This window comes from Streptomyces sp. NPDC090022, from assembly GCF_044748145.1.
GTDB lineage: Bacteria > Actinomycetota > Actinomycetes > Streptomycetales > Streptomycetaceae > Streptomyces.
Genome location: NZ_JBIVFN010000007.1, coordinates 158,665 through 272,653 on the forward strand (window position 1 = coordinate 158,665; position 113,989 = coordinate 272,653).

Annotated in this window: 96 protein-coding genes, 1 tRNA gene, 4 pseudogenes and 1 riboswitch (1 of these 102 cut by a window edge); of the genes and pseudogenes, 55 read left to right on the forward strand and 46 right to left on the reverse strand. The window is 73.3% G+C overall.

Annotated features, from left to right (window positions below):
* From ACIPXB_RS16620 to ACIPXB_RS16650, 7 genes are all read right to left on the reverse strand, one after another.
* Positions 1-418: the 5' portion of an acyl-CoA dehydrogenase family protein gene (locus ACIPXB_RS16620; protein ID WP_401449956.1), read on the reverse strand. 788 nt of this gene lie to the left of the window's left edge; 418 of the gene's 1,206 nt are visible here — the first part of the coding sequence; it begins with the start codon at positions 416-418; the stop codon falls past the left edge of the window.
* 2 nt (positions 419-420) lie between these two features.
* Complete coding sequence (locus ACIPXB_RS16625; protein WP_401449959.1) at positions 421-933, reverse strand: MaoC family dehydratase; 513 nt, start codon at positions 931-933, stop codon at positions 421-423.
* Positions 934-936: 3 nt separating this feature from the next.
* A complete protein-coding gene (locus ACIPXB_RS16630) occupies positions 937-1,929 on the reverse strand; it encodes an HpcH/HpaI aldolase/citrate lyase family protein (RefSeq protein WP_401449961.1) in 993 nt (330 codons plus the stop codon).
* Positions 1,926-3,989, reverse strand: a complete 2,064-nt coding sequence (locus ACIPXB_RS16635; protein WP_401449963.1) for a protein meaA — start codon at positions 3,987-3,989, stop codon at positions 1,926-1,928. The genes ACIPXB_RS16630 and ACIPXB_RS16635 overlap by 4 nt, the downstream gene beginning before the upstream one ends.
* Before the next feature lie 31 nt (positions 3,990-4,020).
* Positions 4,021-5,358: a crotonyl-CoA carboxylase/reductase gene (gene ccrA / locus ACIPXB_RS16640; protein ID WP_401449965.1), complete on the reverse strand. Its 1,338-nt coding sequence runs from the start codon at positions 5,356-5,358 to the stop codon at positions 4,021-4,023.
* Between the two features lie 426 nt (positions 5,359-5,784).
* Positions 5,785-6,621 carry a TetR family transcriptional regulator gene (locus ACIPXB_RS16645; protein WP_401449968.1) on the reverse strand — a complete coding sequence of 279 codons (837 nt, stop codon included), beginning with the start codon at positions 6,619-6,621 and terminating at the stop codon, positions 5,785-5,787.
* Positions 6,622-6,766: 145 nt separating this feature from the next.
* Positions 6,767-8,563 (reverse strand): 3-hydroxyacyl-CoA dehydrogenase family protein, encoded by a 1,797-nt coding sequence (locus tag ACIPXB_RS16650; RefSeq protein WP_401449970.1) that lies wholly within the window; start codon positions 8,561-8,563, stop codon positions 6,767-6,769.
* A 435-nt stretch (positions 8,564-8,998) separates the two neighbouring features.
* Here ACIPXB_RS16650 and ACIPXB_RS16655 point away from each other — a divergent pair, with 435 nt between their 5' ends.
* Complete coding sequence (locus tag ACIPXB_RS16655; RefSeq protein WP_401450209.1) at positions 8,999-9,541, forward strand: adenylosuccinate lyase; 543 nt, start codon at positions 8,999-9,001, stop codon at positions 9,539-9,541.
* Between the two features lie 10 nt (positions 9,542-9,551).
* On the opposite strand, the gene ACIPXB_RS16660 is transcribed toward ACIPXB_RS16655, so the two are convergent.
* From ACIPXB_RS16660 to ACIPXB_RS16670, 3 genes are all read right to left on the reverse strand, one after another.
* Entirely contained in the window at positions 9,552-9,971 is a 420-nt protein-coding gene (locus ACIPXB_RS16660) for a RidA family protein (RefSeq protein ID WP_401449973.1), read from the reverse strand.
* A 120-nt stretch (positions 9,972-10,091) separates the two neighbouring features.
* The gene (locus ACIPXB_RS16665; protein ID WP_401449975.1) at positions 10,092-11,660 is read right to left on the reverse strand and encodes an alpha/beta hydrolase; all 1,569 of its coding nucleotides are present in this window, start codon (positions 11,658-11,660) and stop codon (positions 10,092-10,094) included.
* A gap of 108 nt (positions 11,661-11,768) precedes the next feature.
* Positions 11,769-12,800 (reverse strand): Rv2578c family radical SAM protein, encoded by a 1,032-nt coding sequence (locus tag ACIPXB_RS16670; protein ID WP_401449977.1) that lies wholly within the window; start codon positions 12,798-12,800, stop codon positions 11,769-11,771.
* A 154-nt stretch (positions 12,801-12,954) separates the two neighbouring features.
* Between ACIPXB_RS16670 and ACIPXB_RS16675 the strand changes: the two genes are divergently transcribed.
* The 5 genes from ACIPXB_RS16675 to ACIPXB_RS16695 all read left to right on the forward strand — a co-directional run bounded on the left by ACIPXB_RS16675 (position 12,955) and on the right by ACIPXB_RS16695 (position 19,317).
* Complete coding sequence (locus ACIPXB_RS16675) at positions 12,955-13,401, forward strand: SRPBCC family protein (protein ID WP_401449980.1); 447 nt, start codon at positions 12,955-12,957, stop codon at positions 13,399-13,401.
* Between the two features lie 185 nt (positions 13,402-13,586).
* Positions 13,587-14,423, forward strand: coding sequence for a M55 family metallopeptidase (locus ACIPXB_RS16680; RefSeq protein ID WP_401449986.1), 837 nt, complete (start codon positions 13,587-13,589; stop codon positions 14,421-14,423).
* Positions 14,416-15,801, forward strand: a complete 1,386-nt coding sequence (locus tag ACIPXB_RS16685) for a M20/M25/M40 family metallo-hydrolase (protein ID WP_401449990.1) — start codon at positions 14,416-14,418, stop codon at positions 15,799-15,801. The genes ACIPXB_RS16680 and ACIPXB_RS16685 overlap by 8 nt, the downstream gene beginning before the upstream one ends.
* The gene (locus ACIPXB_RS16690; protein WP_401449992.1) at positions 15,801-17,786 is read left to right on the forward strand and encodes a prolyl oligopeptidase family serine peptidase; all 1,986 of its coding nucleotides are present in this window, start codon (positions 15,801-15,803) and stop codon (positions 17,784-17,786) included. Before ACIPXB_RS16685 ends, ACIPXB_RS16690 begins: the two co-directional genes overlap by 1 nt.
* 34 nt (positions 17,787-17,820) lie before the next feature.
* Positions 17,821-19,317 (forward strand): SDR family oxidoreductase, encoded by a 1,497-nt coding sequence (locus ACIPXB_RS16695; protein ID WP_401449994.1) that lies wholly within the window; start codon positions 17,821-17,823, stop codon positions 19,315-19,317.
* 13 nt (positions 19,318-19,330) lie between these two features.
* Here ACIPXB_RS16695 and ACIPXB_RS16700 read toward each other — a convergent pair whose 3' ends face one another.
* Positions 19,331-20,026 (reverse strand): hypothetical protein, encoded by a 696-nt coding sequence (locus ACIPXB_RS16700; RefSeq protein WP_401449996.1) that lies wholly within the window; start codon positions 20,024-20,026, stop codon positions 19,331-19,333.
* Between the two features lie 35 nt (positions 20,027-20,061).
* Between ACIPXB_RS16700 and ACIPXB_RS16705 the strand changes: the two genes are divergently transcribed.
* The 3 genes and pseudogenes from ACIPXB_RS16705 (at position 20,062) to ACIPXB_RS16715 (ending at position 22,663) form a co-directional block, all read left to right on the forward strand.
* Positions 20,062-20,319 carry a hypothetical protein gene (locus tag ACIPXB_RS16705; protein WP_401449998.1) on the forward strand — a complete coding sequence of 86 codons (258 nt, stop codon included), beginning with the start codon at positions 20,062-20,064 and terminating at the stop codon, positions 20,317-20,319.
* Positions 20,320-20,324: 5 nt separating this feature from the next.
* Positions 20,325-21,230, forward strand: coding sequence for an arginase family protein (locus ACIPXB_RS16710; protein WP_401450001.1), 906 nt, complete (start codon positions 20,325-20,327; stop codon positions 21,228-21,230).
* 58 nt (positions 21,231-21,288) lie between these two features.
* Positions 21,289-22,663, forward strand: a pseudogene (locus tag ACIPXB_RS16715) (DUF5107 domain-containing protein).
* Positions 22,664-22,810: 147 nt separating this feature from the next.
* On the opposite strand, the gene ACIPXB_RS16720 reads toward ACIPXB_RS16715, so the two are convergent.
* Positions 22,811-23,677: a class I SAM-dependent methyltransferase gene (locus ACIPXB_RS16720; RefSeq protein WP_401450003.1), complete on the reverse strand. Its 867-nt coding sequence runs from the start codon at positions 23,675-23,677 to the stop codon at positions 22,811-22,813.
* A gap of 162 nt (positions 23,678-23,839) precedes the next feature.
* On the opposite strand from ACIPXB_RS16720, the gene ACIPXB_RS16725 reads away from it, so the two are divergent.
* The 3 genes from ACIPXB_RS16725 to ACIPXB_RS16735 all read left to right on the forward strand — a co-directional run bounded on the left by ACIPXB_RS16725 (position 23,840) and on the right by ACIPXB_RS16735 (position 27,187).
* On the forward strand, positions 23,840-24,448 hold the full coding sequence (locus ACIPXB_RS16725) for a TIGR03086 family metal-binding protein (RefSeq protein WP_401450005.1): 609 nt from the start codon (positions 23,840-23,842) through the stop codon (positions 24,446-24,448).
* A 141-nt stretch (positions 24,449-24,589) separates the two neighbouring features.
* Positions 24,590-25,807, forward strand: a complete 1,218-nt coding sequence (locus tag ACIPXB_RS16730) for an aminotransferase class I/II-fold pyridoxal phosphate-dependent enzyme (RefSeq protein WP_401450007.1) — start codon at positions 24,590-24,592, stop codon at positions 25,805-25,807.
* Positions 25,808-26,164: 357 nt separating this feature from the next.
* The gene (locus tag ACIPXB_RS16735; protein WP_401450010.1) at positions 26,165-27,187 is read left to right on the forward strand and encodes an MBL fold metallo-hydrolase; all 1,023 of its coding nucleotides are present in this window, start codon (positions 26,165-26,167) and stop codon (positions 27,185-27,187) included.
* Between the two features lie 66 nt (positions 27,188-27,253).
* Here ACIPXB_RS16735 and ACIPXB_RS16740 read toward each other — a convergent pair whose 3' ends face one another.
* On the reverse strand, positions 27,254-27,868 hold the full coding sequence (locus ACIPXB_RS16740; RefSeq protein WP_401450212.1) for a DedA family protein: 615 nt from the start codon (positions 27,866-27,868) through the stop codon (positions 27,254-27,256).
* Between the two features lie 17 nt (positions 27,869-27,885).
* Positions 27,886-28,662 carry an MBL fold metallo-hydrolase gene (locus tag ACIPXB_RS16745; protein ID WP_401450012.1) on the reverse strand — a complete coding sequence of 259 codons (777 nt, stop codon included), beginning with the start codon at positions 28,660-28,662 and terminating at the stop codon, positions 27,886-27,888.
* A gap of 137 nt (positions 28,663-28,799) precedes the next feature.
* On the opposite strand from ACIPXB_RS16745, the gene ACIPXB_RS16750 reads away from it, so the two are divergent.
* The 6 genes from ACIPXB_RS16750 to ACIPXB_RS16775 all read left to right on the forward strand — a co-directional run bounded on the left by ACIPXB_RS16750 (position 28,800) and on the right by ACIPXB_RS16775 (position 36,443).
* Complete coding sequence (locus ACIPXB_RS16750) at positions 28,800-29,204, forward strand: hypothetical protein (protein WP_401450014.1); 405 nt, start codon at positions 28,800-28,802, stop codon at positions 29,202-29,204.
* Between the two features lie 134 nt (positions 29,205-29,338).
* A complete protein-coding gene (locus ACIPXB_RS16755; protein ID WP_401450017.1) occupies positions 29,339-31,459 on the forward strand; it encodes a phage holin family protein in 2,121 nt (706 codons plus the stop codon).
* A 78-nt stretch (positions 31,460-31,537) separates the two neighbouring features.
* On the forward strand, positions 31,538-32,935 hold the full coding sequence (locus tag ACIPXB_RS16760; protein ID WP_401450019.1) for an amino acid permease: 1,398 nt from the start codon (positions 31,538-31,540) through the stop codon (positions 32,933-32,935).
* Positions 32,936-33,019: 84 nt separating this feature from the next.
* Positions 33,020-33,388 carry a YbjQ family protein gene (locus tag ACIPXB_RS16765; RefSeq protein WP_401450021.1) on the forward strand — a complete coding sequence of 123 codons (369 nt, stop codon included), beginning with the start codon at positions 33,020-33,022 and terminating at the stop codon, positions 33,386-33,388.
* A 152-nt stretch (positions 33,389-33,540) separates the two neighbouring features.
* Positions 33,541-34,602: an ATP-binding protein gene (locus ACIPXB_RS16770; RefSeq protein WP_401450024.1), complete on the forward strand. Its 1,062-nt coding sequence runs from the start codon at positions 33,541-33,543 to the stop codon at positions 34,600-34,602.
* On the forward strand, positions 34,599-36,443 hold the full coding sequence (locus ACIPXB_RS16775; RefSeq protein ID WP_401450027.1) for a hypothetical protein: 1,845 nt from the start codon (positions 34,599-34,601) through the stop codon (positions 36,441-36,443). The genes ACIPXB_RS16770 and ACIPXB_RS16775 overlap by 4 nt, the downstream gene beginning before the upstream one ends.
* Before the next feature lie 11 nt (positions 36,444-36,454).
* Here ACIPXB_RS16775 and ACIPXB_RS16780 read toward each other — a convergent pair whose 3' ends face one another.
* Both ACIPXB_RS16780 and ACIPXB_RS16785 read right to left on the reverse strand, forming a co-directional pair.
* Positions 36,455-38,032 carry an RNA polymerase sigma factor gene (locus ACIPXB_RS16780; protein ID WP_401450030.1) on the reverse strand — a complete coding sequence of 526 codons (1,578 nt, stop codon included), beginning with the start codon at positions 38,030-38,032 and terminating at the stop codon, positions 36,455-36,457.
* A gap of 203 nt (positions 38,033-38,235) precedes the next feature.
* A complete protein-coding gene (locus ACIPXB_RS16785) occupies positions 38,236-39,003 on the reverse strand; it encodes a methyltransferase domain-containing protein (protein WP_401450032.1) in 768 nt (255 codons plus the stop codon).
* Positions 39,004-39,094: 91 nt separating this feature from the next.
* A riboswitch (ZMP/ZTP riboswitch) is annotated at positions 39,095-39,210 on the forward strand.
* Between the two features lie 109 nt (positions 39,211-39,319).
* On the opposite strand from ACIPXB_RS16785, the gene ACIPXB_RS16790 reads away from it, so the two are divergent.
* From ACIPXB_RS16790 to ACIPXB_RS16800, 3 genes are all read left to right on the forward strand, one after another.
* The gene (locus ACIPXB_RS16790) at positions 39,320-40,171 is read left to right on the forward strand and encodes a bifunctional 5,10-methylenetetrahydrofolate dehydrogenase/5,10-methenyltetrahydrofolate cyclohydrolase (RefSeq protein WP_401450214.1); all 852 of its coding nucleotides are present in this window, start codon (positions 39,320-39,322) and stop codon (positions 40,169-40,171) included.
* 122 nt (positions 40,172-40,293) lie between these two features.
* Positions 40,294-42,651: a hypothetical protein gene (locus tag ACIPXB_RS16795; protein WP_401450034.1), complete on the forward strand. Its 2,358-nt coding sequence runs from the start codon at positions 40,294-40,296 to the stop codon at positions 42,649-42,651.
* Positions 42,652-42,836: 185 nt separating this feature from the next.
* Entirely contained in the window at positions 42,837-43,256 is a 420-nt protein-coding gene (locus tag ACIPXB_RS16800) for a hypothetical protein (protein WP_401450037.1), read from the forward strand.
* Here the strand turns inward: ACIPXB_RS16800 and ACIPXB_RS16805 are convergent.
* Positions 43,242-44,039: a helix-turn-helix domain-containing protein gene (locus ACIPXB_RS16805; RefSeq protein ID WP_401450040.1), complete on the reverse strand. Its 798-nt coding sequence runs from the start codon at positions 44,037-44,039 to the stop codon at positions 43,242-43,244. The two genes, ACIPXB_RS16800 and ACIPXB_RS16805, sit on opposite strands and share 15 nt — an antisense overlap.
* An 85-nt stretch (positions 44,040-44,124) precedes the next feature.
* Entirely contained in the window at positions 44,125-46,029 is a 1,905-nt protein-coding gene (locus ACIPXB_RS16810) for an FAD-dependent oxidoreductase (protein WP_401450042.1), read from the reverse strand.
* 174 nt (positions 46,030-46,203) lie between these two features.
* On the opposite strand from ACIPXB_RS16810, the gene ACIPXB_RS16815 reads away from it, so the two are divergent.
* On the forward strand, positions 46,204-46,506 hold the full coding sequence (locus ACIPXB_RS16815) for a 4a-hydroxytetrahydrobiopterin dehydratase (protein WP_401450045.1): 303 nt from the start codon (positions 46,204-46,206) through the stop codon (positions 46,504-46,506).
* A 917-nt stretch (positions 46,507-47,423) separates the two neighbouring features.
* Here the strand turns inward: ACIPXB_RS16815 and ACIPXB_RS16820 are convergent.
* The 8 genes and pseudogenes from ACIPXB_RS16820 to ACIPXB_RS16855 form a co-directional block, all read right to left on the reverse strand.
* The gene (locus ACIPXB_RS16820) at positions 47,424-47,879 is read right to left on the reverse strand and encodes an RICIN domain-containing protein (protein ID WP_401450047.1); all 456 of its coding nucleotides are present in this window, start codon (positions 47,877-47,879) and stop codon (positions 47,424-47,426) included.
* 17 nt (positions 47,880-47,896) lie between these two features.
* Positions 47,897-48,745 (reverse strand): aldo/keto reductase, encoded by an 849-nt coding sequence (locus tag ACIPXB_RS16825; RefSeq protein WP_401450050.1) that lies wholly within the window; start codon positions 48,743-48,745, stop codon positions 47,897-47,899.
* 136 nt (positions 48,746-48,881) lie between these two features.
* The gene (locus ACIPXB_RS16830; protein WP_401450053.1) at positions 48,882-49,613 is read right to left on the reverse strand and encodes an ABC transporter ATP-binding protein; all 732 of its coding nucleotides are present in this window, start codon (positions 49,611-49,613) and stop codon (positions 48,882-48,884) included.
* Positions 49,614-49,696: 83 nt separating this feature from the next.
* Complete coding sequence (locus tag ACIPXB_RS16835) at positions 49,697-52,606, reverse strand: ATP-binding cassette domain-containing protein (protein WP_401450055.1); 2,910 nt, start codon at positions 52,604-52,606, stop codon at positions 49,697-49,699.
* Positions 52,607-52,628: 22 nt separating this feature from the next.
* Positions 52,629-53,906, reverse strand: a complete 1,278-nt coding sequence (locus tag ACIPXB_RS16840; RefSeq protein WP_401450058.1) for an ABC transporter substrate-binding protein — start codon at positions 53,904-53,906, stop codon at positions 52,629-52,631.
* Positions 53,907-54,083: 177 nt separating this feature from the next.
* Complete coding sequence (locus ACIPXB_RS16845; protein WP_401450060.1) at positions 54,084-54,359, reverse strand: hypothetical protein; 276 nt, start codon at positions 54,357-54,359, stop codon at positions 54,084-54,086.
* A gap of 233 nt (positions 54,360-54,592) precedes the next feature.
* Positions 54,593-55,538 (reverse strand): annotated as a pseudogene (locus ACIPXB_RS16850) (IS256 family transposase); the annotation flags it as partial.
* Positions 55,539-55,634: 96 nt separating this feature from the next.
* Positions 55,635-55,904, reverse strand: coding sequence for a hypothetical protein (locus ACIPXB_RS16855; RefSeq protein WP_401450063.1), 270 nt, complete (start codon positions 55,902-55,904; stop codon positions 55,635-55,637).
* Positions 55,905-56,422: 518 nt separating this feature from the next.
* On the opposite strand from ACIPXB_RS16855, the gene ACIPXB_RS16860 reads away from it, so the two are divergent.
* From ACIPXB_RS16860 to ACIPXB_RS16875, 4 genes and pseudogenes are all read left to right on the forward strand, one after another.
* Positions 56,423-56,818 carry a peptidase inhibitor family I36 protein gene (locus ACIPXB_RS16860; protein ID WP_401450065.1) on the forward strand — a complete coding sequence of 132 codons (396 nt, stop codon included), beginning with the start codon at positions 56,423-56,425 and terminating at the stop codon, positions 56,816-56,818.
* A gap of 1 nt (position 56,819) precedes the next feature.
* Positions 56,820-57,713, forward strand: a complete 894-nt coding sequence (locus tag ACIPXB_RS16865; RefSeq protein ID WP_401450068.1) for a hypothetical protein — start codon at positions 56,820-56,822, stop codon at positions 57,711-57,713.
* 490 nt (positions 57,714-58,203) lie between these two features.
* Positions 58,204-58,284 (forward strand): annotated as a pseudogene (locus ACIPXB_RS16870) (transposase); the annotation flags it as partial.
* Between the two features lie 61 nt (positions 58,285-58,345).
* Positions 58,346-58,576, forward strand: coding sequence for a hypothetical protein (locus ACIPXB_RS16875; protein ID WP_401450070.1), 231 nt, complete (start codon positions 58,346-58,348; stop codon positions 58,574-58,576).
* 645 nt (positions 58,577-59,221) lie between these two features.
* Here ACIPXB_RS16875 and ACIPXB_RS16880 read toward each other — a convergent pair.
* Positions 59,222-61,054 carry an AMP-dependent synthetase/ligase gene (locus ACIPXB_RS16880; RefSeq protein WP_401450072.1) on the reverse strand — a complete coding sequence of 611 codons (1,833 nt, stop codon included), beginning with the start codon at positions 61,052-61,054 and terminating at the stop codon, positions 59,222-59,224.
* 331 nt (positions 61,055-61,385) lie between these two features.
* On the opposite strand from ACIPXB_RS16880, the gene ACIPXB_RS16885 reads away from it, so the two are divergent.
* Positions 61,386-62,063 (forward strand): hypothetical protein, encoded by a 678-nt coding sequence (locus ACIPXB_RS16885; protein WP_401450075.1) that lies wholly within the window; start codon positions 61,386-61,388, stop codon positions 62,061-62,063.
* A gap of 49 nt (positions 62,064-62,112) precedes the next feature.
* Positions 62,113-62,526, forward strand: coding sequence for a VOC family protein (locus ACIPXB_RS16890; protein ID WP_401450077.1), 414 nt, complete (start codon positions 62,113-62,115; stop codon positions 62,524-62,526).
* 96 nt (positions 62,527-62,622) lie between these two features.
* Here the strand turns inward: ACIPXB_RS16890 and ACIPXB_RS16895 are convergent, their stop codons facing one another.
* Positions 62,623-63,501 (reverse strand): LysR substrate-binding domain-containing protein, encoded by an 879-nt coding sequence (locus ACIPXB_RS16895; RefSeq protein WP_401450080.1) that lies wholly within the window; start codon positions 63,499-63,501, stop codon positions 62,623-62,625.
* A 309-nt stretch (positions 63,502-63,810) separates the two neighbouring features.
* Here ACIPXB_RS16895 and ACIPXB_RS16900 point away from each other — a divergent pair, with 309 nt between their 5' ends.
* The gene (locus ACIPXB_RS16900; protein WP_401450217.1) at positions 63,811-64,902 is read left to right on the forward strand and encodes a bile acid:sodium symporter family protein; all 1,092 of its coding nucleotides are present in this window, start codon (positions 63,811-63,813) and stop codon (positions 64,900-64,902) included.
* Positions 64,899-65,333 carry a (2Fe-2S) ferredoxin domain-containing protein gene (locus ACIPXB_RS16905; RefSeq protein ID WP_401450081.1) on the forward strand — a complete coding sequence of 145 codons (435 nt, stop codon included), beginning with the start codon at positions 64,899-64,901 and terminating at the stop codon, positions 65,331-65,333. The genes ACIPXB_RS16900 and ACIPXB_RS16905 overlap by 4 nt, the downstream gene beginning before the upstream one ends.
* Before the next feature lie 27 nt (positions 65,334-65,360).
* On the opposite strand, the gene fdhD is transcribed toward ACIPXB_RS16905, so the two are convergent.
* Positions 65,361-66,197, reverse strand: a complete 837-nt coding sequence (gene fdhD / locus ACIPXB_RS16910) for a formate dehydrogenase accessory sulfurtransferase FdhD (protein WP_401450083.1) — start codon at positions 66,195-66,197, stop codon at positions 65,361-65,363.
* 243 nt (positions 66,198-66,440) lie between these two features.
* Between fdhD and ACIPXB_RS16915 the strand changes: the two genes are divergently transcribed.
* The gene (locus ACIPXB_RS16915; RefSeq protein WP_401450220.1) at positions 66,441-67,382 is read left to right on the forward strand and encodes a beta-ketoacyl-ACP synthase III; all 942 of its coding nucleotides are present in this window, start codon (positions 66,441-66,443) and stop codon (positions 67,380-67,382) included.
* Positions 67,383-67,738: 356 nt separating this feature from the next.
* Positions 67,739-67,826 (forward strand) — tRNA-Leu (locus ACIPXB_RS16920).
* Positions 67,827-68,166: 340 nt separating this feature from the next.
* On the opposite strand, the pseudogene ACIPXB_RS16925 reads toward ACIPXB_RS16920, so the two are convergent.
* Both ACIPXB_RS16925 and ACIPXB_RS16930 read right to left on the reverse strand, forming a co-directional pair.
* A pseudogene (locus tag ACIPXB_RS16925) lies at positions 68,167-68,916 on the reverse strand (IclR family transcriptional regulator C-terminal domain-containing protein); the annotation flags it as partial.
* An 845-nt stretch (positions 68,917-69,761) separates the two neighbouring features.
* Positions 69,762-70,295: an RNA polymerase sigma factor gene (locus ACIPXB_RS16930; RefSeq protein ID WP_401450085.1), complete on the reverse strand. Its 534-nt coding sequence runs from the start codon at positions 70,293-70,295 to the stop codon at positions 69,762-69,764.
* Positions 70,296-70,760: 465 nt separating this feature from the next.
* Here ACIPXB_RS16930 and metG point away from each other — a divergent pair, with 465 nt between their 5' ends.
* The 5 genes from metG to ACIPXB_RS16955 all read left to right on the forward strand — a co-directional run bounded on the left by metG (position 70,761) and on the right by ACIPXB_RS16955 (position 75,432).
* On the forward strand, positions 70,761-72,473 hold the full coding sequence (gene metG, locus ACIPXB_RS16935) for a methionine--tRNA ligase (protein ID WP_401450087.1): 1,713 nt from the start codon (positions 70,761-70,763) through the stop codon (positions 72,471-72,473).
* 329 nt (positions 72,474-72,802) lie between these two features.
* On the forward strand, positions 72,803-73,369 hold the full coding sequence (locus ACIPXB_RS16940) for an antibiotic biosynthesis monooxygenase (RefSeq protein ID WP_401450089.1): 567 nt from the start codon (positions 72,803-72,805) through the stop codon (positions 73,367-73,369).
* A gap of 89 nt (positions 73,370-73,458) precedes the next feature.
* Positions 73,459-73,878 (forward strand): DoxX family membrane protein, encoded by a 420-nt coding sequence (locus tag ACIPXB_RS16945; protein WP_401450091.1) that lies wholly within the window; start codon positions 73,459-73,461, stop codon positions 73,876-73,878.
* 124 nt (positions 73,879-74,002) lie between these two features.
* The gene (locus ACIPXB_RS16950) at positions 74,003-74,611 is read left to right on the forward strand and encodes a hypothetical protein (RefSeq protein ID WP_401450093.1); all 609 of its coding nucleotides are present in this window, start codon (positions 74,003-74,005) and stop codon (positions 74,609-74,611) included.
* Positions 74,612-74,655: 44 nt separating this feature from the next.
* Positions 74,656-75,432, forward strand: a complete 777-nt coding sequence (locus ACIPXB_RS16955; protein WP_401450095.1) for a hypothetical protein — start codon at positions 74,656-74,658, stop codon at positions 75,430-75,432.
* A 125-nt stretch (positions 75,433-75,557) separates the two neighbouring features.
* Here ACIPXB_RS16955 and ACIPXB_RS16960 read toward each other — a convergent pair whose 3' ends face one another.
* From ACIPXB_RS16960 to ACIPXB_RS16975, 4 genes are all read right to left on the reverse strand, one after another.
* Entirely contained in the window at positions 75,558-76,919 is a 1,362-nt protein-coding gene (locus tag ACIPXB_RS16960) for an FAD-dependent oxidoreductase (RefSeq protein ID WP_401450223.1), read from the reverse strand.
* Positions 76,920-77,104: 185 nt separating this feature from the next.
* Entirely contained in the window at positions 77,105-78,292 is a 1,188-nt protein-coding gene (locus tag ACIPXB_RS16965; protein WP_401450097.1) for an MAB_1171c family putative transporter, read from the reverse strand.
* Positions 78,289-78,846 (reverse strand): toxin-antitoxin system, toxin component, encoded by a 558-nt coding sequence (locus ACIPXB_RS16970; RefSeq protein WP_401450099.1) that lies wholly within the window; start codon positions 78,844-78,846, stop codon positions 78,289-78,291. The genes ACIPXB_RS16965 and ACIPXB_RS16970 overlap by 4 nt, the downstream gene beginning before the upstream one ends.
* A 65-nt stretch (positions 78,847-78,911) precedes the next feature.
* Positions 78,912-79,595, reverse strand: a complete 684-nt coding sequence (locus ACIPXB_RS16975) for a helix-turn-helix domain-containing protein (RefSeq protein WP_401450102.1) — start codon at positions 79,593-79,595, stop codon at positions 78,912-78,914.
* A gap of 219 nt (positions 79,596-79,814) precedes the next feature.
* Between ACIPXB_RS16975 and ACIPXB_RS16980 the strand changes: the two genes are divergently transcribed.
* From ACIPXB_RS16980 to ACIPXB_RS16990, 3 genes are all read left to right on the forward strand, one after another.
* Entirely contained in the window at positions 79,815-80,801 is a 987-nt protein-coding gene (locus ACIPXB_RS16980) for a helix-turn-helix domain-containing protein (protein WP_401450105.1), read from the forward strand.
* A 97-nt stretch (positions 80,802-80,898) separates the two neighbouring features.
* Positions 80,899-82,248, forward strand: a complete 1,350-nt coding sequence (locus ACIPXB_RS16985; RefSeq protein WP_401450107.1) for a 6-phospho-beta-glucosidase — start codon at positions 80,899-80,901, stop codon at positions 82,246-82,248.
* A gap of 74 nt (positions 82,249-82,322) precedes the next feature.
* A complete protein-coding gene (locus tag ACIPXB_RS16990; RefSeq protein ID WP_401450109.1) occupies positions 82,323-84,425 on the forward strand; it encodes a DHA2 family efflux MFS transporter permease subunit in 2,103 nt (700 codons plus the stop codon).
* 47 nt (positions 84,426-84,472) lie between these two features.
* On the opposite strand, the gene ACIPXB_RS16995 is transcribed toward ACIPXB_RS16990, so the two are convergent.
* The gene (locus tag ACIPXB_RS16995) at positions 84,473-84,973 is read right to left on the reverse strand and encodes an NUDIX hydrolase (RefSeq protein WP_401450111.1); all 501 of its coding nucleotides are present in this window, start codon (positions 84,971-84,973) and stop codon (positions 84,473-84,475) included.
* A 125-nt stretch (positions 84,974-85,098) separates the two neighbouring features.
* Between ACIPXB_RS16995 and ACIPXB_RS17000 the strand changes: the two genes are divergently transcribed.
* A complete protein-coding gene (locus ACIPXB_RS17000) occupies positions 85,099-86,028 on the forward strand; it encodes an NAD(P)/FAD-dependent oxidoreductase (RefSeq protein ID WP_401450113.1) in 930 nt (309 codons plus the stop codon).
* A gap of 124 nt (positions 86,029-86,152) precedes the next feature.
* Positions 86,153-87,544 (forward strand): NAD(P)/FAD-dependent oxidoreductase, encoded by a 1,392-nt coding sequence (locus ACIPXB_RS17005; RefSeq protein ID WP_401450115.1) that lies wholly within the window; start codon positions 86,153-86,155, stop codon positions 87,542-87,544.
* 81 nt (positions 87,545-87,625) lie between these two features.
* Here ACIPXB_RS17005 and ACIPXB_RS17010 read toward each other — a convergent pair whose 3' ends face one another.
* Positions 87,626-87,832 carry a hypothetical protein gene (locus ACIPXB_RS17010; RefSeq protein ID WP_401450117.1) on the reverse strand — a complete coding sequence of 69 codons (207 nt, stop codon included), beginning with the start codon at positions 87,830-87,832 and terminating at the stop codon, positions 87,626-87,628.
* 408 nt (positions 87,833-88,240) lie between these two features.
* Here ACIPXB_RS17010 and ACIPXB_RS17015 point away from each other — a divergent pair, with 408 nt between their 5' ends.
* On the forward strand, positions 88,241-88,984 hold the full coding sequence (locus ACIPXB_RS17015; RefSeq protein ID WP_401450119.1) for a class I SAM-dependent DNA methyltransferase: 744 nt from the start codon (positions 88,241-88,243) through the stop codon (positions 88,982-88,984).
* 48 nt (positions 88,985-89,032) lie between these two features.
* On the opposite strand, the gene ACIPXB_RS17020 is transcribed toward ACIPXB_RS17015, so the two are convergent.
* Positions 89,033-90,106 carry an ATP-dependent DNA ligase gene (locus tag ACIPXB_RS17020; protein ID WP_401450121.1) on the reverse strand — a complete coding sequence of 358 codons (1,074 nt, stop codon included), beginning with the start codon at positions 90,104-90,106 and terminating at the stop codon, positions 89,033-89,035.
* A 74-nt stretch (positions 90,107-90,180) separates the two neighbouring features.
* Here ACIPXB_RS17020 and ligD point away from each other — a divergent pair, with 74 nt between their 5' ends.
* Together ligD and ACIPXB_RS17030 are read left to right on the forward strand one after the other, a co-directional pair.
* Positions 90,181-91,200 (forward strand): non-homologous end-joining DNA ligase, encoded by a 1,020-nt coding sequence (gene ligD, locus ACIPXB_RS17025; RefSeq protein ID WP_401450124.1) that lies wholly within the window; start codon positions 90,181-90,183, stop codon positions 91,198-91,200.
* 83 nt (positions 91,201-91,283) lie between these two features.
* A complete protein-coding gene (locus ACIPXB_RS17030; protein ID WP_401450126.1) occupies positions 91,284-91,535 on the forward strand; it encodes a WhiB family transcriptional regulator in 252 nt (83 codons plus the stop codon).
* Between the two features lie 24 nt (positions 91,536-91,559).
* Here the strand turns inward: ACIPXB_RS17030 and ACIPXB_RS17035 are convergent, their stop codons facing one another.
* The 3 genes from ACIPXB_RS17035 to ACIPXB_RS17045 all read right to left on the reverse strand — a co-directional run bounded on the left by ACIPXB_RS17035 (position 91,560) and on the right by ACIPXB_RS17045 (position 95,083).
* The gene (locus ACIPXB_RS17035) at positions 91,560-92,531 is read right to left on the reverse strand and encodes an acyl-ACP desaturase (RefSeq protein ID WP_401450128.1); all 972 of its coding nucleotides are present in this window, start codon (positions 92,529-92,531) and stop codon (positions 91,560-91,562) included.
* A gap of 224 nt (positions 92,532-92,755) precedes the next feature.
* On the reverse strand, positions 92,756-94,399 hold the full coding sequence (locus ACIPXB_RS17040; protein WP_401450130.1) for an ABC-F family ATP-binding cassette domain-containing protein: 1,644 nt from the start codon (positions 94,397-94,399) through the stop codon (positions 92,756-92,758).
* Positions 94,400-94,666: 267 nt separating this feature from the next.
* Complete coding sequence (locus tag ACIPXB_RS17045; protein ID WP_401450132.1) at positions 94,667-95,083, reverse strand: SsgA family sporulation/cell division regulator; 417 nt, start codon at positions 95,081-95,083, stop codon at positions 94,667-94,669.
* Positions 95,084-95,386: 303 nt separating this feature from the next.
* Here ACIPXB_RS17045 and ACIPXB_RS17050 point away from each other — a divergent pair, with 303 nt between their 5' ends.
* Complete coding sequence (locus tag ACIPXB_RS17050; RefSeq protein ID WP_401450134.1) at positions 95,387-96,454, forward strand: WD40/YVTN/BNR-like repeat-containing protein; 1,068 nt, start codon at positions 95,387-95,389, stop codon at positions 96,452-96,454.
* 913 nt (positions 96,455-97,367) lie between these two features.
* Here the strand turns inward: ACIPXB_RS17050 and ACIPXB_RS17055 are convergent.
* A complete protein-coding gene (locus ACIPXB_RS17055) occupies positions 97,368-97,667 on the reverse strand; it encodes a YciI family protein (protein ID WP_401450136.1) in 300 nt (99 codons plus the stop codon).
* Positions 97,668-97,693: 26 nt separating this feature from the next.
* Between ACIPXB_RS17055 and ACIPXB_RS17060 the strand changes: the two genes are divergently transcribed.
* Positions 97,694-98,371, forward strand: coding sequence for an endonuclease V (locus tag ACIPXB_RS17060; RefSeq protein ID WP_401450138.1), 678 nt, complete (start codon positions 97,694-97,696; stop codon positions 98,369-98,371).
* Between the two features lie 62 nt (positions 98,372-98,433).
* On the opposite strand, the gene ACIPXB_RS17065 is transcribed toward ACIPXB_RS17060, so the two are convergent.
* Positions 98,434-99,633: a saccharopine dehydrogenase family protein gene (locus tag ACIPXB_RS17065; protein WP_401450140.1), complete on the reverse strand. Its 1,200-nt coding sequence runs from the start codon at positions 99,631-99,633 to the stop codon at positions 98,434-98,436.
* A gap of 94 nt (positions 99,634-99,727) precedes the next feature.
* Between ACIPXB_RS17065 and ACIPXB_RS17070 the strand changes: the two genes are divergently transcribed.
* The 6 genes from ACIPXB_RS17070 to ACIPXB_RS17095 all read left to right on the forward strand — a co-directional run bounded on the left by ACIPXB_RS17070 (position 99,728) and on the right by ACIPXB_RS17095 (position 107,258).
* The gene (locus ACIPXB_RS17070; protein ID WP_401450143.1) at positions 99,728-100,117 is read left to right on the forward strand and encodes an MmcQ/YjbR family DNA-binding protein; all 390 of its coding nucleotides are present in this window, start codon (positions 99,728-99,730) and stop codon (positions 100,115-100,117) included.
* A 173-nt stretch (positions 100,118-100,290) separates the two neighbouring features.
* Complete coding sequence (locus ACIPXB_RS17075; RefSeq protein WP_401450145.1) at positions 100,291-101,598, forward strand: CaiB/BaiF CoA transferase family protein; 1,308 nt, start codon at positions 100,291-100,293, stop codon at positions 101,596-101,598.
* Positions 101,598-102,623, forward strand: a complete 1,026-nt coding sequence (locus ACIPXB_RS17080; protein WP_401450147.1) for an LLM class F420-dependent oxidoreductase — start codon at positions 101,598-101,600, stop codon at positions 102,621-102,623. The genes ACIPXB_RS17075 and ACIPXB_RS17080 overlap by 1 nt, the downstream gene beginning before the upstream one ends.
* A 9-nt stretch (positions 102,624-102,632) precedes the next feature.
* A complete protein-coding gene (locus ACIPXB_RS17085) occupies positions 102,633-103,775 on the forward strand; it encodes an acyl-CoA dehydrogenase family protein (protein WP_401450150.1) in 1,143 nt (380 codons plus the stop codon).
* 46 nt (positions 103,776-103,821) lie between these two features.
* Positions 103,822-105,036, forward strand: a complete 1,215-nt coding sequence (locus tag ACIPXB_RS17090; protein WP_401450152.1) for an acetyl-CoA C-acetyltransferase — start codon at positions 103,822-103,824, stop codon at positions 105,034-105,036.
* Between the two features lie 50 nt (positions 105,037-105,086).
* Entirely contained in the window at positions 105,087-107,258 is a 2,172-nt protein-coding gene (locus ACIPXB_RS17095) for a 3-hydroxyacyl-CoA dehydrogenase NAD-binding domain-containing protein (protein WP_401450155.1), read from the forward strand.
* A gap of 33 nt (positions 107,259-107,291) precedes the next feature.
* On the opposite strand, the gene ACIPXB_RS17100 is transcribed toward ACIPXB_RS17095, so the two are convergent.
* Positions 107,292-108,029 carry a MerR family transcriptional regulator gene (locus ACIPXB_RS17100; protein WP_401450157.1) on the reverse strand — a complete coding sequence of 246 codons (738 nt, stop codon included), beginning with the start codon at positions 108,027-108,029 and terminating at the stop codon, positions 107,292-107,294.
* 86 nt (positions 108,030-108,115) lie between these two features.
* Here ACIPXB_RS17100 and ACIPXB_RS17105 point away from each other — a divergent pair, with 86 nt between their 5' ends.
* Entirely contained in the window at positions 108,116-110,014 is a 1,899-nt protein-coding gene (locus ACIPXB_RS17105) for an AMP-dependent synthetase/ligase (protein WP_401450159.1), read from the forward strand.
* An 85-nt stretch (positions 110,015-110,099) separates the two neighbouring features.
* Here the strand turns inward: ACIPXB_RS17105 and sph are convergent, their stop codons facing one another.
* Positions 110,100-111,089 (reverse strand): sphingomyelin phosphodiesterase, encoded by a 990-nt coding sequence (gene sph, locus ACIPXB_RS17110; RefSeq protein ID WP_401450161.1) that lies wholly within the window; start codon positions 111,087-111,089, stop codon positions 110,100-110,102.
* 140 nt (positions 111,090-111,229) lie between these two features.
* Between sph and ACIPXB_RS17115 the strand changes: the two genes are divergently transcribed.
* A complete protein-coding gene (locus ACIPXB_RS17115; protein ID WP_401450164.1) occupies positions 111,230-112,126 on the forward strand; it encodes an oxygenase MpaB family protein in 897 nt (298 codons plus the stop codon).
* 34 nt (positions 112,127-112,160) lie between these two features.
* On the opposite strand, the gene ACIPXB_RS17120 is transcribed toward ACIPXB_RS17115, so the two are convergent.
* The gene (locus ACIPXB_RS17120) at positions 112,161-113,696 is read right to left on the reverse strand and encodes a M1 family metallopeptidase (protein WP_401450166.1); all 1,536 of its coding nucleotides are present in this window, start codon (positions 113,694-113,696) and stop codon (positions 112,161-112,163) included.
* Positions 113,697-113,989: the final 293 nt, after the last annotated feature.

Here is a 113,989-nt window from a genome sequence, read left to right on the forward strand (position 1 = left end):
CCGACACATCCGAGCCCAGCGCCGGCTCGGACATCGAGAAGGCGCCCCGGACCTCGCCGAGCGCCATGCGGGGCAGGAAGTAGTCCTTCTGCTCCTGCGTACCGTGCTGCTTGAGCATGTACGCGACGATGAAGTGCGTGTTGATGATGCCCGAGACGGACATCCAGCCCCGCGCTATCTCCTCCACGCACAGCGCGTAGGTGAGCAGCGACTCACCCAGGCCGCCGTACTCCTCCGGGATCATCAGGCCGAAGAGGCCGAGCTCCTTGAGGCCGTCGACGATCGCCTGCGGGTACTCGTCGCGGTGCTCCAGCTCGGTCGCGACCGGGATGATCTCCTTGTCCACGAATTCGCGGACGGTCTTGAGGATCTCCTGCTGGACGTCGGTCAGACCGGCGGTCTGGGCGAGTCGGGCCATGACTACTTCCCCTGTTCCTTCAGCTGGGGCCGGCCGGGCTGCTCGCCGCCGCGCTCCTTGATGTACGTCTCGGTCGGAACCATCACCTTGCGCCGGAAGACGCAGACGAGGGTGCCGTCCTGCTTGTAGCCCTTGGTCTCGACGTAGACGATGCCGCGGTCGTTCTTCGACTTCGACGGGGTCTTGTCCAGGACGGTGGTCTCGCCGTAGATCGTGTCGCCGTGGAAGGTCGGCGCCACGTGCCGGAGCGACTCGATCTCCAGGTTGGCGATCGCCTTGCCGGAGACGTCCGGCACGGACATGCCCAGCAGCAGCGAGTAGATGTAGTTGCCCACGACCACGTTCCTGCCGAAGTCCGTCGTCTTCTCGGCGTAGTTCGTGTCCATGTGGAGCGGGTGGTGGTTCATCGTGAGCAGACAGAAGAGATGATCGTCGTACTCCGTGACGGTCTTCCCGGGCCAGTGCTTGTAGACCGCGCCGATCTCGAACTCTTCGTAAGTGCGTCCGAACTGCATGGCTCAGGCCTCCGCCGTCTTTTCGATCGAGGGGTGTTCGAACTTGGTGGTGCGCTGCATGCCGGCGGCCCGGCCCTTGCCCGCGATGACCAGGGCCATCTTGCGGCTGGCCTCGTCGATCATCTCGTCGCCGAGCATCGCGGAGCCCTTCTTGCCGCCCGCCTCGGAGGTGCACCAGTCGTACGCGTCCAGGATCAGCTCGGCGTGGTCGTAGTCCTCCTGGGAGGGCGAGAAGACCTCGTTGGCCGCCTCGACCTGGCCCGGGTGCAGCACCCACTTGCCGTCGAAACCGAGGGCCGCGGCCCGGCCGGCGACCTCCCGGTACGCGTCCACGTCGCGGATCTGCAGGAAGGGACCGTCGATCGCCTGGAGGTTGTGCATGCGGGCCGCCATCAGGATCCGCATCAGGATGTAGTGGTAGGCATCCGCCGGGTAGCCGGGCGGCTGCATGCCGACGACCAGGGACTTCATGTTGATCGAGGCCATGAAGTCGGCCGGGCCGAAGATGATCGTCTCCAGCCGCGGCGAGGCGGCGGCGATCTCGTCGACGTTGACCAGGCCCTTGGCGTTCTCGATCTGCGCCTCGATGCCGATCTTGCCGACCTCGAAGCCCATGGTCTTCTCGATCTGCGTCAGCAGCAGGTCGAGCGCGACGACCTGCTGGGCGTCCTGGACCTTCGGCAGCATGATGCAGTCGAGGTTCTGGCCGGCGCCCTCGACGACCGTGATCACGTCACGGTAGGTCCAGTGGGTGGTCCAGTCGTTGACCCGGACCACGCGGGTCTTGCCGGTCCAGTCGCCGTTGTTCAGCGCGTCCACGATCGTGTGGCGGGCGCCCTCCTTGGCCAGCGGTGCGCAGGCGTCCTCCAGGTCCAGGAAGACCTGGTCGGCCGGCAGGCCCTGGGCCTTCTCCAGGAACCGCGGGTTGGACCCCGGGACCGCGAGGCAGGAGCGGCGCGGACGCAGCCGGTTCACCGGGGAGAGGGGCGTGGTCATGCGGGGACCTCCGTGCTCATGTGAAGGGGGTGGAGCTTGTTCGCCTTACGGATCTCGTCGACGATACGTCCGATGATCTCCGTAATACCGAAGTCTTTGGGGGTGAAGACGGCGGCCACACCGGCGGCCTTCAGTTCTTCGCCGTCGGCGTTCGGAATGATGCCCCCGACGATGACGGGGATGTCCCCCGCCCCCGCCGTGCGCAGCCGCTCCAGGACGTCGGGCACCAGCGCGCTGTGCGAGCCGGACAGGATCGACAGTCCCACGCAGTGCACGTCCTCGGCCAGCGCCGCCGACGCGATCTGCTCGGGGGTCAGCCTGATGCCCTGGTAGACCACCTCGAAGCCCGCGTCGCGGGCCCGTACGGCGATCTGCTCGGCGCCGTTGGAGTGCCCGTCCAGGCCCGGCTTGCCCACCAGCAGGCGCAGCCGTCCGGAGCCGAGCTCCTCGGCGGTCCGGGCCACCTTCTCGCGGACGAAGGCCATGGGGGTGCCCTCCTCGGCGGTGACCGCGACCGGGGCCGAGGAGACCCCGGTCGGGGCCCGGAACTCGCCGAAGACCTCGCGCAGGGCGTTCGCCCACTCGCCGGTGGTGACACCGGCGCGGGCGCACTCCAAGGTGGCCTCCATCAGGTTCTCGGTCCCGGCCGCGGCCTCCTTCAGCCGCTCCAGCGCCTGCCGTGTGGTGGGGAACACGAAGGGGTCGCCGTTGCCCTGCCGGTCCGAGGACTCCTCGCGCTCGGCCCGCCAGCGGCCGATGCGCTCCACGGTCACGGCCTCCACGGCCGCGTCGACCGTCATGATGGCGCCGTCCAGGTCGGCGGTGAGGGGGTTCTCCTCGGTCTGCTGGAAACAGTTCACGCCGACGATCTTGTCCTCGCCGGCTTCGATCCGGGCCCGCCGTTCGGCGTGCGAGGAGACCAGCTGGGACTTCAGGTAACCGGATTCGACGGCCGCCATCGCGCCGCCCATCTCCTGGATCCGGTCGATCTCGGCCAGGCAGTCGGCGACCAGGGAGTCGACTTTGGCCTCGATGACGTGCGATCCGGCGAAGATGTCCTCGTACTCCAGCAGGTCGCTCTCGTGCGCCAGGACCTGCTGGATGCGCAGCGACCACTGCTGGTCCCAGGGCCGGGGCAGGCCCAGGGCCTCGTTCCAGGCCGGCAGCTGCACGGCGCGGGCGCGGGCGTCCTTGGAGAGGGTGACCGCCAGCATCTCCAGGACGATGCGCTGGACGTTGTTCTCCGGCTGCGCCTCGGTCAGGCCGAGGGAGTTGACCTGGACGCCGTAGCGGAACCGGCGCTGCTTGGCGTTCTCGATGCCGTAGCGCTCGCGGGTGACCTGGTCCCAGATCCGGCCGAAGGCGCGCATCTTGCACATCTCCTCGATGAAGCGGACGCCCGCGTTCACGAAGAACGAGATACGGGCGACCACCTCGCCGAAGCGGTCCTGGGGCACCTGGCCCGAGTCGCGCACGGAGTCCAGCACGGCGATGGCCGTGCACATCGCGTAGCTGATCTCCTGGACCGGAGTGGCCCCCGCCTCCTGCAGGTGGTAGCTGCAGATGTTGATCGGGTTCCACTTCGGGATGTGGTTGACCGTGTACGCGATCATGTCCGTCGTCAGCCGGAGCGAGGGCCCGGGCGGGAAGACGTGCGTCCCGCGCGAGAGGTACTCCTTGACGATGTCGTTCTGGGTGGTGCCCTGGAGCTTGGAGATGTCCGCTCCCTGCTCCTCGGCGGCCACCTGGTAGAGCGCCAGCAGCCACATGGCGGTGGCGTTGATCGTCATCGAGGTGTTCATCTGCTCCAGGGGGATGTCCTGGAACAGCCGCCGCATGTCGCCCAGGTGGGAGACCGGGACCCCGACCCGGCCGACCTCGCCGCGGGCGAGGATGTGGTCGGGGTCGTAGCCGGTCTGCGTCGGAAGGTCGAACGCGACCGACAGGCCGGTCTGGCCCTTGGCGAGGTTGCGGCGGTACAGCTCGTTGGACGCCTCGGCCGTGGAGTGGCCGGCATACGTCCGCATGAGCCACGGACGGTCCTTCTGGCGCTCTGTCATCTCAGGCTGTCCTTTTGCCCTTTGACCGGTCTCAGACGTTACGGAAGCGGTTGATGGCGTCGAGGTGCTGTGCGCGCAGCTCGTGGTCGCGCACGCCCAGGCCCTCCTCGGGGGCCAGGGCGAGGACGCCGACCTTGCCCTGGTGGAGGTTGCGGTGGACGTCGTACGCGGCCTGTCCGGTCTCCTCCAGGGAGTAGACCTTGGAGAGGGTGGGGTGGATCTTGCCCTTGGCGATCAGGCGGTTGGCCTCCCAGGCCTCGCGGTAGTTGGCGAAGTGGGAGCCGATGATCCGCTTCAGCGACATCCACAGGTAGCGGTTGTCGTACTGGTGCATGTAGCCGGAGGTGGAGGCGCAGGTGGTGATGGTGCCGCCCTTGCGGGTGACGTAGACGGAGGCGCCGAAGGTCTCGCGGCCGGGGTGCTCGAAGACGATGTCGATGTCCTCGCCGCCGGTCAGCTCGCGGATCCTGGAGCCGAAGCGCTTCCACTCCTTCGGGTCCTGGGTCTGCTCGTCCTTCCAGAACTTGTAGCCCTCGGCATTGCGGTCGATGACCGCGTCGGCGCCCATCGCCCGGCAGATGTCGGCCTTCTCGGGGGAGGAGACGACGCAGATCGGGGTGGCGCCGCCGGCCAGGGCGAACTGGGTGGCGTAGGAGCCGAGGCCGCCGCTGGCGCCCCAGATGAGGACGTTGTCGCCCTGCTTCATGCCGGCGCCGTTGCGGGAGACCAGCTGGCGGTAGGCGGTGGAGTTGACCAGGCCGGGGCTGGCGGCCTCCTCCCAGCTCAGGTGTGCCGGCTTGGGCATCAGCTGGTTGGACTTCACCAGCGCGATCTCCGCCAGGCCGCCGAAGTTGGTCTCGAAGCCCCAGATCCGCTGCTCGGGGTCGAGCATCGTGTCGTTGTGGCCGTCGGAGGACTCCAGCTCCACCGACAGGCAGTGCGCGACGACCTCGTCGCCCGGCTTCCAGGAGTTCACACCGGGACCGGTGCGCAGCACCACGCCCGCCAGGTCCGAGCCGATGATGTGGTACGGCAGGTCGTGGCGCTTGGTGAGCTCCGACAGGCGCCCGTAGCGCTCCAGGAAGCTGAAGGTGGACACCGGCTCGAAGATCGAGGTCCACACCGAGTTGTAGTTGACCGAGGAGGCCATGACGGCCACCAGGGCCTCGCCCGGGCCGAGTTCGGGGACCGGGACCTGGTCGAGGTGCAGCGACTTGCGCGGGTCCTTCTCGCGGGTGGTGAGCCCGTCGAACATCTCCGTCTCGTCCTTGTGCACGGTGACCGCGCGGTACGAGTCGGGCAGCGGCAGGGCCGCGAAGTCTTCGGTGGTGGCGGCCTGCGACTGGATGGCGTCGAGGATGTGCTTCACGGTGATGCCTCCTGGGGGCACCCCCGGACGGAGTCTGGGGGACGGAGCGCTGAGGGTGCGCTTGAGGGATGACGCGGTGCGTACGTGATCGAGGTGAGGGTGTGCCGTCGGTCCGGCGGGTGCGGTGTGGTGCTCGGCAGCGCCGTGGTGGGGCGCGAGGGTTGCCTGTGACGCAGGCGTCCGGGGCGCGTTCTTCGTCTGTGCCGACGTGGACCGCGGGGACATCCGGACCACTTCAACGTATGGCACCCCGTGTCACTCGGCAAGGCACTGCGTGCCAAAACTTTCTCTCATTTGCCGATTGACCTGCGCAGATGAGCGATGATCGATCAGTGTTACCCGCGAGTAGGGGCAACTGGGACAAACGACAGCGGCCGCACCCGGAACCGGGTGCGGCCGCTGTGACGAGAGTCGCTCGCCGCTTGCCTACTTGTTCTTCAGGGCCTCTTCGATCGTCCGCATGACCTCGTCGAGCGGCGCGTCGGTACGGGCCACCGCCACCAGCACCTCGCCCTCGGTACGGGCCTGCGCCGCCGCCGGGGCCGGCTGCGCCCCGCTCAGCGTCCGCCCCGCCCCGATCCCGGTGCCGAACGTCTTGCGCACGATCCCGAAGGCGTGGTCCAGCTGCGCCTCCACGTCCCCCTGGCCGCCGGCCCGCAGCCAGCGCCGCAGCACGTGGTTGTGGGCCGTCACGACGGCGGAGGCGGCCACCTCGGCCAGCAGCGGGTCGTCGTTGCCGTCGTGGTGGTCGGTCTCGTCGAAGTGGGCCAGCAGATAGCGCGTGAACAGCCGCTCGTAGCGGGCCACCGAGGCGATCTCGCGCTCGCGCAGCGCGGGCACCTCACGGGTGAGGCGGTAGCGCTCCACCGACACCGCCGGCGACGCGGCGTACATCTTCATGACTTCCTTGATCCCCCGGCACACCGTGTCGAGCGGGTGCTCGTGCGCCGGAGCCGCGTCCAGCACGGCCTCGGCCCGGATCAGGGTGTCGTCGTGATCGGGGAAGATCGCCTCTTCCTTGGAGCGGAAGTGGCGGAAGAAGGTGCGGCGGGCCACACCGGCGGTCGCGGCGATCTCGTCGACCGTCGTGGCCTCGTATCCCTTGGTCGCGAACAGTTCCATGGCCGCCGCGGCGAGCTCCCGGCGCATCTTCAGGCGCTGGGCGGCCGCCCGGGAGCCGGCCGCGCTCTCCGGGGCGTCGGCGGCCGAGGAGGCGCGGGGCGAGGTCTTCGCGGACTGGGACATAGAGCGAACGTACTGCATCGGTGCAGGAGGGCGCGCCTGAGGTCCCGCGGGGCGGGATGGATGCGGGGGAGGGCCCGCACTGGGCTCGGAAGGGTTCGTCCGCCGTGAGGGTCCGGCGGACCCGAGCAGCCCTCCCCACGCATCCGGTTCGTGTGCCCGCCGCCTACCGCCGGGCGTACTCACGGAATCCGCGACCGGTCTTCCGGCCCAGGCAGCCCGCCGCCACCAGGTGCTCGAGCAGCGGGGACGGGGCCAGACCGGGGTCGCGGAACTCCTTGTGGAGCACCTTCTCGATCGCCAGCGAGACGTCGAGGCCGACCACGTCGAGGAGCTCGAAGGGCCCCATCGGGTAGCCGCCGCCCAGCTTCATCGCGGCGTCGATGTCGTCGAGGGAGGCGTAGTGCTCCTCGACCATCTTGATCGCGTTGTTCAGGTACGGGAACAGCAGCGCGTTCACGATGAAGCCCGCGCGGTCCCCGCAGTCCACCGGGTGCTTGCGGATCCGGGTGCAGACCTCGCGGACCGTGGCGTGCACGTCGTCCGCCGTCAGGACCGTGCGGACCACCTCGACCAGCTTCATGGCCGGGGCGGGGTTGAAGAAGTGCATGCCGATCACGTCCTGCGGACGCGAGGTGGCCCGGGCACAGGCGACGACCGGCAGGGAGCTGGTCGTGGTCGCCAGGACCGCGCCCGGCTTGCAGACCTTGTCCAGGGTCGCGAAGAGCTCCTGCTTGACCGCCAGGTCCTCGGCGACGGCCTCGACGGCCAGGTCCACCTCGGCGAAGGCGTCCAGGGAGGCGGCCGGAGCGATCCGGGCGAGCGTCTGCTCGGCGGCCTCCTCGGTCAGCCGGCCCTTGGCCACGGCCCGGCCGAGCGACTTCCCGATCGCTGCCTTGGCGGCGTCGGCCTTCTCCTGGCTGCGGGCGGCGAGCACGACGTCGAAGCCGGCCTGCGCGAAGACCTGCGCGATCCCGCTCGCCATGGTGCCGGAGCCGGCCACGCCGACCGAGGTCACCGGACGGCCCTCGCCCAGGCGCGCCTCGTCCAGGCCGGTACGGGCGTCCCGCACGACCACGGAGCTGCCCGGGGCCTCGTACGTGTAGAAACCGCGGCCCGCCTTGCGCCCGGTCAGCCCGGCCTCGGCCAGGTGGCCCAGGATCGGCGCCGGGGCGTGCAGCCGGTCGCCGGAGGCGGCGTACATCGCCTCCAGGACGGTCCGGGCGGTGTCCACGCCGATCAGGTCGAGCAGCGCGAGCGGGCCCATGGGCAGGCCGCAGCCGAGCTTCATCGCCGCGTCGATGTCCTCGCGGGAGGCGTACTTCGCCTCGTACATGGCGGCGGCCTGGTTGAGGTAGCCGAAGAGCAGGCCGTCGGCGACGAAGCCGGGGCGGTCGCCGACCGCGACCGGCTCCTTGCCGAGCTCGCGGGCCAGCGCCGTGACGGCCTCGACCGCCGTCGGGGCGGTCAGCACCGAGGAGACGACCTCGACGAGCTTCATGGCCGGGGCCGGGTTGAAGAAGTGCACGCCGAGCACGCGCTCGGGGCGCTGCGACTCGGCGGCCAGGCGCGTCACCGAGAGCGCGTTGGTGCCGGTGGCCAGCAGCGTGTCGGGCCGCACGATCGCGTCGAGCGCGGCGAGGACCCGGCTCTTGAGCGCGTAGTCCTCGGGCACGACCTCGATCACGAGGTCCGCGTGGGCGGCGGCCTGCAGATCGGTGAAGGTGCGGAAGCGGGACAGCACGTCCCGGCGCTCCTGCTCGGTCAGGCGCTCCTTGGCGACGGCGCGGGCCGTGGCGGCCTCCAGCGCGGCGACGCAGGTACGGGTGGCGGACTCGCTGATGTCGATGCCGATGACCTCGCGGCCGGCGCGGGTGAGGACCTCGGCGATGCCGGTGCCCATCGTGCCGAGGCCGACGACGGCAATGGTCTGGAGGGTGGGCTGACTGGACTGACGGTCCATCGCGGGACTCCGGTGGAATGAGGGTGACGACTGAGGGAGGGGCGCGGAGCGCGGGCGCGCGCACCCCGCGGGATGCGCGGGTACGCGGCAGCACGGTGTACGGGTACGAGGGCGCACGCGTACGGGGTGCGGGGTGCGGATGCGTGTGAGAAGGCGGCGTGCACGGTGTACGGGGCACGCGGGGCGCACAGGGCCCGCGTACCTGCGTACGGGAATCGGCGAGGCCCTGTCCCGGGGCGCACGCCGTGCAGCTGTGCCGAACCGACGAACACGAGTACGGCTGCGTCACCAGGCCGTGCTCGTAGGGCGAGATTAACCGGTGAGTAACTCGTTGGCCAGAGCACGGGAGATGTGATGTGCGCCGCGTGGCGGGCGATCCGCGCAAACCGCCCGCCACGGCCCCGCCGCCCCCCTACGCTGACCCGGGTGGACGTGCTGGAGCGCCTGCGGGCGGAGGCGGCCGGGTCGCCGGAGTACGAGCGGCTGGCCGCGGCGGAACCGGACGGGCTGGCCGCGGCCCTGACCTCGGCGGGCCGCCCGCTGTGGGCGCGGGAACTCGCGGCGTACCGGCTGGGGCTGGCGGGCGACCGGCGCGCGTTCGAGGCCCTGGTGCTGCTGCTCAACCACCGGGACCCGCCGCGCTGCGCCGCCGCCGCGCGGGCGCTGGCCGCACTCGGCGACCCCCGCACCGCGCGGGCGGCGGCGGCGCTGGCCACCAACGCGCTGCGCACCGCCTACGCGCTGGAACCCGTACGCCTGCTGGTGGCCCTGCGGGCGCCGGAATCCGTACCGGCGCTGATCACGACGCTGTCCCGGCTGCTCTCCCCGCACGACCCGTACTGGCGGGTCGCCCTGGCCTGTGTCGAGGGCCTGGGGGTGCTGGCCGACCCGGCCGCCCGCGAGGTCCTCGGCCGCGCGCAGGCCCATCCGCGGCTGGCGGTGGCGGCGACCCGGTCCCTGCACCTGCTGCCGCGGTGACGCGGCGGCGTCAGCCGGCCGCCGGGGGAGCGGGGAGCACGGCGAACGCCTCGATCTCCACCAGGAGTTCCGGCCGGAACAGCGCCGCGACCTCGACGGCCGAGGACGCGGGCTGCCGGTCGCCGGGGATCACGGCGTCACGGGCCGCGCGGACGGCGGGCAGGTGGGCGATGTCGGTGACGAAGTACGTCAGCTTCACGACGTCGTCGAAGTCCGCCCCGGCGGCGGCCAGGCACCGGCGCAGGTTCTCGAAGACCCGCGCGCTCTGCGCGGCGGGGTCGCCGGCGCCGACGACCTCGCCCTTCTCGTCGAGGGCGCACTGCCCGGAGACGGCGACGAAGGTCCCCGTCCCCAGGACGACGTGGCTGTAGCCGGTGCCCGGGAGGACGCCCTCGGGGCCGGCTATGCGGGTGAGGTGATCACTGGTCATGCCCCGATCATGACCCACACCCGCCGCCGACCGTCAGGCGTTCCCCCCGCCGACCGTCAGGCGTTCCCCCCGCGGCCCGCGGCCCGCGGCCCGCGGCCCGCGGCCCGCGGCCGTCAGCCGTCAGCCGCGGAAGCCCAGCAGGCCGTGCAGGGCCGCGCCGCCCGCGGAGACCGGGGCGGCGCGGGTGGCCGTCGTCGGCTGGGGCTCGGCCTGCGCCGCGCACGTGGCGTCGGCGGCCGTCCCCGACCGCAGGTACGCCGCCACCTTCTCGTCCAGGCACGTGTTGCCGCTGAGCGCGATGCCGTGGTTGCCGCCGCCCTCCTCCACCACCAGCGCGGCCCCCGCCAGCTTCGCGCGCATGCTCACCGCGCCCTCGAACGGCGTCGCGGCGTCCTCCGTCGCCTGGAGCAGCAGCGCCGGCGGCAGGTCGGCGTTGGCCACGTCCGGTGCCTCGAGCGCCTCCGTCGGCCAGAACGCGCACGGCGCGTTGTACCAGGCGTTGTTCCACGTCATGAACGGCGCCTTGGCGTGCGTACGCCACATGTCCGCGCGCCACACGTTCCAGTCCTTCGGCCAGGCCGAGTCCCGGCACTGCACCGCGCTGTACGCGCTGTAGCTGTTGCCCGCCGACGGCTCCACCGCCCCGAACCGCTGGTACGCCGCCACCAGCGGCGCCGGGTCCTCCTTCACCGCGTACGCCGCGAACGCCTCCGCCAGGTGCGGCCAGTACCCGTTGTAGTAGCCGCCCGGCAGGAAGGTGTCCTCCAGCTCGGACGGGCCCACCTTGCCGCCGGCCGGGGCCGCGCGGAGCGCGTCGCGCATCGCGTACCAGCGGGACTCCACCCGGGCCGGGTCGGTGCCCAGGTGGTACGTGGCGTCGTTCCTGGCCACCCAGGCCAGGAACGCCTTGTGGCGGGCGTCGAAGGCCACGTCCTGGGCCAGGTTGTCCTGGTACCAGACGCCCGTCGGGTCGACCACCGAGTCCAGCACCAGCCGGTGCACCCGGCCGGGGTGCAGCTTGGCGTACACGGCGCCCAGGTACGTGCCGTAGGAGTAGCCGAAGTAGCTGAGCTTCGGCGCGCCCAGCGCCACCCGCAGCAGCTCGATGTCGCGGGCGGCCGCCACGGTGCCGATGTGCGGCAGCACCTCCGCGTGCTTGGTCGCGCACGTCCGGGCGAAGCCGCGCACGCGCTCCAGGTTGGCCTCCTCGACGGCCGGGTCCCGGGGCACGGAGTCCGGGCGTACGGGCGTGAAGTGGCCGTTGCCGCAGTCCAGCGTCGGCTCGCTCTGGCCGACGCCGCGCGGGTCGAAGCCGATGACGTCGTACTGCGCGGCGACGTCCTCGGGCAGCGCGGCGGCGACGAACCCGGCGAGGGCGCGCCCGCTGCCGCCCGGCCCGCCGGGGTTGACCAGCAGCGGGCCCTGGGAGGTGGCGGCGGTGTGCGGGACCCGGGTCAGGGCCAGGGTGATCTTCTTGCCGCCGGGCTGCGCGTGGTCGAGCGGGACCTGGAGGGAGGCGCACTGCAGCGTGGGGTAGCGCGGGGTCGCGCACTTCGTCCAGCGCGGTGCCGCGGCCGAGGCGGCCGGGGTGCCCGGGGCCGGGGCGGCCGACGCGGTGACCGTCACCGGACCCGCGAGGGCGGTGGCGACGGTGGCGATCGACAACAGGACAGCTGCACGCTTCTTCACAAGGGGCCTCCCAGCCGAGGGTTCTGGGCGGAATCGTCCCGGAAGCCACGCCTGGAAGACGGGATTGTGGGCCCTTTTGGCCCGATGTGATGATGCTTCAGCGCCCGGTCACAGCAGCGTGAGCTGTGTCGGGGCGCTTTCGGCGGGGTGTTCGGGCGGGGCGACGGCGCGGGCCGCGCCGCGCCGGGCGGGGCCGATGCCGAACGAGTCGGCCAGCTCGTGCACCTGACGGGTGATCCGGCGCTGGTACCAGGTCGGGGCGTAGCTGCCGCCCGCGTACATCCGTTCGTAGCGTTCGACCAGGTGCGGGTGGTGCGCGGCGAGCCAGGCCGTGAACCACTCGCGGGCGCCGGGCCGCAGGTGCAGCACGAGCGGGGTCACCGAGGTGGCCCCGGAGGCGGCGATCGCGGCGACGGTGGCGCGCAGCTGCTCGGGGGCGTCGGAGAGGAACGGGATCACCGGGGCCATCAGGACGCCGCAGCCGATGCCGTGGTCGGTCAGGGTGCGGACGACGTCCAGGCGGCGCGCGGGCGACGGCGTACCCGGCTCCACGGTGCGCCACAGCGCGGGGTCGGTGAATCCGACGGAGACCGAGATGCCGACCTCCGTGACCTCGGCGGCCTCGCGCAGCAGGCCGAGGTCGCGCAGGATCAGGGTGCCCTTGGTGAGGATGGAGAAGGGGTTGGCGTGGTCGCGCAGGGCCTCGATGATCCCGGGCATCGGGCGGTAGCGGCCCTCGGCGCGCTGGTAGTAGTCGACGTTGGTGCCCACGGCGATGTGCGCGCCGGTCCAGCGGCGCGAGGACAGCTCGCGGCGCAGCAGCTCGGGGGCGTTGGTCTTGACGACGATCTGCGAGTCGAAGCCGAGGCCCGTGTCGAGGTCGAGATAGCTGTGCGTCTTGCGTGCGAAGCAGTACACGCAGGCGTGACTGCAGCCCCGGTACGGGTTGACGGTCCATTCGAACGGCATCCGGGAGACCCCCGGTACCCGGTTCACGATCGACCGGGCGCGGACCTCGTGGAAGGTGATCCCCCGGAACTCGGGGGTGTCGAAGGTCCGCGTGACCACGGCCCCGACCCCGAACAGGGCTCCGCCGGCCGCGTCGGGCCCGCTCCCGTCGCCCAGATTCTCCCAGCGCATGGCGCCTCCCTCGGTCGTCCCGCAGCGAGAATAGAACAAACGTTCCCATGATCGTGCGGAGCGGCTCCGGGGGCGGGCGGATTTGGGCGCCCGCGCCGGGAGGTGGTTGGCTTGCCGCCGCAAGGAGCGTTTCACGACTGCTGGAGGAACAGGTATGGCGCAGGTCGAGGCCACCACGGAGCGGATCATCGCGGCCGACGCGGAGGCGGTGTTCGACGCGCTCGCGGACTACAGCGGCACCCGCGGCAAGCTGCTCCCCGAGCACTTCAGCGAGTACGAGGTGCGCGAGGGCGGCGACGGCGAGGGCACCCTGGTCCACTGGAAGCTCCAGGCCACCAGCAAGCGCGTACGGGACTGCCTGCTGGAGGTCACCGAGCCCAGCGACGGCCGCCTCGTCGAGAAGGACCGCAACTCCTCCATGGTCACCACCTGGACCGTCACCCCGGCCGGTGAGGGCCGCTCCAAGGCCGTCGTCACCACCGTGTGGGACGGCGCCGGCGGCATCGGCGGCTTCTTCGAGCGCACCTTCGCCCCCAAGGGCCTCGGCCGTATCTACGACACCTTCCTGGCCAACCTGGCCCAGGAGGTCGAGAAGGGCTGACGCCTTTCCGCAGGACCGGACGGTGGGGCCGCCGCGCGCGGCTTCACCGCTTCGAGTGAACCCGGCTGCCGCGCGGCGCGGCGCCCGGGAAGAGTGCCCCGGCGCCGGGCGTGGCCCCTGCGCGGCGCGCCGCCGGACGGCTAGGGTGAGGCGTCTGTGCGGACACGCGACCGACCGGGGGCCCGATGAAGATCCTCATCTCCGCCGACATGGAAGGCGCCACCGGCGTCACCTGGCCCGCCGACGTGCTGCCCGGGACACCGCAGTGGGAGCGCTGCCGGGCCCTGTTCACCTCCGACGTCAACGCCGCCGTCCTCGGCTTCTACGACGGCGGCGCCGACGAGGTCCTCATCAACGAGGCCCACTGGACCATGCGCAACCTGCTCCTGGAGCGGCTCGACGAACGCGCCCAGATGATCACCGGCCGGCACAAGTCCCTCTCCATGATCGAGGGCGTCCAGCACGGCGACGTCGACGGCATCGCCTTCGTCGGCTACCACACCGGCGCCGGCACCGAGGGCGTGCTCGCCCACACCTACCTCGCCAACTCCATCACCGGGGTCTGGGTCGACGGGGTCCGCGCGAGCGAGGGCCTGCTCAACGCGCTGGTCGTCGCCGAGTACGGGGTGCCCGTCGTCCTGGTCACCGGTGACGACCTGACCTGCGCCGACGCCGCGACGTACGCACCCGGCGCGCGCACGGTGGCGGTCAAGGACCACGTCTCGCGCTACGCCGCCGTCTGCCGCACCCCGGCGCGCACCGCCGCCGCGATCCGGTCCGCGGCCAAGGAGGCCGCCGCCCTCGCGGTCCGCCACGACCCCGTACGGGGCGGCCCGTTCGCCGTCGAGGTCGAGTTCGACGCCGCGCACCTCGCGGCGGCGGCCACCGTCGTCCCGGGCGTCGAGCACGCGTCCGGCGAGCGCCGCATCGCGTACACCAGCGCGACGATGTACGAGGGGATCCGGACCTTCAAGGCGGTCACGACGATCGTCTCGGCGGCTGTGGAGGAGCAGTATGGCTGACATGACGTCCCCCGAGGTGCCCCCGGCGAACTCCCCGGACCGGGGCGGGCCGGCCGCACCGCTCGACCCCCTCGCGTTCGACGAGGTCGTCGAGTTCACCTCCGGGCTGATCCGCATCGACACCACCAACCGCGGCGGCGGCGACTGCCGCGAGCGCCCCGCCGCCGAGTACGTCGCCGAACGCCTGGCCGCCATCGGCCTGGAACCGGCCCTCCTGGAACGCACCCCCGGCCGCACCAACGTCGTCGCCCGGATCGAGGGCACCGACCCGTCCGCCGACGCCCTCCTGGTCCACGGCCACCTCGACGTGGTCCCCGCCGAGGCCGCCGACTGGAGCGTGGACCCCTTCTCCGGCGAGATCCGCGACGGCGTGGTCTGGGGCCGTGGCGCCGTCGACATGAAGAACATGGACGCGATGGTCCTGGCCGTCGTACGGGCCTGGGCCCGCGCCGGCGTCCGGCCGCGCCGCGACATCGTCCTCGCCTTCACCGCCGACGAGGAGGACAGCGCCGTCGACGGCTCCGACTTCCTCGCCGGCCGGCACGCCGGCCTCTTCGCGGGCTGTACCGAGGGCCTGAGCGAATCGGGTGCCTTCAGCATCCACACCGCCCCCGGCCGGGCCCCCCTCTACCCGATCGCCGCCGGCGAGCGCGGCACCGCCTGGCTCAGACTCACCGCCCACGGCACCACCGGGCACGGCTCCAAGCCCAACCGCGCCAACGCCGTCAGCCGGCTCGCCGCCGCCGTCGCCCGGATCGGCGAGCACGAGTGGCCGGTCCGGCTCACCGGAACCGTCGCCGCCTGCATCACCGAACTCGCCGCCCTGCAAGGGATGTCGGTGAACCCGCAGGCCCGCGACTTCGACCTCGACGCCGTCCTCGACAAGCTCGGACCGGCCGGCGCCCTCGTCGAGGCGACCGTGCGCAACAGCGCCAACCCCACCATGCTCAGCGCCGGTTACAAGCTCAACGTCGTCCCCGGCCACGCCACCGCCTATATCGACGGCCGCGTCCTGCCCGGCGGCGAGGACGAGTTCCGCCGGACCCTCGACGAACTCACCGGCCCCGACGTCGAGTGGGAGTTCCACCACCGCGAAGTACCCCTCGAAGCACCCGTGGACGGCCGTACGTACGCGATCCTGCGCGACGCCGTCGAACGTTTCGACCCCGAGGGGCAGGTCGTGCCGTTCTGCATGGCGGGCGGCACCGACGCCAAGCAGTTCTCCCGGCTCGGCATCACCGGCTACGGCTTCTCCCCGCTCAAGCTGCCGCCCGGCTTCGACTACTGGTCCCTCTTCCACGGTGTCGACGAGCGCGTGCCGGTCGACGCCCTGCGCTTCGGGGTCCGGGTCCTCGACCACGCCCTGCGGGCCCTGTGATGGCCGTGCCCACCGGCTCCTACGGGAGCTGGCCCTCGCCCATCGACGCCGCGCTCGCCGCCTCCCTCGACGGGCGCCCCGAGTACGTCGGCACGGTGGGCGCCGAAGTGTGGTGGACCGAGCCCCGGCCGGCCGAGGGCGGCCGCCGGACCCTGGTGCGCCGGCGCGCCCACGGCGGCCCCGAGGAATCCGTGCTGCCGACCCCGTGGAACGTGCGCAGCCGGGTCACCGAATACGGCGGCCGCCCCTGGACCGGGCGCGAACAGCAGGGCGGACGCGGCCCGTTGGTGGTCTTCGCGCACTTCGCCGACCAGCGGCTGTACGCCTACGAGCCGGACGTGCCCGGTGCCGCGCCCCGGCCGCTGACCCCGCTCTCCACCGTCGGCGGCGGACTGCGCTGGGCGGATCCGGTGCTGCACGGCGGCGAAGTGTGGTGCGTGCTGGAGGAGTTCACCGGTTCCGCGCCCACCGACGTCCGGCGCGTGCTCGCCGCCGTACCGCTGGACGGGTCCGCCGCCGGGGACCGCACGGCGGTGCGTGAACTGACCGACGGCCGACACCGGTTCAGCAGCGGGCCGCGGCTCTCGCCCGACGGCCGGCACGCGGTGTGGCTGGTGTGGGACCACCCGCGCATGCCGTGGGACGGGACCGAGCTGAAGCTGGCCGAGGTCACGCCCGACGGGCGTCTGGCCGGGGCGCGGACCGTGCTCGGCGGCCCCGGGGAAGCCGTCGCACAGGCCGAGTGGACCGCCGACGGCGCCCTGCTCGCGGTCTCCGACCGCGGCGGCTGGTGGAACCCGTACCGCCTGGACCCGGACACCGGCGAAGCCGTCAACCTGTGCCCGCGGGAGGAGGAGTTCGGCGGCGCCCTGTGGAAGACCGGGCTGAACTGGATCGCCCCGCTGGCCGCCGGGCCGGTCGCCGTACTGCACGGTCAGGGCTCGTCCGTCCTCGGGATACTGGACCCCGACACCGGCGACCTCGTCGACGTGGCCGGGCCCTGGACGGCCTGGCAGCCCACGCTGGCCAGCCACGGCTCGCGCGTCTACGGCGTCGCGGCCAGCCCGCGCAGCGCGTACGAGGTGGTGGAGCTGGACACCGCCACCGGCCGGGCCCGCGTGGTCGGCGCGCACGGCGTGGACCGGGTCGACCCGGCGTACTACCCGGAGCCGCAGAGCCGCACCTTCCTCGGCCCCGACGACCGCGAGATCCACGCCCACGTCTACCCGCCGCACCACCCCGCCCGCCGGGCCCCCGCCGACGAACTCCCGCCGTACGTGGTGTGGGCGCACGGCGGCCCCACCGACCACGTGCCGCCCGTACTGGACCTGCACATCGCCTACTTCACCTCGCGCGGCATCGGCGTCGTGGAGGTCAACTACGGCGGCTCGACCGGCTACGGCCGCGCCTACCGCGAGCGGCTGCGCGAACAGTGGGGCGTCGTCGACGTCGAGGACTGCGCCGCGGTGGCCCGCGCGCTGGCCGCCGAGGGCACCGCCGACCCGGCGCGCCTGGCCATCCGCGGCGGCAGCGCCGGCGGCTGGACCGCGGCCGCCTCACTGGCCTCGACCGACGTCTACGCCTGCGGCACGATCATCTACCCGGTGCTGGACCTGCTGGGCTTCGCGGCGGAGACCCACGACCTGGAGTCCCGCTACGTCGACGGCCTCGCCGGCCCGCCCGACACCCTCGCCGTCCGCTGCCGCGAACGCTCCCCGGTCGCCCGCGCCGGCAGCATCACCGCCCCCTTCGTGCTCCTCCAGGGCCTGGACGACGTGATCTGTCCGCCCGCCCAGGCCGAACGGCTGCTGGCCGCCCTGCGCGGGCGGGCCGTGCCGCACGCCTACCTCGCCTTCGAGGGCGAGGGCCACGGCTTCCGCCGCGCGGACACCATGGTCCGCGCCCTGGAGGCCGAACTCTCCCTGTACGTCCAGGTCTTCGGACTGGACCGGTCGGACGTCCCGGCCGTACGACTGCGGCCCTGACCCCGGCGCGGGCGGCACGCGAGAAAGGCGGACCATGACGGGCGCGCACGTCCTCGTCACCGGGGCCACCGGCTACATCGGCGGCCGCCTGGTGCCCGAACTCCTCGACGCGGGCCACCGGGTACGGTGCCTGGCCCGGTCGCCCGAACGGCTGCGCGACCACCCGTGGGCCGGGCGCGCCGAGGTGGTGCGCGGCGACGTCACCGACGCGCGGTCCCTCGCCGACGCCCTGCGCGGCATCGAGGTCGCCTACTACCTCGTCCACGCGATGACCGGTGGCAAGGACTTCGAGGAGCGCGACCGCACCGCCGCCCGGACCTTCGCCGAGCAGGCCCGCGCCGCCGGCGTACGGCGCATCGTCTACCTGGGCGGGCTCACCCCCGCCGGCATCCCGGTTCCGGAGCTCTCGCCGCACCTGCGCTCGCGCGCGGAGGTCGGCCGGATCCTGCTGGCGTCCGGGGTGCCCACCGCCGTCCTGCGCGCCGCCGTCATCATCGGCTCCGGATCGGCCTCCTTCGAGATGCTGCGCTACCTCACCGAACGGCTGCCGGTGATGGTCACCCCGAGCTGGGTCGGCACCCGCGTGCAGCCGATCGCCGTCCGCGACGTGCTGCGCTACCTCGTGGGCAGCGCCACCCTGCCCGAGGGCGTCAGCAGGGCCTTCGACATCGGCGGCCCGGACGTCGTCACGTACGAGGAGATGATGCGCCGGTACGCGGCCGTCGCCGGCCTGCCGCACCGCCTGATCCTGCGCGTACCGATGCTCACACCGGGCCTGTCCAGCCACTGGATCGGCCTGGTGACCCCCGTCCCGCGGGCGCTGGCCCGCCCGTTGGCGGAGTCCCTGCGGCACGAGGTGGTGTGCCGCGAGCACGACATCGCCCGCTACGTGCCCGACCCGCCGGGCGCCCCGATCGGCTTCGACCGGTCGCTGGCCCTCGCCCTCCAGCGGGTCCGGGAGGCCGACGTCACCACCCGCTGGTCCTCGGCCTCCGTCCCCGGTGCCCCGAGCGACCCGCTGCCCACCGACCCGGACTGGGCCGGCGGCAGCCTCTACACCGACCAGCGGGAGGTGGCGGTCGAGGCGTCACCGCAGGCGCTGTGGCAGGTCGTCGAGGGCATCGGAGGGGAGAACGGCTGGTACTCCTTCCCCCTGGCCTGGGCCGCCCGGGGCTGGGCCGACCGGCTCGTCGGCGGCGTCGGCCTGCGCCGCGGCCGCCGTGACGCGGCCCGGTTGCGCGTGGGGGACTCCCTGGACTTCTGGCGGGTCGAGGAGATCGAACCCGGCCGGATGCTGCGCCTGCGCGCCGAGATGCGGCTGCCGGGCCTGGCCTGGCTGGAGATGCGCGTGAGCCCCGGCCCCGCGGGCACCTCCCGCTACCACCAGCGCGCCCTCTTCCACCCCCACGGCCTGCTGGGCCACCTGTACTGGTGGTCGGTCTCCCCCTTCCACGCCCTCGTCTTCGGCGGCATGACCAGGAACATCGCCCGCACGGCCCGGAGCCGGCGCCAGGAGCGGGTCACGTCCTAGCGGCCGGAGCGGGTCACCGCGTGGTGTGGAGCCAGACGCGCAGGGGGCCGGCCGGGGCGAAGCCGTGGCGGACGGCCACGGCGAGGTCGTCCCCCGACTCGTAGCCGACCACGGGCAGGCCGGGCCAGTGGGCGGCGACCGCCGCGAGGACGCCTGACCAGGCCGCATCGAGGTGGGCGTCGTCGACGGCGAAGACGTTGGAGAGGCCCACCACCGGCCCGGTGCGGTGGACCGCGGCGCCGGCGGTCACCCGGCCGGCCTCCGCGGCGTACAGGAACGCGGTGTCCGGGCTCAGTAGCTGCGGGCGGAACAGCCCGGCCGGCGCGGCTCCCGACCAGGCCGCCTCCCACGCGGTCAGCTCCTGCGGAGTACGCACGCGGCGCCAGCCGGCGGGCGGACCGGCGACGGGCGGGCCCGCCGGGCGGTGGATCCACCGGGCCTCGAAGAGCACCTCGAAGCCCGCCGGCGTCAGGTCCAGGCCCGCGAAGCTGTCCTTGACCGAGCAGCCCGGCGACACCGTGTCGATCCCGGCCAGCACCTCGGCGGCCGTGGCCGCCGGGCTCAGGGTCACCGCGTCGGGATACAGGGGCGGGGTACGGCGGGGGCTGCTCCACACGGTGGCGCCGAAGGCACCGGGCAGGCCGTGGGCCCGGCACACCGCATCGCACCAGCCGGCGTTGTTGCGCGCCGCGCGTTCGTCATCGATCACGCCGCGATGATGACACACGGCTCTACGCTGGACGGATGACCGAGATCGCGTACGTCGCGCGGAGCGCCCGCGTGGGACTGCGGGCCTTCCGGCCGGAGGAGGGCCCGGAGTTCACCCCGCGGGCACGCGAGAGCACCGCTCCGCACCGGCCCTGGCTGTTCCCGCCCACCACCGCCGCCGACTGCACGGCGTACGAGCGGCGGCCGGACGAGGACCCCGCGCGCGCCGGCCACGAACGCCGGGCGCTCACCCGCGAGATGCCCGCACCGCCCGTTCCCGCTGCCACAGGATGACGACCATGCGAACGATCGTGCTGCTCGACGCCCCCTCCAACCTCGGCCTGCGCCCGCCCGGCCCCGGCACCGTGCCCGGCGTGTACAAGCTCGCCGGTGCGCTGCGCGAACAAGGGCTGCTGGCCCGGCTCGGCGCCCGCGAGGGCGGGGTCGTGGTGCCGCCCCGCTACGACCGCGGGGACTGGCGCGAGGGCGACGGCGTCTTCCACGCCGCCGAACTCGCCGCGTACACCGTCACCCTCGCCGACCGGATCGAAAAGCACCTGAGGGCAGGGGAGTTCCCCGTCGTCCTCGGCGGCGACTGCTCCATCCAGCTCGGCGCCTCCCTCGCGATGCGCCGCCTGGGCCGCTACGGGCTGGCCGCCGTCGACGGCTCCGCCGACTTCCGCCACCCCGGCAACACGGCGGCCAACGGGCCCGTCGGCGCCGCCGGCGGCGAGGAACTCGCGCTGGCCACCGGCCGCGGCCAGGCCGACCTCTGCGACCTGGAGGGGCTCTCGCCGTACCTGCGCGACGAGGACGTACGGCTGTTCGGGATCCGTGACGGCGACGACGACCTCGCCGAACTGGCCGCGCTGGGCATCCGTACCGCAACCGTCGGTGAGATCCGCGGCCGGGGCGCCGCGACCGTGGCACGCGAGGCGCTCGCCGGACTGCACCCGCCCGTCACCGAGGGGTTCTGGGTCCACCTCGACGCCGACGTGCTGGACCCGAGCGTCATGCCGGCCGTCGACAGCCCCGACCCCGGCGGCCTGCTCCCGGACGAACTGGCCGCACTGCTCGCGGTGCTGACCGGCTCGCCGCGCTGCGTCGGGCTCAACGTCACCATCTACGACCCCGACCGCGACCCGGACGGCGCCGCGGGCGCCCTCCTCGCGGACCTCGTCGCCGGCGCCTTCGCCCGACCCTGACGGGCGGTACCGGGCCGAACCCCTGCCCCGCGGCCGCTCCGCCGTGTTCCCTTGCCCCATGGCCACTTCTGTCCGCCGCGCGGTCGTCACGCGGCCCGCCGCCCCGCTGGGCCCCGAGAACCCGCTGCCGCCGCTGCGCCCCCTCGACGGGGTCCACGTCCTCGACGACCGCTTGACGGCACGGCTGCCGCGCGAGATGGCCCGTCAGATCGGTTACGAGCCGCTGAGATCGCTGCTGCCGGTCCGCCTGCGCGACGGGTACGGGCGGGAGCGGGCGCCGGCCGACACCGAGGCCGTGGTGCTGGAGAACGCCCACCTGCGCGTGACCGTGCTGCCCGGCCTCGGCGGCCGGGTGCACTCCCTGGTCCACGTCCCCACGGGACGCGAACTGCTCTACCGTAACCCGGTGTTCCAGCCCGCGGCGTTCGCGCTCAACGGGGCCTGGTTCTCCGGCGGCATCGAATGGAACATCGGCGCCACCGGCCACACCGCCCTGTCCTGCGCGCCGCTGCACGCCGCCCTCGTCCCCGCACCCGACGGCGGCACCATGGTGCGGCTGTGGGAGTGGGAGCGGCTGCGCGACCTGCCCTTCCAGGTGGACCTCTGGCTACCGGGGGAGAGCGAGTTCCTCTACGTCGGCGTCCGCGTGCGCAACCCCCACGAGCGGCCGGCGCCCGTCTACTGGTGGTCCAACACCGCCGTCCCCGAGACCCCGGACACCCGCGTCCTCGCCCCCGCCGACCGGGCCTGGCACTTCGGCTACGAGCGGGCGCTGCGCGAGGTCGCGGTGCCCGTATGGGAGGGCGCCGACCGCACCTACCCGCTGCGCAGCAACTGTCCGGCGGACTCCTTCTACGAGCTGCCCGAGGGCGGGCGCCCGTGGATCGCCGCGCTGGACGGCGAGGGGCGTGGGCTGGTCCAGACGTCGACCGGGGCGCTGCGCGGCCGCAAGCTCTTAGAGGGGGCTGGCGGCCGCCCCCTCGCGCTGGCCGCTGCTGCGGTGCCTGGCCGTGGCGGAGGAGCTGGCGGGCGACCCGGCCCGGGCCGCCGACCGGTACGCCGAGGCCATCGCCGGTCTCGCGCACGAGAGCGGGGACGGCGAGGCGTGGGCGGCCGCCGAATCCGCGCTGGCCCGGGAGGCGATGACGGCGGCCCTGGCGGCGGGCCGCCCGGCGGTGGCCCGTTCGGTGTGGGAACGGCTGCGCCCCGCCCTGCGCGAACAGGGCCGCTTCCGGCTGCTGGCGGCCCGGCTGCTGGCGGCCGAGGGACACGTGGCGGCGGCGCGGCGGCTGTTCGAAGAGGGCTTCGAGGTCCCGGACCTGCGCGAGGGCGACGAGACCCTCGGTGACCTGTGGGCCGGCCTGACCCCCTGCCCCCTCCCGCCCCGCTACGACTTCCGCATGCGTCCGCCGGGGACCGCGGAGGGCGGGTGATGCGGGGCCCGGCCGGCCCCCGGCGGCCCGACCGGGGTCCGTACGGCCCCGGCCGGACCGCCGCGGCGCGGGGCGGCGCATCCGGCCCGGCGGGGTGTCAGGCCCGGCGGGCGCCCGGCCGGGCGGGGTGTCAGGCCGGGCGGGGTGTCAGGCGCGGCACAGGATCTCGCCGTGCAGCACCGAGAACCAGGCGTCCGGGGAGCGGGCCCACGCGTGCCAGGCGTCGGCGACGGCGGACAGCCGGTCCGGGGTCGCGTGACCGGTGTCCGTCGCCAGCGACGCGTACGAACTGGCCGTCGTACGGTCCGCCCACAGGCCCGACCACCAGGCGATCTCCTCCGGCGTCGCGTAGCACCACGCGCTCGCCGAGGCACGGACGTCGTCGAAGCCCGCCGCCAGCGCCCACGAGCGCAGCCGGCGGCCCGCGTCCGGTTCACCGCCGCAGGCGCGGGCCACCCGGCGGTACAGCGACAGCCACTCGTCCAGCACGGGCGACGCGGGGAACCAGGTCATCGCCGCGTAGTCGGCGTCCCGCGCGGCCACGATCCCGCCCGGGCGGCACACCCGGCGCATCTCGCGCAGCGCCCGCACCGGGTCGCCCACGTGCTGGAGCACCTGGTGGGCGTGGACCACGTCGAAGGAGCCGTCCGGGAAGTCCAGCGCGTGCACGTCGGCCGTGGCGAAGGTGATCGTGTCCAGGCCGCGCTCCGTCGCGTACGCCCGCGCCTGTTCCATTACCTCCGGGGCCGCGTCGACCGCGGTGACGCGGCCGCCCGGCCCCACCAGTTCCGCCAGATCGGCGGTGATGGTGCCCGGCCCGCAGCCGACGTCGAGGACGGACAGGCCCGGCCGCAGCTCGCCGATCAGGTACGCGGCGGAGTTCTGTGCCGTGCGCCAGCGGTGCGAGCGCAGGACCGACTCGTGGTGGCCGTGGGTGTAGACCGCGGTCTCAGCGACCGGCTCCTGTCCCTGTTCCTTTTCGCGTCCCTGTTCCTGCTCCCGGGCGGGCGTCATGACGGCGACTCCTCTGCGTCGAAGGGGACTTCTACCGTAGGGGATCTTGCCGGTATATGAGATTGCCGTTTTGACATGTGGACACACCCCTTGCAGGGCAAGGAGATGCGGGGGAGCCTGGTCCCAGGGGGATGGCTGTGATGCGAGAGGATGGTGGGATCCGTGGGAGACGCCACTCGGGACCTGCAGGCCCCGCTGGACCCGGCCGCGCTGCTCGCCTGCCACGCGGAGGCGCTGCGCCTCTTCGGTGAGCACGTGCACGCGGTCGCCGACGACCAGTGGGACGGGCCGACCCCCTGTACCGACTGGACCGTGCGGGACCTGGTCAACCACGTCACCGGCGAGCAGGCCTGGGTGCCGCCGCTGGCCGGCGAGGGCCGCACCGTCGAGGACGTCGGCGACGCGCTCTCCGGCGACCTCCTCGGCGACGCCCCGGCCGCCGCCTGGGACAAGGCCGCGGCCGCCGCCCACGCCACCTTCGAGGCGCCCGGCACGCTGGCCCGGACGGTCGGCCTCAGCTACGGGCCCACGCCCGGCGCCGCATACTGCTCCGAGCTGACGACCGACTGCGTCGTCCACACCTGGGACCTGGCGCGGGCCATCGGCGCGGACGACCGGCTGCCGGACCGGCTGGTGGAGTTCGCGCTCCGGCAGGTCACGCCGTACGCCGACGCCCTCGCCGCCAGCGGCATGTTCGACGCCCCGGTGGAGGTGCCGGCCGACGCGGACCCGCAGACGCGGCTGCTCGCGCTGACGGGCCGGCGGCGCTGACATCCGGCGGTCCGGACGTGAGCGGACGTCCATAAGGGGCGAGTCCGTCTCATCACCCTTATAAAGGGCAGGGAGAGAGGGTGTGGTGCCGCGGGCCGGGGCCCGTGGCGCGTAGATCACAGGACGAGGGCGGTGGCGGGGATGCAGCGCACGGCGCCCGAGGGGCGCGGACCGGTCCGGTACGGTCCGCCCGCGCCGGAGCCGGGCCTGCCGGTGCTGCCCGGACTGACCGCCGTACTCGCCGCGGCCGCCGACCGCTCCGCGCCCGAACCGCCCGGCGGCGGCCCGCCCGTACGCGAGGCCGCCTGCCGCTACTGGCGTTCTCGGGGGCTGCCGACCGATCCCGAGAACGTCGCCGCCGGCCCCGGCGCGCCGTCCCTGCTGCTCGCCCTCATCGGCGCGTACGGCGGTGACGTGATGCTGCCCCGCCCCTGTCCCGCCTGGTGGACGCCGCAGGTCCGGCTGCTGGGACGGCGCGCCTACCACGTGCCGACGCCCGCCGAGTGCGGGGGCGTGCCGGACCCGTACGCGCTGCTGGAAACCGTACGGCGGGTGCGCGCCGAGGGCGGCGATCCGCGGGTGCTGCTGCTGTCCGTGGCCGACGACCCGACCGCCACCGTGCCCCCGCCGGAACTGATGCGGGAGGCGTGCGAGGCCGCGCAGTCGGCGGGCCTGTTCGTGGTCAGCGACGAGACCTGGCGGGACACCGTGCACCGGCCGCACCAGACCCTGGTGCTCAGCCCCGCCGAGATGCTGCCCGAGCACACGGCCGTGCTCGTCGACCTGTCGGGCGCGCTGCTGCCGGGCGGCTGGCCCGCGGCGGTGCTGCGGCTGCCCGACACCCCGCGGGGCACCTGGCTGCGGGCCCGCACCCTCGACGTGCTGACCGCCACCGGCGCGCAGGCCGCGGGCCCGGTCGCGGGGGCCGCCGCGTACGCCCTCGACGAGCCGGAGGAGGTCGCGGCCCGGGCGATCGCCGCGGCCCGGCTGCACGGTGTGGTGGCCGCCGCCGTCCACCGGGAACTGCTGGCCGCCGGCGCCCTGGCCCGGCCGCCGCGGGCGGGCCGCCACGTGTACGCCGACCTCACCCCGCTGCGCGCCGGCCTGGCCCGCCACGGTGTCGGCGACGCGATGGAGCTGGAGGACCACCTCGGTGGCCGGCTGGGCGCCCCGGCCCCCGGCGGCCAGCGCTTCGCGGACGAACTGGGCGCCCTGCGCGTACGGCTGTCCACCGGACCGCTGCTGGGCGCCACCCCGGAGGAACGCCTGGCCGCCCTCACCTCCCGTGACCCGCTGGGGCTCCCGCACGTACGGCGCTCCCTGGACGCCCTCGCCGCGGTGCTCGCCGACCTGATGTGACGACGCCGAACGGAGACCGCGATGAGGGACCAGACGGCCGCCCGCCCACCCGCCACCTCCCCGCCCGACCCCGCCCCCCACCCGAGCCCCCCGGGCCCGCCCCCGGACCAGGCGTCGGCCCCGGACCAGGCGTCGGCCCAAACCCCGGCCCCGGCCCCGAACCTGGCGTCGGCTCAGGGGCCGGCTCAGGGCTCAGCCGAGGCCGCCGACCCGGCGTCCGCCCGGGCGCACGCTGTGGCCTCGGATCCGGGCCCCGTCCGTACCGGGGGACCGGTCCCGGCACGTGAGCCGGCCACCGCCGGAGGCCCGGTGCCGGCGCGTGCCCCGGCCACCGCCGGCGGTCCGGGGCGTGCCGTGATGCCGGGGCATGCCCCGGACGCGGGGGGTGGCCGTACCGACGGCGGGGCGGGGGGTGCCGTGCCGCGGGCGCTCGGGGAGCATCGGGTGTGGCCGCGGTCGTTCGCCGACCGGCTGACCGCGCCGCTGCCCGGAGTGCGGGCGTTCGCACGGCTGGCCCGCGAAGGGGCCTTCCGGCCGGCGCCCGAGGGGCTGCACGGCATCCCCGACCTGCCCTGGGAGCCGGGCCCGCTGCCCGCCGCCGGGCCCGGCACGGTGGCCGTCACCTGGGCCGGGCACGCCAGCTGGGTGCTGCGCGTCGGCGGGCTGACCGTGCTCACCGACCCGGTCTGGTCCCGGCGGATCCTCGGCACGCCGGCCCGGATGACCCCCGTCGGGGTCCGCTGGGAGGACCTGCCGCCCGTCGACGCCGTCGTCATCAGCCACAACCACTACGACCACCTCGACGCGCCCACCCTCAAACGGCTGCCCCGCCACACCCCCCTCTTCGTCCCGGCGGGCCTGGGCCGCTGGTGCCGGCGGCGCGGATTCGGCACGGTCACCGAGCTCGACTGGTGGGAGGCCGCGGAACTGGGCGGCGTACGCTTCGACTTCGTCCCCGCCCACCACTGGTCCAAGCGGTCCCTCCTCGACACCTGCCGGAGCCTGTGGGGCGGCTGGGTGCTCACCGACACCCGGGACAGCGCCCGCAGATCGGTGTACTTCGCCGGGGACACCGGTTACGGCCACTGGTTCACCGAGATCGGCCGCCGCCACCCCGGTATCGACCTGGCCCTGCTGCCCATCGGCGCCTACGCGCCCCGCTGGTGGCTGCGCGACGTCCACGCCGACCCGGAGGAGGCCGTCCGGGCCTGCCTCGACCTCGGGGCCCGCCGGATGGCCCCCATGCACTGGGCCACCTTCGTGCTCTCCGCCGAGCCGGTCATGGAACCGCTGCACCGCGTACGCGCCGCCTGGGCCCGCGCGGGCCTGCCGCGCGAGGACCTGTGGGACCTCCCGATCGGCGCCTCGGCCACCCTGTAGCCCACGATCCGGCGTTTCGCGTGGTCGCGGGCGGAACGGAACGGACGGGACCGGACCGGACCGGTCCTACACGTCGCCTTCCCGCGGGGACCGCCGTACCCGGCGCCACAGGGCCGGCGCCGCGCTGATCAGCAGGGCCAGGGCCACCGCCAGCGCGACGCCCTTCCAGGGCTCCGCGAACAGCGAGCCGCCCAGGATGCCGATCAAGGCGTACGTCGCCGCCCACGCCAGCGAGGCGGGCGCGGCCCCGCGGGCGAAGCGGCGAAGAGGCATCCGGGCCAGCAGACAGGCCAGCATCACCGGGATCCGGCCCGCCGGAACCAGCCGGGACAGCACCAGGACCTGCACGCCGTGCTCGTCGAGCCTGGCCTGTGCCTGGGCCAGCCGTTCCGGGGTGGCCCGCCCGCGCAGCCGGGCCAGCCAGCGCGAACCGCCCCGCGACCCGACGCCGCGCTGCCCCAGCCAGTACAGCGCGATGTCACCGGTGAACGCCGCGAGGGCCGCCACCACGAACACCAGCAGCGGCCCGAACGGCAGCGCGTGGTGGAAGGCCACCACCGCCGCCGAACTCACCAGCGCCCCCGTCGGAATCACCGGCACCAGCGCCCCCAGGGCCACCAGCACGAACAGCGCCGGGTAGCCCACCGCCTGCTGGGTCGACTCCGGCGGCACCTGCTGCATCGCCTCCCGCAGCAGCGTCACGGCACCCGTACCCGCTCGCCGTGCCCCGGTACCCGTACCGCCACCTTCGGCGCGAGCCGCGCCGCCAGCCGTTCGAACTCCGGGCCCGGGGCATGGAACTCGTGCGGCCGCACCGCGTCCATCCCGATCGGCCAGAACGTCCCGTAGTGCACCGGAACCGCCGCGGCCGGCGCCAGCCGGGCCAGCGCCTGCGCCGCCCGCCCCGCGTCCAGGTGCCCGGGACCCAGGTACGGGCCCCAGCCGCCCACCGGCAGCAACGCCACGTCCACCGGGCCGACCTCCCGCGCCATCGTGTCGAACAGCCCGGTGTCCCCGGCGAAGTACGTACGGGCCGCGCCCTTGACGACGTACCCGAGCGCCGGCGCCAGATGCGGGCCGAACGGCAGGCGGCGCCCGTCGTGGCGCGCGCTCACCGCGCGCACCCGTACGCCCTCCCGCACCACGATCTCCTCCCCGGGCGCCACCTCCGTCACCGGCAGCCGCCGCACCCCGGCCAGTCGCGCCAGCCCCGGTACCGCCCGGCGCGCCCCGCGCGGCACCACCAGCCGGGTGCCCGGCGCGAGCGCCGCCAGCGAGGGCAGGTGCAGGTGATCGGCGTGCAGGTGCGACACGAGCACCACGTCCGCGACGGAGGCCTCCGGCGGAGGCGGTGCGCCGCGGCGGCGCCGCAGGTGCACCAGCCGGCGGGCGAACAGCGGATCGGTCAGCAGCCGTACCCCGGAGTCCTCGACCGTGCACGTGGCATGACCCCACCAGGTGATCTCCACCGGCACGCGGCCCTCCCTCCCTGCGGACCTCCACCGCCGTGGGGGTCATCTTCGAGACTAGGCCTTGTCCGGCCGTTCCGGCGGCCCGTCGTGGCCGACGGCCCCCTCCTCGGGGGCCACGGATCGGAGTAGGGTCGGGCGGCATGGATGAGCTGCGCGTGGCCGCTATCGCCAGCCTGGCCCCGCTCGAGGAACTGGACGCCGACCCCTTCGTCGTGGACACCCGCAGCCAGCACGCGATGTGCGACCGCTGGGCGGCGGACCAGGGCTACGTGGTGACCCGGCAGCTGCTCTTCCTGGGGCTGCGCGCCGACCACTTCGGACTGTGGCGCGATGTCGACGACGGCCGGGTCGACCTGTTCGTCGCACCCAACCACCGGGTCCTGCGGCGCGCGCTGCGCTCGGTCGAGGAATTCACCGCCGAGTGCGCGCGGCGCGGCGTACGGCTGGAGACGGCCGGGATCGACGAGCCGAGCTACACCTCCGCCATGAAGGCCGAGGTGCACCGCAGGCTGTCCATGCCGACCGCCGGCTACGACGGCACGTAGCCGGAGCCCGAGCCCGGCACACCGGCGGCGCGCCCGGCACCGCGCCCCGCACCCCTGTGCGCCGCCCGGCCCGCCGCATCGCCCTGTGCGACGCTGGGAAAGATCCGGGAGGGGCGGCGGAGGGCGGGTGCGGCGTGCTGCGAGGACGATGGCGGAGTGCGGGCGGCGCCCTGGTGCGGGTCACCATCGTCTGGGCGGTGTCCACCCTGACCATGCTCGCGCTGGCCGGCATCCTGCCCGACTTCCGCCTGCAGTCCCACGACGGCGAGAGCCTCACCCGGGTCGGCCTCACCGCCGCCTGGGGCGCCGGAGCCTTCGGTCTGCTCAGCGCCCTGGTCTGGCCGGTCGTGGTGCGGGCCCTGCTGCTGGTGCCGGCCCTGGTCCTGGGCCTGCTGGTGTTCTTCCTCAACGGCTCGCTGCTGCTCCTCGCCCTCCACCTGATCCCGGCCGGGTACGGCCAGGTCGCCCCGCAGACCGCGGTGGTGGTCGCCGCGGTGATGTCGGCGGTCGCCTCCGCCACCTCCACCGCCCTCGCCGTGCGCGACGACGAGGCGTACCGCAGGCGCCTGTACCGGCTCGCCGACCGCAGACGCCGCCGCCACCGGCGCGCGGACGCCGCCGGGCCGGGCGCCGCCGCCCCCGGCATCGTCTTCGTCCAGCTCGACGGCGTCGGCTACGAGGTGCTGTGCCGCGCCGCGCGCACCGGCCTGATGCCCACGGTGGCCCGCTGGCTGGACCGCAGCCACCGGGTGGTGTCCTGGCGGACCGACTGGTCCAGCCAGACCGGCTCCAGCCAGCTCGGCATCCTGCACGGCTCGAACTTCGACGTCCCCGCCTTCCGCTGGTACGAGAAGGAGAGCGGCGAGGTGGTCGTCTGCAACCGGCCCACCAGCGCCGCCGAACTCCAGCGGCGCGCGATCGCCCGGACCGCCGACGGCGGACTGCTCACCCACGACGGCGCCAGCCGCGGCAACCTGTTCAGCGGCGGCGCCGACCAACTGGCCCTGGTGCTGTCGGTCGCGGCCCGCCGGGGGCGGGCCAACCGGTCCCGGGCGGGCTACTTCGCGTACTTCTCCGACCCGGCCAACGCCGTGCGCACCGCCCTGTCCCTGGTGGCGGAGGTGGGCCGCGAGACGGTCCAGTCGGTGCGGGCCCGGCTGCGCGGGGACCGGCCCCGGGTGGCGCGCGGCGGGCTGTACCCGTTCGTCCGGGCGTTCGCCACCGTCGTGGAGCGTGACGTCGTGGTCGCGGCGGTGATCGGTGACATGCTCGCGGGCCGCGCCGCCGTCTACGCCGACCTGGTCGCCTACGACGAGGTCGCCCACCACTCCGGGCCGCACGGCCACGACACCGACCAGGTGCTGCACCGGCTGGACCGCAGCCTCGCGCTGCTCGCCCGGGTCGCCGAGCACGCGCCCCGCCCGTACCGGATCGTGCTGCTGTCCGACCACGGCCAGAGCCCGGGGGAGACCTTCCTGGGGCGGTACGGGCTCACGCTGAAGGACCTGGTCCGGGCCGGCTGCGGGCTGCCCGTGTCACGCCGGGCGGGCCGCACGCGCAGCGGCGCGGAGGCGCGTACGGCCGTACGGGCGGCCCTGCACCGCCCGGTGGAGGAGGGCGAGGACGAGGACGGGGCACGGGCGGGCCGCGGCTCGGACCCGGTGGTCCTGGCCTCCGGGAACCTGGCCCTGATCTCCTTTCCCGACGCGCCCGGCCGGGCGACGCGGGAGTGGATCGAGACCGCCCACCCGGCGCTGCTGGCGACCCTGGCCAACCACCCCGGCGTCGGCTTCCTGCTGGTGGACGGGGTGCTGCTGGGGCCGGACGGGGCGCAGGCGCGGCTGGACGCGCCGGGCGAGGCGGAGGAACTGCTGGCGGTGTACGGGCCGGGCGCGGCCGGGACGGTACGGCGGACGGACACGTTCCCGCACGTCGCCGACGTCATGGTGAACTCGGCGTACGACCCGCGCACCGGCGCCGTGCACGCCTTCGAGGAGCAGATCGGCTCGCACGGCGGGCTCGGCGGGGAGCAGTGCCGCCCCTTCCTGATGTGGCCCGTGGAGCTGTCCGCGCCGCCGCGGGGGCTGGTGGGGGCGGAGGCGGTGCACCGGGTGCTGCGGCGCTGGCTGCGGGAGGCGGACGGGCCGCAGGTGCCCCTTGCAGCGCACGGTGCGGTGGAGGATCGGCGGCCGGAGGGGCCCGGCGGCGGAACCTTTCCTTCCGCAGGGGTGTCCGCGCAGGACGAAAACCATTGATTTGGTGGGACTTTCCCGGTGGCCGACCATATGTCGACCTGCCCAGCATGTGAGACACCGTAAGGCGACGCACCACCGATGACCACGCACGCAGCACCACCCCGCGCCGAGGCGCCCGCCGCAGCCACGCCCGAGCCGGAGACCGGCCCGGAGGGCAGCCCGCACGCCCGCCGCTTCGGCCTGCCGGTCGCGACCTGCCTGGTCATGGGCAACATCATCGGCGGCGGCATCTTCCTGCTGCCCGCCTCGGTCGCCCCCTTCGGCACCATCAGCCTGGTCGCCTTCGGCGTGCTGACGGCCGGCGCGATAGCCCTGGCCCTGGTCTTCGGGCGGCTCGCCGAGCGCCACCCGCAGACCGGCGGGCCGTACGTCTACGCGCGCGCCGCCTTCGGCGACTTCGCGGGCTTCCTGGCCGCCTGGAGCTACTGGATCACGGCCTGGGTGTCCAACGCGGCCCTCGCCGTCGCCGCCGTCGGCTACCTCGCCGTCCTCTTCCCGGCGGTCGGTGAGCACAAGCTGTCGATGTGCCTGGCCGCGCTGGCCGTCCAGTGGCTGCCGGCGCTCGCCAACCTCGCGGGCACGCGCTACGTGGGCGCGGTGCAACTCGTCGCCACCGTGCTGAAGTTCGCACCGCTGCTGCTGGTCGCGGTGGGCGGACTGTTCTTCTTCGACCCGGCCAACCTCGGCCCGTACCGGGCCGGCGACTCCAGCGCGATGGGCGCGGTCTCGGCCGCGGCGGCCATCCTCCTCTTCAGCTACCTGGGCGTGGAGTCGGCGGCGGTCAGCGCCGGGGAGGTCCGCGACCCCGCCCGCAACGTGGGCCGGGCCACCATCCTCGGCACGGTCGGCGCGGCCGCCGTGTACCTGCTGGGCACGGTCTCGGTGTTCGGGCTGGTGGCGCACGACACGCTGGTGAACTCCACGGCGCCGTTCACGGACGCGGTGAACGCCATGTTCGGCGGCACCTGGGGCGGCACGGTGGTCGCCGTCGCCGCCGTGATCTCGATGCTGGGCGCGCTCAACGGCTGGACACTGCTGAGCGCCCAGACCCCGTACGCCGCCGCCCGTGACGGGCTCTTCCCGAAGGTCTTCGAGACCAAGCGGCGCGGGGTCCCGGTCGTGGGCGTCATCGTGACCGTCGTGCTGGCCTCCGCCCTGACGGTCTACAACTACACGGCCGGCTCGAAGGGCGTCTTCGAGATCCTGGTCCTGGTCACGACGTTCACGGCGACGGTGCCGTACCTGCTGTCCACGGCCGCGCAGATCTACTTCCTGGCCTCGGGGCGCGCGGACCGGGTCGACCGCGGCCGCCTCGTGCGCGACGCGGTCCTGGCCTGCCTGGCCTTCGGGTTCTCGATGTGGCTGGTCGCCGGTTCCGGCTACGCGGCCGTCTACCAGGGCGTGCTGTTCCTCTTCGCGGGCGTGCTGGTGTACGCGGTGATGTCGGCCCGCAGGCAGCGCCGGGCCACGGTCTGACCCACGCCGGGTGCCGCCCCGGGATGCGGGCGCGCGTCTGCCCCCGGGATGCGGGCGCGCGCCTCTGCCCCGAGGGTGGGTGCCATGAGCATCGACGACTACGGCGGCGGCCCCGGCCCCCAGGCGGGCGTCCTCGTCGTGACCACCAACGACGTCCCCGGCCACCGCGTCCAGCAGGTCATCGGCGAGGTCTTCGGCCTCACGGTCCGCTCCCGCCACCTGGGCAGCCAGATCGGCGCGGGCCTGAAGTCCATGATCGGCGGGGAGCTGAAGGGCCTGACCAAGACCCTGGTCCAGACCCGCAACCAGGCGATGGAACGGCTCATCGAGCACGCGCGCGCCCGGGGAGCGAACGCCGTTCTGATGATGCGCTTCGACGTCACGGACGCGGCGGACGTCGGCACGGAGGTCTGCGCCTACGGCACGGCGGTGGTCCTGGTCCCGGAGCCGTAGCGACGGGGCCGGACCGGAGTGGCCGGGGCGGCGGGGCGGCCGGGGCGAGGCTGTCGATGGCCCCGGGCGGTGCGTTATTCGCGTGCGCCCGGGGCCCGGCCCGGCCCAGACTGTGCGGGCCGGATCCACCGACCCCGAGGACGTTCCCACCCGTGCAGGCTGCTGTCACCGTCACCCCCGCCCAGATCCCCGAACTGCTCCTCGGCCTCGCCACCGTGCGGCCCGTGTTCCTGTGGGGCGCGCCCGGCATCGGGAAGTCGTCCCTGGTGCGGAGGTTCGCCGATTCGCTCGGCCTGGAGTGCGTCAGCCTGCTCGGGACGCAGCTCGCGCCCGAGGACCTCATGGGCGTGCCGCAGATCCGCGACGGCCGGTCGGTGTTCTGCCCGCCGGAGGCGATCGCGCGCGACGAGCCGTACTGCCTCTTCCTCGACGAGCTCAACGCCGCGACCCCCGACGTGCAGAAGGCCTTCTACTCCCTGATCCTGGACCGCCGGATCGGCGCCTACGAGCTTCCCGAGGGCTCCATCGTCATCGGCGCCGGCAACCGGGCCACCGACAACGCCCTGGCCCGCCCCATCGCCTCCGCCCTCGTCAACCGCCTCACCCACGTCCACCTCCGGGCGAGTGCCGCGGACTGGATGGTCTGGGCCGGCGAGGCCGGCATCCACCCCTGGATCACCGACTACCTCACCGACCGCCCCGACCACCTCTGGTCACAGCCGCCCAAGACCGAGGAGCCGTTCTCCACACCGCGCTCCTGGCACATGCTCTCCGACGCGCTGCACTCCTTCGGGCCCGCCCTCGACGAGCCGACCCTGAAGGTCCTTGCGCACGGCACGCTCACGCCCGCCCACGCCGTCTCCTTCTGCGGCTACGCCAAGATCGTCCGGCACAGCTTCGGCATTGAGGCGATCATCAAGGGCGACGCCTCCTGGCCCACCCGCCCGGCCGACCGCGACCTGCTCTACTACCTGGCCGAGGCCTTCCGCGGCCGGCTGGTCAAGGAGCTCCCCGACCGCAAGGAGCACGTCTCGCCCGCCATGCGGCAGACCGCCTACCGGGCCAAGTCGCTGCTGGTCCAGCTCGCCGAGATCTCCGTCGAGGTCGCCCAGACCGTCATCGCCGACGACGCCGACGGGCAGCCGGTGCTGCCCGCCTGGTTCCTGGTGGAGGCCGCCCGCGACATGCCGCGCCTGGTCGAGGCCCGCCGGTGACGACGACCGGCGGAAAGGGCCGCAAGGGGGCCAAGAGCGGCAAGGGAGCCAAGGGCGGCAAGCACGGCCAGCACACCAAGCCCGATCCGGCCGCGGAGGCGTACGCGGCCGGGCGGGCCAAGGTGCGCCAGAACCCGGCCTTCGCCGCCCTGGAGCAGGAGTTCTGCCGCAGCGACGAGTGCGGCCTGTGCCCCCGTACCGGCCTCGTCGTGATCGATTCCAACGGGGTCCTGCACGCCCACCCCACCCGCCTCGCCGAGCCCGCGGAGTGGGCCTGGGCCCTCGCCCACGGCCTGCTCCACCTCGGCTTCGGCCACGTCCCCGCCGCCACCGCGGACGACCGGGAGCAGCCCGACGAGCACGACCTCGCGGCCCGCTGCGTGGTCGTCAACCGCTTCCTGCAGACCGTTCCGATCGGCCACACCCCCGAACACCTGCCCGCCGGCTACCCCGGCGGCGACGAGGAGCAGCTGGCCACCCGCTGGCGCCGCGACGGCCTGCCCGCCGCCTACCGCCACTGCGGTACGGCCGGCACCGGCCCGGACCAGTACCTGCGCCCCTGGCGGCACTGGAACGACCCGGCCCCCGACTGGCAGACCGCCTTCGCCGCCGCTCTCACCCGCAGCGTCTCCGCCGCGATGGACACCGCCGGCGGCCGAGAGCCCGGGACCCTCCGCCGGCCCTGGGACCTGGCGCTGAACTGGTTCATCTCCGCGTACCCGCTGCTCGGCGGCCTCGCGGCCGGCCTGACCGTCGTCGCCGACGCCGAGCTGTCCCGCGCCCGGGGCATCTCCATCGCCGCCGTCTCCGCCCGCGCCGGCGAGATCTACATCAACCCGCTGCGCACCTTCACCGACGAGCAGTGGCGCTTCATCCTGGCCCACGAGATGCTGCACGCCGCCCTGCGCCACGGCGAGCGCCGCGGCCCGCGCGACCCGTTCCTGCACAACGTCGCCGCCGACTACGTCGTCAACGGCTGGCTGGTGGAGATGGCCGTCGGCGAGATGCCCGAGGGGCTGCTGCACGACCCGCAGCTGCGCGGGCTCTCGGTCGAGGAGGTGTACGACCGGATCACCGCCGACCTGCGCCGGACGCGCCGGCTGGCCACCCTGTGCGGCAAGGGCGTCGGCGACATCCTCGGCGAGCCGCTGCCGCACGGCGCGGCCCGCCCGTACACCGACCTCGACGCGTTCTACCGGCGCGGCCTGGTCCAGGGCCTGGACCTGCACCGGGCCGGGGACCGCGGGCTGCTGCCCGCCGGGCTGGTCGAGGAGATCCGGGCGCTGGCCCATCCGCCCGTGCCGTGGGACGCGAAGCTGGCGCGCTGGTTCGACGAGTACGTCCCCCGGCCCGAGCCGGTACGGACCTACGGGCGGCCGGCGCGCCGGCAGGCCGCCACCCCGGACATCCCGCGCGCGGGCCGGTACTTCCCGCCGGAGGAGGTGGCGCGCTGCACCTTCGGCGTGGTGCTCGACACCTCCGGTTCGATGGACCGGGCCCTGCTGGGCAAGGCCCTGGGCGCCATCGCCTCGTACGCGGAAGCCCGCGACGTACCGGCCGCCCGCGTCGTGTTCTGCGACGCGGCGCCGTACGACGCGGGCTATCTGCCGCCGACCGAGATCGCCGGCCGGGTACGGGTGCGGGGTCGTGGCGGCACCGAGCTGCAGCCGGGCATCGACCTGCTCCAGCGGGCGGAGGACTTCCCGCCCGGAGCTCCGGTCCTGGTGATCACGGACGGGTGGTGCGACACCCTGCGGATCAGGCGCGAGCACGCCTTCCTGATCCCGCAGGGTGCCTCCCTGCCGTTCACACCGGTGGGCCCGGTGTTCCGCCTGGCCTGACCGCGTACCTCTCAGTCGAGGTAGTCGCGCAGGACCTGCGAACGCGACGGGTGGCGCAGCTTCGACATGGTCTTGGACTCGATCTGCCGGATCCGCTCACGCGTGACGCCGTACACGCGGCCGATCTCGTCCAGGGTCTTCGGCTGGCCGTCGTTCAGGCCGTACCGCATGGACACGACACCCGCCTCGCGCTCGGAGAGCGTGCCCAGGATCGACTGGAGCTGCTCCTGGAGGAAGGTGAAGGAGACCGCGTCCGCCGGGACGACCGCCTCGGAGTCCTCGATGAGGTCACCGAACTCGCTGTCGCCCTCCTCACCCAGGGGGGTGTGCAGGGAGATCGGCTCACGGCCGTACTTCTGGACCTCGATGACCTTCTCCGGGGTCATGTCGAGCTCCTTGCCCAGCTCCTCCGGAGTGGGCTCCCGGCCGAGGTCCTGGAGCATCTGGCGCTGCACACGGGCGAGCTTGTTGATGATCTCGACCATGTGGACGGGGATACGGATCGTGCGCGACTGGTCGGCCATGGCACGCGTGATCGCCTGCCGGATCCACCAGGTCGCGTACGTGGAGAACTTGAAGCCCTTGGTGTAGTCGAACTTCTCCACGGCGCGGATCAGGCCGACGTTGCCCTCCTGGATCAGGTCCAGGAAGAGCATGCCGCGGCCCGTGTAGCGCTTGGCGAGCGAGACCACGAGCCGGAGGTTGGCCTCCAGCAGGTGGTTCTTGGCGCGCCGGCCGTCCTCGACCAGGATCTCCAGCTCGCGGCGGTAGGCCGGCTTGTGGTCGTCCTCCTCCTCGAGCTTGTACTCGGAGAACAGGCCCGCCTCGATGCGCTTGGCGAGCTCGACCTCCTGCTCGGCGTTGAGCAGCGGCACCTTGCCGATGAGCTTGAGGTAGTCCTTGACCGGGTCGGCGGTGGCGCCGGCGACCATGACGGTCTGGGCCGGAGCGTCGTCGTCGTCCTCGTCGGACAGCACGAAGCCCTGGGTGCCGGCCTTGGCGGTGTCCTCCTCCGGCTCGTCGGCGAGGTCCTCGAACAGGTCGTCGCCCTCGAGCTCCGGGTTCTCACCGGCTTCGGCGTCGTCCTTGGCGCTGGTCTTCTTCGCCGCCGTCTTCTTGGTGGCGGTCTTCTTCGCGGCGGTCTTCTTGACCGTCCGCTTCTTGGGCTCGGCGACGGCGGCCGTCTCGTCCTCGGTGGCCGCGGCGGTCGAGGGGGCAGGAGCGGATATCGCGGCAGCGGTGGCGGGCACCGCGGCCGCGGTCTTGCGCGCGCCGATGGGGCGCGGCGCGGCCGCCGCCTTCTTGGTCACCGTACGAGCCGGGGCCGCCGCCTTGCGGGGCTTCTTGGCGGCGGTCTTCGTGGCCGGGGCGGCGCTGACGTGCAGCGCCACGCCCTCCTCGTCCAGGACCTGGTTCAGGCTGCGCAGGACCCGCTTCCACTGGTCCACCGGGATGCGACCGGCCTCGAAGGCCTGGCGCACGTCGTCACCGTTGATGTGACCCTGCTCGCGGCCGCGCTCGACAAGAGCGACCAGGGCCTCGGATTCGGCGATCTCCGGAGGGAACGTACGGGACGGGCTGAGCGACACAAGGAGCCTCTCGTTGCGAACAGATAAATGGCGGGCGGGACATCATCGCGCGTCCCAGCGGAAACAGGCCCGACGGGGTCGGTATTCCGGCGGCGCGCGAAGACACCTGTCGGTTCATCGCATGCCCGAGTCGATTCGTTACGCACTGAATTGAGTGACCTGCGCCACGCTGTCGAGACGCAACCGATGTCCAGTCTCCTCCATCATCCCGTTTTACGGGCCTCGATGAGGAAGCGGGCGGTGTGCGCGACGAACGGACCCTGCCGTTCGATCTGTTCGTGCAGCTCCCGCAGCCGGTCCCGGTAGTGGCCGACCGTGAAGCCCGGAACCATCCAGATCACCTTCCGCAGGAAATAGATCACGGCCCCGATGTCGCCGAACTCCGTCCGCAGCCGTTCCGAGCGCAGGTCCACCACCTCCAGGCCGGCCCGGGCGGCGTCGGCGGCCGCGTCGTCGGGGTGCCGGGCCCGCCGGACCTCCTCGGGCTGCGGGCCCAGGAAGTACTCGACGAGCTCGAAGACGCTCGCCGGCCCGACCTGCTGCGAGAAGTAGGTGCCGCCGGGCTTGAGGACCCGGGCGATCTCCTCCCACCAGATGGTCACCGGATGGCGGCTGGTGACCAGGTCGAAGGCCGCGTCGCCGAAGGGCAGCGGCGGCTCGTCGGTGTCCGCGACGACGACCGCGCCCAGCGGGTGCAGCAGCCGGGTCGCCCGGTCGACGTTCGGGGGCCAGGACTCGGTGGCCGCCATCAGCGGCGGCCCGCCCGCGCCGATCGCACCGGCGAGGACCTCGCCCCCGCCGGTCTGGATGTCCAGGGCCGCGCGCACGCCGGCGAGCTTCTGGCCCAGGAGGCGCTGGTAGCCCCAGGAGGGACGCTGCTCGCTGGCCCGGCCGTCCAGCCAGGAGAAGTCCCAGCCGTCCACCGAGACCGACTCGGCCTCGGCCACGAGATGGTCGAAAATGGGTGTCATGTCTTGATCGTCCCAGTTGGGGCGCGAGCTCTCCACCGGATAAGGCGGGCGGCCGGGTCCGGCCCGGGCCGGCCGGCGTCGACTACAGTGGGCAGCGGGCCGTGACTGGCGCTTGGGTGGATCACCACCGGGGAGCGGCCCGGCGTACTCGGAGGTACCTCGCGTAACCCCGGGTGACGTCCACTGCCGCGCGCCTGGGCGAACCGCTACCGCGAACCGCGATCCGCAGCGACGTTCAGGAGATCCCGTGACGACTGCCCAGACGACTGCCCAGACGACCGCTCAGGCCACCCCCGCCGCCACCCCTTCCGCCCGCATGATGGACGGCACCGCCGTCGCCCGCCGCATCAGCGAGCAGACGGCCCGCTACGCCGCCGCGCTCACCGCCCGCACCGGCACCGCGCCCTGCCTCGCGACCGTCCTGGTCGGCGAGGACCCGGCGTCCGTGACCTACGTACGGATGAAGCAGAACCGTTGCGCCAAGGCCGGCATCACCTCCCGCCACGTCGCCCTCCCGGCGGAGACGACGACGGAGGAGCTGGTCGCGGTGATCACCGGCCTCTCCGGGGACCCGGAGATCAGCGGCATCCTGCTCCAGCACCCGGTCCCGCACCACATCGACGAGCGCGCCGCCTTCGAGGCCATCGCCCCGGGCAAGGACGTCGACGGCGTCACCATGCACTCCTTCGCCGCGATGGGCTTCGGCCTGCCGGGCTTCGTCTCCTGCACCCCCGGCGGCATCATGCGCCTGCTGGAGGAGTACGACGTCGACCTCACCGGCAAGCACGCGGTCGTCGTCGGCCGCAGCGCGATCCTCGGCAAGCCGGCCGGCATGCTGCTCCTGGAGCAGAACGCCACCGTCACCTACTGCCACTCCCGCACCCAGGACCTCTCCTCCCTCGTGCGCCAGGCGGACGTCCTGGTCGCCGCCGTCGGCAAGGCCGAGTTCATCCGCGGCGAGGACATCAAGCCGGGCGCGGTCGTCCTGGACGCCGGCTACAACGAGGGCAACGTCGGCGACGTCCACTTCGCCTCGGCCGCCGAACGCGCCTCCCTGATCACCCCGGTCCCGGGCGGCGTCGGCCCCATGACCATCGCGGTCCTCCTGGAACAGACGGTCCAGGCCGCCGCCACCCAGGCGGGCCTCGCCCTGTCGGACCTGCTCTGACACCTCATGTGACGTGATCCGACGCCCCCGGCCGGTCCCGGCCCGGGGGCGTCGGCGTTTCCGCGTGCCCCGGGGGTGCGGCATCCTGGCGGCTCGGGGAGAGCGGGCACGGTGGGGAGCGCATGAGGGAGTCGGGACGCGGGCCGGAGGACCTCTCCGCCGCCGTGCGCAGGGCGCAGGGACTCCTCCAGGGTGCTCGGAGCGCGGTCGGGAGCGATTCCGGGCTCCCGGACCCTGCCGTACGGCCCGCCGCACACCGGTCGGCCCCGCTGTCCGACCGGCCGCGGCCCGTCGCCGACTGGCCGCCCGGCCGGCTCGGGGTCCACCCGGCGGTCGCGGGCGCGCGGGAGGCGGACCCGGCGCGGTTCGTCCTGCCCGCGTACGTCGTCCGCGATCACGACCGGGCGCTGCGCGCCTGCCTCACGCGGGCGGCCGACGCGGGGCGGCCCTCCGTGGTGCTGGTGCGGGGGGAATCGTGCACGGGCAAGTCCCGTACGGGATATGAGGCGGTCAGGTCGTGTTGCGGCGACCGGCACCTGGCCTTCCCCAAGAGCGGGCAGAGCCTGCTCGAACTGCTCGACGCGCTCGCCACCGATGCGGTGGACCCGCACCTGGTGCTGTGGCTGGACGAGGCGCAGAACGTCCTCACCGGCCCCGACGGCGAGCGGGCCGCGCTGCGGCTGCGCCGGCTGCTGGAGACGGACCGGCCCTTCGTGGTCCTGATGACCATGTGGCCCGAACACGCGCGGCGGCTCTCCGAACGCCCGGAGGGGCTGCGTGAGGACCCCCACCGCCAGGTCCGGGCCCTGCTGACCCAGGCCGACGTCTTCCCCGTGCCCGCCACGTTCTCGGGTGCGGCGATCGACGCGGCGGGGGACGGCCGCGACCCCTCCCTCGAACTCGCCCTGCTCACCGGGCGGGACGGAGCGATCACCCAGACCCTGGCCGCGGCCCCCCAGCTCGTCGAGCACTACGAGTCCGCCGACGGCGGGTCCGCCTGCTACGGCCGGGCCGTCCTGACGGCGGCCATGGACGCCCGGCGGCTCGGCTACGGCGCGGCGCTCCCGCTGGGTCTGCTGGAGGCGGCGGCTCCGGCGTACCTGACCGAGGCCCAGCGGGCCGCCGCCCCGCCCGACTGGTTCGACCGCGCACTGGCCTTCGCCGAGACGGAGATCAGGGGTGTGGTCCGGTCGCTCAGCGGTGTCGTGGCAGCCGGGGGCATGGGCGCCGAGCCCGGCGTACGGCGGCTGGCCGACTTCCTCGACCACCACGGACGCCTCACCCGGGCGCGGATCTTCCCACCCCAGGGCTTCTGGGACGCCGTACGGGGGCACGCGGCCGGTCCCGCGGACCTCCTCGCCCTGGGCGGTTCCGCCGAGAACAGGAGCCGGTTCGCGCTCGCCGACGCGCTGTTCCGGCGGGCGGGGGAGGAGGGCGAACCGCGCGGGTGGGTCGAGATGGCCCGCTTGCGGTGGGAGCGGGGCCACGAGGACGAGGCCGTGGCGCTCATCGCGACGGCGCACGAACACGGTGACTCCGGCGCTCTGACCGACCTGGCCCATTGGTACGACGAGGCGGAGGACTACGAGCGGGCGGAGCGGTACGCCCGCGAAGGGCTTCGGGCCGGAAACACGGAGGCCATGCTGCTCCTGGCCGATGCGCGGTACACGTCCGACAGCGAGGAGATCGAGCGGCTGACCCGAGCTGCCGCGGAAAGCGGTGACCTGGCGGCGCTCACGCTCCTCGCGACCGATCGCATGCGGGCGGGTGACGAGGACGGGGCGGAGGCGCTGTACCGGCGCGCCATGGCCGCAGGACACGTTCACGCGGTCGGGGAGCTGACCCTCGAACGAGCGCGGCGGGGAGACGCGGCCGGCGCGGAAGCGGCGGCCTGGGAGGCGCTGGCGAGCGGCGACTCGTTCCCGATGGCCCTGCTGGGGCACGTCGTCATGAGCGAGGACCCGGTGGAGGGGACGCGCATCCTGCGCCAATCGGCCGACCTGGGCGGACTGCCCCCGGCGCGCATGGTCAACCTGCCGGCGCTCCCGTACATGGGCAGATTCCACGCCCTGATGGTCCTCGCCGGCACGGCCGAGGCGGAGCACGGGGAGGAGGCGGGCCTGGCGGTATGGCGACAGGCGGCCGCCGAGGGCGATCAGCACGCCGCCACCTGGCTGGCGGGGATCCTGAGCAGAAGCGGCCGAGGGGACGAGGCGCGGCACCTGTACGAGGAGGCGGTGGCCGCCGGGCACCTCCCCGCGCTCGCGGAACTCGCCTGGGACTACGAGGCCTCGGGGGAACGGGCGGCAGCCGAGCGGACTGCCCTGGCCGCCCTCGACGCCGGGCAGTCCAGAGCCCGCAGTCTCCTGGGCCGGCTCTGGGCGCAGTCCGGCAGGCTCGACGATCCCGACGACCTCCTCGGCCGCGGCCTCGACGTGACGGGCGGCCCCGCGCCCGCGTGGCTCCCCGGCCCCGGATGACCTCACGGCCCGCCCCCGCGTGGCTGTCGGCCCCGGCCCACGGGCATTACCTCCGACGTAATCGACCAGGTAGCGGGGCGGCGGCAAGGTAGGGGTATCGGGTCCCGGAGGGCGCGCACTCGTCCTCCGGGGGCCGGTACCCGAATCCCCTTCCGCGCCCGACCCTCGATGGAGGCTGATCCGTCATGTCCGCAACCCTGCTCGGCAGCATCGCCCGTACCGACCGGCCGCAGGTCGCGCTGCGGCGGTTCCTCGCCCTCGACTCCGTCGTCACCACCGCCAACGGGCTCGCCTACGTCGCCTTCTCGGCGCCGCTCGGGCGGCTGCTCGGGATCGGGCAGGGGCTGCTGCTGGACCTCGGCCTGCTGCTCGTCGCGTACGGCGCCGCGGTCGGCTGGCTGGCCTCGCGGCAGCGGCCCGCCGGCGGCGCGGTCACGGCCGTGGTCGAGATCAACTACGTCTGGGCCGTGGCCAGTCTGGTCGCCCTCGTGGCCTGGTTCGAGCCGACCACCGCCGGGACGGTGTGGATCCCGGCGCAGGCCCTCACCGTCGCGATGTTCGCCGTGCTGCAGCAGCTCGCGCTGCGGTCGTCAGCCTCCGAGTGAGCGCAGGTACTTCACCGTCGCCGGGTCGGCCGGGAGCATCGTCTCGATGGCCAGCTCGGCGACGGTCACGTCCATCGGCGTGTTGAACGTGGAGATCGACGACACGAACGACAGCACCTGCCCGTCGTGCTCGATCACCAGCGGCAGCGCGAAGTACGGCACCGGTTCGGCCGGTTCGGCGTCGCCCGGACGGTCCGGGACCGGGACCGGGTACGCCGCGACCTCCTCGTACAGGGCGCGCAGCGGCTCGGAGCGGGCCAGCGCGATCTGCCGTTCCATCTGGGCCAGCAGATGTCCGCGCCACTCCTTGAAGTTGACGATCCTCGGGGCCAGGCCCTCGGGGTGCAGCGTGATCCGCATCGCGTTCAGCGGCGGCACCAGCAGGTGCTCGGGCAGCCCGTCCAGCAGCATCAGGATGCCCCGGTTGGCGGCGATCACGTGATAGGTGCCGTCCACGATCAGCGCCGGGTACGGCTCGTAGCCGGTCAGCAGCCGCTCCAGGCCCTCGCGCAGCGTCCCCATCGAGGGGTCGTCGAGCGGGGTCTGCGCGTAGACCGGGGCGTAGCCGGCCGCCAGCAGCAGGGCGTTGCGCTCGCGCACCGGTACGTCGAGGCGGTCGGCCAGCCGCAGCACCATCTCCTCGCTGGGGCGGGAACGGCCGGTCTCGATGAAGCTGATGTGCCGGGAGGAGGAGTCGGCGCGGCCCGCCAGCTCCAGCTGGCTGATGCCGCGCCGCTCCCGCCAGGTGCGGAGCAGGCTGCCGACGGACGTCGTGGTCGTCATGCGTACGACGGTAGCCGAGCCGCCCGCGTCCGGTCGCCGGCGTCGCCCGCCCGCACGCCCGCGTCGCCCGCCCGCCGCAGAGCCGTCAGCCGACGTCGAAGACGTTGCGCAGGCCGAGCCGGTGGCGCCACCGGTCGTGCCGGCGCAGGGCCTCGATCTCCGGGGCCCGGTACATCCCCGTCACCGTGCACCGCGCGGCCGCTGAACCGTCCCGGTCCAGCAGGGCGTTGACGGCGGCGCGGGCCGAGGCGTTCGCGCCCTCCATCGTCGCCAGGTCGATGTCGACCGCGACGTAGTCCCCGCTCAGGTAGAAGTTGGGGACCGCGGTCCGGGCGCTCGGTCGGTTGTGGAACGTACCGACCGGGTGGATCAGCAGCTCGTCCTGGTTGGTGGGGTTCGGCGTACCCAGGCCGTCCACGCCGGGATCCAGGAACCACGAGTGCAGTGCCCCGTCGCGCAGCAGCGTACGGCCGGTGTCGTTGAGCGAGGCCTTCAGCTGCGCCCACACCTCGCGGGCCACCTCGTCGCGGGTGCACTGCCTGGCCGTCTTGCCGTACAGGATCCCCGGCTTGTCCCACTCGGAGATGTCCACCGAGAGGCAGTCGACGGCGGCGCCGTCGCCGTAGTCGGCGGGGAAGTCGCGGGCCGGCCAGTGCTCGGCCTGTTGAATGGCCGTCAAGGACCACGGTGAGTCGATGCAGTTGACGTGTCCGTGGACGAGCGGGGCGCGTTCGGTCAGGTAGAACTGAATGCCCGTCATCCAGTCCGTCCGGAGCCGGTCGCAGCGCGCCAGCATCGGGTCGGCGGCCCGCAGCCCCGGCCCCCAGGTACGGCGGGCGTGCTCGACGGGCATCGCGCTGACGTAGTGGTCGGCGGTGACCGTGCGGCGGCCGCCCGCCTCGTCCTCGACGGCGACCCCGGTGACCCGGCCGCCGCCGTACAGCACCTCCCGTACGGTCCAGCCGATCCGGAACTCCACGCCGAGCGAGCGCAGATGGGCCTCCCAGGGGTCGATCCAGGCCTCGTTGGTGGGCAGGTTCAGGATCCGGTCCGGCGGGCCGTCGGCGCCGCGGCCGAGCGCGTTGAAGACGAAGGCCTCGCCGAGCGCGCCGACCGTACGTGTGGAGGCCTCCTCGGCCTTGGTCGCCACGATGTTGCGGGTGACGCCGACGGCGAGGATGCGCTGGTATTCGGACGACATCTGCGCGGCGCGCACGAAGTCCCACCAGGGGGTGTGCTCCCAGACCTGGTCGCGGCGCTCGTCGCAGCTGGTCAGGAAGACGGCGACGCGGTCCAGGAAGTAGGCGCTCTCGTGGAGCGGGAGCCGGACCAGGGTCTGCAGGAACCCGCTGATCATCCGGCGGACCTCGTCGAGCGTGAGGCCGGCGCCGGTGTGGCCGGGCCACGGGATCGGCGCGCGCAGCTCCTCGCGGCCGCCCGCGCGGGCGAACATCATCTCGGGCGGGGCGACCAGGTTGTCCCATACGCCGCGTGCGTTGCCGGGGAAGGGGATGCGCCGCATCGTGTCGGGCAGGTTGTGGTAGATCCCGGGGATGAAGCGGAAGCCGTGCTCGGCGGGGAGCGGCCGGCGGCCGCCGCGGGCACTGCCGGGTACGTCCATGCTGCGCGCCTTGCCGCCCAGGGCGCGGCGCTCGTACACGGTGACCCGGTAGCCGCGCTCGGCGAGCTCGTGCGCGGCGGTCAGCCCGGCGACGCCGCCGCCGAGGACGGCGACGTGGCGGGGCGCGGCAGCGGCCGAAGCGGCAGCGGCCGAAGCGGCCGGGGCCGGGGCCGCGGTGGCGGCTGCGGTCGGGGTCGCGGCGGCCGGCGTGCCGGTGGCGCCCGCCGCGCCGACCGCCGCCGCGGCGCCGGCGAGGAACGTACGCCGGGAGCCGCCCGCGGCCCTGCCCCTCGCGGCCTCGATGCCGGGCCCGTTGCCGCTGCCGTTGCCGCTGCCGTCATGGTCCGTGCTGATGTCGCTGCCCGTCATGCCCGGTCCCCTTCTTACCGCCGGTAACCTTCGCATCCGGCGCAGGAGCATAGGGGTGCCACCGTGGTCACGGAAGGCGCGGAAGGACCCGCCCGCCCGCACTATGGCGCGAAACGCTCCCCCAGGGCTGTGCTGTGGGAACCTTGACAGCACGTCACGGGGAAGGAGCCGCAGATGAGTGAGCCGCTGTCGCAGAAGGAGATCGAGGACCGGTTGCGGGAACTGCCGGGCTGGGCCTTCGAGGACGACCGCATCGTCCGGACCTACCGGCTGGGCGGGCATGTCGCGGCCAGCGCACTGGTCGTCCACATCGCCTCGGTACAGGAGGAGTTGAACCACCACTCGAACCTGACGCTCGGGTACAACACGGTCCGGATGTCGGTGAACACCCACAGCGCGGGCGACGCCGTGACCGACACCGACTTCGAACTCGCCCAGCGGGTCGAGAGCATCGCTCCGGCGCACGGCGCGCGCTGATGCCGATACGCGGTCCGCTGCCGGCCCCGCTGGTCGACCACGACGCGGAGGCCGCCGCGTACGACGCCGCGCGCGGCGGCGGCCGCGGCCGTCCTCGGCCTGCTCCCGGCGGCCACCCGCACCCTGCTGGACCTCGGCTGCGGCACGGGCATCGTCACCCCCCGGCTGGCCGCCGCCCGCCCGCGGCTGCGGGTGCTCGGCGTGGACGCCTCGGCCGGGATGGGCCGCGATGGCCGCCCGGCGGGGCACGGCGGTCGTACGGGCGTCGGGCACCCGGCTGCCGCTGCGCGCCGACGCCGTGGACGCCCGGGCCGCCCTCCCCTCCCGGCTGCGCTCCTGCCCTGGCTGCGCTCCCGCCCTGGCTGCTCTCCCGTCCCGGCCGCCCCAGCCGCCCCGGCCGCTCGCCGCGACCGGCGGGACCGGCCCGCGCAGGCGACGGGGGCGCGTGACGCGCCGGGCGACGAGGGCGCGAGACGTGCGCCGGGGGACGTGGGCCGGGCCGGGCGATGCGGCGCGGGGGACACGGTGCGGGGCTACGGTCCCCGGGCGGGGCCAGGACCGGAGCCCGGGCGCCGGGCGGCGCAGGGCAGCCGGGCCACCGGGCCCGTCCCACCGGCGGCCGTGCGGGCCGGCTGTTCCGCGTCGCCGGCGGCCGTAGGGGCCGGCTGTTCCGTGCCGCCCGTGGCCGTGCGGCGGCCGGTTGTCCCGTGCCGCGCGCGGCCTTATGGGCCGGTTGTCCCGGGCCGCCGGCGGCCGTAGGGGCCGGCCGCTCCGGGCCGCCCGCGGCCGTACGGGCCGGCCGTTCCGCGTCGCGCGCAGCCGCACGGGCGCCCCGCCCCGCACCGTTCGGGCGCCCCGCCCCGCCCCGCACCGTTCCGGCGCCCCGCCCCTACGCCCCGCCCCGCCCCGCCCCGCCGTCAGGCCGGTTCCAGGCGCCACCACTGGGACGGGGAGTCCGTCTCCTCCTCCTGGCGGGCGTACCCCTCCGCGTCCACATCCAGCGGCAGCCCGCTGATGCACGCGATCAGCGACACCACGCCCGGCTGATCGAGGTGTTCCTCGACCAGCCACTCCTGCGCGCCGAAACCGTTCGCCTTCCACAGCTGGATCCGGGTGCCCGGATCCGTCGAGGCGTTCGCGACGTCGAGCCGTTTGCCGCTGTGCACGTTCACGACGTGGAAGACCGCACCGCCGCTGTGCACCGGCACGATCTCCCACCGCTGCGCGTCCGGCAGCGCCGGCGGGCCCTCCGGGCCGACCCGGACCCGCGTACCGCTGCCCCCGCCCCGCCGCCCCGAGGCGTCCACCTCCAGCACCAGACCGTCCGCCACATGCCGTACGAGGTAGGTCCCCGCCCCCGACTTCCCGCCCACGCGTGCGCCCCCGCCCCTCAGACGTCGAAGTGGGCCGGGTCCGGGCCGATCCGGCGGCCCGCGCCCGACGCGCCGAGCGCGTCCAGCGCCGCCAGGTCGTCCGCGTCCAGCTCGAAGCCGAAGACGTCCAGGTTCTCCCGGATCCGCGACGGCGTCACCGACTTCGGGATGGCGATGATGCCGTGCTGCACGTGCCAGCGCAGCACCACCTGCGCCGCCGAACGCCCGTGCTTGTGCGCCACCGCCGCGACCTCGGGCAGCGTCAGCAGCTCCTTGCCCTGCCCCAGCGGCGACCAGGCCTCGGTCGCGATGCCGAGCTTCGCGTGCAGCGCGCGCAGCTCGGCCTGCGGGAACAGCGGGTGCAGCTCGATCTGGTTGACCGCCGGGACCAGCGGGCTCTCGGCGGTCAGCCGCTCCAGGTCGGCGGCACGGAAGTTCGACACGCCGACGGCCTTGGCGCGGCCGCTCGCGGCGATCTCCTCGAACGTCTTCCAGATGGTGAGGAAGTCGTCGCGCATCGGGCGCGGCCAGTGGATGAGGTACAGGTCGATCCGGTCCAGGCCCAGCTTGGCGAGCGAGGCGTCGAACTCGCGCAGCACGTTGTCCCGGCCCCAGGTCTCCGACGGGCCGTTCCACAGCTTGGTGGTGACGAACAGCTCCTCGCGCGGCACCCCGGCGGCGGCCAGCGCGCGGCCGGTGCCCGCCTCGTTGCCGTAGACCGCGGCGGTGTCGATGCTGCGGTAGCCGGCCTCGAGCGCGCTCGCGACCGACCGCTCGGCCTCGGCGTCCGGGATCTGCCAGACGCCGAAGCCGAGCTGGGGCATGCGGGTGCCGTTGTTGAGGGGGAGAGTGGGGACCTGGTTCACGTGGGGTCGTTTCCTCATGTCGCGTCGTCGGCGGAACGTCGTACGGAGCGCCGTACGAACTGTCGTACGGGGTGCCGTACGACGGGCGACAACCGGACACCCGGGGACCCTATTCCCGCCGTCGGCGGCCGTGATCTCACGCGGCGCCGCCCAGGTACGCCTCCCGGACGAGCGGGTTCGCCCGTACGTCGGCAGCCGCGCCCTCGGCGAGCACGGTGCCCAGGTCCAGGACGACGACCCGTGCGCACAGTTCCATCACGAAGGCCACGTTGTGCTCGACGAGCAGCACCGCGCACCCCTCCTCGCGCGCGAGCCGCCGTACGACCGCCGCCAGCTGCGCGCGCTCGGTCGCGGACATGCCGGACGCCGGCTCGTCGAGCAGCAGCACGCGGGGCGGGTCGGCGACGGCGCGGGCCAGTTCGACCATGCGGGCCCGGCCGACGGGCAGGCCACCGGCGTACGCGGCGGCCAGCGCGTCGAGCCCGCAGTCGGCCAGGACCTGCCCGGCGCGCTCCCGCCGGACCCGCTCCTGGTGCCGGCGGCCCCGGAGTCCACCCCGCCACTCCTGGGCGACGAGCAGGTTGTCGGCCACGCTGAGCTGGCCGAAGAGCTGCTGCCGCTGGAAGGTCCGGCGCATCCCGTGCCGGGCCCGCCAGACGGGGGAGCGGCGGGTGATGTCGGCGCCGTCGAGCAGCAGCCGGCCCTGGTCGGGGCGGCGGATGCCGGACAGGACGTCGAACAGCGTGGTCTTCCCGGCGCCGTTCGGCCCGATGAGCCCGCAGATCTCGCCGGGCCGGACGCCGAGGGAGACGTCGGTCAGGGCCCGGACCCCACCGAACCGGACGCCGACGTCCCGAGCCTCCAGCACATACCCGCCCCCGTCCGCTGCCCCGCCCCCACCCCTCTCCCAGGACCCGGATGTCTCCACACTCCCGCGCCCGTACCCCTCGCTCACGTGGCCATCCCCAGGTAGGCCTCGGTGAGCCGGCCCGTGTCCACCTCGGCGCGCGGGCCGCACCAGGCGACCCGGCCCTCGGCGAGGTAGGCGACGGTGTCGGCGACACCGAGGATCTCGGCGGCTTTCTCCTCGACGAGGAGCAGCGCGGTACCCGCCGCCCGCAACTCGGCCAGCAGGGCGTACACCTCGTCGACGACGCGCGGCGCGAGGCCGAGCGAGGGCTCGTCGGCGATCAGGACGGCGGGTGGGCGCTGGACGAGCGGGGCGAGGGCGAGCATCTGCTGTTCGCCGCCGGACAGCGAGCCGGCGGCGACGGTACGGCGCTCGCGCAGCCGTGGGAAGCGTTCGTACACGGCGTCGCGGGCGTGCGGGTCGCGCAGCTGGAGGGCGAGGTTCTCGTCGATGGTGAGGGAGGGGAAGATCCCCCGCCCCTCGGGCGCGAGCAGCAACCCCGCCCGCGCGCGCCGTACGGGACCGTCCCGGGTGGCGTCGCGCCCGCCGACGTACACGCGGCCGCGGCTCACGGGCACCAGCCCGGCGGCGACCCGGCACGCGGTGCTCTTCCCGGCCCCGTTGGGCCCGAGGACGGCCAGGATCTCCCCGGCCCGCACGGCGAGATCGACACCGTGCAGCACCATCCCCCCGTCGTACCCGGCCCCCACCCCCCGCAACTCCAACCGCACGTCTCCCACACCCCCACCGACCGCCCCCTTTTCCAGCCCCGCCGGCCCCATCTCCGTCCCCGGCGGCCGACCTGTCAGGGCCACCGGCCCCATCTCCAGCCCCGCCGGCGTTTGAGGCGCGGGGTTCGGGGCGGAGCCCCGGGGCGGTGCGGCGTCCCCGCTCGGCTGCCGGTCCCCGTCCGCCCGCGCCCCGTTCGGCTCCGCCGGCCCACCGGCCAGGGCCGCCGCCCCCACCTCCAGCCCCGCCGGCGTTTGAGGCGCCGGGTCCGGGGCAGCGCCCCGGGGCGGTGCGGTCCCCCGGGACCGCTCGCCGCCGGCCGCCCGCCGAGCCCTCCGCAAGGAGCCCGCCGCGCAATACCCGTCCGGATCATTGGCCAGCGCCAGCCCCGCCAACCCGAACAAGATCACCGGCAGATGCGCCGACGACGTCACGTAGTCCGCCATCACCCGCGGCGCCAGCGCGAACACCAGCCCCGCCACCACCGCGTACTGCGGCCGCCGTACCCCCGCCGCCACGACCACCGCCAGCCACACCAGCCCCGTCATCGCCGTGAAGTCGGTCGCCGTGATCCGCGTGTTGTACGACGCGTACAGCACACCCCCGAACCCCGCCAGCCCCGCCGACACCGTGAACAGCACCAGCTTCGTCCGGACGACCGACACCCCCGACGCCATCGCCGCCGCCGGCGCCGAGCGGACCGCGAGCATCGCCCGCCCCGCCGGCGAGTTCCGCAAGCGCGTCAGCCCCGCCGAGACCGCCGCGACGAGGACGACCATCGCGACCCCCATCGCCCGGTCGTCGGACAGGTCCACCGGACCGAAGACCGGCCGCGGCACCGCCCACCCCGCGTCCCCGTTGCGCAGCCACCGCATCTGGAACAGCACCTGGTCCGCCAGGAACGCCAGCGCCAGCGTGGCGAGCGCCAGCGACCGCCCGCCCAGCCGCAGCGCCGGCAGCGCCACCAGCGCCCCCAGCAGCGCGGCAGCGCACGTACCGACCACGAGCGCCGCCACGAACGGCCAGCCCCGGCTCATCAGCAGCCCGGCCACCAGCGCCGCGCCCGTCACGAACGTCGCCTGCGCCAGCGAGACCATCGCGCCCAGCCCGGTCACCACCGTGAAGGACAGGAAGACCAGCGAGATCGCCAGCCCCTGCGCGAGCAGCCCGCTCCAGAACGGGGTCGTGACCGTGTACAGCGCCACGCACACCGCCACCGCCGCCCCGGCCCACCAGCCCCACCGCCGTCCCCACGACGCGCCCGCCAGGTGATCGAGCGGCGGCGGGTCCGAGGCCGCCGTCCCTGCCGTACGTGCCCGCCGCGTGAGCACCAGCAGCCCCCCGAACAGGATCAGGAACGGCACCGCCGTACGGAAGCCGGTGATCCCCTCGGCGAACGACGCGTACCCGGCCACCAGGTTCTGCAGCACCCCCAGCCCCAGCCCGCCGGCGAACGCCAGCGGCACGGAGGCGAACCGCCCGATCACCGCCGCCGTCGCCGACACGAACAGGAACAGCGTGAAGTCGTGCGCGGACAGCCCCAGCAGCGGCGTCGCCAGCACCCCCGCGAGCCCGGCCAGCCCCGAGGCGATCATCCACGCCAGCGACGACAGCCGGTCGGCGCTGATCCCGCGCAGCTCGGTCAGCGAGCGGTTGTCGACGGCGGCCCGCAGTTGCAGTCCCAGCCGGGTGTGCCGCAGCAGCACCCACAGGGCCACCGCCACCACCGCCGTCACCACCCACGTGATCAGCTGGTCGGAGTCGACGCCGACGCCCTCCGCCAGCTGCCAGGACTTCGCGGGACTCGGCCCCACCCCCGGCAGCCCGAACTGGTTCTCCGCCGGCTTGACCGGCGCCCCCGCCTCCGCCAGCAGCTCCACCGCCCACAGTCCGGCGGCCGGCAGCGCGACCAGCAGACCGATGGTCGCCACGATCTGCGCCGTCTCGCCGACCCGTGCCAGCTTGCGGAACATCAGCCGGTCCAGCGCCCACCCGAGCCCCGGCGCCAGCACGCAGACGACCAGCAGCGCCGCGGGCACCGCCGGCCAGCCCAGCCCCGAGTGCAGCTCGTAGAAGGTGAGGGCACAGACGTACGCGGTCGCGCCGTGCGCGAAGTTGAACAGCCCGGACGCCGAGTACGACAGCACCAGCCCGGTGGCGAGCAGCGCGTACAGGGCCCCGGACACCAGCCCGCTCAGCACGAAGACCAGCAGATCCCCCATGTCAACCCGCCCTTTTCGTCCCCTACTTGAAGGGAATGGGCTGGTGGCACTTGAACGGGACGGAGACCTCGTACGCCCCGTTCCTCAGCTGGACGAGCGCCCCGCAGCCGAAGCTGTCCTTCTGCCCCTTGGGCAGCGCCCGGTCGCCGACCAGCGTGCCGGTGTCGGAGAAGCCCTGCGCGGCGGCCTGGAAGGACTCCACCGTCAGGTCCTTGCCGGCGGTCCGCGCGATGGAGACGAACAGATCGGCGGACATGTACCCGGTCAACATGTGCATGTTCAGCGGAACCACCTCCCCACCCGCCGCCGCCCGGATATCGGCCTTGAACTGCTCCATCTTCGGATCGGTGGACTCGAACGGCATGAACTGCAGCAGCACGTGCACCCCGTCCAGCGCCTGCTTGGTGGCGTCCTTGGCGAGCAGCCCGGGGTCGTAGTCGGTGGGGTCGGACAACAGCCCCTTGTACCCCGCCCGCTTCAGCGCGGTGAACAGGCCGATGTTGGCCGGCGTCTGCATCACGGACACCACCGCGTCGGGCGCCTTCCCGTCGTTGCTGCTGAGGATCTCCTTCACGTACGCCGACCAGTCGCTGGGCACGGCCGTGCCCGGTACGGACGGCTTGGCGTACGCGACCTCGAACCCGGCCGCCGCGAAGCCCTGCGAGAAGGTGCGGATGCCGAACTTCCCGGCGTCGCTGTCGTTGGCGATGACCGCCACCGACTTGCCCTGGGCCCCGCCCAGAACGGTGGCGATGCCCTCGGGCCAGGTCTGGTTGATCGTCCCGCCGGGGCTGGGCACCAGGCATCCGTTGAACCCGTAGATGTACTGGGGCCCGCAGAACGAGGGCAGCGTCCCCCACCCGAAGGTCGGCACCTTCTCCTGCTCCAGGAAGTCGGCGCCGGAGAACGTGACGGAGCTCATCGGCGCCACGGCGAACACCTTGTCCTGCTGCACGAGCTTGCGCGCGGCCGCGAGGTTCTTCCCGGGATCCTGCCCGTCGTCCTCGGCCCCGAGGTACTCGATCTTCCGCCCGTGGATCCCGCCCTCGGCATTGGCCCGCAGATACCGCGCCTTGGCCCCGAGGTCGGTGTCCTTCTTGCTGTACCCACTGGCGCTGGTCATCGACACGATCCCCCCGACCTTGATCGAGGCAGCGGACACCCCCCGCACGTCCCCGCCCCCACCCCCGCCCTTCCCGGAAGAGCCGCCGGAAGATCCCCCGGAAGAGGCCGAGTTGCACCCGGACACCAGCGCGAACACGGCCACGGCGGCGGCCACCGTACGGATCGAACGCGGCATGGGAGATCCCCCTAGGGTCGGAATCCCCGCATTCTGAGCGCGACCTGACGCATCGTCAATATCAACGCCAACCAAAATGACGAACCGTCAGCCAACCGAAACTCAACCTCCCACCCCTCACATGCCGACGCCCGGCCGACCACAGCCGACCGGGCGCCTTCATGCCGCGTCGCCATCTCACCCGATGGCTTTGAAGGTGTTCCAGCGATCATCCTCGTCGGAGCCGGCCGCCTGGCCGACGGAGCTGGTTCCGCCCCTCGTCAAGTACTGGCTGCCGTTGCCGTTGCCGCTGACGGCCCAGATGTCGGGGATGCCGTCGCCTGTTGCGTCACCGGGCTTGTCCATGCCGGCCCTGGGGCGGACGTAGAAGGGATGGGCGGCGGGCTGGGAAGGATTGCCGGCCTTGTCGACGGTCCGTACGTACAGAACGTTGGGTCCGGCGTTGTCCGGCATGATCTCGGCGGAACCGTGGTCGGCGTCCCAGGGCCGTGCCTTCTTGTCGAAGGTGGGGCGGTTCAGGGACCACTGGTACTCCCTGATGTCCTCGGCCTTGGTGCCGTTGCCGTAGAACTCGATCCACTGGCCGGGGGTGCCCAGGATCTCCTCACTCCATTGCGAGCCGTCCGGGCCCGGGGCGGGAAGTGGGCGGAGGTGACGTAAGGGCTGGCGGGGGCGACGTGGTCGACCGTGAACGCACAGTGCCCATCGGTACCGGCACCCAAGTGGGTGGCCGCTTTGGGGACTTGGCCTCCAGCGCGTCCAGGACGTGCCGCATCTGGGCCGTCACCGCGTCGGTGTCGGGCTGTTCGAAGACCGTCCGCAGCGGCGTCGCCACCCAGGGCTGGGCCGATTTCGGGACCTGGCTCAGCAGATTCCTCGCGTAGTGGGTGCGGCACCTTTGCCAGGACGCGCCGGGCAGGGTGGCGCCGATCGCGTCCACGAGGCCGGCGTGGGCGTCGGAGACGACGAGCTGGACGCCGGTGAGGCCGCGGGCGATCAGCGAGCGCAGGAAGGCGAGCCAGCCCGCGCCGTCTTCGGCGGTCTCGACGTCCAGGCCGAGGATGCGCCGACCGCGATCAGCGCGTGGACGTTGACGATCCGGCCGCCTTCGCGGACCTTCTGGGTCAGCGCGTCGACCCGGACGAACGAGTACGGGCCGGCGTCGAGCGGCCGGTTGCGGAAGGCTGCGACCTGCTCGTCCAGGTGCTTGGCCATGGCGCTGACCTGGGATTCCGACAGCTGGGTGACGCCGAGGGACTCGGCGAGTTCCTCGACCCGGCGGGTGGAGACACCGAGGAGGTAGGCGGTGGCGACCACCGAGATCAGGGCCTGTTCGGCCCGGCGGCGGCGTTCGAGGAGCCAGTGCGGGAAGTGGCTGCCCTGCCGCAGCTTGGGGACGGCGAGCTCGACGGTTCCGGCGCGGGTGTCCCACTCGCGCGGGCGGTATCCGTTGCGGTGGTTGACGCGTTCGTCGCTGACCTGCCCGTACTCGGCGTTGCAGAGCGCGTCGGCCTCGGCGGGCATGAGCGCATCGGCGAACGTCTTGATCATCGCGCGCAGCAGATCGGGACTCGCCGCGGTGAGGTTGTTCTCGGCGAGGGCGTGCAGGGGCAGACTGTCTGGTGCGGTCATCGTGCTGATCTCCTTCGAGGCTTCGACACTTCGAAGATCATCCGGTGGCCGTTCGTCTATGCGGGCCTCACCCTGACGCCGGAGCAAACCCCCGGATCAGGTCGAACCCGTACACCACTTCCCAGGACGCAACCCCAGGATCCGGGTGCGGCTGCGTCCGATCAGTTTGTCGAGGGCTGGTCGTGTCTTGGGGGAAGAGGGCGTGTGGGCCTGTGGGTGCAGCAGGGGGTAGACGAGTACCCGTGGCAACTGAGGGTCGGTGAAGGTGACGGCGCTGTGCCAGCAGAAGTAGGACGGGATCAGGGTCAGGCCCCGTCCGTCCAGATGGACGTCCGTGGTGCTGGTGTGGTGCAGGAGTTCCAGCATGGGCGGCCGTCAACTCATGGCGGGGGCGAGGCTGTGAGCCTCCGTCGATTCCACCGTTGAGCAAGGCCCGAGACCGCAGGGCGCGCTGACTTTCAAGGCGGCTGGTGATGTCCTCGGTGTGCGGGGCGCCGGCTGCGGCGTGGTATTCGTGCAGGGCGTTGACCAGGGTAGCCCTTCCTCCGGCGTAGGCCCAGTGCTCTTTGCGGGTCTGGAGGCGGTTCAGGCTGAGCGTGATCTCCCACAGCGGATCGGGGGCGGACGCCATCCTGGCCCGGGCAAGATCCGATTCCGTGAAATGTATGCGGATCAATAGATTCCTCTGTCGCGCGTGCTCGAGCCCTGGCAGGCTGCGTCCGGCCCCGGTCACCTCCTCCACGGGTGAGGGGCGCTCTGACCAGCCCTATTCGGGCTGATGCGAATGTCGTTGTCGTCTTGGGCTCACCTGCGTGATTTCCACGTCAGGAATCGTCATCGCAAAGGAGATCAGAGTGGTCAGAAACGTACGATCCAAGATAGCCATGACAGGGGCCGCGGCCCTGGCCATGGCAGGCGCCTTCTACACACCGGTGGCCCAGGCCGATCCCAACGCCGCCGAAATCGCCGCCATCGTGGCCGGCACGAGCGACTGCCCGAGGGGGTACGCCTGTCTGTGGGTCAACGCGAACTGGAGCGGGTCGCGGTGGCAGGGCCAGTACAACAACCCGACCTTCCCTTCCTTTATCCACAACAAGGCCTCGTCCTCGTTCAACAACGGCAACAACTGCACCGCCCACTTCGCCACCGGCACGTGGTACTCCGGCCAGATCATGGCCGAGGGGCTGGGCAGCATCCGTCAGAACCTGTCGCTCGACCCGAAGCCGGGCGGCGGGACCTGGAATGACGACTTCGAGTCGATGTACTGGTGCAGTCACTGACATGTGTTCCGCCACCGTCAAAGCCACCCTGTTGGTGTTGATGGCCGGCCTGCTCTCCGGCTGCGGCTGCTCGCAGCCGGAGGGTGCGCGGGTACCTGACCACCTCGACCAGAGCACTGTGGACATGGTCACCAACACCGGGGGCTACCCGGCTCGGCTGTACCAGGTGGCGCTGGTCGACCTGGCGCTGACCGAGAAGTGCATGCGGGACGCCGGGATCCCGTGGAAGGGCAGTGTCGACCGGCCCAACCCGGACCCCGACCAGGGCGGCGGGGTCAGCGCCGACTGGGTCCGGCAGCATGGGTACGCTCTGTCGGAGGCCAAGCCGTCCGACGGACAGAATGGGCAGGCTGGCGACAGCGATCATCCGCGACTGCGCGAAACCCTGCTCGGGCCGCGCACCGAACTCGCCAAGCTGACCGCCCCGGGCGCAATCGTCTACTGGTACCCGAAGCAAGGCTGCGCGGCGAAAGCCCATGCCTCCGTGTACGGCGACCTCGACACCTGGGCACGGATCACGTACGTACCGCAGGAGATCAGCCTCGGTCTGTTCAAGAAGGCGACCTCCGACCAGCGCTACCAAGCCGCGCTCGGGCGCTGGCGGACGTGTATGAGCCAGTACGGGTACAGCTACGACTCGCCGTCCAGCATCCCCCCGGCCCTGAGAAGGGCATACGAGGGCTCAACCGAGCCGCTGGACCAGCGCCGCGAGAAGGAGATCACCATTGCAGTACGGGACATGGGCTGCGACCAGCAGGTGGAGCTCTCCAAGACCGGGCTGCAGCTGCGGCGGGAGTTCGCACGCACCATCGAGCCGCAGCAACGTGCGGAGATGACCCGGCTGTCCGGCCTGTTCACCAAGGCCGAGCAACGCAGCAAGACCCTATCCCGCTGACCGCCCCTGGCGAACGGGATAGGAAAACGGAACCAAGGCCAGCCAGCGGGCCCTGAGCGACGACGAACGCGCCCGCGCCGAACATCAGGCCGGGGAACAGGCGGCCCGGGGCGCCACAGGCCCGCGGTGAGGGCGCACGGTCAGTCGGCGAACCGTTTGGCCAGCCAGATACTACTCATGGGTTTCAGTGCGCTGTGGCAAACCGGATCTTGTTCGAGCGGCAGCAGGTGACCGTCTGGACTGAGGTTCGGGTGCGGCTGCTGACATGAGGGAACGGGCCCCTTGGTAGTGACACGGTTACGACACCCAGCACGACCAAGGAAGCCCGTTGCCCGATCAGTTGAGCAGTACCACTGTGGCTGCCTCCACTGCGGTCACCCCTGGGTGTGACTGCTGCGTGCACCGGTTCGGTTCGATCGCTCCGGGGAGGCGGGCAAACCGCTATCCGAGTGACATGACGGATGCGGAGCGGGCCGAGGTCCGCTCCGCGATGCCCGTGCCGGCCTGGCTCCTCGAGCGCGGCGGACGCCCGGAGACGTACTGCCACCGCGAGATGCTCGACGCTGTGCGCTACCTCGTCGACCACAGCGTGAAGTGGATGGCCCTGCCGGCCGACTTCCCGTACTGGCCGCTTGGACGGGCAGCGCGGCTTCGTCGTCCTGGCCCGCAGGTGGGTGGTGGAGCGCACACTGAGCTGGCTCTCCCGCTCCCGCCGCCTCAACCGCGCCCACGAACGCCGCCCCGACCACCACGCCCAGATGGTGTGGTGGTCCGCCGTGATCAGGCTGTCCCGGCGCCTGGCCGGGGACGCTCCGCGCTGGCCGGAGAAGCGTCCCGGGCGACTGCTCCGGGCGCGGGCATGAACCGTCCGTCCCTCGCCCGCACCAGCCAGCCCCGCTTCTCCAGCACATAGGCACGGTGCCGGATCTTCTCCACCTCGTTCTTGATCTCCGCTTCCCGGCCCACCGCCCGCGTCAGCGCCACCCCGTTCACCGGCCCCGAAGCGGCCACCACCGCGGCGAACACCTCCCGATACAGGCCGCTGAGCACCTCCTCACCCATGCCCGGCCCCCACACAGCACCGACGGCAACGCACCCTCCTCGATCCACAACAAGCCGTCCGCTGCCTGCCCCACCCCGCCGCGAGCATGCCCCGCACACGAAGAAGCCCCTGCTCATCGAACAGGCACTCCCTTTGCCACAACGCAATCCGACACTGAGAGGGAGCGGACGGACGATGTGGGTTGCGCCGTTGAAACACTGATCAGGTGGTTGCTGCCTGAGCTGTTCCCAGGGCCCCGCTGCAGAGACATTGCAGCGGGGCCCTGGGGGCGTTCGTTGGCACGTCGGTGAGCGCGTACTGCAAATCAGGGGGGCGCTCAGTAGCGTCGGGCCCGCCGCCCTACGCCGCGCCGTGACCCGCCTGGCTGAGGGTTTCGCCGCGAGGTGCTGCATAGGGGCTCGGACGCCGGCGTGGATGGTGGATGCCGGTGCTGCGCCGCCGGGGGTCACCGCCCCGCCATCCTGTACAGCTCCGACACCTCCGCCCCGTACGCCTTCTCTATCGCCCGGCGCTTCAGCTTCAGCGACGGGGTCAGCAGGCCGCGTTCCTCCGTGAACTGGTCCGCCAGGACGCGGAACGTGCGGATCGACTCGGCCTGGGAGACCAGGGTGTTCGCCGCCACCACCGCGCGGCGGACCTCCGCCGTCAGGTCCGGGTCGTCGACCAGCTGGGACGCCGACATCTGGGGCCGGCCGCGCATCGAGAGCCAGTGGGCCACGCCCTCCAGGTCCAGGGTGATCAGGGCCGCGACGTACGGGCGGTCGTTGCCGACCAGGACGCACTGCGAGACCAGCGGGTGGCAGCGGACGTGCTCCTCCAGGGGGCCCGGGCAGACGCTCTTGCCGTTCGACGTGACCAGGATGTCCTTCTTCCGGCCCGTGATCGTCAGGTAGCCGTCCTCGTCCAGCCGCCCCAGGTCGCCCGTGGCCAGCCAGCCGTCGCGCAGCACCGCCTCGCTCGCCCGCGGGTCGTTGAGGTAGCCGGAGAAGACGTGCGGCCCGTGCAGCCACACCTCCCCGTCCTCGGCGATGTGGACGGTGCTGCCCGGGATCGGGCGGCCCACCGTGCCGTACTTCGTGGCGCCCGGCGGGTTCGCGGTGGCCGCCGCGCACGACTCCGTCAGCCCGTAGCCCTCGAAGACCGTGATCCCGGCACCCTCGAAGAACAGCCCGAGCCGCCGCGACATCGCCGACCCGCCCGACATCGCGTGCCGCACCCGCCCGCCCATCGCCTCGCGCACCTTGCCGTACACCAGCTTCTCGAACAGCTGGTGCTCCATCCGCAGCCCCGCCGACGGCCCCGGCCCCGTCCCGAACGCCTTCTGCTCGCGCGCCTCCGCGTACCGCACGGCCGTCTCCACCGCCCGGTCGAAGGGACCCGTGCGCCCCTCCGTCTCCGCCTTGCGGCGCGCCGCCGCCAGCACCTTCTCGAAGACGTACGGCACCCCGAGCACGAACGTCGGCCGGAACGCCGCCAGGTCGGGCAGCAGTTCCGCCGCCGCCAGCACCGGCTGGTGCCCCAGCTTGACCCGCGCACGGACCGCCGCGACCTCCACCATCCGGCCGAAGACGTGTGCGAGGGGGAGGAAGAGGAGCGTGGAGGGCGTCTCGCCCGGGCCGGCCTGGAAGACCGACTCCCACCGCCGCACCATCGTGTCCGTCTCGTACATGAAGTTGCCGTGCGTCAGCACGCAGCCCTTCGGGCGCCCCGTGGTCCCCGACGTGTAGATCACGGTCGCCACCGCGTCCGGGGTGACGGCGCTCCGGTGGCGGTGCACGACGTCCTCCGAGACCACCCGCCCATCCGCCTCCAGCTGCTCCACGGCCCCGGCGTCGAGCTGCCACAGCCGGCGCAGGTGCGGCAGCCGGTCGACGACCGAGCCGACCGTCATCGCCTGGTCCTCGTCCTCCACCAGGCACGCCACGCAGCCGGAGTCGTGCAGGATCCAGTACACCTGCTCGGCCGAGGAGGACGGATAGACCGGTACGGGCTGCGCCCCGATCGCCCACAGCGCGAAGTCGAACAGCGTCCACTCGTACCGGGTACGGGCCATCACCGCGACCCGTTCCCCGAACCCCACCCCCTGCGCCAGCAGGCCCTTCGCGAGCGCCAGCACCTCCGCGCACAGCTGACCGGACGTCACGTCCCGCCACGCCTCACCGGACTTGCGGCCGAGCACCACCCGGTCCGGATCCTGCCGGGCATGCTGGAACACGACGTCGGCCAGACCACCCACCGGGGTGGCCGCGACGACGGGCGGGACGGTGAACTCGCGCAAGGGCCGGCTCCTCCCTCCAGGAACAACCACGTTCCGTACAGCGCCGCGAACGTACAGCACGGGAGGGCCCGGCGGGAGGCTGTCGGGAGATCCGTTGCGAAGCCATCACCACTGGTCAGGGCCGTGGGGGCGGGGCCCCGCCGATCTCCACCGGATCTGCGCGAGCCGTGCACCGCCGCTTCATGGGGACGGGCGCCGGGGCGTCCGCCCGTGTGATCCGGTCCGCCGTCCGGCCCTCCCCGCAGGAATGTCGCCGCCACCGCGGCCGCCCTTCGTGGTCCGCTGGCGAGGCCCGCACGCGCCGACACCGCATACGAGAGGTGGTCGCCCGGTGAAACGATCCCGCGTCCTCGCCGTCGTCGTCCCGTCCCTGCTGCTGGCCGCGACCCTGGGAGCCACGTCCGCGGCGGCCACCCCGCGCGCCCCGTACCTCCCGAACACCGCGGCCACCGACCACGAGACCAAGCCGGTCGTCCCGCACTGCCTGGGCCCCGACGGCGCCGACCTCAACAAGCGCTACCGGGTCACCCAGCGGATCATCGGCCCCGCCGCCTGCCGGACCGCCTTCAACAAGGCGGACTGGGTCCGCGTGGTCCCGGAATGGTCGACCGCCGCCAAAGCCCGCGGCGCGCGCTACCCGGCCGGCTACCGACCGGACCGGAGCAACCCGATCGACGACTTCAACGCCAAGTTCGTCAGCGTCACCTACGTCCACGACATCGGCACGCCGCACGAGCGCAGCCTGACCTACCCCAAGAAGCAGGTGCTGCGCACCGGCTTCACCACGCCCGACGGCCTGCCGTCCTCCGGCATCGTCTCGCCGCCCCTGAAGGCCCTGGGCCTCGGTACGCACACCACGACCGTCTTCGTCGAGCTGCGGGCCGAGCACTGCGACGGCCTGGCCACCGTCCGCGAGGAGAACTGCCTGCCCGCGGGCATCTCCGCGTACACCGGCGACATCCCCATCGACGTCATCCCGCGCCCCCGCGAGATCCGCCCCCACGGCTAGAGCCCGTCTCACGCTTCCGGGTCATTTGATCTTGTGACAAGATCGCCGGATGCTACGACTCACCGACTTCATCATCGACTGCCCGGACACGATGAAGCTGGCAGCCTTCTACTCCGAGGTCACGGGGCTCCCGGTCAAGGAGAGCAGCAACGAGCACTGGGCCGGTATCCGGTTCGGCGACATCGAACTGGCCTTCATCCAGGTGGAGGACTACCGCGCCCCGCAGTGGCCCGACAGCGAGCACCCCAAGCAGTTCCACCTCGACTTCGAAGTCGACGACATCGAGGCCGAACAGCGCCGCGTCCTGGCCCTCGGCGCGACCCTGCAGCGGGACTGCGTCGGGCCCAACGGCTACGGCTTCCGCGTCTACACCGACCCCATCGGCCACCCCTTCTGCCTCTGCCGCAACAAGGGTGTCGTCTGGACCGATCAGGGCCCCAGCTGGCCCACGCCCGACGCGTAGGGTTTCCGCCAGGCGGTTCCGCCAGGCGGTTCCGCCAGGCGGTCTCGCCAGGCGGTCCTGCCAGGCGGTCCCGCCGGGCCGGCCCCGCCGGACGCGTCATGCCGGGCGGCTGAGGCGGTCGCCGCCCGACAGGATGGCCGCCGCCAGCGCCTCGGCCGCCGCCGACGTGGTGCGTCCCCCCGCGGCCCGCTCGGCGGTGCGTCCCTGGAGCAGCGCGAACTCCACCGGCCCCAGCTCCGGCAGTCCGCCCACCCGGACCAGCCCCGGCGGGATCAGGCCGCGGGTGTGCGCCATGACGCCGAGTCCGGCACGGGCCGCCGCGATCAGCCCGCTCAGGCTGCCGCTCGTACACGCGATCCGCCACGCCCGCCCCTCGCGCTCCAGCACCTCCAGCGCGCGGGCCCGGGTGATCCCGGGCGGCGGGAAGACGATCAGCGGAACCGGACGGTCGGGATCCACCCGCAGCCCCTCCGCCCCGATCCACACCATCCGGTCCCGCCACACCAGCCGGCCCCGCTCGTCGCCCGGGCCGCGCCGCTTGGCCAGCACCAGGTCCAGCCGCCCCGCGTCCAGCCGTTCGTGCAGGGTGCCCGACAGTTCCACCGACAGCTCCAGGTCCACCTCGGGGTGCTGGTGGCGGAAGGATTCGAGGATCTCCGGCAGCCGGGTCAGGACGAAGTCCTCCGAGGCCCCGAACCTCAGCCGCCCCCGCAGCCGCGTCCCGGTGAAGAAGGCCGCGGCCCGCTCGTGCGCCTCCAGGATGGTCCGCGCGAAACCGAGCAGCGCCTCACCGTCCTCGGTCAGCTCCACGCTGTGGGTGTCCCGTACGAACAGCGGTCGCCCGGTCGCCTCCTCCAGCCGCCGTACGTGCTGGCTCACCGTCGACTGCCGTACGCCGAGCCGCCCGGCGGCCTGCGTGAAACTGAGCGTCTGGGCGACCGTGAGAAACGTCCGCAGCTGGACGGGATCGTACATACGGGCCAGCCTAGCGCCCGTCATCGCGATACGTGATGACAGTCAGAGTGGTGTACGGGTTTCCCGATCACGGGCGCGTGGGCCACCATGGCACGGGGCACGGGGTACCGAAGGGACGCCACCCCACCGCCCTCGACAGCAAGTGAGCACCGCACCATGCCCAGCCGCCCGCGCACACCCGGCCCGGCGCGCACACCCGGCCCGGCGCGCATACCCGAACCGGCGCGCACACCCGGCCCGGCGCGCACACCCGAACCGGCGCGCGTACCCGGGCCGCGCGGCCCGCGCGGCCTGCGCCTGCCGGCCCGGCTGCCGCTGGACCCGTACGTCCTGGCCCTCCTCGCCACCGTCGGCCTCGCCGCCCTCCTCCCTGCCCGGGGCCCGGCGGCCACCGTCGCGGACGGAGCCGCCACCGGCGCCGTCGCCCTCCTCTTCTTCCTCTACGGCGCCCGGCTCTCCACCCGCGAAGCCCTCGACGGACTGCGCCACTGGCGCCTGCACCTCACCGTCCTCGCCGCCACCTTCGTCCTCTTCCCGCTGCTGGGCCTGGCCGCCCGCGCCCTCGTGCCCGCCCTGCTCACACCCCCGCTCTACAGCGGCCTGCTCTTCCTCTGCCTGGTGCCGTCCACCGTCCAGTCCTCGATCGCCTTCACCTCGATGGCCCGCGGCAACGTGCCCGCCGCCGTCTGCGCCGGCTCCTTCTCCTCCCTCGCCGGGATCCTCCTCACCCCCCTGCTCGCGGCCGCTCTGCTCGGCGGCGACGGCGGCGGCTTCTCCCTCGACTCCCTCCTCGAGATCCTCCTCCAGCTGCTGCTGCCCTTCCTCGCCGGCCAGTTCCTGCGCCGCTGGACCGGCGGCTTCCTGCTCCGCCACAAGCCGGTGCTCGGCCTCGTCGACCGCGGCTCGATCCTCCTCGTCGTCTACGCCGCCTTCAGCGCGGGCATGGTGGCCGGCATCTGGCACCAGGTCGGCGTGGCGCGCCTGGGCGCGCTCATGCTCGTCGAGGCGGCCCTGCTGACGGTGATGCTGCTGGTCACCTGGTACGGCGCCCGGCGGCTCGGCTTCGGCCGGGAGGACCGGATCGCCATCCAGTTCGCCGGGTCCAAGAAGAGCCTGGCGGCCGGACTCCCCATGGCCAGCGTGCTGTTCGGCGCGCAGGCGGCCCTCGCCGTACTGCCGCTGATGCTGTTCCACCAGATGCAGCTCATGGTCTGCGCGGTCCTCGCCCGCCGCCGCGCCCAGGACCCGGAGGCCGCCATGGACGCGGAGGCCGGGACCGACCCGGAGGCAGGGACCGCCCCGGAGGCCGGGACCGACCCGGAAGCCGCCGCGGACGCGGTGGCCGGTCCTCAACTCCCGCGCCCCGGTTCCGAACAGGTCTCCGATACCGTTCGGCGGTGACCTGGATACGCCCCCAAGGGGCCCACGCCGAACGCCCCTGCACCCTGGTGCTCTGCCGCGGCTGCTGCTGCGGCGACCCGCGCAAGAACCCCGGCACCGACCACGCCGGCCAACTGGCCCGGCTGCGCGCGGCCGCAGCCGCCTCCGAGGGTCGCCTGGCCGTCCGTACGACCGACTGCCTCGGCCCCTGCGCCCAGGCCAACGTGGTCGTCGTCCAGCCCACCACGGAGGCCCGCCGGCGCGGCGCCCGCGCGACCTGGTTCGGGTGGGTCCTGGACGACACGGCCACCGACGAGATCATCGACTGGGCGCTGTCGGGCGGGCCGGGCGTCACCCCGCTGCCCGCGACGCTCGACCTCCACCGCATCGAGGCGCCGAAGAACGAACCCCGGGAGGCGTCCCGGCGGGCCGGCCGCACCCGCCGGCGCTGAGCGGCGGGTGCCTTGCCGGTGGCCCGCTCAGCCCACCGGCAGCGCGATGCGTTCCTCGCCCGCGTAGATGTTCATGTCGCCGCCCCGCAGGAAGCCGACCAGCGTCAGCCCGGATTCCAGCGCCAGGTCCACGGCCAGCGACGACGGCGCCGAGACGGCCGCCAGCACCGGAATGCCCGCCATCACCGCCTTCTGCGCCAGCTCGAACGACGCCCGCCCCGACACCAGCAGCACCGAACCCGCCAGCGGCAGCCGCCCCTCCTGGAGCGCCCGCCCGACGATCTTGTCGACGGCGTTGTGCCGGCCCACGTCCTCCCGTACGTCGACCAGCTCGCCCTCCGGCGTGAACAGCGCGGCCGCGTGCAGGCCGCCGGTGCGGTCGAAGACCTTCTGCGCCGCCCGCAGCCGGTCCGGCAGCTCGCCCAGCATCCCGGCGGTGATCCGCACCGGGTCGGCGGCGAGCCCCGGGAAGCGGGTGGCCGTCCGTACCGCGTCCAGGCTGGCCTTGCCGCACAGACCGCAGGAGGAGGTGGTGTAGACGTTGCGTTCGAGCGTGATGTCGGGCACGGGCACGCCGGGGGCCAGCTGCACGTTGACCACGTTGTAGGTGTTGGAGCCGTCCTCGGTGGCGCCCTCGCAGTAGGTGACCGCCCGCAGCTCCGACGCCGAGCCGAGCACGCCCTCGCTCACGAGGAAACCGGCGGCCAGCGCGAAGTCGTCGCCGGGCGTGCGCATGGTGATGGCCAGGGGCCTGCCGTTCAGCCGGATCTCCAGCGGCTCCTCGGCGACCAGGGTGTCGGGACGCACGCCGGCCGCGCCGCCCCGGATCCGGACGACACGCCGACGCTCGGTGACCCGTCCCATGCCGATCAGCCGTCCCCTCGTCCACGCGTGCAGGCAACCCAGGGAGCCCTCGCACCCCTGGGGCGTCCATTGTCCTGTACGCCAGGAAGATCCATGAGACTCTCCAAAATAGGGTGCTCGAATCCTGTCGGGTCACACGCACCCGTACCCACTGGTAGCAGGCGAAGCTGGGTGATCCTGACTCCGCACCTAGGGGGAAACCCGCCCATGACCGCGCCCACGACAGCGCCCACGACCGCGCCCATGACCGGTTCCCGCATCGTGGCGCTCGGGCACTACCAGCCTGCGAAGGTGCTCACCAACGAGGACCTGGCGGCCATGGTCGACACCAGCGACGAGTGGATCCGCTCCCGCGTCGGCATCAGGACGCGCCGGATCGCCGGCCCCGAGGAGCCGGTCGACGAGCTGGCGGCGCAGGCGGCGGGCAAGGCCCTGGCGGGCGCGGGCCTGACCCCCGACGACATCGACCTCGTGCTGGTCGCGACCTCCACCGCCGTGGACCGCTCGCCCAACATGGCGGCCCGGGTCGCCGCCAAGCTGGGCATGGGCGGGGCGCCCGCGGTCATGGACATCAACGTGGTCTGCTCGGGCTTCACCCACGCCCTGGCCACCGCCGACCACGCCATCCGGGCCGGCTCCGCCACCCGCGCGCTCGTCATCGGCGCCGACAAGATGACCGAGATCACCGACTGGAACGACCGCACCACCTGCGTGCTGACCGGCGACGGCGCCGGCGCGGCCGTCGTCGAGGCCACCGCGGAGCCCGGGATCGGCCCGGTGCTGTGGGGCTCGGTGCCCGAGATGGGCCACGCGGTCCGGATCGAGGGCAGCCCGGCCGTGTTCGCGCAGGAGGGCCAGTCCGTCTACCGCTGGGCCACCACCCAGCTGCCGCCGATCGCCCGCAAGGTGTGCGAGCGGGCCGGGATCACCCCCGAGGACCTGGCCGCCGTCGTCCTGCACCAGGCGAACCTGCGGATCATCGACCCGGTCGCGCAGAAGATCGGCGCCGTGAACGCGGTCGTCGCCCGTGATGTCGTCGACTCCGGCAACACCTCGGCCGCGAGCATCCCGATGGCCCTGTCCAAGCTCGTCGAGCGCGGCGAGATCGCCTCCGGCGCCCCCGTCCTCCTCTTCGGCTTCGGCGGCAACCTGTCGTACGCCGGCCAGGTCATCACCTGCCCCTGACCGGCCCCCGCTCCCCACGCCCCGACGCCCCGGCGCCGCCGTTCAGCCGGCGCCGCGGACGGCGCCGGCAGCCACAGCGCCAGCGCCATCCGGCGGCCGGTGCGGTCCGGGGGCACCTGGTTCGTGAGGTGCGCGTAGCCGCCGTACATCCAGAACAGCACCGTGAAGATCAGCAGCACCTGACCGGCGGCGCGCCAGGACAGGCGGTGTCCACCCTCGTACCGGCGTCCGGGAGCGGCGGGTACGGGACGGAAGGGTGCCCGCACGCAGCTGACCACCACTTATACGGGTGAAGAGCACCTCGAACCCCTGCTATTGTTGTCCATGTCGCCGCGGGAAACCGCGAAGACCACCTGGTCCGGGTGGCGGAATGGCAGACGCGCTAGCTTGAGGTGCTAGTGCCCTTTATCGGGCGTGGGGGTTCAAGTCCCCCCTCGGACACCACACAGGAACCCCACTTCGGTGGGGTTCCTTTGCGTTGGGGGCGGGCGCCCGCCGCCCGCGCCTACATCCGGAGCACCAGGAGGCGGTCCCCGGCCGGTTCGAACGGGGTGTACGTCAGCGGCAGCGCCAGTGACGCGGAGCCCTCCTCCGGCTCCGCGCCGAAGAAGTACGCCGCCGCCGCGGCGGGGTCGCTCACCAGGTGCGGGCCCGCCGACACCGCCGCACCCCGCAGCGGCGTACGGAAGATGCTCCGCAGGTGCCGCACGGTCCGCGGGGTCACGGCCAGGTCCGGTTCCGCGGCGTCCGGCGCGCCGTCGGCGTCCGGCGGGATCGCTCCGGTCAGCAGCAGCGCCAGCAGCACCGGAACCGCCTTGCGGCGAAGCCGCCCGGTCGCCGCGCGCAGCCGGTGGGCGTGCGCCGCGGGCAGCGACAGGGCGAGGCTGCCGGCCGCCTCCCCGAGGGCGAGCGGAACGGCCGAGCAGACCACGCCGGGGGAGTACTCGCGCAGATCGAAGACCGGCTCCCCGGGCGCCACCGCGTCCAGAGCGCTGAACAGCGTCCGGCTGTCGGTGATCGTCCGCGAGGTCAGCCGGGCCGGCCGGTGCCGGGCCACGTGGTCGGCCCGCCCGTCGTGGTCGAGCTGCGTCAGCAGGCACTTGCCGACCGCGCTGGCGTGCGCGGCCGTGGTGAAGTCCACCCACTCGTTGACCGGCGGCGTACCGGGCCCGTCCGCCATCTGGGTGATGCGGACCTCGCCCTCGGAGTACCGGCTGAGGTACACGGCCGCACCCACGCTGTCCCGGGCCAGCGCCAGCGTGTGCTGGAGCTGGGCCGGCAGGCCGTGGCCGCCGGGCGCCGCCAGCCGGTCCAGCGCGGGGCCGCGCCCGTAGACGCCCGGGGCCGGCCGGTAGGCGTACTCCTCCTCGCACAGCATCGCCAGCACCGCCCCGAGTTCCGGCCCGGCCAGCCCCGCCTCCCGGCCCAGCTGCCCGCTGCTCACCCCCAGCGGGTGCCGCTCCAGGACCCGTACGACGTCCAGCGCGCGCCGGGCGCGCGCCAGCGCCCGGTCGTCGCCACCGCGCGCCGGCAGCCGTACGGCCCGCTGCGCGGCCGCGGCGAGCGCCGGGTGCCGCAGCGGGCCGGGGGAGGGCCGGGCCGCCGGGGCCACGACCGGAGCGACGTACCCTCCGCCCCTGTCCCTGCTCCCGCCCGCGACCAGGACGTTCCCGCCCGAGCCACCAAGGCCGCCCGAGCCACCAAGGCCGCCCGTGCCGGCGCCGCCCGTGACGGCCGTGGCGGCCGGCCGGAACGCCGGCAGCACCTCCGCCAGGCCCGGGCGCGGCAGCGGCACCGGCCCGAGGTCCTCGTCGTCGTGGCTCTCGACGTACCGCAGGACCGCGGCCTGCGCGCACAGCCGGACCTCGCGCAGCTCGCGCTGGCCGCCGGGCCGGAAGCCCCGGGCGGCCAGCTGTCCGGCCCAGATCCGCGCGTCGTGGTGCTCACCGCGCCGCGAGTGGTCCAGGAAGAGGCAGTAGGCGGCCTGTTCGCCGCCGGCCCCGGCCGCGAACTGCCACCAGAAGCGGGCGCCGTCGCGCAGCCCCGAGAGATGCAGCAGACACGCGAAGACCAGGGCGCCGGCCAGGTCGGTGTGACCGCCGCGGATGAAGGCGCCGAGGCCGTGCCCCGCGTCCGGGGCGCAGACCACGGCCAGGCACACCGCCTTCAGGTCCCGCCGCGCCTGCTCGGCGTCGACGGGGCAGTCGCGCGCGGGATCGCTCCAGCCGCCGCTCCACGGGCAGCGGTGACTGGTGCGGGACCGCAGCAGCCGGGCCTCGGCGGCGGGCAGGTCGTAGCGGACGTAGCGGTCGCGGACCCCGGCCCGGGCCAGGAAGTGGTCCAGGGGGTCCAGGGGGCCGGGGCCGCCGGTGCGGTCGGTCATGAGCCGGGCATCCCGTCACGAGGGGCCGCGAGGAGCCGGGCGAGGCGCCGCAGCGCCTGGCTGAGGTGGGAACGGACGGTGGCCTCCTCGACGCCCATCACGGTGGCGGCCTCGCCCGTGGTGCACTGCAGGCCGTAGCGGAGCAGGACGGCGTCGCGCTGCCGCTCGGCGAGCCGGGAGACCGCGGAGTAGAACTGGATGGTGTCGGTCAGCACGTCGTACGGATCGACGGCGGCGTCCTTGAGGGCGGCTTCGAAGGCGGTGATGTCCATCGGCTCGGGGCGGCGGTTCCGCTTGCGCTGCTGGTCGACTATGCGGTGCTTGAGGACGGTCCAGGCGTACGCCTCGAGGCGGTCCATGTGGAGCATGCGCAGCCACTCGTTCATGATCGCGTCGAAGGTCGCGTCCACCGCGTCCTCGGCATCGGCGTCCGAGCCCAGCTGGAGGTAGGCGAACCTCATGTACGCGGGCCGCCGGTCGGCGTGGAAGGCCCAGTACGAAAGGCGTGCCGTGGCATCCCACTGGCTCATCGGCGTCGGCCGTTTCCGCCGGCTGGGCAGTCCCACCGCCCCACCCGACTCTTCCGGTCCGCCATCGCTCACCGTTCCACCTCTCCCCTTGTGGCACTGGAGGCGCTCGCCTCCAACCATTCCAGCGTTTGGGAGGGCCGTAGTGTGCAGAGAAGAATGCCGGTGACATTACGTTCGGTGATGGCCGTTCGGTGATCGCCTTCGACCGTGCGGCAGCCCATGTCGTCCTGATGCATATGCCCTTGGTGCTGTCCCGGGAGTGCGCCGGGAATGCCCCGGGTCGGCGGCGCCCGGCTCCGGCTGTAGCATGGGCGAGCGCGAGGGTCGTGACGCAGAGGTCACAGTCCTCGCTTTTGCGTTACGTCCACCCCTCGAAAATGCGGCACACGGCCTCCGGGCGGTTCGATACGATGAACCGGATCACAATCCGTTACGTACCGCACATATGAAATGGAGCATCCGAGGATGGCTCGACACCTGATCACCAGCGCGCTTCCGTACATCAACGGGATCAAGCACCTGGGCAACATGGTCGGGTCGATGCTTCCGGCGGATGTGTACTCCCGGTACCTCCGCCAGCGCGGCCACGACGTCCTCTACATCTGCGCCACCGACGAGCACGGCACCCCCGCCGAGCTCGCCGCCAAGGAGGCCGGGCTCTCGGTCGCCGAGTTCTGCGCGCAGGCGCACGACGCGCAGAAGGCGGTCTACGACGGATTCCAGCTGTCCTTCGACTACTTCGGCCGCAGCTCCTCGCAGCAGAACCGCGAGATCACCCAGCACTTCGCGCGCCGCCTGCACGAGAACGGCTTCATCGAGGAGCGCGCGATCCGGCAGGTCTACTCGCCGGTCGACGGCCGCTTCCTGCCGGACCGCTACGTCGAGGGCACCTGTCCGCACTGCGGCTACGACAAGGCCCGCGGCGACCAGTGCGAGAACTGCACCCGCGTGCTGGACCCGACCGACCTGATCGACCCGCGCTCGGCGATCTCGGGCTCCACCGAGCTGGAGGTCCGCGAGACCAAGCACCTCTTCCTGCTCCAGTCCGAGCTCCAGCACGAGGTCGAGGCCTGGGTCGCGCAGCACGAGGACGAGTGGCCGCAGCTGGCCTCCTCCATCGCGCGCAAGTGGCTGACCGAGGGCCTGCACGACCGCGCGATCACCCGCGACCTCGACTGGGGCGTCCCGGTCCCGGCCGACACCTGGCCGGAGCTGGCCGCCGAGGGCAAGGTTTTCTACGTCTGGTTCGACGCCCCCGTCGAGTACATCGGCGCCACCAAGGAGTGGGCGGACGCCGAGCCGGAGACCCGCGACTGGAAGTCCTGGTGGTACGAGGCCGCGGACGTGCGCTACACGCAGTTCATGGCCAAGGACAACGTCCCCTTCCACACCGTGATGTTCCCGGCCACCGAGCTCGGCGTGCGCGAGCCGTGGAAGATGGTCGACTATGTCAAGGCCTTCAACTGGCTGACGTACTACGGCGGCAAGTTCTCCACCTCCCAGAAGCGCGGCGTCTTCACCGACCAGGCGCTGGAGATCCTGCCGGCCGACTACTGGCGCTACTTCCTCATCGCCAACGCCCCCGAGTCCGACGACTCGTCCTTCACGTGGGAGCACTTCACCGCCACGGTCAACAAGGACCTCGCCGACACCCTCGGTAACTTCGTCAACCGCGTGCTGTCCTTCTCCCGCAAGCGCTTCGGCGACGAGGTCCCCGCCGGGAACGCCGCCGGGGAGGCCGAGGCCAAGCTGGGCGCGCAGATCGCCGAGCTGCTGGCCGAGTACGAGGGCCACATGGAGACCCTCCAGTACCGCAAGGCGGCGGCCGCGCTGCGCGCCCTGTGGTCGGCGGGCAACTCCTACCTGGAGGAGAAGGCCCCCTGGCTGGAGATCAAGACCGACCCGGAGGGCGCCGCGCTCACGCTGCGCACCGCGATGAACCTCATCCACCTCTACGCGGTGGTCTCCGAGCCCTTCATCCCGGCCTCCGCCGCCGCCATGCGCTCGGCCTTCGCGCTGGCCGACGACACGGCGACGTGGGTGACCCCGGAGCAGGCCAGGGCCCTGGACGCGGTCCCGGCTGGCACCCCGTTCACCGTGCCGCCGGTGCTCTTCGCCAAGATCACCGAGGAGGACCTGGAGTCCTACCGCGAGCGCTTCGGCGGTGCCGAGGCCTGACGGCCGCCCGCGTACGGTGCGAGGGGCGCGATCCGCGAGGGTCGCGCCCCTCGCGCATGCCCGCCGTCCCGCGCCGGTTCACGTGTGCTTGACCTCAAGCGTGCTCGAGGGCGGAGGCTCGGTGCGGCAACCGTGACCGCGAGGAGGCACCCCATGAAGGCCATCGTCCTGCCCGACGCCCGTCCCGATCTCGCCCGCCCCGGTGTGGGCGTCGTCAAGGCCGGCACCTGGCGGTCGGCACCCCGCAGCGTCAGCGGGCCGCCGTCGACGCCATCGCCGCCGCCTGGCGCGGCCGGAACTGGCCGGCGGCCGGACTGCTGTCGTACACCGTGCACATCGGCACGGACGGCGACACCCTCTTCCACTACGCGCAGTGGACCGACGAGGCCGCCCACCAGGAGTTCCTCCGCACCGACCGCGACGACCGGAACGCCGAGATCGACGCCGCGGTACCGGGCATCGAGCGGGCCGGCCTCCACACGTACGTCCCCTACCGCGCCATCGGCCCCACCGCGGGCGGCCGGGCGGCGGACCGGGCGGTGGGCTGCGTCGTGGTCGTGGAGGCCAAGTTCGGCGGCACGGACCCGGGCCGCCCGCGCACCTGGGTGGACCTGGTCCTAGCCGCCCTGGAGTCCGACCCGAACCCGGCGCCGGGCGGCATCTCCGGCACCTTCCACCTCGGATCCGACGGCGCCCGGATGCTCAACTACGCGGAGTGGGAGAGCGAGCAGGCCCACATCGAGGCGCTGGCCGCCCCGGGCCGGGGCATCGGCTCGCAGACCCCCGAGTGGGACAAGGTCCTCGACTTCCCCGCCGTGACCGGCAACCCCGTCCGCCGCTACCTGCCGGCCCTGAGCCTGGCCCCGGAACCGGGGCGGCGCCCGGGTCCCGCCTGACCCGGCCGCGCCGACGGGTGGGCGGCGTGGAACGGGGCAGACGCGGGGGGCCGCTGCCGCGGCGCTTCGATGGTGTTCAGGAGGTCACGATGGACGTCCTCGTGCTGATCGGACGCATCCTGTTCGTCGTACTCTTCCTCGGCAGTGCCCTGGGGCACCTGACCAGGACCAAGGAGATGGCTGGCTACGCCGCCTCCCGCGGCCTGCCGATGGCGACGGCCGCCACCTTCGGCAGCGGACTGCTGCTGCTGGCCGGCGGGGTCAGCGTGGCGGTCGGGCTGTGGGCGGACCTCGGCGCGCTGGCGCTCGCCGCGTTCTGCATCCCGACGGCCGTCCTGATGCACGCGTTCTGGAAGGAGAGCACACCGCAGGCGAAGCAGCTGGAGCAGACGATGTTCCTCAAGGACATCGCGCTCGGCGGCGCCGCGCTGGTGATGTTCGCGTTCTTCGCGTACGCCGGCCACGACCTCGGGCTGATGGTCACCGCGCCGTTCTGCTCGATCAGCTGACCGGAGGGCTCGAACCGGCCCCCGGGCGGCGATCCTGCCGCGTCCCGAGCGTGTCGAAACCCGTGTCGTGATCGTTTCTTCGTGCGGGAGCACCTTGATACACGCCGGTACGGGAGGACACGCGGTGACCGCTTGGCAGTACATCGCCGGGGCGGGCCTGGTGGCGGCGCTCGGACCGCTGCACGCTCAGGTGGCCGCCCCGGCCGGTGACGGCGCGGACCGCGCCCCGGCGTCCGCGCGGGCCGCGGCGCCGTCGGCGGCCGCGGTGCCCCCGGCGGCCCCCGGGTGCGCACCGGACCGGCCCGCGCCGGCGGCGGGCCGGCCGAGCGTACGGGCGCTCCCGCCCGGGCCCGCGGGGGCGACCGTACGGCACACGCCGCTGCCGCCCGCACCGACGCCCGCCCCCGTGCCCACGCCGCCGCCCGTGGCCGCGCCGGTGGCCCTCCCCGTACCGCCACCGGCCGCCCCGGAGCCGCAGCCGGCTCCGGCCGTCGCGCGGGCCGGGATCCCCGCCGCGCCCGCCCCGGCACCGGCCCCGCCCGCTTCCCCGCGGCCCTCGGCCCGGCCGGCCCCGGCCGCCGCCCCGGTGTTCCACGTCCGTCCGTACCGCTCGACCCTCCGGCGGCGCGGCCCGGACGGCCTGTCCACCGTGATGCTCATGGTCGTCGTCACCACCCCGGCCGTCCTCGCGGCCGCCGCCCTGCGCCCGCGTTCCAAGGGCCGCGGCGCCTGATCCCCCCCCCGCACCCCCACCACACCGTCAACGGGAGACCCCTCGTGTCCGAATGGCTGGTCCTGGCCATCGCCATGGTGCTTGTCTGCGCCCTCGTCTTCGCCTTCACCGTCCTCCGGCACCGCCGCGCCGCCGATGACGAGGACACCAGTGAAACCCCCGACGTCATCGAGTACATGACGATGATGGTCGGCGTGGTCTACGCGATCGTGCTGGGCCTGGCCATCGCCGGGGTCTGGGAGGCGCGCGGCGCCGCCGAGGACACCGTGCGCCGCGAGGCGCAGGCACTGTACGAGGTCAGCCAGCGCGCCGACGTCTACCCGGCTGCCGTCCGTGACCGGATCCGCGGCGAGGTGCACGCGTACGTCGCCCACACCGTCGGCGTGGACTGGCCGCGGATGGCCGACGGCGAGTCCCCGACCGCGCGGGGCGCCGAACTCCTCGGCACGCTGCGCTCCGACGTCACCCACCAGAGCCCGGCGACCGAGCTCCAGGCGCAGGCCTACCAGCCCCTGCTGGACCAGATCGCGACCGCCGACGACGCCCGGCACTCGCGCACCCAGAGCTCGGAGGCCACACTGCCGGGCGTGGTGTGGTTCGGCCTGCTCACCGGTGGTGTGGTGACCATCGGGCTGATCTTCACTCTGCAGATCCGCCGCTCGGGCCGCGAGCTGCTGCTCGCCGGCCTGTTCACCGCGCTGATCGTCTTCCTGCTGTTCATGGTGTGGAGCTTCGACGCGCCCTACGGCCGGGACGGAATCGATTCGGCGGCCCCGTTCCAGGACCTCTTCCCGGCCCTGGGCCTGGCCCTGGAGAAGTGATCCCCGGGCCGGTCGCCCCCGGGCCGGTCGTCTCCGGGCCGGTCGTCTCCGGGCCGGTCGTCTCCGGGAGCCGTCGCCCCCCCCGGGCCGGAAGCCCCCGCCCCGCCCGCGGTCCGTCCGGCGCCTCAGGTCCCGGCCTCGGTCCGCTCGTCCGTCCGCTCCACCAGCCGCCGCTCCCGGTCCGTGAGCGGCGGCGCGGTCAGCGGCTCGCGCCGCGGCCCGCGCGCGACGGCCAGCGCCACCTCCGGGCGCAGCAGCGCGGTGGGCGGGGCGGACAGGGTCATCACGTCGAACAGGGCCCTGGTGACCAGCGGCCGGCTCGTCGCCGTCAGCATCAGCCGGTCCATGTAGCCGCGCAGCAGGCCCGCGGCCCGCCCCGGCCGCTTGCCCCGGGCGTCCGGGTAGAGGATGTCCTGCGCGGTCGCCAGGTCCCACGCCGTGGCGACCGGCCCGGCCGCGGCCCGCTGCACGCGGCGCGCGAAACCCGGCGCGTCGAGGCCGCGCGCCGCGAGTTCCGTACGCAGGGCCAGCACCCCCTGCGCGGCCACCGACATGCCGTGCCCGTACACCGGGTTGTACGTCGCGACGGCGTCGCCGACGACCACGAGACCCTCGGGCCACCGCTTGACCCGCTCCAGGAAGTTGCGCCGGTTGACCGTGGAGCGGGTGACCACCACGTCGGTGAGCGGCTCGGCCCGTGCGATCAGCTCGCCCACCACCGGGTGGCGCACGGAGCGCGCGAAGGCTTCGAAGTCGTCGGCGGAGCCGGTCGGTTCGCCGCCGCGGGTGCCCGACAGCGTCGCCAGCCAGCGCCCGTGCTCGATCGGCATGACCGTCGCCGTGCGCCCGGGCACCGCGACCCGTGGATCGGACTGCACGTTGACCACCGGGAAGTCCTCGGTACCCGCGGGAGCCCGGAAGATCCGGCTGGCGTAGGCGAGCCCGGAGTCGACCTCCTCGCTGTGCACGGGGCCGACGCCGAGCTCCTCCAGCAGCCGTGGCGCCCGCGATCCCCGTCCGCTCGCGTCGACGACGAGATCGGCGGCCAGGACCCGCTCCGCGCCGTCCGCCGCACGGATCGTCACGCCGGTGACCCGCTCCGGGCCGCCCCGGAACCCCAGCAGCTCCGTCCGGTGCAGCACGGTGACCTCCGGCCGCCGTACGACCGTGTCGCGCACCGTCCAGTCCAGCAGGTCACGGCTGGAGGCGATGAGGAACTGCATCTCCGGGTAGCGCCGGATCCAGCCGCTCGCCGACATCGACACCAGGCCCGTCGGCAGGGCGATCCGCCGCGCGCCGCCCGCCAGCCAGCGGTCCACGGTGCCCGGCACCAGCTCCTCGATCGCCCGCGCGCCGCCCGACCACAGCAGGTGCGCGTGGTGCGCCTGGGGCAGGCCGCGGCGGGGCCCGGGGGCGTCGGGCAGCGTGTCGCGGTCGATGACGGTCACCGTCGCGAGGTGGTCGGCGAGGGCGGCGGCGGCCAGCATGCCGGCGAGCCCGCCGCCGATCACCACCGCGTGCCGCGCGGAGCCGGCGGACGGGCCGGCGGACGGGCCGGCGCAACAGCCAGTGGGTGAGCCGACGCAACAGCCAGTGGGTGAGCCGGCGCAAGAGCCGGCGGGGGAGCCGTGTGGGCTGGGGGAGGGGCCGTGGGTCACTCTGTGTGCTTCGCTCATCGAAGGCCGCTCCCTGTGGCTGCCGCGTGGCGGCGCACCGCCGCCACGACGGGTGAATGACGCAGCGCGTGGGAGATCCGTACCAGGTCGCGGGGACCGTCGGCCGGATCGTGCACGTGCTGCCGGCTGGATCCCACGATCCTGCCCTCGGGGTCCGCCGAGCGCGTCTGGAGGGCGACCGCGACCATCGCGGCGACGGCGACCGCCCGGGCGGTCGCCTCGTCCGCGCCGGTGGCCAGGGCCTGTTCGTACCCCTGTTCCCCGTGCCGGTGGTCCAGGTACGGCCCCAGGTGCAGGAAGCCGTCGTGGATGTCCGACTCGCGCTGGATCATGCGGAGTTCGGCCGGGGACCACCAGGCCATCCGGACGCACGGAGTGCCCTCCGGCGCGGCGCTGCGCAGCTCGTGCCACAGCGTGCCCAGCCGCCGGTACGTCGACCAGGTCTGCCAGCTGTCGGAGACCCGCTGGCACACCAGCGGCACGATGAACCCGATCGCGCTGATCAGGGCCCCGATCGAGACGAGCTGCGGGGCGACGTAGGAGCTGACGTGGTCGAGGTCGGCGCCGGACCAGCGGGCGAAGATCGCGGTGAACTTCGCGGCGTCGAAGCTGAGGTTGAAGACGTAGCCGACGACGATGACCATGAGCCCGACGCGCAGCCAGCCGCGCACCTGGAGGGACCAGCGCCAGCACAGGGCCACCATCACCACGGCGGCGACCGTGTGCGCCGCCAGGTACAGCACGATCATCTCGCGGATGAAGGGCGTGGTGATGTAGTACGTGTCCAGGTCGCGCAGTCGTTCGACCGGGGCGTCGCCCAGGGCGAACAGCACGATGAGCGCCACGATCACGCCGCTGTAGCCGAGGATCCAGCGGCGGGAGACGCGGCGCGTCCGTTCGGGCGGGCCGCCGCGCCAGTTGACGATCAGCACCAGGCAGGAGGCGCTGAAGGCGGTGATCAGGCAGTAGACGAGCGGGGCGGAGAAGTTGGAGATCCCGCTCCAGCTGTTGACCGCCGCGATGGTGGGAGGGGCGGCGAAGGTGAAGACGGCGCCCGCCAGGACGAGCAGGGCGCACACGGAACGCAGCAGGGGGTCGCGCCAGTTGTGCCGTAACGCGGGCAGTTTGAAGGCGAGGGAGACCGCCATCGCGGCTGCGGGTACGTAGTAGTCCTCGCCGTTCAACGGTCGGTCCTGTGCCCCCGGTATCCGAGCGACGCCTCGATCCGGCCCGCGAGCTGGTCCCGGTGCACGGGGGCCCGGTGGCTCGCCGAGCCGGCCAGCCAGGGGCGGCACTTGCTGCCGAGCAGCAGGCCGAAGGTCTCCGCCTCGGTCTCCTCCTGGACGTCGGAGCGGGTGCGCGCGGCGACCCGCCGTACCGTCTCGCTGAGGTCGGCCTCGTCGGACAGCAGCCGGGCGGCGACGGCGGCGCCGTCGACGTGGTGGCTGCAGTGGCCGGCCTTCATGTGCCACAGCTCGTGGCCGAGGATCACCAGCTGGTGGTCGGGCGCGGTGCGTTCCTCGATGACGACCAGGTCACGGTCGGCCATGTCGAGCCACAGTCCGCTGGCCGTGCCCGCCGGGAACGCGGCCATCCGGAAGTCCACCCGACGGCCCCGGTGCCTGCTCATGCCGTCGCACAGGGCGGCGTAGAGGTCCACGGGTTCCACGGGGGCGTCCAGCGTGAGGCCGGCCACCAGCTCCCCGCACAGCCGCCGCTGCTCTCTGCCTATGCTCACCGTTCTCCCCGTCGGCGCGGATCCGGATCAGGACTCGTGGGGTCGGACGCAGACATCCGCCTGGGTCAGGACTCGTTCGGTTTGACGCTTTCGAGAAGCATGTCCAGCCATTCCGTCACCTTGTCCCGGTGCTTGTCGCTGGGCAGTTGGGCGGCGCGCCAGGCAATGCCCCGCACTCCGTGGTTCTGCAGAAGTCTCGCCAGCGGATCGTCCGCCGAATCCGACTTCGAGCCTACGCTTTCGCGGCGCTCCCGGTCCCGCTCCCGACCTGCGAAGTCCTGAAGAAGCTGCTGTTCGGTCCGGAGCAGCGCGTCGGTCAGGGCGTCGGCGTCATGGGCCGTCAGGAATCCGGCGTGCACGCCGAAGAACCGCTGGATCGCGTCGCAGTGCTCCATCGTCGGGCGGCGGTCCCCGTTGATCAGGGCGCCCGCCTGCTGGCGTGACATGGCGGCGCCGTCCGCGATCTCCTGCTGGGTGTAGCGGCGGCCGTTCGGCTTGACCCGGGTACGGCGCAGCAGGTCCAGCCGCTGCAGGAAGCGCGCCTGGAGGTCCGGTTCGCCGGCGGGGCGGCCCTCCAGCAGGGTGCGGACCACGTCCGTGGGGACGCCGGACGCCTCCGAGAGCCGGCGCAGGTCGAAGACCTCGCTGTGGGCGCGTCCTAGCTTGTCCGCGAGTTCGGCGACGCGCGTGACGGTGGCTGCCAGGGGCATGTTGGCCACCGCGACGGGAGCCGGGAAGCCGTCTGTCACCAGTGGTTCTCCTAGATCGCGCGGGGCCGGTTCGGGGCATGTCGTGGGCCCTTGGAGGCTATCCGGTCAGTGCGCGTACGGCTAGAACTTGCCACAGCTGTGGCGGGAATGAGCTGTCAAGAGGCTGGAATTGCCACAATAGTTGACACTCGAATGACGTCGGTAGCAGGATCGCCACACGGAAACGAAGATCCAGACCGCGAGAAGGGGGAGCTCTCGGTGCCACATCTCGCAGCGGTGGGCCCGTCCGACGGCCTCTCCCGCACGACCGGTGAGGAGCGCCTGACGGGCGATGAGTCCGTACGCGGCGCAGTCCGGTCGGAACGACGCAAGGAGCTTTTGCGCCAGCGGCGCGAGGAGCTGGGCCTGAGCCAGGAGGACGTCGCCGCGCGCCTGCGCATCAGTGTCCGCGCGTACGGAAACTGGGAACGCGGCCTGGTCAAGGAGTGGACGGACCGCAAGCTGCTGGCCCTCGCCGAGGCGCTCGAGATGAGCGAGCGGCAGTGCTTCTGGCTGTTCCGGATCATGGTCGACCGCGACCCGCCACCCACCTGGCACGCCGCCGAGGAGAGCCGACTGCCCGACGATCCGGCCCAGCGCGACTACCTGCGCGACTACGCGGCCCTGATGGAAGCCGTGCCGTACCCGAGCTTCCTGGTGGACCACCGCTGGGACGTCGCCCTCACCAACTCCGCCTTCGACCAGCTCTTCCGTGCCGTCCGGCCGCACCCGACGGCGCTCCCGGACGACAACTTCCTGCGGTTCGTGCTCTTCCACCCGGACGCCGCGGCCGTGCTGGAGGACCACGAACCCGCCTGGTGCGTGCCGCTGCTCGCCCAGTTCGCGACCGCCCTGGCGGCCGGGCCGGACGACGAGGGCCTGCGCAGCATCCGTCAGGAGGTGGCCCGTGACCCGTTCATGGAGGCCGCCTACCGGTACGGGGTGCCGCACTGGCTCAGCACGTACGGCGCCGAGGCCGCCGAGCGGGACGGGGCGGTCCGCGCCGTACGCCACCCCGACCCGGGCCGGGGCGTGGCCCGCTGCCGGATGGTGGCCGAAACCAGCCGGCAGCTGGACGCGATGGGACTGACCCGGATCACCTTCATCCTCTCGGCCCCGCAGGGCGTGCCCGCCGGCCCGGCGCCCGCCGGGACCCCGCGCGGCCAGGGACCGCGCCTGCGCGCCGTGCCGTCGCTGGGAGAGTGACCCCGCAGGGGCCACACTGGTCGGGTCCGTGTCACCGAACGTGGCACGGCGCGGACACCGGTGGCGCCGTGGGGCGCGGGCGAAGGGCGGCGGGAACGTGCGGCTGACGATCCTCGGCGGGGGCGGATTCCGCGTCCCGCTCGTGTACGGAGCACTGCTGGGCGACCGCGCCGAGGGGCGGGTCGCCCACGTCACGCTCTACGACGAGGACCCCGGCCGCCTCACCACCGTGGCCCGGGTCCTGGCGGACCAGGCCCGTGGCGTGGCCGACGCCCCGGCCGTCACCGCCACCAACGACCTCGACGAAGCCCTGCGCGGCGCCGACTTCGTCTTCTCCGCCATCCGCGTGGGCGGCCTCGACGGCCGCGCCGCCGACGAGCGCGTGGCCCTGGCCGAGGGCGTCCTGGGCCAGGAGACCGTCGGCGCGGGCGGGATCGCGTACGGGCTGCGGACCGTACCCGTCGCCCGGGACCTCGCCGCCCGCGTCGCCCGCCTCGCCCCGGACGCCTGGGTCATCAACTTCACCAACCCGGCGGGCCTGGTCACCGAGGCCATGGCCGAAACCCTCGGCGACCGGGCCATCGGCATCTGCGACTCCCCGGTGGGCCTGGGCCGCCGGATCGCCCGGCTGCTCGGGGTCCGCCCCGAGGACGCGTGGATCGACTACGTCGGCCTGAACCATCTGGGCTGGGTCCGGGGCCTGCGGGTCGCCGGGCGCGACGAGCTGCCCCGGCTGCTCGCCGACACCGAGGCCCTGGAGTCCTTCGAGGAGGGCCGGCTCTTCGGCGCCGACTGGCTGCGCTCCCTGGGCGCCGTACCCAACGAGTACCTGCACTACTACTACTTCAACCGGGAGACCGTACGGGCCTACCGGGAGGCCGGGCAGACCCGCGGCGCGTTCCTGCGCGAGCAGCAGCGCGCCTTCTACGCCGAGGCCGACCGCCCCGGCGGGGCGCCCGGCGCCGCCCTGGAGGCCTGGGAGCGCACCCGGGCCGAGCGCGAGGCCACGTACATGGCGGAGAACCGCGAGGCGGCGGGCGCCGGGACGCGCGACGCGAGCGACCTGGAGTCCGGCGGCTACGAGCAGGTCGCCCTGGCCCTGATGCGGGCCATCGCCCGCGACGAGCGCGCCACGCTCATCCTCAACGTCCGCAACCGCGGCACCCTGGCCGCCCTCGACGCCGAGGCGGTCGTCGAGGTGCCCTGCCTGGTCGACGCCAACGGCGCGCACCCGGTGGCCGTCGACCCGCTGCCGTACCACGCGGTGGGGCTCGTGACCTCGGTCAAGGCCGTCGAGCGCGAGGTGCTGGCGGCCGCCGCGAGCGGCTCGCGGGACGCCGCCGTCAAGGCCTTCGCCCTGCATCCGCTGGTGGACTCCGTCGCGGTCGCCCGCCGGCTGCTGGAGCGCTACGGGCGGGAGCACCCGGGCCTGGCGTACCTGCGCTGACACCGGCGGCACCGGCGGCACCGGCGGCACCGTTTGTGGCACCGGCGCGATGCATCCGTACGGCGCAACGCCGCATGCGGCGCGTCGGGGGCACTGTGAGAGTGCGAGATGTGACCACAGCGCCCGCCGTCGCCGTCGCCGCCGCCCCGCCGGTACCGGACCGGCGGCGGCGCAACGTGATCTTCGCGACGATCATGCTGGGTGTGCTGCTGGCCGCCCTCGACCAGACGATCGTGGGCACCGCGCTGCCCACGATCGTGGCCGACCTGGGCGGCGGCGACCACATGTCGTGGGTGGTCACCGCGTACCTGCTGGCGGAGACCGTCGCCACGGTGCTGGTGGGCAAGTTCGGCGACCTCTTCGGCCGCAAGCTCGTCTTCCAGGTCTCCGCGGTCGTCTTCATCACCGGCTCGTTCCTGTGCGGGCTGGCGGCCGACATGACCCTGCTCATCCTGTGGCGGGGCCTCCAGGGCGCCGGCGCCGGCGGCCTGATGGTGACCGCCATGGCGCTCATCGCCGACGTGATCCCCTTGCGCGAACGCGGCACGTACCAGGGCGCGATCGGCGCCGTCTTCGGCGTCGCGACCGTCGTCGGGCCGCTGCTCGGCGGGTTCTTCACCGACCACCTCAGCTGGCGCTGGGCCTTCTACGTCAACGTCCCCCTCGCCATCGGGGTGGTCGTCGCGGCCGCCCGCACCATTCCGGCGGTCCGCGCCACCGCCCGCCCCGTGATCGACTACCTCGGCATCGCGCTCGTCGCCGTCGGCTCCAGCGCGCTGATCCTCGCCACCAGCTGGGGCGGCAACGAGTACGCGTGGGGCTCGCCCGTCATCGTCGGCCTGTTCGTGCTGGGCGCCGCGGCCCTCGCGCTGTTCTGCGTCGCCGAGACCCGGGCCGCCGAACCCATGCTGCCCATGCGGCTCTTCGCCAACCAGGTCTTCACGGTCTGCTCGGTGCTCAGCTTCATCGTCGGCTTCGCCATGCTCGGCGCGATGATCTTCCTGCCGACGTACCTGCAGTTCGTGGACGGGGATTCGGCCACCTGGTCGGGCGTACGGACGCTGCCCCTGGTCGTCGGCCTGCTGATCGCCTCCGTCTTCAGCGGCAACGTCACCAGCAGGACCGGCCACTACCGGATCTTCCCCATCGTCGGCTGCCTGGTGATGGGCGTCGGGCTCTACCTGCTCTCGACCATGGGGCCGGGGATGAACCCGTGGCGGGAATCCCTGTACATGTTCCTGCTCGGCACCGGAATCGGCCTGAGCATGCAGGTCCTGACCATCGCCGTGCAGAACACCGTCGACTACGCCGACCTGGGCACCGCCACGTCAGGCGTCACGTTCTTCCGTACGCTCGGCAGTGCCTTCGGTACCGCCGTCTTCGGCACCATCTACGCCAACACCCTCGGCCCCGAACTGCGTTCAGCCGTCGCCGAGGCGGCCCGCGCCACCGGCACGAACCCGGTCGCCCTGGCCGCCGCCGCGCAGAGCCCGACGGGGGTCCACCGCCTGGAACCGGCGGCGGCCGGGCCCGTCGTCGACGCGTACGCGCACGCGCTGCACACGGTCTTCCTGTGGACGGTGCCGGTGGCCGCCGTGGGCTTCGTCGTGGCCCTCTTCCTCAAGGAGGTCAAGCTCCGCGACAGCGCCCGGGCCGCTTCCACGGACATGGGCGACGGCTTCGCCTCCCCGGCCACCGCCTCCGGCGACTCGGCCAAGCTGCTGGAACTGGCCGTCGGCAAGCTGATCCGGGGGATGGACCCGGACACCGCCCGCGCGATCGTGGCGTCCTGCGACACCCGCCTGGACATCGCGGGGGTGTGGGCCGTGATGCAGGTCGACACGACGACGCGCACCGTCGGCTACGCCGGCCTCGGCCTGATCGCCGGCCGCCGCTCGCTGCCGCCGGAGGTCCTGCTGCCGGTCTTCGAACGGATGGTGGACGAGGGCTACCTCACCCGGGACGACGGCTACTACTCCCTGACTCCGGCCGGTGAGCGCGAGGCCCAGGTGGTCTCCGCCGCCTGGGGCGACTGGCTCAGCGACCGGCTCGAACGCGACCGCGGCCGCCCCAGCAGCACGGAGCTGCGGGCCGCGGCCGACGCGATCGCCAAGCGGCTGCTCGCCGAGGACCTGGCCCAGGGCACGTTCGCGCCCCGGCCGCCGGCCGGGGTCTGAGGCCCGTCGTGGCGGCGGCGGTGGTCTCGCGGGACCGGCGGCGGAGGTCAGCGCGCGGGGGCCGGGGTCGGATAGTCGTACGAGGGGACGGCCGGGAGCTGGGGCAGGTCCGGGCGCCAGGTCCGCAGGACGCCGGCCGACGGTGCGTACAGCACCGACGGGATGTCGGCCGGGGCGAACCACTCCCAGCGGGCGATCTTGTGCGGTTCGGTGACCCGCGCGGTGCCCTCGGCGCCGTGCGCGAGGGCCGCCGCCGTCAGCCGGGTCACCTGCGACACCGAGTCGATCCGTACGCCGAGGATGCCGACGGCGTCCGCCGCCACCCGCAGACCGGTCTCCTCCAGGAGCTCCCGGGCCGCCGCCGTCTCGAAGCCCTCGCCGGGGTCGACCTTGCCGCCGGGCAGCTCCCAGCGGCCGTCGTGGGCCTGGCCGAGCAGCACCCGGCCGCCCGCGCCGAGCAGGATCAGGCCGACGCCGACGACCGCGTTGGGCTGCGGAACGGCCCGCTCGGGGCGCTCGCGGTCGGGGTGCGGGGAATCGGTGGTCATGGGAGTCCTTCCGTTCGGAGCGCACGCGCGGGAGCGTTGTCCGGCCTTCCTCCCTCCATGATCCCATTTCCCGCTTCGGCAACACGGTTTGTCGCGAGAGCCCGCCCGGCCGCACCCTCGGCGGTATGGACACGGAGACGCGGGAGTACGAGATCGTGGTGGTGGGCGGGGGCGCGGCCGGCCTGAGCGCGGCCCTGACCCTGGGCCGGGCGCGCCGCTCGGTGCTGGTCATCGACGCGGGCCATCCGCGCAACGCCCCGGCGGCCCGGATGCACGGCTACCTCGGCCACGACGGCGCGAGCCCGGCCGGGCTGCTGGCGCGGGGCCGCGCGGAGGCGGCCGGGTACGGGGTGCGGATGCTGGCGGGGACGGCGCTGGCCGCCGACCGGCTGCCCGACGGCGGCTTCCTCGTGCGGTGCGACGACGGCCGAGCGGTCCGCGCCGCGCGGCTGCTGGTCGCGACGGGACTGGTGGACGCGCTGCCCGACGTACCGGGTCTGGCCGCCCGGTGGGGACGGGACGTGCTGCACTGCCCGTACTGCCACGGCTGGGAGGTACGGGACGAGCCGCTCGCGGTGCTGGCCGGCGGGCCGAACGCGGTGGCGCAGGCCCAGCTGTGGCGGCAGTGGAGCCCGCGGATCACGCTGATCGCCCAGGGCCGGGTGTTCGGGGCGGACGCGTACGAGGAACTGGCCGCCCGCGGGATCGAGGTGACCGAGGGCCGGGCGGCCGGCCTGGTGGTCGACGACGACCGGCTGACGGGGGTGGTCCTGGACGGCGGGGCGGTCGTGCCGTGCGCCGCGCTGGTCGTGGCCCCGGAACCGAGGCCCAGGGCCGGGATCCTGGCGAGCCTGGGGCTGAGCGCGCAGGCCGACGGGACCGGCGCCACGGCGCTGCCCGGCGTGTGGGTGGCGGGGAACGTGGCCGACCCGATGGCGCACGTCGTCGGCGCGGCGGCGGCGGGGGCACGGGCGGCGGCCGCGCTCCACGCGGACCTGATCGCGGAGGAGACCCGCCGCGCGGTCGCGGCCCGGCGGGAGGCCGACGACAGGTAGGGGTGGGGCGGGGCGGACGGGTTTCGGCCGGGGCGGCGCAGTGCAGGCTACGGGCGATGTGATCGTCGTACGGCTCGCTCGCTCGCTCGCATGCATGCATGCTCGCTCAGGTCAGGGGGACGCAATGGCACATGTGCTGGTCATCGGCGGCGGGGTCGGCGGACTGGCCACCGCGCTGCTCACCGCCCGGCACGGGCATACCGTCGAGTTGTTCGAGCGGGACACCCGGGCCCCCGGCGCCGCCCTCGACCGGGACTTCTTCGGGTGGCGCCGGCCGGCCGTACCGCAGGCGATGCAGCCGCACGTCCTGCTGGGCGCGGCCCGCAGGGTGCTGCGCGACGAGCTGCCCGACGTGTACGCCGAAATGCTCCGGCTCGGGGCGCGGGAGCGGCACGAACTGGACTGGTTCGACGAGCGGCCGCCCGCCCGGGAGGGCGACGAGGACCTGGTGATGCTCCAGGCGCGGCGGATCGTGCTGGAGAGCGCGCTGGCCGGTGCGCTGCGCCGGGAGCCGGGCGTGGTCAGCCGGTACGGGGAACCGGTGACCGGCGTGACCACCGAACCCGGCCCGGTGGTCCGGGTGACGGGCGTCCGTACGGGTGAAGGGGCCGTCCACGCGGGTGATCTGGTCGTGGACGCGGGCGGGCGGCGCGGGGCCGCCGAGCGGTGGCTGGTCGCGGCCGGCTGCCGCCCCGGTGTCGTGGAGCGCCACCGGACCGGACTGGCGTACTTCTGCCGCTGGTACCGGCTGCCCGAGGGCCTCGACGAGGGGCCGCGCCGGCCCTGGAGCGTGAGCGGCGGCACCTTCGCCGGCTGCGCCGCCTTCCCCGCCGACAACCGGGTTTTCGCGGTGACGCTGTTCGTCCACACCGACGACCCCAGCCGCTCGGCGCTGCGCGACCCGGCGGTCTTCGAGGCCGCCGCCCGCACGTTCGCGCCCGGCGCGGCCTGGCTGGACCTGGGGGCCGAGCCGCTGTCCGAGGTGCTCGCCCAGGCCGGCCTGGACAACCGGTGGAGCGCCCTGGTGGACGACCGGGGCCCGGTCGTCGCCGGGTTCGTGCCCGTCGGCGACGCCATCACGCACACCAATCCGACCCTGGGCCAGGGCGCCTCGCTCGCCCTGTGGGCCGCACTGCGCATCGCCCGTACGGCGGACCGGGACACCGGCTCGGCGGACTTCGCGGCCGGCTACCACGCCTGGGCGGTGCGCACCCTCAAGCCGTGGTTCGACTTCCAGGTGACCGCCGACGCGGCCATCGGCGAACGCTACGCCTCCCGGGCCGGACGCACCGGCGCGGCCCGCGAGGCCGCCGCCCTCTTCGACTGCGCGCTGGACGACCCCGAGGTGATGCGGGTGCGGGCCAGGGTCCGGCACCTCGCCGAGTCACCCGAACGCGCCTACACCGACCCCGAGGTCCGCGCCCGGGTCGCCCGCTGGCTGGCGGCCCGCCCGGACTACGTCCCGAACGCGGCCGGTCCGGACCGCGCCACCTGGGAAAAGATCACCGGCCTGTGAGCGCCCGGTCACGTCATCCGGCGAGCCGTCCACGCCCAGGCAGCCCCGACCACGGCCTGACCTCCATGTCACGCCGACGGCCTACCAGCGGCGGCGCATCCAGTTCGGCCACGCCTTGGCGTGCTCGCGGATGATCTCGGCCCGGTGCTCCGGCCGGGAGCCGTCCAGGGCCAGCCGCAGGGTATGAACCCGGGCCCATGTGCGTTGGGCGGAGATCAGCACGGCCCCCACGGATGCGGGGAAAACCGGGTTGCTCAGCAGGGCCTCGAGCGCGGTGGCGGTGTTCACGTCGTCCTCTCCCGTCGTCGGTGCGGCGCCTTCGAGAGAGGCGCCCCCGGGAAGGGATGCGCCGATCTCAACGAAGGCAGGTGGAACTGCCGAACACGGCCGCCCGCCAGCCGTGCCTCACGCGCCTGGGGGCACATGAGTGTTCGTTGAGATCTGCTGAGCGGCCACTGGGCCGAACAGCGTTCCAGACGCGGCGACTGTAGCGACAACCACGCTGAACCGACAAACAGGCAGGTACGCAGGGGGAGTTGAATCCAACGCACCACCGGGATACGAAGGCAGTGCCGACTCGGACCGGCGCTGCGAGGGGTCAGCTGCACCGAGCAGAGTCGGGGGTGCTGGATCGCTCGGCCGGAGCCGTGAAAACGCTTCGACAGCGCCCCTCGGTGTCCGGCAGAGTGGCCGCCCATGACGAGCAGTGAGCTGTGGACCCGTGCGACCGCCGAACGCTACGACGCCGAGGAGACCGAGACGTCCTCGGCCGCCGTTCTCGGGCCGACGCTCGCCTTCCTCGCCGAGCTCGCCGGCGACGGCCGGGCACTGGAGTTCGCCATCGGAACCGGACGCGTGGGCGTCCCGCTCCGGGAACGCGGCGTGCCGGTCGTGGGCATCGAACTGTCCGAGCACATGGCAGCGGTGCTGCGGCGCAAGAGCGACGAGGACACGCTCCCGGTCGTCATCGGTGACATGGCCACCACCGTCGTTCCCGGCGAGTTCACCCTGGTCTATCTCGTCTACAACACCATCACGAACCTGCTCACGCAGGACGAGCAGGTCGAGTGCTTCCGCAACGCCGCACGTCATCTCGAGCCCGGCGGCCGATTCGTCATCGAGCTGGGCGTGCCGCCGCTGCGGTTCCTGCCGCCCGGCCAGGTCGCGGTGCCGTTCGACGTATCCGAACAGCATGTCGGCTTCGACACCTTCGACCTCGTCGAGCAGATCCTCGTCTCGCACCACTTCACCCGCGACGGCGACGACGGCAGCTACCGCCGCGACAACTCCCGGCACCGGTACGCCTGGCCGGCAGAGCTCGACCTGATGGCACGGATCGCCGGGCTCGAGCTGGAACGTCGCGTCGCGGACTGGGACGGGGCTCCGTTCACGCAGGACTCCGTGAAGCACATCTCCGTGTGGCGCAAGCCGGACCGCTAGGCCGGCCAGCGGGCCGTCGACGTACTCCGTGACCGTCTCGACCCCGAGCTACGTTCCGACCGTGCCGAGCACTTCGGCGAGGTCGTAGCCGACGATCTCCTCCAGCTGGGCGTACGTGCAGCTGTCGGGGGCGCGGTCCGGGCGCCAGCGGCGGAACTGGGCCGTGTGGCGGAACCGGTCGCCCTCCATGTGGTCGTAGGCCACCTCGCAGACGCGTTCGGGGCGCAGGGGGACCCAGGAGAGGTCCTTCTTGCCGGTCCAGCGGCTCTGCGCGCCGGGCAGGCGGGCGCTCTCGTGCGCGCTCTCGTCCGTCCAGGCGGCCCAGGGGTGGCCGGCCGCGCCGTCCGGCATCAGCAGGGGTTCCAGTTCGCCGACGAGTTCGGCGCGGCGTTTCATGGGGAACGCGGCGCAGACCCCGACGTGCTGGAGGCGGCCGTGGTCGTCGTGGAGGCCGAGGAGGAGCGATCCGACAATCGGACCGCTCTTGTGGAAACGGTAGCCGGCGACGACGACATCGGCCGTACGCTCGTGCTTGATCTTGAACATGAGGCGTGCGTCGGGCCGGTAGGGCAGGTCGAGGGGTTTGGCGACCACCCCGTCGAGCCCGGCGCCTTCGAATCGCTCGAACCACTCCCGCGCGAGGGCGGGGTCGGTGGTCGCGGGCGCCAGATGAACGGGGGGCCGGGCCATGGACAGGGCCTGTGACAGCGCGGTACGGCGGTCGGCGAGCGGGGTGTCGAGGAGTGCCTCGTCGCCGAGGGCGAGCAGATCGAAGGCCACGAAGCTGGCGGGGGTCGTCTCCGCGAGCATCCTCACGCGGGACGCCGCCGGGTGGATCCGCTCGGTGAGGCGGTCGAAGTCCAGCCGTCCGCCGTGAACGATCACGATCTCGCCGTCCACGACGCAGCGGCCGGGCAGGTTCTCCTTCAGGGCCGTCACCAGCTCGGGGAAGTAGCGGGTCAGCGTCTTGCCGGTGCGGCTGCCGATCTCCACCTCGTCCCCGTCGCGGTGCACGATGGCCCGGAAGCCGTCCCACTTGGCCTCGTACTGCATGCCCGGCGGGATCGTGGTCACGGACTTGGCGAGCATCGGCTTGACGGGAGGCATCACGGGCAGATCCATGCCTCGATTCTGCGGTGGTACGGACGGCCTCGCCCGGTGTGCGGGGCCCGCCCGGCCCGCCTACCGTGGCGCACATGGGTGCATCCGGTCATGCGATCGAGCTGGACGCGGGCGGACGGACGGTCCGGCTGTCCAATCCGGACAAGGTGTACTTCCCGGAGCGGGGGCTGACCAAGCGGGACGTGGCCACGTACTACCTGGCCGTGGCCGACGGCATCACGCGCGCCCTCCGGGACCGCCCCACCACCCTGGAGCGCTACCCCGACGGGGTGGAGGGCGAGTCGTTCTTCCAGAAGCGCGCCCCGAAGAACCTGCCCGACTGGATCCCCACCGCCCACATCTCCTTCCCCAGCGGGCGGACGGCCGACGAGATCTGCCCGACCGAAACGGCCGCCGTGCTGTGGGCCGCCAACCTGGGCTGTCTGACCTTCCACCCCTGGCCGGTGCGCCGTGCGGACACCGACCGTCCCGACGAGCTGCGCATCGACCTCGACCCGCAGCCGGGTACCGACTACCACCACGCGGTGGCGGCCGCCCACGAGCTGCGGGCCCTGCTGGACGAGCTGGGCCTGCGCGGCTGGCCCAAGACCTCCGGCGGCCGGGGCCTGCACGTCTTCGTGCCGATCGAGCCGCGCTGGACCTTCACCGAGGTCCGCCGCTGCGCGATCGCGCTGGGCCGGGAACTGGAGCGCCGGATGCCCGGCAAGGTCACCACCGCCTGGTGGAAGGAGGAGCGCGGCGAGCGGATCTTCGTCGACTACAACCAGACCGCCCGAGACCGCACCATCGCCTCCGCCTACTCCATCCGCCCGCGCCCGCACGCCCCGGTTTCCGCCCCGCTGCGCTGGGACGAGATCGACTCCGCCGAGCCCCGCGACTTCGACATCGTCACCATGCCCGCGCGCTATGCCGAACTCGGCGACATCCACGCGGACATGGACGAGCAGGCCTTCACCCTGGACGCCGTCCTGGAGCTGTCCCACCGCGACGAACACGATCACGGCCTGGGAGACATGCCGTACCCGCCGGACTACCCGAAGATGCCGGGCGAACCCAAGCGGGTCCAGCCGAGCCGTGCCAAGCGCGAGGACTGAGGCGTCGTGCTCCGGCACGTCGGCTTGACGCGCGTTGATCGGTCGTTGATCGGACGCTCATCGGGCCCGACAAGGATCGGCGCATGTCGATCAACACGAACACGACGGCTCCCGCTTGGCACGAGCTCGCCCTCTGCGCCCAGACCGGCCCGGACTTCTTCTTCCCGGAACCGGGCACGTCCCTGCACGACGCGAAGCGCCTGTGCGGGGCGTGCGAGGGCCGGGCCGGGTGCCTGGAGTACGCGCTGGCCAACGACGAGCGGTTCGGCGTCTGGGGCGGCCTGTCGGAGCGCGAGCGCAACGCCCTGCGGCCGAGCGGCAGCCGCCGGGGCTAGCAGCCGCCGGGGTCGGGCCGTCGGTCAGCCCTTGCGGGCGGCCAGGCGCGCGGCGCGGGCGGCCAGGCGCTCGTCGAACTTGCGGGCCTCGGAGTCCAGGCCGTTCATGAACAGGCCGAGCTCGTCCTGGGCCTTCTGCCCCTCGGGGCCCAGGCCGTCGATGTCCATGATCTTCAGGAAGCGGATCACGGGGCTCAGCACGTCGTCGTGGTGGATCCGCAGGTTGTAGACCCCGCCGATCGCCATCTGCGCGGCCATCCGCTCGAAGCCGGGCATGCCGTGTCCGGGCATCCGGAAGTTGACGACCACGTCCCGCACCGCCTGCATCGTCAGGTCCGGAGCGAGCTCGAAGGCGGCCGCGAGCAGGTTGCGGTAGAAGATCATGTGCAGGTTCTCGTCCTGCGCGATGCGCGCCAGCATCCGGTCGCATACCGGGTCACCGGACTGGTGGCCGGTGTTGCGGTGCGAGATGCGGGTGGCGAGCTCCTGGAAGGCGACGTACGCCACCGAGTGCAGCATGGAGTGGCGGTTGTCGGACTCGAACCCCTCCGACATGTGCTGCATGCGGAACACTTCGAGCTTGTCCGGGTCCACGGCGCGCGAGGCCAGCAGGTAGTCGCGCATCACGATGCCGTGGCGGCCCTCCTCGGCCGTCCAGCGGTGCACCCAGGTGCCCCAGGCGCCGTTGCGGCCGAAGAGCGTGGCGATCTCGTGGTGGTAGCTGGGGAGGTTGTCCTCGGTCAGCAGGTTCACGACCAGCGCGATCTTGCCGATGTCGGTGACCTTGGACTGCGCCGGGTCCCAGGCCTCGCCGTCCTCGAAGAAGCCGGGGAAGTTCCGCCCGTCGCTCCACGGGACGTACTCGTGGGGCATCCAGTCCTTGGTGACCTTCAGATGGCGGTTGAGCTCCTTCTCCACGACCTCTTCCAGCGCGTACAGCAGCTTGGCGTCGGTCCACGCCTCCGAGCTGCCGAGGTGGGGAGAAGTGATCGTCACGGGTGCTCCTGGGGACAAAGCGAATTACCTACGGTTCCGTAGCCTACGAAACCGTAGGTTAAGCGCAGCGTGAAGGTCAGCCAAGCCCCAGGGGTGGGTGTAGATGGTTACGTACTGTTATGTCCGCAGTTCGAAGGTGTGGTGAGGGCAACATAGAGGTGACCCGCGGCACCCGTTTCGGGCGGGGGAAGGGGTGCCGCAGGCGTGATCACGCGCCTCCGGTCCTACTCCCACATGGCCGCGCGGACCTGCTCCGCCGTCGTCGGGCGGAGCTCGCCGTCGAGCAGCAGCCAGCGGGTGATGCCCAGGGATTCGAGGAACGGCACGTCGTGGCTCGCCACGACCAGTGCCCCCTGGTACGACTCCAGGGCGTCGGTCAGCTGCCGGACGCTGGCCAGGTCGAGGTTGTTCGTCGGCTCGTCCAGCATCAGCAGCTGCGGGGCCGGCTCCGCCAGCAGCAGCGCGGCCAGCGCCGCCCGGAAGCGCTCGCCGCCGGACAGGTTGCCGGCCGGCTGGTCCGCCCGCCCGCCGCGGAACAGGAAGTGCGCCAGGCGCGCCCGGATCCGGTTGTTGGTGGCCTCGGGGGCGAACCACGCCACGTTCTCCACCACCGTCCGGCGCTCGTCGAGGACGTCGAGACGCTGTGGCAGGAAGCGGGTCGGTACGTGTGTGACCGCCTCTCCGGCCCGTGGCTCGATCAGGCCCGCGATCGTCCGCAGCAGCGTCGTCTTGCCCGAACCGTTGCGGCCCACGAGCGCGATCCGTTCCGGTCCGCGCAGGTCCCACTCGCCCCGGACGGTCGCCCCGTGGGCGAGCCGCACGTCACGCAGGGTCAGCACCCGGCGGCCCGGCGGCACCAGGGTGGTGGGCAGCTCGATACGGATCTCGGCGTCGTCCCGGACGGACTCGATCGCCTCATGGAGACGTTCGCGCGCCTGGACGAGCTTCTCGGTGTGGGCGGTACGGAGCTTGCCGGCCGACTCCTGCGCGGCGCGCTTGCGGGCGCCCGCCACGATCGGAGGCACGCGCTTGTTCTCCTGGCTCTTCTGGCCGTACCGCTTGCGCCGCGCCAACTTGACGTGGGTGTCGGCCAGTTCGCGCTTCTGGCGCTGTACGTCGGCCTCCGCCACGCGGACCATCCGCTCGGCCGCCTCCTGCTCGGCGGCGACCAGTTCCTCGTACGCGCTGAAGTTCCCGCCGTACCAGCGCACTTCGCCCTCGCGGAGCTCGGCGATCTGGTCGACCCGTTCCAGCAGCTCCCGGTCGTGGCTGACCACGACCATCACCCCGGACCACGATTCGACGGCCGCGCAGAGGCGGTTGCGGGCCCGCAGGTCGAGGTTGTTGGTCGGTTCGTCGAGCAGCAGCACGTCGGGGCGGGCCAGGAGCAGCGCGGCCAGGCGCAGCAGGACCGACTCGCCGCCGGAGAGGTCGCCCACGGTGCGGTCCAGCCCGATCGAGCCGAGGCCGAGCTGGTCGAGCGTGGCGAGGGCGCGCTCCTCGACGTCCCAGTCGTCGCCGACGGCCGCGAAGTTCTCCTCGGTCGCCGCGCCCGCCTCGATGGCGTGCAGGGCGGCCCGGGTGGCGGCGATGCCGAGGGCGTCGTCCACGCGGAGGGCGGTGTCGAGGGTGACGTCCTGCGGGAGGTGGCCGACCGTTCCGGCGACCGCGATGTGACCGTCGGACGGGGTGAGTGTGCCCGCGATCAGCTTCAGCAGGGTCGACTTTCCCGATCCGTTGAGGCCGATCAGGCCGGTGCGGCCGGGGCCGACGGTGAGCTGGAGCCCGTCGAGGACGGGGGTGCCGTCGGGCCAGTCGAAGGAGAGGGCGGAGCAGGCGATGGACGCCGGGGCATGGGTGTGACTCATGAGGTCTCCAGGTTGCGTGGATGTGCGGTGCAACGCGGGGAGACACCGGCGTACGGCCGGGCCACCGGGTAACGGCTGCGGCAGCCAGGGCGCGGGGTGCGGAGGCACGGGGCGCCTGTGCGTACGGGTGGGTGTCTCGGACCTCAGAAGAGCAACGTCCTGCTCCGATCGGCGGGGATGGGTCGCCTTCGAAGCTACGGGCGGGTGGTACCGCCCGCAATCGAATTACGGGTGTGGGTGGGGTGGGTGGTTCTCGGGCGGGCCGTGTCAGCAGGAGTCGCGCATCAGCTCGGCCAGGCTGTGGTCCATGTCGAGGAACAGGTGTTCCGTGCCCGGCGGGACGATCGACGCGGCGCGCTCCAGGAAGTGGTACAGGTCCGCCGACGCCATGAGGACGATCGCGACGCCCTCCGGCGCGTGGAACTCCACGACCGTGCGGCCGGCGCCGTACGGACGGACGCGGACGTCGCCGTGGCCCGTCGGGCGGTCCAGGCCGGCCTCCAGCAGCTCCCGCGCGAAGGTCCAGGAGACCTCGATGCCCTCCAGGGTCGCGGGGGCGGGGAAGGCCATGCGGACGGCGAAGGGGTCCGACCGGTCGTAGCAGAGGGTGACGGGAACGATCTCGACCTTCGGTGCGGTGGCGACCAGACGGGCCTGCACGGCCTGCTCGATGACAGTGATCAAGGCTCGCTCCCTTGCTGCGGATCGGGTGCGGGCGGAAGGGGTGGGCGCCCGGCACCCGGATAGACGCGGAAAACGGCGAATCCGTGCATGCCGGGGGTACGTGAGCTGTATCACCGATTGGCTGGTTCTCACTGGTGCGATCGCACAGGAGTGGGGGTGGGTGAGGGATTCCGGAGGCGGGGTGGGGTGATGGGAGGCGCGGAGTACGGCCGATTTCCGCTCACCCGGCGAGCCCAAGGCGCCCTGGACGGAGATTCGCGGGGTGCGTTAGCTTCCCGCGCCATGAGACTTCTGGGAGTTGGCATGTGCGCGGCGCTTCTGGTCGGTGCGCTGGCCGCACCCGCGCAGGCGGCGGGCGGAGCACAGGACTTGCGCGGGGCCGGGTGGAAGCTGAAGGCGACGGGGGCCGAGGCCCGCTTCCGTGGGCTCGCGGCCGTGAGCCGGAGTACGGCGTGGGTGTCCGGGTCCAAGGGGACCGTGCTGCGCACGGTCGACGGGGGACGCAGCTGGAGCGACGTGTCGCCGCCGGCGGCCGTGACGGACGGGCTGGAGCTGCGCGACATCGAGGCGTTCGACGCGCGGCGGGCCGTCGCCCTGTCGATCGGGGAGGGCGAGGACTCGCGGATCTTCCGTACGGAGGACGGGGGCGCGACGTGGAGCGAGACGTTCAGGAACGGTGACGCGCGGGCGTTCTACGACTGCCTGACCTTCTTCGACCCACGGCACGGGCTCGCGGTGAGCGACCCGGTGGACGGCAGGTTCCGGATGCTCGCGACGGAGGACGGCGGGCGGAGCTGGCGGGTGCTGCCGGCGGAGGGGATGCCGGCCGCCCTGCCGGGGGAGGCGGGCTTCGCGGCGAGCGGTCAGTGTCTGGTGAGCGCGGGCCCGCGGGACGTCTGGCTCGCGACCGGCGGCGGGGCGGCGGGGCGGGTGCTGCACTCGTCGGACCGGGGGCTGACGTGGCGGGTGGCCGACTCCACCGTGCCCGGCGGTGATCCGGCGAAGGGGGTCTTCGGGCTGGCGTTCCGGGAAGGCGGGGCGCGCGCGGCCGGGCTGGCCGTCGGTGGGGACTACCGCACCGGGGAGGCGTCGCCGAGGGCGGCCGCCGTCTCGTCCGACGCGGGGGCGACCTGGCGGGCCGCGGCCACGCCGCCGGCCGCCTACCGGTCGGGCGTGACCTGGCTGCCGTACCTGCGCTCGGTGGCGCTGGCGGTGGGGCCGACGGGCACGGACGTGACCCTGGACGCGGGCCGTACGTGGCGCCCGCTCGACGCCGGGTCGTTCGACACGGTGGCATGCGGGCGGGACGGCGCCTGCTGGGCGGCGGGCGAAAAGGGCCGGGTGGGCAGGCTGGAACCGGGCGTGGGGTAGGACCGCCCCCGTCGCCCCGGCCCCCCTCGCCCGCGGTCCACGGCCCGGGGCCCGACCCGGATCCCCACGCCCAGGGTGTCCGTGGCCCCGGGTCCGACCCGGATCCCCTCGCCCAGGGTGCCCGTGGCCCGGGGTCCGACGCGGATCGCCCGGAGCCGGTGTCCCGGGGCCCGCTGCCCGGGGTCCGGCCTGCATCCCTACACCGCATCCGCGGCCCGGGGCCCGGCCCGGATCCCCTCCTCCGGGGTTCGTCGGCCCGGGATCCGGCCCCGGACCCCCTCGCCCGGGGTCAGCGGCCCAGGATCTGGCCCGGATTCCTGCACCCGCGTCCCCGGCCCGGGTCCGGCCCGCATCCGTGGCCCGGGGTCCGTGGCCCAGCCCCTGGCGCCCAGGATCCCCTCGTCCGGGGTCCGGCCCGGCCCACCCCGCCCCCGAACGAACGGCAGGGAGGACGGGCCACCGAACGGCCGGGGCGGGGGCGGCTCACGCTGGGCCGGGTCGGCCGGTACTTTCCGGCGGGCCGCGCGCCCCGGGCCGGGCCCAGGCAGGCCGACCCCGGGCGGGTGCGGTGAGGGGACGTCCTCGTTCGCCGGCGGGCGGGAGGGCGCGGGGCGGCGTCCTCCCAGGGCCGGTCCGGCGGAGCGCAGCCGGGGCCGCTGTCCGACCCCGGCCGGATGGGCGCCGACCGGCCGGGGCGGGCAGAAGCCGGCCGGGCCCGGGCGGGTGCGGTGCGGTGCGTAGACGTCTTCGTTCGTCCGGTGGGCGGGAGGGCGTCGGACGGTGTCCCCCCAGGGCCGGTCCGGCGGGGCTCGGCCGGGGGCGGTGTTCGACTTCGGGCCGGCGGAGCGCGGCCGGGGCCGCTGTCCGGAGTGCGGGCGGGGGCGGTGTCCGGCCCCGGTCCGGCAGGGCGGACCTACGGGGTCGGGGTTTCGCGGACCGGGGCGAGGTCGGACGAGGTCTTCGTCGCGATGAACTCCGTGATGCGGTACGCGCAGACGCCCGCCACCGTGAACGGGTCCTCCTCCGCGATGCGCTCGACCTCCGCGCGCGAGACGCCGTGGGCCAGGATGACGCCGCCGTCGCGCGGGACCTTGCGGCCCGACGCCAGGAAGACGCCCGAGGCGTAGTAGCCGTCCACCCAGGCGATATGCGCGTCCATCTCCTCCTCCACGGCTTCGACGGGGACGGTGTAGGTCAGCTCCATGATGAACATGATCGTCAGGCTACTCTCGGACCATCATGACGAGTGTGAAGACCCCCGCCGACGAGGCCGAGGCCCGGGCGATACAGGACGAACTGCGCGACCGGGTCATCCTCACCGAGGCCGGGCCCCCGCCCGGCAGCGGGCTGATCGCCGGGGTCGACGTCGCCTACGACGACGAGCGCGACCTCGTCGCCGCGGCCGCCGTCGTCCTCGACGGGCGGACCCTCGACGTGGTCGAGGAGGCCACCGCCGTGGGGCACGTCAGCTTCCCCTACGTTCCCGGCCTGCTGGCCTTCCGGGAGCTGCCCACCGTGCTGGCCGCCCTCGACGCCCTCACCGCCACCCCCGGCCTCGTCGTCTGCGACGGCTACGGCCTCGCCCACCCCCGCGGCTTCGGGCTGGCCTGCCACCTCGGCGTGGTGACCGGCCTGCCGAGCATGGGCGTGGCCAAGAACCCGTTCACCTTCACGTACGAGGAACCGGGCGCCGGCCGCGGTGCGGCCACGCCCCTGCGCGCCGCCGACGGGAGCGAGGTCGGGCGGGCCCTGCGCACGCAGGCCGCGGTCAAGCCCGTCTACGTCTCCGTGGGCCACCGGATCGGCCTGGACAACGCCTGCGCGCACGCCCTGGCCCTCAGTCCCCGCTTCCGGATACCCGAGACGACCCGGCACGCGGACTCCCTGTGCCGCCGGGCCCTGCGCGAGGCGCGGTAGGTGGGCAGGTAGGCAGGTACGTAGGTAGGTAGGTAGGTAGGTAGGTAGGTAGGGCGGAGTCGTCAGCGGACGTCCGCCACCCGGAAGCGGATCCCCGCCCGCCGGAGCCGCTCCAGCAGCGCGTCGCCCATCGCCACCGCCGTGGTCAGCTGTCCGGCCCGGGCCGGGAGTTCGTCGTACGCGAGGCACAGCGCCGACTCGGCCAGCATTTTGGCCGTGTCCCCGTACCCCGGGTCGCCGCCCGACACCTCGGTGAAGACCCGCCGGCCGCCGCCCTCGCCCACGAAGCGGACCGAGAACCAGCTGCGCGCCCGGCGTTCGGCGTCCGGGCCGGAGCCCGGCTCCCAGCGGTTCATCAGCCAGCGCCGCGCGGGCGGGATCTGGGCCAGGGCGGCGGCCGCGCCCACGGCCGCCGTGCCGCCGACCGCCACCGGCAGGTGCTTGACGGAGGCGTAGTGCCGGTAGCGGAAGTCCGGGCCGTAGCGCTCCAGGGCGGCCGCCGAACGGGCCACCACCTGCGGATCCAGGGTGGGCAGCGGCAGCGCCCAGCGGCCCGTCTCGCGGCTGAACCGCGGCGCCCCGACCGGCCCCCGGGCCCGGCGGCCCAGCAGCCGCGGCTCGTGCAGCCGGCGCCGCCGCGCGGCGGCCAGGGTCTGCGGGCCGCGGCTGAACGCGGTCAGTGCGGAGGCGAGCGTTCCGCCGGAGAAGAGCCCGTGGCCGCTCATGAAGCCGTCGACGGTGAGCGGTACGCCCTCGGGCAGCCGGCCCACGGTGAAGTACGCGCCGAGGTCGGCCGGGACGGAGTCGAAGCCGCAGGCGTGCACGATCCGCGCGCCGGTCTCCCGGGCCCGCGCGTCGTGCTCGACGAACACCCGGTCCACGAACTCCGGCTCGCCGGTCAGGTCCACGTAGTCGGTGCCGGACTCGGCGCAGGCCGCGACCAGTTCCCGCCCGTACAGGACGTACGGGCCGACGGTCGTCGCGAGCACCCGGGTGGCGGCGGCCAGCTCGCGCAGCGCGCCCGCGTCGGAGGCGTCCGCGCGCAGCAGCGGCAGCTTCGCGCACGCCGGGTCGAGGGCGGCCAGGCGCTCGCGCAGCCGCTCCAGCTTGGCCGTGTCACGGCCCGCGAGGGCCCAGCGGCAGCCGGCCGGGGCGTTCGCCGCGAGGTACTCGGCGGTCAGGGACCCCGCGAAACCCGTCGCGCCGAAGAGTACGACGTCATACGTGCGTTGTGCGTCGACGTGGCGAACCTGTCCAGTCACCCTCGCTCCTCCGGGCCGATGTCGGTGGCTGAGGCTAGCGTGAGGAGCGACTGCTCGTGCGAGCGGTTGGGCCCGCGGGAGTGAGGAGGCTTCGGTGAAGGCTGCGGTGCGCAAGTGGGAGCAGGTGCGCGAGTTCGCGCTCGGGCTGCCGGAAGCGGTCGAGGAGTTCCCGTGGGGACCCGAGGACTGCGTGATCAAGGTCAACAAGAAGATCTTCGTCTTCCTGGGCAACACGGACGGGCCGAACCCGCCCGGGCTGTCGGTCAAGCTCAAGGACGAGGCGCTGCACGGCCACGCGATGACCGCGCCGGGTGCCGAACCCACCGGGTACGGGCTGGGCCGCTCGGGTTGGGTGTCGGTACCGCTGGGGGAGAAGGGGGCGCCGAGCGCGCAGATGCTGTGCGAGTGGGTGGAGGAGAGCTACCGCACGGTGGCCCTCAAGCGCCACGTCAAGGTGCTCGACGAGCGATCGGGCGCCTCGTGAGCCGTGCGGGCGGGACGGACGGGGTGGACGCGACGCCCCTGGGCTAAGCGCTTGCTCAATCGGCCCGGCCCGGGGGCTTGTGCTGCGCGGAACGCGTTCCTAGCATCGCTGGTGTTACATCAGTTGTGTCATACGCGCGGACGGCGGACGGACGCCGGGATGCTGGGGGCTCGATGGCAGAGACAGGCAACGCTCCGCACGCTCCGCACGGTCCGCTCGCGGGCGTACGGGTCGTCGAGCTGGCGGGCATCGGTCCCGGACCGTTCGCCGCCATGCTGCTGGCCGACCTCGGCGCGGACGTCGTCCGCGTGGACCGGCCCGGCGGTGGCGCCCTCGCGGTCGACCCCGCGTACGACATCACCAACCGCAACAAGCGCTCCGTGCTGCTCGACCTGAAGTCCGCCGAGGGCCCCGCCCGCGTGCTGGACCTGGTCGAGCGCGCCGACGTCCTCGTCGAGGGCTTCCGCCCCGGGGTCGCCGAGCGGCTCGGCGTCGGCCCGGCCGACTGCCACGCCCGCAACCCGCGGCTGGTGTACGGCCGGATGACCGGCTGGGGGCAGGAGGGCCCGCTGGCCCGCACCGCCGGACACGACATCGCGTACATCGCCGTCACCGGCGCCCTGGGCATGATCGGCGATCCGGACGCGCCCCCGGCCGTCCCCGCCAACCTCGTCGGGGACTACGCGGGCGGCTCGCTGTACCTGGTCATCGGTGTCCTCGCCGCCCTCCAGCACGCCCGCACCACCGGCACCGGCCAGGTCGTCGACGCCGCGATCGTCGACGGCACCGCCCACCTCACCGCCATGATCCACGGGATGCTGGCGGCCGGCGGCTGGCAGGACCGGCGCGGGGCCAACCTCCTCGACGGCGGCTGCCCGTTCTACGGCACCTACGAGACCGCCGACGGCGGGTACATGGCGGTCGGCGCGCTGGAGCAGCAGTTCTACGACACCTTCACCGAGCTGCTCGGCATCAAGGACGAGGCCCCGGCCCGCAAGGACCTGGCGCGCTGGGGCGAGCTGCGCGAGGCGGTCGCCGCCCGCTTCAGATCCCGTACGCGCCAGGAGTGGACGGCCGTCTTCGAGGGCTCCGACGCCTGCGTGGCCCCCGTGCTGTCGCTGCGCGAGGCCCCGCACCACCCGCACCTCGCCGCCCGGTCCACCTTCACGGAGGCCGGCGGGATCACCCAGCCCGCGCCCGCGCCGCGCTTCTCGGCGACACCGGCCACGGTCGTCACCGCCCCGGCCCTGCCGGGGGCGGACACGGCGACCGTGGCCCGCGACTGGGACGTACCGGCCCTGGCCGCCCCCGCGCCGGACCCCAACGCCCCCGCGCCGGACCCCAACGCCCCCGCGCCGGACCCCAACGCCCCCGCGCCGGACCCCAACGCCCCCGCGCCGGACCCCGGCACCCCCGCCCCCCTCGATCCGACTGCCACGGCCGGCGGTGCGCAGGGCGCCGCCGGGAAGGACGACGCCTGATGCACCTGTCCATGCTGCTCGACTACGCCGGCGATCCGCGCCGCGCCGCCGACGAGGCGGCCGCGCTCGAGGCGGCCGGCCTCGACGCCGTCTGGGTCGCCGAGGCCTGGGGCTTCGACTCCCCGACGATCATGGGCTACCTGGCCGCCCGCACCGAGCGGATGAAGATCGGCTCGGCCATCCTCAACGTCTACTCCCGCACCCCCGCCCTCGTCGCCCAGACCGCCGCCGGCCTCGACGCGATCTCCGGCGGCCGGGCCCTGCTGGGACTGGGCGCCTCCGGCCCGCAGGTCGTCGAGGGCTGGCACGGGAGGCCGTACGACAAGCCGCTCGGCCGCACCCGCGAGACCGTCGAGCTGTGCCGGCGGATCTGGCGCCGCGAGACCATCGACCACCACGGCATCACCGACATGCCACTGCCGCCCGAGCGGGGCGGCCGGCACGGCAAGCCGCTGAAGATCCTCACCCGCCCCGTGCGCCCCGCCATCCCCGTCTACATCGCCTCCCTCGGCCCGGCCAACGTGGCGCTGACCGCCGAGATCGCCGACGGCTGGCTGCCCACCCTCTTCCTCCCCGAGAAGGCCCGGGACGTCTGGGGAGCGCCGCTCGCCGAGGGCGCCGCCCGGCGCGACCCGGCGCTCGGCCCGCTGCGGACCGTGGCGGGCGGCCTGCTCGCCATCGGCGAGGACGCGGCCGCCGTACGCGACCTCGCGCGCCCCCAGATCGCCCTGTACGTCGGCGGCATGGGGGCGGTCGGGAAGAACTTCTACAACGACCTCGCCGTCGCCTACGGCTACGGGGACGCCGCCCGCCGGATCCAGGAGCTCTACCTCGCCGGCCACAAGCGCGACGCCGCGGCCGCCGTCCCGGACGAGTTCTGCGAGCTGATGACGCTGTGCGGGCCCGAAGGATACGTGCGCGAGCGCATCGAGGCCTTCCGCGAGGCGGGCGTCACCATGCTGAACGTCACGCCGGTCGGCCCGGAGCCGGCCAAGCTCGTCGAGACCGTCAAGAACTGGCTGTAGGGGACCCCGATGCAACGCCGCATCTTCGATGCCGACCACGACGCGTTCCGCGAGACCGTCCGCACCTTCCTCGCCAAGGAGGTGCTCCCGCACTACGACCAGTGGGAGAAGGACGGCATCGTCAGCCGCGAGGCCTGGCGCGCGGCCGGCCGGCAGGGCCTGCTGGGCCTGGCCGTACCGCAGGAGTACGGGGGCGGCGGCAACCCCGACTTCCGCTACGCCGCCGTCATCGCCGAGGAGTTCACCCGGGCCGGGGCCGCCGGGCTCGCCATCGGGCTGCACAACGACATCATCGGCCCGTACCTGACCTCGCTGGCCACCGACGAGCAGAAGCGGCGCTGGCTGCCCGGCTTCTGCAGCGGCGAGACCATCACGGCCATCGCCATGACCGAGCCGGGCGCCGGCTCCGACCTCCAGGGCATCAGGACGTCCGCCGAGGACCGCGGCGACCACTGGGTGCTCAACGGCTCCAAGACCTTCATCTCCAACGGCATCCTCGCCGACCTGGTGATCGTCGTGGCGAGGACGACCCCCGAGGGCGGTGCCCACGGCCTGTCGCTGCTCGTCGTCGAGCGCGGCACGCCCGGCTTCGAGCGCGGCCGCAACCTCGACAAGATCGGCCAGAAGGCGCAGGACACCGCCGAGCTGTTCTTCCACGACGTGACGGTGCCCAAGGAGAACCTCCTCGGGGAACTCAACGGCGCGTTCGTGCACCTGATGACCAACCTCGCCCAGGAGCGCCTGGGCATCGCCATGGCCGGCATCGCGGCCGCGGAGCACCTGCTGGAGATCACCACCGGGTACGTCAAGGAGCGCGAGGCCTTCGGCCGGCCCCTGTCCAAGCTCCAGCACATCCGCTTCGAGATCGCGGAGATGGCCACCGAGTGCGCCGTCACGCGCACCTTCCTCGACCGGTGCATCGTGGACCACTCCAACGGCGAGCTGGACCACGTGCACGCCTCGATGGCCAAGTGGTGGGCCACCGAACTGCAAAAACGCGTCGCGGACCGCTGCCTCCAGCTGCACGGCGGCTACGGCTACATGACCGAGTACCGGGTCGCACGGGCCTTCACCGACGGCCGCATCCAGACCATCTACGGCGGGACGACCGAGATCATGAAGGAGATCATCGGCCGCTCCCTCCTCGGCTGAGACCCTCCTCCGCCACCGACCCTGACCTCCCCGAAAGGCTTGACCAGTGAGCAGCGAAGCGTACGTGTACGACGCGATCCGCACCCCGCGCGGGCGCGGCAAGGCCAATGGATCCCTGCACGGCACCAAGCCGATCGACCTGGTGGTGGGCCTCATCCACGCGCTGCGCGAGCGCAACCCCGGCCTGGACCCGGCCACCGTCGACGACATCGTCCTCGGCGTGGTCAGCCCCGTCGGCGACCAGGGCTCGGACATCGCGCGGACCGCGGCGATCTCCGCGGGGCTGCCGGACACCGTGGCGGGCGTCCAGGAGAACCGCTTCTGCGGCTCCGGTCTGGAGGCCGTCAACCTGGCCGCCGCCAAGGTCCGCTCCGGCTTCGAGGACCTGGTCCTGGCCGGTGGCGTGGAGTCGATGTCCCGGGTCCCGATGGCCTCGGACGGCGGCGCCTGGTTCAACGACCCGATGACGAACTTCAGCAACAGCTTCGTCCCGCAGGGCATCGGCGCCGACCTGATCGCCACCATCGAGGGATTCTCGCGGCGCGACGTGGACGAGTTCGCCGCCCTCTCCCAGGAGCGGGCCGCCACCGCCTGGAAGGAGGGCCGGTTCGCCCGGTCCGTCATCCCGGTCACCGACCGCAACGGCCTGGTCGTCCTCGACCACGACGAGCACATGCGGCCGGGCACCACCGCCGACTCGCTGGCCAAGCTCAAGGCCTCGTTCGCGGACATCGGCGACCTCGGCGGCTTCGACGCCGTCGCGCTGCAGAAGTACCACTGGGTCGAGAGGATCGACCACGTCCACCACGCCGGCAACTCCTCCGGCATCGTCGACGGCGCCTCGCTCGTCGCGATCGGCTCCCGCGAGGCCGGTGAGCGGAACGGTCTCGCACCGCGTGCCCGGATCGTCTCGGCCGCCGTCTCCGGCTCCGAGCCCACCATCATGCTCACCGGCCCCACCCCCGCCACCCGCAAGGCCCTCGCCAAGGCCGGGCTGACCATCGACGACATCGACCTGATCGAGATCAACGAAGCCTTCGCCGGTGTCGTGCTCCGCTTCGTCAAGGACATGGGCGTCAGCCTCGACAAGGTCAACGTCAACGGCGGCGCCATCGCGCTCGGCCACCCGCTGGGCGCCACCGGAGCCATGATCCTCGGCACGCTCATCGACGAGCTGGAGCGCCAGGACAAGCGCTACGGCCTCGCCACCCTCTGCATCGGCGGCGGCATGGGCATCGCCACCGTCGTCGAGCGACTGTGAACCGTCCTGATCCCGCAACCGACACGCCACCGACAACGGAAGCAGAGAACATGAGCGAGTCCAGCACGATCCGCTGGGAGCAGGACGAGACCGGAGTCGTCACCCTCACCCTCGACGACCCCCAGCAGTCCGCGAACACCATGAACCAGGCGTTCAAGGACTCCATCGCGGCGGTCGCGGAGCGCGCCGAGGCCGAGAAGGACTCCATCCGCGGCATCGTCGTCACCTCCGCCAAGAAGACCTTCTTCGCGGGCGGCGACCTCAAGGAGATGATCCGCCTCCGCCCCGAGGACGCCCAGCTCGCCTTCGAGACCGGTACGGCGATCAAGTCCTCGCTGCGCCGCATCGAGACCCTCGGCGTCCCCGTCGTCGCCGCCATCAACGGCGCGGCCCTCGGCGGCGGTTACGAGATCGCCCTGGCCTGCCACCACCGCGTCGCCCTCGACGCCCCCGGCTCCAAGATCGGCCTGCCCGAGGTCACCCTGGGCCTGCTCCCGGCCGGCGGCGGTGTCACCCGTACCGTACGGCTGATGGGCATCGCCGACGCCCTGCTCAAGGTGCTGCTCCAGGGCACCCAGTACAGCCCGCGGCGCGCCCTGGACGCCGGCCTGGTCCACGAACTGGCCGCCACCCCCGAGGAGATGCTCGCCAAGGCGCGCGCCTTCATCGACGCCCACCCCCAGTCGCAGCAGCCCTGGGACGTCCCCGGCTACCGGATCCCGGGGGGCACCCCGTCGAACCCGAAGTTCGCCGCCAACCTCCCGGCGTTCCCGGCCAACCTCAGGAAGCAGCTGAACGGGGCCCCGTACCCGGCCCCGCGCAACATCCTGGCCTGCGCCGTCGAGGGCTCCCAGGTGGACTTCGAGACCGCGCAGGTCATCGAGGCCCGCTACTTCACCGAGCTGGTCACCGGCCAGACGGCCAAGAACATGATCCAGGCGTTCTTCTTCGACCTCCAGGCCGTCAACGCCGGCCGCAGCCGCCCGCAGGGCATCGCCGCGCGCCCGGTCACCAAGGTCGCCGTGCTGGGTGCCGGCATGATGGGCGCGGGCATCGCGTACTCCTGTGCGCGCGCCGGGATCGAGGTGGTCCTCAAGGACGTCACCCCGGAGGCCGCCGAGAAGGGCAAGGCGTACTCCCGGGGGATCCTCGACAAGGCGGTGGCGCGCGGGCGCACCACCGAGGCCGAGCGCGACGCGCTGCTCGCCCGGATCACCCCGACCGCGGCCGTCGCCGACCTCGCCGGCTGCGACGCCGTCATCGAGGCGGTGTTCGAGGACACCGGCCTCAAGCACAAGGTGTTCCAGGAGATCCAGGACGTCGTCGCGCCCGACGCCCTGCTGTGCTCCAACACCTCCACGCTGCCCATCACCGGCCTGGCCGAAGGGGTCGCGCGCCCGGCCGACTTCATCGGGCTGCACTTCTTCTCGCCCGTCGACAAGATGCCGCTGGTGGAGATCATCAAGGGCGCGCGCACCGGTGACGAGGCCGTCGCCCGCGCCTTCGACCTGGTCCGGCAGATCAACAAGACGCCCATCGTGGTCAACGACTCGCGGGGCTTCTTCACCTCCCGGGTCATCGGCCAGTTCATCAACGAGGGCGTCGCGATGGTCGGCGAGGGCATCGAGCCCGCCTCCGTGGAGCAGGCCGCCGCGCAGGCGGGCTACCCGGCGAAGGTGCTCTCCCTGATGGACGAGCTGACCCTCACCCTGCCCCGCAAGATCCGCAACGAGACCCGCAAGGCCTTCGAGGCCGAGGGCCGCGCCTGGAGCGAGCACCCGGCCGACCGGGTCATCGACCGGATGGTCGACGAGTTCGAGCGGCCCGGCCGCAGCGGCGGGGCGGGCTTCTACGCGTACGACGAGGCCGGCAAGCGCGCCGGTCTGTGGCCGGGGCTGCGCGAGCACTTCACCAAGCCCGGCAGCGAGATCCCGTTCGAGGACATGAAGGAGCGGATGCTCTTCGCCGAGGCGCTGGACACGGTGCGCTGCTTCGACGAGGGCGTGCTCACCTCGGTCGCCGACGCCAACATCGGCTCCATCATGGGCATCGGCTTCCCGGCCTGGACGGGCGGCGTGATCCAGTACATCAACGGCTACGAGGGCGGCCTGCCCGGCTTCGTCGCCCGCGCCCGCGAGCTCGCCGGCACCTACGGCGAGCGCTTCACCCCGCCGGCCTCGCTGGTGGCGAAGGCCGAGCGCGGCGAGACGTACGCCGACTGACGCGACGTCAAGCAGCCCCGCCGCGGGCGGCGTTCACTCCCCGGACTCGTTGCCGGAGACGAACGCCGCCCGCAGCTCCTCCTTCAGCGACCGCTGGAACGCGGTCACCAGCGCCTGTACCACCATCGGCTGCATATGGGCGGACAGCGCCTTCATCGACTCCACCCGTTCGGGGTCGTCCTCCCCTTCGGTGAACGGCCCCCACACCTCGTCCCGGAACAGCCGCGTCAGCTCGTGCGCCGCCGACCGGGTGTGCTCCGTGAGCACCTGACGGGCCGCCAGGATCGTCTCCCGCGCGATCGGTACGTCCAGCAGGGCCACCCCGAGCCGCAGCAGCGCCAGGTCCACCCGGTAGCCCTCGCCGGTCTCGCGCAGCACGTTCATCGCGGCCAGCCGCGCGACGTCGGAGTCCGACAGGGCCCGCCCCGCCCGCTGCTCCAGCTCCTCGCGCGCGAACTCCTGCGCCGGCTCCGGCGCCCAGCCGGCCACCAGCGCCCGGTGGATCGCCAGGTCGTGCGGGCTCAGATCGTCCGGCAGCGCGTCGAGGTAGCGCTCGATCGCCGACAGCGTCATGCCCTGGTGCTGGAGCTCCTCGATCAGCGCCAGGCGCGAGAGGTGCTCCGGTCCGTAGTGGCCCACCCGACGCGGTCCGATCACGGGAGGGGGCAAAAGCCCGCGCGTGCTGTAGAACCGTACGGTACGGACGGTGACACCCGCCCGGGAGGCCAGCTCGTCGACGGTGAGCGTGGGTCCGGGCGCCTGGGTGGTCATCGTCTGCCGCCTCGCTCTCTGATCCACGGCTTGGGTTCAACAGTATTGCTGTCGCACCAATGATGTGAAACGGCCAGGAGCTGCCCATGACCACGAATCTGCGACTGCCCGGACGACCCGACGAGCTCACCCTCCCCGCGTTGCTCGCGCGCAACGCCGCCGAGTACGGCGACCTGCCCGCCCTGTCCTGGCGCACCGCCGCCGGATCCGGAGCCGGAGCCGGAGCCGGAGCGGGCACCGGCGCCGGAGCCGGAGCCGGAGCCGGAGCGGGCACCGACCCGGGCTGGACCACGCTGACCTGGGCCGAGACCCGCCGCACGGTCGCCGTCCTCGCCTCCGGCTACGCGGCCCTCGGTGTCGGGCGCGGCGAACACGTCCTGATCATGATGGGCAACCGGCCCGAGCACTGGCTCACCGACCTGGCCCTGGTCCACCTCGGTGCGGTCCCCGTCACCGTCTACGGCACCTCGGCCCCCGAGCAGATCGCCCACATCGCCCGGCACAGCCGCGCCCGCGTCGCCGTCGTCGAGGGCGCCCGGGAGCTCGCCCGCTGGGAGCCGCTGCTGGCCGACCCGGGCGTCCCCCTCGAACGCCTGGTCGTCGCCGAGGCCGCGGACGCCGGACCGCACCGCACGTACGGCTCCCTGCACGCCAGCGGCGCCCGGCTGCACAGCGCCGACGCCTTCGAGAAGGGCTGGCGCGAGACCCGCCCCGAGGACCCGCTGACCGTCGTCTACACCTCGGGCACCACCGGCGACCCCAAGGGCGTACGACTGACCCACCGCAACATCCTGCTCCAGTCCGTCCGCCTGGACCGGGGCGTCGAGCTGCCCGAACACGCCGAGCACATCTGCTACCTGCCCTTCGCCCACATCGCCGAGCGGATCCTGGGCATCTACCTGCCGCTGCTGCGCGCCGCGCACGTGCGGATGTGCGCCGACCCGGCCGCCGTCGCCGGCGCGGTCCGCGAGCTGCGCCCGGTGCAGTTCTTCGGCGTGCCCCGGGTCTGGGAGAAGCTCGCCGCCTCGGTGCGGGCGGCCCTGGCCCACCTCCCCGAGGAGCAGCGGCTGGCCATCGAGCGCGCGAACGACGTCGCCCGCGCCCACACCGGGCACCGCGAGCGCGGCGAGGCGGTGCCCGAGGAGCTGGCCGCCTCGTACGCGCGGGCCAAGGAGCGGGTCCTGGACCCGCTGCTGGGCATGGCCGGGCTGGACCGGCTGCTGTGGACGGCCAGCGCCACCGCCCCGATGCCGCAGGACGTGGTGCGGTTCTGGGCGGGCTTCGGCATCACGATCATGGATGCCTGGGGGCTGACCGAGACCTCCGGGGTGTGCACCCTCAACAGCCCCGACGGCTTCCGGCTCGGCTCGGTGGGCCGGCCCATCGAGGGGCTGGAGCTGCGCGTCGCCGAGGACGGGGAGATCCTGACCCGCGGCCAGACCGTGTTCGGCGGCTACCTGCGGCCGGACGGATCCCTGGAGGACGCCTGCGACGCCGAGGGCTGGTTCGCCACCGGCGACGTCGGACGGATCGACGAGGACGGCTTCCTCTGGCTCACCGACCGCAAGAAGGAGCTGATCATCACCTCGAACGGCAAGAACGTCTCGCCGGCGCTGGTGGAGAACACGGTCAAGGAACACCCCCTGATCGGCCAGGCCCTGGTCCACGGCGACGGCCGCTCGTACCTGGTGGCCCTCCTGGTCCTGGACCCCGAACTGGCCCCCGTCTGGGCCGCGTCACACGGCATCGAGGCCCCCTCGCTGACCGCCCTCGCCGAACACCCGGCGGTGCAGGAGGAGATCGCCCGCGCGGTGGAGACCGCCAACGCCCGCCTCAACCGCACCGAGCAGATCAAGCGGTACCGCGTCCTGACGGAGGAATGGGGCCCGGACTCGGGCGAACTGACCCCGTCCCTCAAACTCCGCCGCCGCATCGTCCGCACCAAGTACGCGGACCTGATCGACGGGCTGTACGAGACCCCGTGACGCAGGCGCGCGGCGCGGTACGCCGGCGGGGCGGACCCGGAACCGTTCCGGGCCCGCCCCGCCGTCACCGTTCGGCGGACGCCGGTCAGCTGCCGGTGACCGGGTAGTGGTCGCTCAGGTTGTCGTACGTGTAGTCCGTGCCCCAGCTGCTCACGGTCCAGGGGGCCGACTGCTCCTTGATCACGTTGTTGTTCCAGGCCGCCGGGCGGGCGTGGCCCGTGCGGTGCAGGACGTAGTCGAGGTCCTCGCGCGGGTCCGTCGGGTAGCGGTACTTCGCGATCGAGTTGGCCGCCGTGTCGAACGAGTACGGGTGGCCCGTGCGCGAGTCGGCGCCCGTCAGGCCCGCGTTGGCGAGCATCGTGGCGTACTCGGGGGTGCGGGAGTCGACGTTCAGGTCGCCCGCCACGATGACCTGCTCGTTCGCCGGGATGTTCTTGCCGTCGAGGAAGGAGTCGATCGTGCGGAACTGCCGCGCGCGCATCTCCGCCGCCTCGCCCGCGCCGCAGCCCGGGTCCGTGGACTGCGCGTGCGTGCCGACCACGTGCACCTTGGTGCCGTTCACGTTCAGGACGACGTACACGAAGCCCTTGTTGGACCACCAGTCCGCGCCGCACGCGTCCTTGTAGACCCACTGCTCCTTGCGGACGATCGGCCACTTGCTGAGGATCGTCACGCCGCCGTCCTCGGGCGTGGTCGAGGAGTACGCGCCGCCCGTGGCGTCCCAGCCGGACTTGCTGCGGCCCATGACCGGGGTCTGGTACGGGTACCGGCCCGCCGAGTTCGCCTTCAGCGCGTCCGAGGACGAGTTGTCGAAGGCCTCCTGGAGCACGACCACGTCGTGGCCCTGGTAGAACGAGGTCTTCGGTATCTCCCGCGCCCGGTGGTCCTGGCCCCAGTTCGGGTACAGGTTCTTGCTCATCAGGAACACGTTGTACGTCAGGACGCTGACCCGCGGCGTCGAGGTGGACTCGGCGGCGGTGGCGGCGGGGGTCGCCGTGGCGACGAGAGCGGCGGTGGCGACGGCCGCGACGGCCGTGGCGGCGGCCTTGTTCCGCAGGTGCTTGCTGAGCGGCATGGACTCTCCAGCATCGGAGTGGGGGAGATCGACCGCGCCATCAAAGCAGCCGCAGTTACCTATGGGTAACACCCCGGACAAGAGTTTCTGACCGGAGTACGGCCAGTCCGCGCCGGACCCCTCTCTCGCATACTGGAACCATGACGAATCCGCAGCTCACGCCCTCCGCCACGGCACGCACCGGCACCCGCCGCGACCCCGAGCCGCCGCCGCCCGGAGGAGTGCTGTGGACCATCTCCGGGGACGTGCGGGCGCTGCTCATGCTCCCGGCCGCCTTCACGATGCAGGTCGCGCACCCCGCCATCGCCGCGGGCGTCGACGAGTACTCCGTCTTCCGCACCGACCCCTGGGGCCGCGGCGAACGCTCCCTGCGCTCGGTCCAGCTGTGGGTGTACGGCGGTGCCGAGGCCGCCGAGGAGGGCCGCCGGGTGCGCCGGCTGCACAAGGACATCCAGGGCACCGACACCCGCGGCCGCCGCTACCACTCCCTCGACCCGGCCTGCTACTCCTGGGTGCACGCCACCGGCTTCCCCGTCTACACGTACGCCGCCCGCCACCTCTTCCGCCGCTTCACGCCCGAGCAGGAGCGCGCGCTCTACACCGAGTGGCTCCAGGTGGGGCGGATCCTGGGCCTGCACGACCGGGACATGCCGCAGACCATCGAGGAGTACTGGCCGTACTACCACCGGATGCTCGCCGAGGAGATCGGGCCGACCGCCGTCGCCCGCGAGCTCGTCGCCACCGACGTACCGCTGCCGTGCCCGAAGGGCGGGTCCCTGCCGGTACGGGTGCTGCTGCGGCTGACCTGGCCGCTGCTGCGCCGGCTCTTCCTGCGCTTCCGGGCCTTCGTCACCGTCGGCTACATGCCCCCCGACGCGCGCGCCGCCATCGGGCTGGAGTGGACCGACGCCCAGGAGCGCACGCTGCGCCGGCTCAGCACGGCGGTGCGCCTGATCGTGCCGGTCCTGCCGGAGCGGCTGCGCTACCTGCCGATCGCCCGCGCGGCCCGGGCACGGTGGCGCGCCGCCGCCCGCTGAGGGGCGACGGCGCGCCGGCCGCACGCGGATCCGGTCAGTGCTCGTGGACGGTGTTCGTCGCGGCGATCTTCTTCCACGACTTCGGCTCGGTGGGCCCGGTGTCCTCGCCGGGAGCGGCGGAACGCGCCTTCGGGTCCGCCGCCTTCGGGTCCTTCGAGTCCGCCTTCGGGTTCAGGGCCGAGGCGGCCGGCTTGCCCGGGGTGTAGAGCCAGGTCTCGAACAGCTGGGCCAGCGGCTCGCGCGACACCTTCTCCGCGTAGCGGACGAAGTCGCCGACCTTGGCGTTGCCGTAGGCCCGCTCGGTCGGCCAGCCCCCCAGGATCGCGAAGAACTTCTCGTCGCCGATCTCGTTGCGCAGCGCCTGCAGGGCGATGGCGCCCCGGTCGTACACGGCCCCGTGGAACTGGTTGTCCGGGCCCGGGTCGCCCGGCTTGACCTGCCAGAACGGGTCCTCGGCCGGGCGCGTGGCGTACGCCCAGTCGGCGAGCTCCTGAGCCGTGCCCTCACCCTCCTTCTCCGACCACAGCCACTGCGCGTAGCGGGCGAAGCCCTCGTTGATCCAGATGTCCTTCCAGCCGTCCACCGAGACGCTGTCGCCGTACCACTGGTGGGCCAGCTCGTGCACGACGACCGAGACGTTGGCGCCGTTCGCGAACTGGCGCGGGCTGTAGAACGGGCGGGTCTGCGTCTCCAGGGCGTAGCCGCTGGGCACGTTGGGCACGTAGCCGCCGAGCGCGTTGAAGGGGTACGGGCCGAAGACGCCCTCCAGCCACTCGGTGACCTCGCCCGTGCGCTCGATGCTCGCGCGCGCCGCCCCGGCGTTGTCGCCGAGCGCCTTGCTGTAGGCGTTGAGGATCGGCAGGCCGCTCGCGGTGGTGCCGGTGGTGATGTCGAACTTGCCGATGGCGAGCGTGGCCAGGTAGGTGGCCTGCGGCTTGTTGGAGCGCCAGTTGTAGCGGGTCCAGCCCAGGCGCGAGGACTGCGACTGCAGGACGCCGTTGCTGATCGCCTGCGTGCCGTCCGGCACGTTGACGGACACGTCGAACGTGGCCTTGTCCAGCGGGTGGTCGTTGCTCGGGAACCACCAGACGGCCGAGTCCGGCTCCTGGGCGGCGACCCCGCCGTCCGGGGTACGGTGCCACGCCGACCAGCCGTCCACCGTGAACTCCGAGGGCTTGCCCGCGTACTTCACGACCACCGTCAGCGGCTTGTCGCGCTTCAGGGAGGACGCCGGGGTCACCTCCAGCTCGTGGGCGCCGGACCGGGCGAACGTGGCCCTGGCCCCGTTGACCCGCACCTCGCTGACGTCGAGACCGAAGTCCAGGTTGAAGCGGGAGAGGTCCTGCTGGGCGGTGGCCAGCAGGGTGGCCGTGCCCTCCAGGCGGTCGGTGTCGGGCTCGTACTTCAGCCTCAAGTCGTAGTGCGAGACGTCGTATCCGCCGTTGCCGCTGGCCGGGTAGTAGGGGTCGCCGATGCCCGGGGCGCCCGGAACGGAACTCGCCGCCGACGCCGGGATCGCCAGCAGCAGGGAGGCGGCGAGCACGCTCGGGGCGATGACTCTGCGGTACACGAGTGCTCCAAGGGGTAGGGGAGGGGGCTCCGTTCGACCGTATTCACCCCTCGCGTCCCCCGTCATGTCCATGGCCCCCGCTGTCACGCAATCGCCATTCGGCCGTCACACCGATGGCCCGCGGACCCGTCCCGGCCGCGGGCCGACCAGCGCCCGCAAGCCATGTCCCGTCCCGGTGACCGGATGCCGGCCCGCCGGTACGGGGCGGAAGAACGGCCGGAATGCGCGGGGTGGCCCACCGTTCCCGCGGCCGGGTGCCGCGTGGCCGGGGTGGACCTGGTCACCTACCAAGC

Excerpts from the sequence above, each read along its gene's own strand:
- ACIPXB_RS16730 (WP_401450007.1), top strand. The coding sequence starts at position 24,590 with ATGCAGCGCACGGCGCCCGAGGGGCGCGGACCGGTCCGGTACGGTCCG.
- ACIPXB_RS16795 (WP_401450034.1), top strand. The coding sequence starts at position 40,294 with ATGAGGGAGTCGGGACGCGGGCCGGAGGACCTCTCCGCCGCCGTGCGC.
- ACIPXB_RS17030 (WP_401450126.1), top strand. The coding sequence starts at position 91,284 with ATGTCGATCAACACGAACACGACGGCTCCCGCTTGGCACGAGCTCGCC.
- ACIPXB_RS16815 (WP_401450045.1), top strand. The coding sequence starts at position 46,204 with ATGAGTGAGCCGCTGTCGCAGAAGGAGATCGAGGACCGGTTGCGGGAA.
- ACIPXB_RS16630 (WP_401449961.1), bottom strand. The coding sequence starts at position 1,929 with ATGACCACGCCCCTCTCCCCGGTGAACCGGCTGCGTCCGCGCCGCTCC.
- ACIPXB_RS16805 (WP_401450040.1), bottom strand. The coding sequence starts at position 44,039 with ATGACGACCACGACGTCCGTCGGCAGCCTGCTCCGCACCTGGCGGGAG.
- sph (WP_401450161.1), bottom strand. The coding sequence starts at position 111,089 with ATGCCGCTCAGCAAGCACCTGCGGAACAAGGCCGCCGCCACGGCCGTC.
- ACIPXB_RS17040 (WP_401450130.1), bottom strand. The coding sequence starts at position 94,399 with ATGAGTCACACCCATGCCCCGGCGTCCATCGCCTGCTCCGCCCTCTCC.
- ACIPXB_RS17060 (WP_401450138.1), top strand. The coding sequence starts at position 97,694 with ATGACGAGTGTGAAGACCCCCGCCGACGAGGCCGAGGCCCGGGCGATA.
- ACIPXB_RS16790 (WP_401450214.1), top strand. The coding sequence starts at position 39,320 with ATGATGGACGGCACCGCCGTCGCCCGCCGCATCAGCGAGCAGACGGCC.
- ACIPXB_RS16690 (WP_401449992.1), top strand. The coding sequence starts at position 15,801 with ATGGCCGTGCCCACCGGCTCCTACGGGAGCTGGCCCTCGCCCATCGAC.
- ACIPXB_RS17075 (WP_401450145.1), top strand. The coding sequence starts at position 100,291 with ATGGCAGAGACAGGCAACGCTCCGCACGCTCCGCACGGTCCGCTCGCG.
- ACIPXB_RS16735 (WP_401450010.1), top strand. The coding sequence starts at position 26,165 with ATGCCGGGGCATGCCCCGGACGCGGGGGGTGGCCGTACCGACGGCGGG.
- ACIPXB_RS17105 (WP_401450159.1), top strand. The coding sequence starts at position 108,116 with ATGACCACGAATCTGCGACTGCCCGGACGACCCGACGAGCTCACCCTC.
- ACIPXB_RS17115 (WP_401450164.1), top strand. The coding sequence starts at position 111,230 with ATGACGAATCCGCAGCTCACGCCCTCCGCCACGGCACGCACCGGCACC.
- ACIPXB_RS16800 (WP_401450037.1), top strand. The coding sequence starts at position 42,837 with ATGTCCGCAACCCTGCTCGGCAGCATCGCCCGTACCGACCGGCCGCAG.
- ACIPXB_RS16890 (WP_401450077.1), top strand. The coding sequence starts at position 62,113 with ATGCTACGACTCACCGACTTCATCATCGACTGCCCGGACACGATGAAG.
- ACIPXB_RS16990 (WP_401450109.1), top strand. The coding sequence starts at position 82,323 with ATGCGGCGCGTCGGGGGCACTGTGAGAGTGCGAGATGTGACCACAGCG.
- ACIPXB_RS17050 (WP_401450134.1), top strand. The coding sequence starts at position 95,387 with ATGTGCGCGGCGCTTCTGGTCGGTGCGCTGGCCGCACCCGCGCAGGCG.
- ACIPXB_RS16740 (WP_401450212.1), bottom strand. The coding sequence starts at position 27,868 with ATGCAGCAGGTGCCGCCGGAGTCGACCCAGCAGGCGGTGGGCTACCCG.
- ACIPXB_RS17015 (WP_401450119.1), top strand. The coding sequence starts at position 88,241 with ATGACGAGCAGTGAGCTGTGGACCCGTGCGACCGCCGAACGCTACGAC.
- ACIPXB_RS17080 (WP_401450147.1), top strand. The coding sequence starts at position 101,598 with ATGCACCTGTCCATGCTGCTCGACTACGCCGGCGATCCGCGCCGCGCC.
- fdhD (WP_401450083.1), bottom strand. The coding sequence starts at position 66,197 with ATGGGACGGGTCACCGAGCGTCGGCGTGTCGTCCGGATCCGGGGCGGC.
- ACIPXB_RS17100 (WP_401450157.1), bottom strand. The coding sequence starts at position 108,029 with ATGACCACCCAGGCGCCCGGACCCACGCTCACCGTCGACGAGCTGGCC.
- ACIPXB_RS16645 (WP_401449968.1), bottom strand. The coding sequence starts at position 6,621 with ATGCAGTACGTTCGCTCTATGTCCCAGTCCGCGAAGACCTCGCCCCGC.
- ACIPXB_RS16710 (WP_401450001.1), top strand. The coding sequence starts at position 20,325 with ATGCGAACGATCGTGCTGCTCGACGCCCCCTCCAACCTCGGCCTGCGC.
- ACIPXB_RS16705 (WP_401449998.1), top strand. The coding sequence starts at position 20,062 with ATGACCGAGATCGCGTACGTCGCGCGGAGCGCCCGCGTGGGACTGCGG.
- ACIPXB_RS17020 (WP_401450121.1), bottom strand. The coding sequence starts at position 90,106 with ATGGATCTGCCCGTGATGCCTCCCGTCAAGCCGATGCTCGCCAAGTCC.
- ACIPXB_RS17085 (WP_401450150.1), top strand. The coding sequence starts at position 102,633 with ATGCAACGCCGCATCTTCGATGCCGACCACGACGCGTTCCGCGAGACC.
- ACIPXB_RS16810 (WP_401450042.1), bottom strand. The coding sequence starts at position 46,029 with ATGACGGGCAGCGACATCAGCACGGACCATGACGGCAGCGGCAACGGC.
- ACIPXB_RS16675 (WP_401449980.1), top strand. The coding sequence starts at position 12,955 with ATGGCGCAGGTCGAGGCCACCACGGAGCGGATCATCGCGGCCGACGCG.
- ACIPXB_RS16930 (WP_401450085.1), bottom strand. The coding sequence starts at position 70,295 with ATGAGCCAGTGGGATGCCACGGCACGCCTTTCGTACTGGGCCTTCCAC.
- ACIPXB_RS16845 (WP_401450060.1), bottom strand. The coding sequence starts at position 54,359 with ATGCCGGACAACGCCGGACCCAACGTTCTGTACGTACGGACCGTCGAC.
- ACIPXB_RS16760 (WP_401450019.1), top strand. The coding sequence starts at position 31,538 with ATGACCACGCACGCAGCACCACCCCGCGCCGAGGCGCCCGCCGCAGCC.
- ACIPXB_RS16960 (WP_401450223.1), bottom strand. The coding sequence starts at position 76,919 with ATGCTGGCCGCCGCCGCCCTCGCCGACCACCTCGCGACGGTGACCGTC.
- ACIPXB_RS16750 (WP_401450014.1), top strand. The coding sequence starts at position 28,800 with ATGGATGAGCTGCGCGTGGCCGCTATCGCCAGCCTGGCCCCGCTCGAG.
- ACIPXB_RS16860 (WP_401450065.1), top strand. The coding sequence starts at position 56,423 with ATGACAGGGGCCGCGGCCCTGGCCATGGCAGGCGCCTTCTACACACCG.
- ACIPXB_RS16625 (WP_401449959.1), bottom strand. The coding sequence starts at position 933 with ATGCAGTTCGGACGCACTTACGAAGAGTTCGAGATCGGCGCGGTCTAC.
- ligD (WP_401450124.1), top strand. The coding sequence starts at position 90,181 with ATGGGTGCATCCGGTCATGCGATCGAGCTGGACGCGGGCGGACGGACG.
- ACIPXB_RS16995 (WP_401450111.1), bottom strand. The coding sequence starts at position 84,973 with ATGACCACCGATTCCCCGCACCCCGACCGCGAGCGCCCCGAGCGGGCC.
- ACIPXB_RS17005 (WP_401450115.1), top strand. The coding sequence starts at position 86,153 with ATGGCACATGTGCTGGTCATCGGCGGCGGGGTCGGCGGACTGGCCACC.
- ACIPXB_RS16945 (WP_401450091.1), top strand. The coding sequence starts at position 73,459 with ATGGACGTCCTCGTGCTGATCGGACGCATCCTGTTCGTCGTACTCTTC.
- ACIPXB_RS16915 (WP_401450220.1), top strand. The coding sequence starts at position 66,441 with ATGACCGGTTCCCGCATCGTGGCGCTCGGGCACTACCAGCCTGCGAAG.
- ACIPXB_RS17055 (WP_401450136.1), bottom strand. The coding sequence starts at position 97,667 with ATGTTCATCATGGAGCTGACCTACACCGTCCCCGTCGAAGCCGTGGAG.
- ACIPXB_RS16685 (WP_401449990.1), top strand. The coding sequence starts at position 14,416 with ATGGCTGACATGACGTCCCCCGAGGTGCCCCCGGCGAACTCCCCGGAC.
- ACIPXB_RS16785 (WP_401450032.1), bottom strand. The coding sequence starts at position 39,003 with ATGACACCCATTTTCGACCATCTCGTGGCCGAGGCCGAGTCGGTCTCG.
- ACIPXB_RS16895 (WP_401450080.1), bottom strand. The coding sequence starts at position 63,501 with ATGTACGATCCCGTCCAGCTGCGGACGTTTCTCACGGTCGCCCAGACG.
- ACIPXB_RS16695 (WP_401449994.1), top strand. The coding sequence starts at position 17,821 with ATGACGGGCGCGCACGTCCTCGTCACCGGGGCCACCGGCTACATCGGC.
- ACIPXB_RS16765 (WP_401450021.1), top strand. The coding sequence starts at position 33,020 with ATGAGCATCGACGACTACGGCGGCGGCCCCGGCCCCCAGGCGGGCGTC.
- ACIPXB_RS16635 (WP_401449963.1), bottom strand. The coding sequence starts at position 3,989 with ATGACAGAGCGCCAGAAGGACCGTCCGTGGCTCATGCGGACGTATGCC.
- ACIPXB_RS16660 (WP_401449973.1), bottom strand. The coding sequence starts at position 9,971 with ATGACCAGTGATCACCTCACCCGCATAGCCGGCCCCGAGGGCGTCCTC.
- ACIPXB_RS16680 (WP_401449986.1), top strand. The coding sequence starts at position 13,587 with ATGAAGATCCTCATCTCCGCCGACATGGAAGGCGCCACCGGCGTCACC.
- metG (WP_401450087.1), top strand. The coding sequence starts at position 70,761 with ATGGCTCGACACCTGATCACCAGCGCGCTTCCGTACATCAACGGGATC.
- ACIPXB_RS16855 (WP_401450063.1), bottom strand. The coding sequence starts at position 55,904 with ATGCTGGAACTCCTGCACCACACCAGCACCACGGACGTCCATCTGGAC.
- ACIPXB_RS16650 (WP_401449970.1), bottom strand. The coding sequence starts at position 8,563 with ATGGACCGTCAGTCCAGTCAGCCCACCCTCCAGACCATTGCCGTCGTC.
- ACIPXB_RS16840 (WP_401450058.1), bottom strand. The coding sequence starts at position 53,906 with ATGCCGCGTTCGATCCGTACGGTGGCCGCCGCCGTGGCCGTGTTCGCG.
- ACIPXB_RS16865 (WP_401450068.1), top strand. The coding sequence starts at position 56,820 with ATGTGTTCCGCCACCGTCAAAGCCACCCTGTTGGTGTTGATGGCCGGC.
- ACIPXB_RS17095 (WP_401450155.1), top strand. The coding sequence starts at position 105,087 with ATGAGCGAGTCCAGCACGATCCGCTGGGAGCAGGACGAGACCGGAGTC.
- ACIPXB_RS16835 (WP_401450055.1), bottom strand. The coding sequence starts at position 52,606 with ATGGGGGATCTGCTGGTCTTCGTGCTGAGCGGGCTGGTGTCCGGGGCC.
- ACIPXB_RS17000 (WP_401450113.1), top strand. The coding sequence starts at position 85,099 with ATGGACACGGAGACGCGGGAGTACGAGATCGTGGTGGTGGGCGGGGGC.
- ACIPXB_RS16670 (WP_401449977.1), bottom strand. The coding sequence starts at position 12,800 with ATGCGCTGGGAGAATCTGGGCGACGGGAGCGGGCCCGACGCGGCCGGC.
- ACIPXB_RS16720 (WP_401450003.1), bottom strand. The coding sequence starts at position 23,677 with ATGACGCCCGCCCGGGAGCAGGAACAGGGACGCGAAAAGGAACAGGGA.